This is a genomic window from Pseudomonas sp. OA65, from assembly GCF_017498305.1.
Lineage (GTDB): Bacteria > Pseudomonadota > Gammaproteobacteria > Pseudomonadales > Pseudomonadaceae > Aquipseudomonas > Aquipseudomonas zanjanensis.
Genome location: NZ_JAGDEZ010000022.1, coordinates 1 through 96,910 on the forward strand (window position 1 = coordinate 1; position 96,910 = coordinate 96,910).

A 96,910-nucleotide genomic window follows, 5' to 3' on the forward strand; every position below is an offset into this window, starting at 1 on the left:
TGACGGGCATGCCGCCTCCTCGTGTTGGAACGGATTAGCCGAACCCTTGTGGCGAGGGAGCTTGCTCCCGCTGGGTTGCGCAGCGACCCCGGCTTTTTTGCGATTGCTGCGCAATCGAGCGGGAGCAAGCTCCCTCGCCACAGGTTTCACAGGTGATGCTGATCGTTCATTTGCCATGGCGACCGTCCTTAGCCGACCTGATCGGCAATGTGTTGCGGCACCGGTATCTGGATCTCCAGCAACTGCTGGGCGAACGCCTTGCCCTGGGGGTCGATGCGCAGGCTGGCGACACCGCCGCCGCCGAGGGCGTTTTCCAGCAGGAAATTCAAACTGTGGGTGCCCGGCAGGTACCAGCGTTCAACTCGCCCCAGCTGCGGATCGAGGACGTGGCTCATCCAGTCGACCATCACTTCCGGGGTCAGCGCCTCGGCGATCCAGGGCAGGTATTCGGGTTCCCGGGCAATCACGCCAATGTTGCTGTGGTTGCCCTTGTCGCCAGAGCGCGCCACCGCCAGTTTGACCAGCGGCACGCTGGCGTCGGCCCGGCCCTGGGGTTTGGGCAGGTCCGGGGCGACCGGCAGGCTGGTGGTGTCCAGCGGTTCGAGGGCGGGCAGGGGAAACGGGTGGCGCTGGCCGTCGAATTCGATGTCGAGCCGGCAAGTGGCTTTGTCGACCAGGAACGAGAACAGGCGAATCAACGGCGACGGCGTCGGCCGGCCACCGACCAGGCCCGTCAGCCCCGGCGCCATGCCGGTGGCGGCCTGGGCGATCTCCCTGGAAAACAGCACCAACGGTTGTTTGTCCGGGTGTCGTACCGCCAGTTTGATCACCACCTCACGGCTGTCCCGGCGCTGGCCGTGTTGGCCGTACGTGGCTTCGCTGCCCAGCAGTTCGATGTTCACTTCGCTGTAAGGCGCCCATCCACGCTGGCGCAATAAGTGTGAGGTCTTGGCGATGATCGCCTGGCTGACCCGTTCAGCCTTGGCCACGGCATCGATGCCGGCGATCAGGCACGTGGCGGTGCAGCGCCAGCCGTCCAACCAGGTGGCGCAGACCTTGTACCGGTCGCTGGGCGGCAGGCCCTTGGCCCCATGGACACGCACGGCGTGCTTGCCCTGCTGGATCAGCCTGACCTGGCTGAAATCACAGATCACGTCCGGCAACAGATAACCTTGCGGGTCGCCGATTTCGTAGAGCAACTGTTCGCCGACGGTCAGCGGCGTGACCAGTCCACCGCTGCCTTCGGGCTTGGTGACGATGAATTGGCCGTCGGCGCTGGCTTCGACGATGGGGAAGCCGATGTGCTCGAAATCCGGCACTTGCTGCCAGTCGGTGAAATTGCCGCCGGTGCACTGGGCGCCGCACTCGATGAGATGCCCGGCCAGCGCGGCTTGGGCCAATCGGTCGTAATCGTCCCAGGCCCAGTCGAACTCATGCACCAGGGCGGCGCTGACCACGGCACTGTCCACTACTCGGCCGGTGATCACCACGTCGGCGCCCAGGCGCAACGCTTCGACAATTCCGGGCGCGCCGAGGTAGGCATTGATGGACATGCACGCGGGTGGCAAGGGTTCGCCGCTGAACATCTCGCGAATGCCCTGGGCGGCGAGCCGTTCACCTTGCGGTTGCAGGTCATCGCCCAGCAGCACGGCGATTTTCAGCGGTACGCCGGCCTGATCGCAGGCGGCTTGCAAGGCCTTCGCACAGGCCTGGGGATTGACCCCGCCGGCGTTGCTGATGACGCGGATCCCGTCGTCATGCAAGCGCTGGAGCAGCGGGGTGAGGACGTCGATGAAGTCCGTGGCATAGCCGCTCGACGGGTCTTTCAGGCGCGCCCCGGCCATGATCGACATCGTCACCTCGGCCAGATAGTCGAATACCAGGTAATCCAGGTTCCCGCTCTCGACCAGTTGCGCCGCCGCGGTGCAGGTATCGCCCCAAAATGCGCTGGCACAACCGATTCGGATCGTTTTTGGCATGGCGTTCCCTCCGGCAAAGGTGGCTTGAGACTACCAAGCAAGCGCTTGGTTTGTAAACGCTGTCCGGTACTTGTGGCCGAGCGCTTGCTTGGTTGCCTCGCTCGGCTTAAATTGCCCGCGCCACCGATGGTTTGACGTGCAATGGCGGCGCGTTGGTTGATCGACTGCAGGAGAGAACGGGTGGACGAGCAAAAAGCCTTGGGCGTGATGCGTGAGCTGGTCGACAGCGGGCAACTGACCGACCCGGACAGTGCTCGCGGCAAACTGCTCCAGACCGCCGCCCACCTGTTTCGCAACAAGGGCTTCGAGCGCACCACGGTGCGCGACCTGGCCAGTGCCGTCGGCATCCAGTCGGGCAGCATCTTCCACCATTTCAAAAGCAAGGATGAAATCCTGCGGGCGGTGATGGAAGAAACCATCCGCTACAACACTGCGCTGATGCGCGCCGCCCTGGCCGAGGCCGACAGCGTGCGCGAGCGGGTGCTGGCGCTGATCCGCTGCGAATTGCAGTCGATCATGGGCGGCACGGGCGAGGCCATGGCCGTGCTGGTCTATGAATGGCGTTCGCTTTCGCAGGACGGACAGCGGCAGGTACTGGCCCTGCGGGATATTTATGAAGACTTGTGGCTGGAGGTTCTGGGCCAAGCCAAGGAGGCCGGGTATATTCGCGGGGATGTGTCCATTACGCGACGCTTCCTGACGGGGGCGTTGTCCTGGACCACCACCTGGTTTCGCGCCGAAGGCAGCTTGAGTCTCGATGAACTGGCCGAGCAGGCCCTGATTCTGGTACTTGAAGAAAAACAATAATCAAACGGTGCTTTATAAGGGCCGTGTGGCTGGCTAAGCGGCTGAAACCGCCTAGCTTGATTGTAGTGATGGGGACTTTTGGGGAGTGGGTTATCTTGACGTTTTCGCCGATGGGGATGACCTCGTGTGTACTGCTGGCCACTCTGGCCGTTTTCCTGGCGTTGCCGATCGAGGCGGCGCAACAGGTGCGGATCGGCGCGGCGCATTTTCCGCCCTATACCGTTCGTCCAGAGAACGGTGCCGACACTGGCCTGCTGCCGCAGATGGTGGAGGCTTTGAATCAGTCGCAAAGCGATTACCAGTTCGTGCTGGTGCCAACTTCCATCCCGCGCCGGTTCAATGATTTCAAGCAGGGCCGGGTCGACATGGCAATATTCGAGAACCCCGAATGGGGTTGGCAGGATGTGCCGCACACGGCCGTGGACATGGGCCTGGAAGATGCGGAGGTCTTTGTCGCCCAGCGCCAGCCGGAGCGACAGCAAAGTTATTTCGCCGACCTGAGGGGCAAGCGCCTGGCGCTGTTCAGCGGCTATCACTATGCCTTTGCCGAATTCAACCCCGACCCCAAATTCCTCATCGGCCAATACAACGCCACGCTGACGTATTCCCACGACAGTAACTTGCTTATGGTGTTGCGCGGGCGGGCGGATGTCGCCCTGGTGACCCGTTCGTACCTCAACGATTACGTGTTGCGCAATTCGGAAGTCGGCCCGCAATTGCTGGTGTCCGAACGCATCGATCAGGTTTACCACCATTACGCGCTGATCCGCCCGCAAGCGCCCATTTCCGGTGAAGCGTTTGCCCAACTGCTGCAAAAGCTGCGGGATAACGGCCAGTTGCTGAAGATTTTCCAGCCCTACCAGATCCAGCTGGTGCCCACGCATTCCCATTGACGGCGACACTAAATTTCCTTCCCCGGCTCACGTCCCACGTTGACTACCGACGAATACGCGAGCCGCTCCCATGTCCAACCTCAACCACCCGACGACGCTGCCCTTGCCCGGGGGCCGTCGCCTCGGCGCCGATGAAACCGAACGCCACCTGAGCCTGATGCTCGAGGGCGCGCCGCTGATCCGCCTGCGCCTGGTGCGCGGTCCCGAGTTGCATGTGCATTTGCAGGAAATCAACGACCGCCCGATGGGCCCGGCGTTGTGGGCAGCCTGCTATTGGCTGTTTGCCCGCGATCCCGAGTGTCAGCGCCTGACCTGGCACCTCGACGAGCGCCCTGGCGAAGCCTTGCTCAGCGGTTTACTGACGGGCACCGAACGTGCCGGTGAATACCGTTGCGAGCGCACGCTGTTCTGGCAATTGCCGCAGCCGTGGCTGGGGGAGTCGTTCAGCGGCAGTTACCCGCAACAGATGATCATCACCGATGGCCGCCGTCATCCACGCCGGCCGATCAAGCCGCGTGGCGAGGTGTACCGGCGTTTCGATGCGCGGCTGGGGACCTGGGTGTCCTTGCGCACCCTGGAAATCGAACAGGACCTGGAGCGTTTCAACCGCTGGCAGAACAGCCCGCGGGTGGCGAGTTTCTGGCAGGAGGAGGGCAGCCTGGAACAGCATCGCGAGTACCTGGGCAAGCTGCAGGCCGATCCGCGGGTCTTGACCCTGATCGGTTGCTTCGATGACCAGCCGTTCGCTTACTTCGAAGCCTACTGGGCCAAGGAAGACCGGATCGCGCCGTTCTATGAGGCTGACCACTACGACCGCGGCATCCACATGCTGGTGGGCGAAGAGCAACATCGCGGGCCGCACAAGGTAGCGAGCTGGCTGTCGGCGCTGGTGCACTACCTGTTCCTGGACGATCCGCGCACCCAGCGCGTGGTCGCCGAGCCCCGGGCCGACAATGCGCGAATGATCGGGCACTTGCACAACCAGTGCTTTCATTGCGAGAAGGAATTCGATTTTCCCCACAAGCGCGCGGCGCTGATGATCCTGGGGCGTGAGCGGTTTTTTGATCGGTGTGGGTTGATGTGAGGTTTGGCATGGGCGGGTGGTGGTCATCAGGCCGCCATCGCGGGCAAGCCTTCCCACAGATTCTGGCTTCACACCCTATCTGCACTGCCGAAAACACCAGTGGGAACAGCCTATTCCCACAGGCTCTAGGCTTCACAAACTATCTGCCTGTCAGAAAAACCTGTGGGAGCAAGGCTTGCCCGCGATGGGGCCGGAACTGACACCTCATATCACCGCCGGGCGAACGTATCCCCGCGAACCCCAGACACCTTGCGGCAATGCACCAGGGCGTCGCGGATCATGAAGTTCACCAAGGTCGGCGAGACGCCCAGTTCCTTGGCGATGTCCTTTTGTGGCACGCCGTGCAGGCGGTACATCTCGAAGGCATAGCGGGTGCGGCTGGGCAGTTCGGTCAGCGCGTCGGCGATGTGCTCCAGCGTGGAAAAGTTGATATGGGAGGTTTCTGGCGAAGCACCCTGAATCACCACGTTCAATCCCTCCTCTTCCGGCCCCGAATACCGTTGTTCCAGCGCCTGCTTACGGTAGTGGTCGATCGCCAGGTTGCGCACGATCTGAAACAGATAGCTGAGCTGCGCCTTGAACGAGGAGGTGATTTGTGGCGCCGATTGCAGCCGGAAAAAAGCGTCCTGCACCACATCTTCCGCGCGGGACCGGCAGCCGGTAATGCGCGCCGCGATCTTGACCAGGATCAGTCGGTTATCGACGAACGCCTGGAGTAACGGTGAGTCGCACCTGCTTGTGGATACTTGTTCCGTCATGGAATTCACCTTGCTGCAAAAAGTTAGCGGGACGTCCGGATGCCGGACCCGTCCTACACATCGAGCGCCAAATTAGGCGTAATGATAATGATTGTCAATTGAGAAGAAGAATTATTGATGCAATAAAGTCCAGTCTCGGCGCCGCGACCCATTGCCGCGGCGCCTGGCTGTCGGATGCTTTGCGGCAGCCCTTGGTGAGCAAGCTGCCCGACTAATTATTTGCCGCCGCTATCCGTTCCATGGGGGACAACTTGCAAGCCGAATTCAGGCAGGAAACCCCCATGACCGACGCGTTCGAACTCCCCAGCACCCTGGCTCATGCCCTCCAGCGCCGCGCCGCGCTGACGCCGGACCGGGTGGCCCTGCGCTTCCTTGCCGACACCCCTGGGCAGGGTGTGGTGTTGAGTTATCGCGACCTGGACCTGCGCGCCCGGACCATCGCCGGCGCCTTGCAGGCCGACGCGGCGCTGGGCGATCGCGCCGTGTTGCTGTTTCCCAGTGGCCCGGATTACGTCGCGGCGTTCTTTGGCTGTCTCTACGCCGGGGTGATCGCCGTGCCGGCCTATCCGCCGGAGTCCGCCCGTCGCCACCATCAGGAGCGACTGCTGTCGATTCTCAAAGACGCCGAACCGCGCCTGCTGCTCACCAGCAGCGACCTGCGCGAGCCGTTGCAAGCCATCGAATCGGCGCCACCGGTGTTGTGCGTCGATACCCTCGACCCGGCCCACGCCGGACAATGGCGGATGCCGACGCTGCAGGACGATGACATCGCCTTCCTGCAATACACCTCCGGTTCCACTGCATTGCCCAAGGGTGTGCAGGTCAGCCACGGCAACCTGGTGGCCAACGAATTGCTGATCCGCCAAGGCTTCGGCATCGACCTGAACCCCGACGATGTCATCGTCAGCTGGCTGCCGCTGTACCACGACATGGGCCTGATCGGCGGCCTGTTGCAGCCGGTGTTCAGTGGCGTTCCCTGTGTATTGATGTCCCCGGCTTATTTCCTGGCCCGCCCCCTGCGTTGGCTCGAAGCGATCAGCGAGTACGGCGGCACCATCAGCGGTGGCCCGGATTTCGCCTACCGGTTATGCAGCGAGCGGGTCAGTGATTCAGCCCTGCAGTCTCTCGACCTGAGCGGCTGGCGCGTGGCCTATTCCGGCTCCGAACCGATCCGCCTCGACACCCTGGAACGTTTTGCCGAGAAGTTCGCCCCGTGCGGCTTCACGCCGGACAATTTCATGGCCTCCTATGGCTTGGCCGAAGCGACCTTGTTCGTCGCCGGCACGCCTCGTCACCACGGCATTCCTTCGCTGCGGCTGGATGACGGGGCCTTGGCGCAAAACCGGGTCGAGCCGGGGCAGGGCAGCGCGGTGATGAGTTGTGGTGTCAGCCAGCCCGGGCACGCGGTGCTGATTGTCGAGCCGGCGACGTTGCAGCCATTGGCCGACAATCAGGTCGGTGAGGTCTGGGCCGCCGGGCCGAGCATCGCCCTGGGTTATTGGCGCAACCCTGAAGCCAGCGCCAGGACCTTTGTCCAGCACGACGGCCGGACCTGGCTGCGCACCGGTGACCTGGGGTTCCTGCGCGGCGGCGAACTGTTCATCACCGGGCGCCTGAAAGATTTGCTGATCGTGCGCGGGCACAACCTTTATCCCCAGGACATTGAGCAAACCATCGAGCGAGAGGTGGAGGTGGTGCGCAAGGGCCGGGTGGCGGCGTTCGCAGTCAACGACGGGGGCGAGGAAGGCATCGGCATCGCCGCGGAAATCAGCCGCAGCGTGCAGAAAATCCTGCCGCCGGAAGCCCTGATCAAAGCCATTCGCCAGGCGGTGGCCGAGGTCTGCCAGCAAGCCCCGAGCGTGGTGCTGCTGCTCAATCCCGGCGCGTTGCCCAAGACCTCCAGCGGCAAGTTGCAGCGCTCGGCCTGCCGCACCCGATTGGCCGACGGCAGCTTGGACAGTTATGCCCAGTTCCCCTCGGCCGAAGTAACCCCGTCAGCCGACGTAACCGTGGCGGAAGAATCCGCGCCGTCGTGCGAATTGCAAACCCTCATCGGCCAGGTCTGGCGAGAGCAATTGCAGGTCGAGCACATCCAGGCGGATGACCATTTTTTCCTGCTGGGCGGTAACTCCATCGCTGCCACCCAAGTGATCGCGCGATTGAGTGAAACCCTCGGGCTGGCGCTCAACCTGCGCCTGCTGTTCGAAGCCCCGACCCTGGCCGAGTTCGCGGCAGCGGTGGCGAACCAGCAGCAGGACGGCGGCCAGGCCCAAGGCGCGATCAGCGCCTTGCCGCGCCACGCGCCACTGCCGCAATCCCTGGCGCAGAACCGTTTATGGATCACCTGGCAGCTCGACCCGACGAGCCGCGCCTACAACATTCCCGGTGGCTTGCACCTGCGCGGCGAGCTGGACGAAGACGCCTTGCGCGCCAGCTTCCAGCGACTGATCGAGCGTCATGAGTCCCTGCGCACACGGTTCCTGGAACGCGATGGCGTGGCCCTGCAACAAGTCGATCCGGTCGGCGAGTTCGAGCTGCATGTCATCGACCTTGGCGACCTGCCTGCCGACTCGCGCGCAGACCGGGCGCGACAGGTTCGAGAAGACGAGGCGGCCACGCGGTTCGATCTGGAGAAGGGACCGCTGCTGCGGATCACCCTGCTGCGCCTCGACGAGGATGACCATCAACTGCTGGTGACGCTGCACCACATCATCGCCGACGGCTGGTCGATGAATGTGTTGATCGAAGAATTCTCCCGACTGTACGCCGCCGCCTCCCAAGGCCAGGTCGCCGAGCTCGCGCCATTACCCTTGCAGTACGCCGACTACGGCAGTTGGCAGCGCCAGTGGCTGGCCCAGGGCGAGGCCGAGCGTCAATTGAACTACTGGAAGCAGCAACTGGGCGCTGAACATTCGGCCCTGGTGCTGGGCACGGATCATCCACGCAGCGCTCAACGTCGACGTAGCGCCGCGCGGCACAGCGTGCGCCTGGACAAGGACCTCGGCGAGGCTCTGCGCCAAGTGGCCCAGGCCCATGACGCGACGCCGTTCATGCTGTTGCTGGCCGCCTTCCAGGCGCTGTTGCAGCGTTACACCGGGCAATCCGACTTGCGCATCGGTATACCCAACGCCAACCGTCCGCGCCTGGAAACCCAGGGGCTGATCGGTTTCTTCATCAACACCCAGGTCCTGCGTGGGCAGGTCGATTCCCGGCAACCGTTCGCCGCGCTGCTGGCCCAGGCCCGAGAAGCCACGCTGGGTGCCCAGGCCCACCAGGACCTGCCGTTCGAACAGTTGCTCGAAGCGTTTCCCGAGGCGCGCGAGCACGGCCTGTTCCAAGTGATGTTCAACCACCAGCAACGTGACCTGAGCGCCTTGCGACGCCTGCCGGGGTTGCTCGCCGAAGAGTTGCCGTGGCACAGCCGCGAAGCCAAGTTCGACCTGCAGCTGCACAGCGAAGAAGATCGCAACGGTCGCTTGACCCTGTCGTTCGACTACGCCGACGAATTGTTCGAGGCGACAACCATCGCCCGCCTGGCGGAGCACTACTGCAACCTGTTGCGGGCGGTCTGTGCCGAGCCGCAGCAAGCCATCGGTGACGTGCCGCTGTTGACCGCCGATGAGCACCGCCAACAGCAACAGTGGAGCGCGGCCCCGTGCGCGCCGGCCAGTCAATGGCTGCCGGAGCTGCTGAACGAGCAGGCCCGCTGCACGCCGCAACGGATCGCGTTGCGCTGGGACGGCGGTCAACTCGATTATGCCGAGCTGCACGCCCAGGCCAATCGCCTGGCGCATTATCTGCGGGACAAGGGCGTTGGCCCGGATGTCTGCGTGGCGATTGCCGCCGAGCGTTCGCCGCAGTTGCTCATCGGTGTGCTGGCCATCATCAAGGCCGGCGGCGCCTATGTGCCGCTGGATACGGACTACCCGGCCGACCGCCTGGCCTACATGCTTCAGGACAGTGGCGTCGATCTGTTGCTGACCCAAACCGCGTTGCTGGAACGTTTGCCAGCCTGTGACGGCGTCAGTGTCATCGCCATGGACGCCCTGCACCTGGAGCAATGGCCGAGCAATCCGCCGGGCCTGCACCTGCACGGCGATCACCTGGCCTACGTGATCTACACCTCCGGCTCCACCGGCCAGCCCAAAGGCGTCGGCAACACCCACGCGGCCCTGGCCGAGCGCCTGCAATGGATGCAGGCGACCTACGGGCTGGATGCCAGCGACGTGCTGATGCAAAAGGCCCCCATCAGTTTCGACGTGTCGGTCTGGGAATGCTTCTGGCCGCTGATCACTGGCAGCCAACTGGTGCTGGCCGGCCCCGGTGAGCACCGTGACCCGCACCGTATCGCCCAGTTGGTGCAGCAGTTTGGCGTTACCACGCTGCACTTCGTGCCGCCGTTGCTCAGCCTGTTCATCGATGAACCCCTGAGTGCCCAATGCACTAGCCTGCGCCGGCTGTTTTCCGGCGGTGAAGCCTTGTCGGCCGAGTTGCGCAACCGGGTGTTGGCGCAACGGCCGTTGGTGCAGTTGCACAACCGCTACGGTCCGACCGAAACCGCGATCAACGTCACCCATTGGCAGTGCACCGAAGCCGATGGCGAGCGCTCGCCCATCGGCCGTCCCTTGGGCAACGTCCTGTGCCGGGTGCTCGACAGCGACCTCAACCCCGTGCCAGCCGGTGTCCCGGGCGAGCTGTGCATCGGCGGCCTGGGCCTGGCCCGGGGTTACCTCGGGCGTCCGGGCCTGAGCGCCGAGCGTTTCGTCGCCGACCCACTGGGCCCGGCCGGGTCGCGGTTGTACCGCACCGGCGACCGCGCACGCTGGAGCGCCGACGGGGTGATCGAATACCTTGGCCGCCTCGACCAGCAGGTCAAGCTGCGCGGCTTCCGGGTTGAACCCCAGGAAATCGAAGCGCGCCTGCTGGCCCAGGACGGCGTCGTCCAAGTGGCGGTGTTGGTGCGCGACACCTCGGCCGGCCCGCAACTGATCGGCTATTACACCGCCCCGGATGTCGCCCAAGGTCAGGACGAGTTGAATAGTCGACTCAAGGTCGCCCTGGCCGCCGAGCTGCCGGACTACATGGTGCCGGCCCAACTGCTGCGCCTGGACACCATGCCCTTGAGCCCGAGCGGCAAGCTCGACCGTCGCGCCTTGCCCGAACCGCACTGGCAGGTGCGCGAGCACGTCGAGCCGGTCACTGCTCTTGAGCAGCAAATCGCTGATATCTGGCGCGACGTGCTGGGCCTTGCGCGCGTCGGCCTGCGGGATGATTTTTTCGCTTTGGGCGGCCATTCGCTGCTGGCGACCCAGATCATTTCCCGCACCCGTCAGGCCTGTGACGTCGAACTGCCGCTGCGCACTTTGTTCGAAGCCAGTGAGCTGGGCGCCTTTGCCGAACAAGTGCGCTTGATCCAGGCCAGCGGCCAGACCAACCGCCAGCCACCCATCGAGCAGGTCGACCGCAGTCAACCGGTGCCGCTGTCGTATTCCCAGCAGCGCATGTGGTTCCTCTGGCAAATGGAGCCGGACAGCCCGGCCTACAACGTCGGCGGCATGGCGCGCTTGCGCGGGGTACTGGATGTTGGGCGCTTCGAGGCGGCCTTGCAGGCATTGATCCTGCGTCACGAAACCCTGCGCACCACGTTCCCGAGCGTCGACGGAGTGGCCCGCCAACAGGTGCACAACGAGACGGGCCTGCGCATGGACTGGAAGGACTTCTCGACACTGGCCGCCGACACGCGCCAGCAGCGGGTGCAGCAACTGGCGGACAGCGAGGCCCACCAGCCCTTCGACCTGGAAACCGGACCGCTGCTACGGGCCTGCCTGGTCAAGACCGCCGAGCATGAACATTACTTTGTCCTGACGCTGCACCACATCGTCACCGAAGGCTGGGCGATGGACATTTTCGCCCGAGAACTGAGCGCGCTGTACGAAGCCTTTGTCGATGACCGCGAATCCCCGCTGGAACCGCTGCCGGTGCAGTACCTGGACTACAGCGTCTGGCAGCGCCAGTGGCTGGAGTCCGGCGAGCGCCAGCGCCAGCTGGATTACTGGACCGCGCAACTGGGCCGCGAACACCCGCTGCTGGAGCTGCCCGGCGACCGCCCGCGTCCGTCGGTGCAAAGTCATCGCGGCGAGTTGTTCCGATTCGATCTGAGCGATGAGCTGGCGGCACGGGTCCGCGCCTTCAATGCGCAACAGGGCCTGACCCTGTTCATGACCATGACCGCCGCCCTGGCGGTGCTGCTTTACCGCTACAGCGGGCAAACCGACCTGCGCATCGGCGCGCCGGTGGCCAACCGTATCCGTCCGGAAAGCGAAGGGCTGATCGGTGCGTTCCTCAACACCCAAGTGCTGCGTTGCCAACTCGACGGGCAGATGTCGGTGGGCGAGTTGTTCGAACAGATGCGCCACACCGTCATCGAAGGCCAGTCCCATCAGGACTTGCCGTTCGATCATCTGGTGGAAGCCCTGCAACCACCGCGCAGTGCGGCCTACAACCCACTGTTCCAAGTGATGTGCAACGTGCAGCGCTGGGAATTCCAGCAGAGCCGCACGCTGGCCGGCATGAGCGTCGAATACCTGGTCAACGACGCCCGGGCCACCAAGTTCGACCTCAACCTGGAAGTCACTGATCTGGACCAGCGCCTGGGTTGCTGCCTGACCTACAGCACCGACCTGTTCGACGAACCGCGCATCGCGCGCATGGCCGGGCACTGGCGCAACCTGCTGGAAGCGTTGCTGGTCGATCCAACCCGACGGCTGAGCGAGCTGCCGTTGCTGGCGGCTGGCGAGCAGCAACAATTGCTCGACAGCCTGGGCGTCGAGCCCGGTGAGCATCGCCTCGACCAATGCATCCATGGTCTGTTCGACGAACAGGCCCGGGCGCGTCCCGATGCCCCGGCCCTGACCTTCGCCGGGCAGACCCTGACCTATGCGCAACTGGACAGCCGCGCCAATCGCCTGGCCTGGAGCCTGCGCGAGCGCGGTGTCGGGCCGCAGGTGCGGGTCGGCCTGGCCCTGGAGCGTTCGCTGGAAATGGTCATCGGCCTGCTGGCGATCCTCAAGGCCGGCGGCGCCTACGTGCCGCTGGATCCGGAATACCCGCTGGATCGCCTGCACTACATGATCGAAGACAGCGGCATCAGTCTGCTGCTCAGTGATCGGGCAATGCTCCAGGCCCTGGGTGCTTTGCCCGAGGGCGTGGGCTGCTGGTGTCTGGAAGACGATTCGGCGGCCTTGGCTCACTACCCGGATCACCCGCTGCCGTTGATCAACCTGCCGCAACACCAGGCGTACCTGATCTACACCTCCGGCTCCACCGGCAAGCCCAAGGGCGTGGTGGTGTCCCACGGCGAAATCGCCATGCATTGCCAGGCGGTGATCCAGCGCTTTGGCATGCGCCCGGATGACTGCGAGCTGCATTTCTATTCCATCAACTTCGACGCGGCCACCGAACGCCTGCTGGTGCCGTTGCTCAGTGGCGCCCACGTGGTACTGCGGGCCCAGGGCCAGTGGGACGCCGAGGAAATCTGCGGGTTGATTCGCCAGCATCGCATCAACATTCTCGGTTTCACGCCCAGCTACGGCAGTCAGTTGGCGCAGTGGTTGGCGACCCAGGGCCAGACCTTGCCAGTGCGCATGTGCATCACCGGCGGCGAAGCCCTGACGGGCGAGCATTTGCAGCGCATTCGCGCAGCGTTCAGCCCGAGCCTGTTCTTCAACGCCTACGGTCCGACCGAAACCGTGGTCATGCCGCTGGCGAGCCTGGCCCCCGAGCAATTGGAGGAGGGCGCGGCCAGTGTGCCGATTGGCAGCGTCATTGGCGCCCGGGTGGCCTACATTCTCGACGCCGACCTGGCGTTGGTGCCACCAGGCGCCACGGGCGAGTTGTATGTCGGCGGTGCCGGTCTGGCCCAGGGTTATCACCAGCGTCCGGGCATGACCGCCGAGCGTTTCGTCGCCGACCCGTTCGCCTCCGAAGGCGGACGCATGTATCGCACCGGCGACCTGGTGCGCCAGCGTGCCGACGGCCTGGTGGAATATTTGGGACGGATCGACCATCAGGTGAAAATCCGTGGTTTCCGCATCGAACTGGGGGAAATCGAAACCCGCCTGCTGGAACATGAGGCGGTGCGCGAGGCCGTGGTCCTGGCTCTCGACCTGCCCGGCGGCAAGCAACTGGCCGGCTACCTGGTGAGCGACATCGCCAGCCAGGACGGCGAGCAACAAGCGACCCTGCGCGACGCCTTGAAAAACCACCTCAAGGCCCAGCTCCCGGACTACATGGTGCCTGCGCACCTGATCCTGCTGACGAGCATGCCGCTGACCGCCAACGGCAAGCTCGACCGCCGTGCCTTGCCAATGCCCGACCCTGAACTCAACCGCCAACACTATGTGGCGCCGAGCAATGCCCTGGAGCAGACCCTGGCGGCGATCTGGTGCGACGTGCTGAACGTGACGCAGGTGGGCCTCAACGACAACTTCTTCGAACTGGGTGGCGATTCGATCCTGTCCATCCAGGTGGTCAGCCGCGCCCGGCAGCAGGGCATTCATTTCACGCCCCGGGACCTGTTCCAGCACCAGACCGTACAGACCCTGGCCGCCGTTGCCACGCGCAGCCAGCAGGTGCATGCCGAACAGGGCCTGGTGCAGGGTGAGTCCGGGTTGACGCCGATCCAGCATTGGTTCTTCGACCGTCCGATGCCCAACCGGCATCACTGGAACCAGGCGTTGCTGTTGGAGCCGACCACGGCCCTGGACCCGCAACCGCTGGAACAGGCGCTGCACGCGATCTTCCAGCATCACGATGCCTTGCGCCTGGTCTTCGGCGAAACCGCCGGGCACTGGCGCGCCGAGCACCAGCCACTGTCCGACGCCGTGCTCTTGCAGCAGGTATCCGTGGACACCGCGCAAGCGTGCGAAGCGTTGTTTGCCCAGGCGCAAAGCCGTTTCAATCTAGCCACCGGGCCGTTGCTGCATGCCGTGCTGGCGCAATTGCCAGATGGCCGGCAACGGTTGCTGATGGTCATCCATCACCTGGTGGTGGACGGTGTGTCGTGGCGGGTGCTGATGGACGACCTGCAAACCGTCTACCGTCAGATCGTCGCGGGGCAAGAGGCGCAACTGCCGGTCAAGACCAGCCCGTTGCGGGACTGGGCCGCGCGTTTGCAGGCCTACGCCGGCAGCGAATCCCTGCGCGAAGAACTGGCTTGGTGGCAAGCGCAGTTGAGCGGCGCGCAAGTCGCGCTGCCGTGCGCCAATCCCGAGGGCGGACGCCAGGAGCGTCACGCGCAAACCGTCAGCGTGCGCCTGGACGCCGAGCGTACCCGGCAACTGCTGCAACAGGCGCCGAGCGCCTACCGCACCCAGGTCAATGACTTGCTGCTCACGGCCCTGGCTCGAGTGTTGTGCCGATGGAGCGGCCATGATTCGGCCTTGGTCCAGCTCGAAGGCCACGGCCGCGAAGCGCTGTTCGACGACCTCGACCTGACCCGCACCGTGGGTTGGTTCACCAGCGTCTACCCCGTGCGCCTGACTCCAGCGAGCGAAAGCGTCAGTGGTTCGATCAAGGCTATCAAGGAACAACTGCGCGCGGTGCCCCACAAGGGCCTCGGTTATGGTGTGCTGCGCTACCTGGCGGACGCGGCGACTCGCGAGGCGATGGCCGGCCTGTCCCACGCGGCGATCACCTTCAACTACCTCGGCCAACTCGACCAGACCCTGGGCCAGGAGGCACTGTTCCAGCCGCTCGATGCGCCGCTGGGGGCGATCCATGATCCCGCCGCGCCGCTGCCCAATGAGCTGAGCGTCGACAGCCAGGTCAGCGGCGGCGAGCTGGTGTTGCGTTGGACCTTCAGTGCCGAACGTCATGAGCGCGAGACCATTGCTACGCTGGCCGAGGCCTACCTCGATGAGTTGCAACGCCTGATCGAACACTGCCTGACGGACGAGGCGGGCGGTCTGACCCCTTCGGACTTCCCCCTGGCGAAGCTGACCCAGGGCCAGCTCGACAGCCTGCCTGTGCCGGCCGCGCAGATCGAAGATGTCTATCCGCTGACGCCCATGCAGGAAGGCATGCTGCTGCATACCTTGCTGGAACCGGGCACCGGCTTGTACTACATGCAGGATCGCTATCGCATCAACAGCGAACTGGACCCGCAGCGTTTCGCCCAGGCCTGGCAGGCGGTCATCGCTCGCCACGAAGCCTTGCGAGCCTCGTTTTGCTGGAACGTTGGCGAAGACATGCTGCAAATCATCCACAAGCCCGGTCGCACGCCAGTGGACTATCTCGACTGGACCGAGGTGGCCGAAGACGCCCAGGAAGCCAAGCTCCAGGCCCTGCTCAAGGATGAGCGCGAGGCCGGTTTCGATCTGTTGAACCAGGCCCCGTTCCACTTGCGGCTGATCCGGGTCGGCGCGGCACGCTACTGGTTCATGATGAGCAACCACCACATCCTCATTGATGCCTGGTGCCGTTCGCTGCTGATGGACGATTTTTTCGAGGTCTACACCGCCCTGGGTGAACAGCGCGAGCCGCAGTTGGCCGTGCCGCCGCGTTATCGCGACTACATCGGCTGGCTGCAGCACCAGAGCCTGGCCGAAGCCCGGCAGTGGTGGAAGGACAACCTGCAAGGTTTCGAGCGGACCACGCCGATCCCTGGCGACCGGCCGTTCCTGCGCGAGCACGCCGGTGACAGCGGCGGCATGATCGTCGGCGACTGCTACACCCGCCTCGACGTTCGGGACGGTGCGCGGCTGCGGGAGCTGGCCCAGGCCCATCAACTGACGGTCAACACCTTCGCCCAGGCGGCGTGGGCCCTGGTACTGCGCCGGGTCAGCGGCGACCGCGACGTGTTGTTCGGTGTCACCGTGGCCGGGCGCCCGGTGGAGTTGCCGCAGATGCAACGCACCGTGGGGCTGTTCATCAACAGCATCGCCTTGCGCGTGCAGATGCCCGAGGATCATCAGCGCTGCAGCGTGCGCCAGTGGCTCAGCGAGTTGCTGGACCGCAACATGCAACTGCGCGAGTACGAATACTTGCCGTTGGTGAGCCTCCAGGAAGTCAGCGAACTGCCCAAGGGCCAGCCGCTGTTCGACAGCCTGTTTGTGTTCGAGAACGCGCCGGTAGAAGTCTCGGTGCTGGATCGCGCCCAAAGCCTCAACGCCACCTCCGACTCGGGTCGTACCCACACCAACTTCCCGCTGACGGCGGTCTGCTACCCGGGAGACGACCTGGGGCTGCACCTTTCGTACGACCAGCGCTACTTCGATGAAAGCACCGTCCAAGGCCTGCTGGGCGAGTTCAAGCGGCTGCTGCTGGCGCTGATGGAGGGCTTGCACGGCGACATGAGCGAGCTGCCGCTGATCGGTGCCGAAGAACAGGACTTCCTCATCGAAGGCTGCAACCAGAGCGAGCATGCCTATCCGCTGGAGCAGAGCTACGTCGAGCTGTTCGAGGCGCGGGTCGCGGCCCATCCGCAACGCCCCGCGGTCAGTTGCCTGGACGCGAGCTACAGCTACGCCGAGTTGAATGCCCGCAGCAACCGCCTCGGTCACGCCCTGATTGCGGCCGGTGTCGGTCTGGATCAGCCGGTGGCGCTGCTGGCCGAACGAGATGCCGAGTTGCTGGGCATGATCATCGGCAGCTTCAAGGCCGGTGCCGGTTACTTGCCGCTGGATCCCGGCCTGCCAAGCCAGCGCCTGAGCCGCGTCATCGAGTTGAGCCGTACGCCGCTACTGGTTTGCACCCAGGCCTGCCAGGCCCAGGCACTGGCCTTGTTGGATGAGTTCGCCTGCTCCGGGCGGCCGAAGCTGCTGGTGTGGGAAAGCGTCCAGGCCGGCGACTTTTCTTCGCAGAACCCAGGCGTCTACAGCGGGCCGGATAACCTCGCCTATGTGATCTACACCTCTGGCTCCACCGGCCTGCCCAAAGGCGTGATGGTGGAACAACGGGGCATGCTCAACAACCAACTGAGCAAAGTGCCGTACCTGGCGCTGAGCGAGGCGGATGTGATCGCCCAGACCGCTTCCCAGAGCTTCGATATTTCGGTCTGGCAGTTCCTCGCCGCGCCGTTGTTCGGCGCCCGGGTCGACATCGTGCCCAACGCCATCGCCCACGATCCGCAAGGGCTGCTGGGGCATGTGCAGCAGCAGGGCATTACCGTGCTGGAAAGCGTGCCGTCGCTGATCCAGGGCATGCTCGCCCAGGAACGCATCGGCCTGGACGGCCTGCGCTGGATGCTGCCCACCGGCGAAGCGATGCCGCCGGAACTGGCGCACAAGTGGTTGTTGCGCTACCCGGACATCGGCCTGGTCAACGCCTACGGCCCGGCGGAATGCTCCGACGACGTAGCGTTCTTCCGCGTCGATCAGGCGTCGACCCGCGGCACTTATTTGCCGATTGGCACGCCCACCGACAACAACCGTTTGTATCTGCTCGACGGCGCGCTGGACCTGGTGCCGCTGGGCGCGGTGGGTGAGTTGTGCGTGGCGGGCACCGGGGTCGGGCGTGGTTATGTCAGCGATCCATTGCGCACCGCCCCGGTCTTTGTGCCGAACCCGTTCGGGGCGCCGGGGGAAAGGCTGTACCGCACCGGCGACCTGGCGCGGCGGCGCAGCGACGGGGTCTTGGAATACGTCGGGCGCATCGACCATCAGGTGAAGATACGTGGCTACCGCATCGAGCTGGGGGAAATCGAAGCGCGCTTGCATGAACAGCCGGAAGTGCGCGATGGCGCGGTGGGCGTGCAGGAGGGGGTTAATGGCAAGCATCTGGTGGGCTACCTCGTCGCCACTGACTCGGCATTGAAACCCACCGAACGCCTGGAGCGCATCAAGCAGCGCCTGCGGGCCGAACTGCCGGAATACATGGTGCCGCTGCACTGGCTGTGGCTCGATCGCTTGCCGCTCAACGCCAACGGCAAACTGGACCGCAATGCTTTACCGGCCCTGGAGATCGGCCATTTGCACAGTCAGGATTACCAGGCCCCCGGCAATGAGCTGGAACAGACCCTGGCGGACATCTGGGCCCAGGTGCTGAAAGTCGAGCGGGTGGGGGTCAAGGACAACTTCTTCGAGCTGGGCGGCCATTCCTTGCTGGCGACGCAAATCGCCTCACGGGTGCAAAAGGCCCTGCAACGCAATGTGCCGCTGCGGGCAATGTTCGAGTGCAGCACGGTGCAGGAACTGGCGGAGTACATCGATGGGTTGGCGGCCAGCGAGATTACCGAGGAGAAGGTGGATCGATTGAATGATTTGATGGCGGAGTTGGAAGGGATGTAGTTTTGCGGCGTCTATGAAGACCTCATCGCGGGCAAGCCTTGCTCCCACAGGGATAGGCTGCGAACAGATTAGCTGTGTTCGAGCATCAACCTGTGGGAGCAAGGCTTGCCCGCGATGAGGGCAGAACAGGCACTGTTGGCCTAAAGGTTGACTGCTCACTCTGTACCGCTCAGCCTCCCAAGGCTTTTTTCCAGACTCAAACAAGGAGGTCACCCATGCCCTTTGCAACGATCGACGGACAACCGCTCCACTACCTTGACCGAGGCCAAGGCCCGGTAGTGCTGCTGGGCAGCAGCTATCTGTGGGACCACACCATGTGGGCACCGCAGATTGATGCTTTGTCGAAGCACTACCGGGTGATCGTTCCGGAATTATGGGGCCACGGCCAGTCCGGACGCTTGCCAGAAGGCATGTCCTCCCTGGACGACCTGGCCCGCCAGACGCTGGCATTGATGGATCACTTGAATATCGACTGCTTCAACCTGGTCGGGCTTTCGGTGGGCGGGATGTGGGGCGCGCGGCTGGCGCTGGCGGCGCCTGAACGCGTGCAATCGCTGGTGTTGATGGACACTTACGTGGGCGTAGAGCCGGAGCCGACTCGCCAATATTACTTCTCGCTGTTCGACAAGATCGAAGCCAACGGCAGTATTCCCGAGCTGTTGCTGGACATCATCGTGCCGATCTTCTTCCGGCCGGGTATCGACCCGCAGTCACCGCTCTACCAGCGGTTCCGCGCCACCTTGGCCGCGTTGCCGACCGAGCGCCTGCGCGACAGCATCGTGCCGCTGGGACGGATCATTTTTGGCCGGGACGACATCCTGCCGCGCCTGCATGAACTGGATGCCAAGCGCACGCTGGTGATGTGCGGCGACCAGGACAAGCCGCGTCCACCGTCCGAGGCGTTGGAAATGGCCGAGCTGATCGGGTGTTCCCATGTGCTGATTCCCGAGGCTGGACATATTTCCAACTTGGAGAATCCGGAATTCGTGAGCGAGGCGTTGCTGGAGTTTCTGGCGCGCAAGCACTGACTGCCGGCTAACCGTGGCGAGGGAGCTTGCTCCCGCTGGGCTGCGCAGCAGCCCCAAAAAACCAATGCGGTGAATCTGACGAACCACAGCAGGAGATCCAAGGGCTGCTGCGCAGCCCAGCGGGAGCAAGCTCCCTCGCCACAAAAACAGTTTGGGCTTTGATATCACTTCGGCCCGAGAATCTTCACCAGCTTGTCCGGCGACGGCGCGCCTTGTTGCTGTTGCAGGTCGCCTTTTTCATCCAGGTAGAAAATCGCCGGGGTGGCGGACAGTTCCAGTTCGTCCATCAACTGCTGGTTGGCGTCCAGTTTGGCCTGGATGGCGGGTGGGATGTCCTTGAGCGGTTTGAGCGGGCTGCCCTTGCCGGCCTTTTCATGCTCGGCCAGGGTTTTTTCCGGGTCCTTGGCGGCCAGCAAGGCGGCCGATTTACCCGGGCTGTCTTCGCGGATGATGCCCACCATGATGTGGCGCAACTGCACCTTGCCGGCCTTGACCCAAGGCCGGGCCTGTTCCCAGAACATGTTGCAGTACGGGCAGTTCGGATCGCTGAACAGGTACACCGTACGCGGTGCGTCCTTGTTGCCGTCGGCGATCCAGTTGCTGGCTTCCATCTTCGCCCAGATTTCCTTGGCCATCGGCGCGTAGACCAGTTTTTGCAGCGGCTCGGCGCTCAGGTCCTTGCCGTCGGCGTCGTACAGGTTGCCCAGCAGGACGTGCTGCCCGTCCGGGGTCAGGTACAGCGCCATGCCACGGTTCTGGTATTGCGCGGCGTAACCGCGCAACCCGTCCGGGGCCTCGAATGTGCCGACGATTTTCGCGCCCTTGGCTTCGATCTTCTTGATGGCCGCAGGCAATTCTTCGGCCTGGAGCAGCGGTGCCTGCAACAGTGCGGCGGCAACGGCCAGGGTCAGCAGGTGGCGGAGGCGGGGCATGGCGGTTTCCTTGTGGCGGAGTGGGGCGTCGTAGGCGAGTCGGGCGTTTCGAAGTGTTCCAGGGCGCGGGCCAGGCTCGCTTCCGACAATTCGCCCAGGTGGCTGCCCAGCAGGCGGCCGTCGGCGCTGTAGAACAGAGTAGTTGGCAGGGCCATGGAACCCACGGCTTGGCCGAGACGGCCACTGCCATCGAACAGAACATTGGTCAGGCTCAGGCCTTGGGTGGCCAGGTAGGTACTGACGCTTTGCATGCTTTCGGCCTGGTTGACGAACAGGAAGGTCAGGTCCGGGCGCTGTTGCTGGGCTTCTTCCAGCACCGGCATTTCTCGTCGGCAAGGCGGGCACCAGGTGGCCCACAGGTTGATCACCAGAGGGCCGCCCTGGTAGTCGGTGAGCTTCACGGTCTCGCCGTCGGCGGTGCGCAGGTTTATCTCCGGCAGCCGGGTGCCTTGTTCATAAATCGTCAATGACATTGTCGCCACCAGCCAGAACAGCAAGCCACTGCCGACACCGAAGCCCAGCGGTCGGCGCAAGGCGGGGCGGCGCCGGGCCCACAGCAAGGCGCCGACCAGCAGCGCGACAATGCCCGGCCAGGCCAGGAAACCGCCGTCACGCAGGTCGACGATCTGCCACGGGTCGTCCCGGTAATGTTGCCAATAGGCGGCAACAAAACCGACCCGTGCGGCCAAAAGGCCCAGCACGAACAGCACGAACAGCACCGACTCGGGGTTCTCGCCCCCGCGCTTGGCCACCCGCCAGCCGACGAAGGTCGCCAGGGCCAGGGCACTGATCAACAACAGATGATTGAGGGCGATGGCAAAGGTGCCCAGGGTGAACGTCAGCATCAGCGTGCGTCCCGGGTGAGGTTCCAGCGCTCCAGGAAGGCCTTGGCGTCGACTTCCCCGGTGATCCGCTGGCTGCGGCGCTCTTCACCGTCGGCACCAATCCACAGCAGGCTCGGCGGCCCAGGCACTTGGTAACGGCTCAGCAACTCGCGGCTGGCGGGGCTGTCCGCGGTGACGTCGAGGCGCAGGAGGCGGACACCGTTCAGGGCGTCGAGCACCTCGGCGCGGCCGAATACCTGCTTTTCCATGATCTTGCAGGACACGCACCAGTCGGCGTAGTAGTCCAGCAGCACCCATTGGCCCTGGGCCTTGGCGGCGTCCAGTTCCCGTTGCAGGGCGGCGGGCTCGCTGACGGTGACGAACGCGTCGTGGGCACCGACGTTCGCACTGCCCTCGCTGCCGGTGTAGACCTTCAGGGGCTGGAAGAAATCATCGCCACCGCCCGCTGCGCCAATCACCAGCAGGCTGCCCCACAGGCCGAACAGCAACGAGGCGCTGCCGCAGACATAGGCGATGCGACCGAACCCTTCGGTCTGGCGCCAGGCACTGTAGGCGGCGATCAACAACAGCACGCCCCACAGGCCGACCCACAGCGAGCCGTCGATGATCGGGCGAATCATCAGCAGCGCGGTGCCGAGGAACAGGAAGCCGAACACACCTTTGAGCAGGTTCATCCAGGCGCCGGGCTTGGGCAGGAAGCGGTTGCCCACGGTCACCAGCAGCAACAACGGCAGGCCCATGCCAATGCCCATGGTGAACAGGATCAGCCCACCGTGCAGCGCATTGCCGCTCTGGGCGATATACAGCAGCGCGCCGGCCAGCGGGGCGGTCATGCATGGGCCCACCAGCAGGCCCGACAGGGCGCCGAGCACGCCGGCGCCTACCAGGCTGCCACCGCGCCGCTGGCGCCCGGCGTTTTCCAGGCGATCGCGCAGGGCCGCCGGCAATTGCAATTCGAAGAAACCGAACATCGGCAGCGCCAGCAACACGAAGATGGCCGCGAAGCTGCCCAGCAGCCACGGTTGTTGTAGCAACGCTTGAAGGTTGGCCCCCAGCAGTGCGGCGAGCACGCCCATGGCGGCGTACACCAGGGCCATGCTGATCACGTAGCTGCCGGCCAGCGCCAGGCCACGTCTCGGTCCGGCGCCGCTGCCCACCACCAGCCCGGCCAGGATCGGCAGCATCGGCAGCGAACAGGGCGTAAACGCCAGCAGCAGGCCCAGGCCGAAGAACACCAGCAGGCTCCAGCCCAAGGCCCGTTGTTGCAGGCCGCTGGCCAGGGCCTGGTCCGGCGCCTCGTCGGTGGTCGCCGCCGGTGCGCTGCCGCCCAAGTCGACGACTTGGGTCTGGGGTGGGTAGCACAGGCCAGCGTCGGCACAGCCCTGGAAGCCCACCTTGATCTTGCCCGTCGCGCCGGCGGGTATCTTCAGTTCCAGCGCTTGGCGATAGACTTGCTGGTCGCCGAAAAACTCGTCGCTGTGGGCTTCACCCTCCGGCAGCTTGGGTTTTTGCGCCTCGGCCAAGCCATCGAACTTGAGCCGTTGCTGATAGAGGTAGTACCCATCGGCGATCTGCCAGAACAACTGGGTTTCACCGGAGTCCAGGCGTTCGGAGGTGAACACGAACGCCTTTTCCACCGGCAGGAAATCGGGTTTGGTTTCGAAGGGATTGGCGGCCTGGGCCAGGCCCGAGATCAGAAACAACCACAAAAAAAACAATCGACGCATGGACAGAGCCTTAGAACGAAGCATGTGGAAAGCACAATGGCGACTGGCGATTAACCGTCGATTAACCCGGCGGCGACCGGCAGGCAGCAATGGTCGCCCATGTTGGCCATAGTCGTCGCATAATGTCGGCTTAATCGGCCGGCGGCCTAATGTACCTTTTTCAACGGGGCTTTCCATGCGCGTACTGGTCTGCGAAGACGATGAGTTGATTGCCAGCGGGATCGTTGCCGGCCTCACGGCGCAGGGCCTGACGGTCGAGCACGTGGCCACCGCATCGGCGGCGCGGGCGATGGTCGGCGTGGCCGAGTTCGATGTCATGGTGCTGGACTTGGGACTGCCCGACGAGGACGGTCTCAAGTTGCTCAGGCAACTGCGTCAGCAGGGGCTGGAAACGCCAGTGCTGATCCTCACCGCCCGTGACTCGGTGACCGACCGGGTCGACGGCTTGCAGGCCGGGGCCGACGATTATCTGCTCAAGCCCTTCGACCTGCGCGAGCTTGCGGCGCGCCTGCACACGCTGCTGCGGCGCGTGGCGGGGCGCAGCGTCAACCTGATCGAGCACGGTCGCCTGACCTACGACCCCAGCAGTCGGGAAACCACCCTGGACGGCCAGCCGGTGGATCTGTCCCGGCGTGAGCAGTCGCTGTTGCAGGCACTCTTGCACAGTCGCGGCCGGGTGCTGTCCAGCGAGCAACTCAAGGACAGCGTCTACGGGTTCAACGACGAGCTGGAGAGCAACGCCCTCAACGTCCATATCCATCACCTGCGGCGTAAATTGGGTAACGGCATTGTCGAGACCGTGCGTGGCCTGGGTTATCGCCTGGGGCCGGCCGACGGCGGAGAATCCTCCAAGTGATGAGCCTGCGACTGCGCCTGAGCCTGACCCTCGGCGCGGCCTTTGCCCTGATCTGGGCCCTGGCTGCGGCGTGGATGCTCAGTGATCTGCGCAACCAGATGATGTTCTCCCTCGACCAGCGCCTGGTGGCCTCGGCGCGGATGGTGGCCGGGTTGCTGGAGCAACTGCCGCCCTTGCCGACCAAAGGTGACGGCACGCATTTCAGCGCTGAGCAACTGAGCATTCCCGGCGGCATGGCCTGTCAGGTCAGCTCCTTGCGCGGCGAGATCCTGGCCCGCAGCCACGGCACCCCGGAACAGGTCCTGGAGGCCGAGAAAATGGGCTTTCACGATCAGATGATCGATGGCGCGCCCTGGCGCAGCTTCACCCTGGCCCGGGGCGACTTGCGCATCACCACCGCTGACCGCCAGATCGAACGGGAAGCCTTGAACATGTCGGTGCTGCTGGCCGCCTCGGTGCCGGTGGGCGTGGCGCTGCTCGGTTGCCTGTGCCTGTTGTGGCTGGGTATCGGCCAGGGCCTGGCGCCGCTCAATCGCATGCGCGATGCGCTGATGCGGCGCAATGCCGATTCCCTGGAACCCTTGCAGATTCATCCGTTGCCCAGCGAACTTCGCCCTCTGCTGGAAACCCAGAACCAGCTGTTCCAGCGCATCGGCAAGACCATCGAGCGCGAGCGGCGGCTGACCGGCGATGCCGCCCATGAACTGCGCAGCCCGCTGACCGCCATCAAGACGCACCTGCAAGTGGCGCGCATGACCGAGGGCGCCGCTCGCGACCAATCCCTGGCCCGGGCCGAGGAGGGTGCCGACCGCTTGCACCGCACCCTCGAACAATTGCTGTTGCTGGCTCGGGTCGAAGGCAGCCTGTCGTTCGACGATGGCGTGCAATGCAACGCCGAGCAGGTCGCGCGTTTGGCGATCCAGGACTCGGCCAGCAGTGAGTCCCGGCGAATCAAGCTGCACCTGGCGCCAGGGCTGTCCGACGCACCGGTGCAAATGCCGTCGGTGCTCTCCATCGCCGCCCTGCGCAATTTGCTGGATAACGCCCTGCGCCACACCCCGGACGATACCGATGTGGAACTGAGCCTGGAAATGATTGGCCAGCGCGTGCGCTTTCAGGTCCGCGATCACGGCCCGGGCATCGCCGCCGACGATATCCAGCACCTGACCCAACGCTTCTGGCGCAACGGCCAGAGCACCGGCTGCGGACTGGGGCTGGCGATCGTCCAGGCGATCGTCCAGCGTTGCGGCTGTGGCCTGCATTTCGACAGCCGCGCGGATGGGTTGCGGGTTGAATTGACGATGCCGGTGCAGGTGCTGCCCGGTTAATTCCCTGTGGGAGCAAAGCTTGCTCGCGATGCAGGCACCTCGGTCTGACTGTAGGCCAAGGTGCTGCCATCGCGAGCAAGCTTTGCTCCCACAGGTTTTGCTCCCACGGATTTTGCGTCTTCAGGCTTGCGTACATCTGCTGTAACGACCTGCCATTGGCGCACTGGCGTTATCCAGGTCTATGTTTTTTTCAGCTCGACTCAAGGACTGAGGAAAACGCGCCATGAATACTCTCATCCAAATCTGCACGGCCACGGCCAAAGATGTCGGCATCATCAGCCAGATCGCCGAGCGCTCCATCCGTGTCGGGTGTGCCGCCGAACACCGCAACGACCCCACTGTCGTGGCCGCCTGGGTGCGCCACAACACGCTCGCGCATATTCGCCCCTGGCTGATCGACCCACGGTTGCGCCTGACCCTGGCACGCTTGCAGGGGCGCCCGGCGGGTGTCGCCATGGCCACGGCCAGTGGCCGGATCGCCTTCTGCTACGTGCAGCCGGAATCTTTCCGCCGAGGTGTCGGCCAGGCGCTGATGCGAGACATTGAGACCTGGCTGCGCGGGCGCGGGGTGGCCCGGGTGCGCCTCAACAGCACCCGTTCCAGCCAGGCCTTCTATCGACACTTGGGCTTCGAGCAAAGCGCCGAGGCCTTCGCCCTTGGTGGGGTCAAGGCCATCGCGATGCACAAGCCACTGATCGCGCCGACGGCGAAAGTGCTGTCCGAGAGTAAATCCCCCCGTGGCTGATGCGTCTCCACAACAGGAAACCTGCATGTGCGCCCCGACCGGATGCGCATCTGCCCGGTGTGCCGTTTGGGTCACTACCTATTGCGGGGTCGAGAGATGTCAGTCGCCAACAGCCTTATCGAAGCACAGCCGGCGCGGGTCAGCCCCGGGCCGGCCGAGACGCTCTACCAGTTCAATGAATCGCCGCTGCTGGCTCGCCAGAGTCGGCAGGAGTCCAATGCCCGCAGCTACCCTCGGCGGATACCCCTGGCCCTCAAGCGCGCCAAGGGGTTGTATGTCGAGGACGTCGAAGGCCGCACTTTCATCGATTGCCTGGCCGGGGCCGGCACGCTGGCGCTGGGGCACAACCACCCGGTGGTGATCGAAGCGATCCAGCAGGTGTTGGCCGATGAGTTGCCGTTGCACACCCTGGACCTGACCACGCCGGTCAAGGACCGGTTCGTCCAGGACCTGTTCGGCCTGTTGCCGGCGCCGCTGGCTGCCGAGGCGAAGATCCAATTCTGCGGCCCCACCGGGACCGACGCGGTGGAAGCTGCCCTCAAACTGGTGCGCACCGCCACCGGACGCAGCACCGTGTTGTCGTTCCAGGGCGGTTACCACGGCATGAGCCAAGGCGCATTGAGCCTGATGGGCAGCCTGGGGCCGAAGAAACCTTTGGGCGCCTTGCTCAGCAGCGGCGTGCAGTTCATGCCGTACCCCTACGATTACCGCTGCCCGTTCGGGCTGGGCGGTGTCGAGGGCGTCAAGGCCAACCTGCATTACCTCGAAAATCTGCTGAACGACCCGGAGGCGGGCGTGCAATTGCCGGCGGCGGTCATCGTCGAAGTGGTGCAGGGCGAGGGCGGGGTCATTCCCGCCGACCTGGACTGGCTGCGCGGCTTGCGGCGGATCACCGAGCAAGCCGGGGTGGCGTTGATCGTCGACGAAATCCAGAGCGGCTTCGGTCGTACCGGCAAGATGTTTGCCTTCGAGCATGCCGGGATCATCCCCGACGTGGTCGTGCTGTCCAAAGCCATTGGCGGCAGCTTGCCGCTGGCGGTGGTGGTTTACCGCGACTGGCTCGACACCTGGCTGCCGGGCGCCCACGCCGGCACCTTCCGGGGCAATCAGATGGCCATGGCCGCCGGTTCCGCAGTGATGCGCTATCTGCAAGAGCACGACCTGCCGGGCCATGCCGCGGCCATGGGCGAACGCTTGAGCGAGCACCTGCACATCCTCCAGCGGGACTTCCCGCAACTGGGCGATATCCGCGGCCGCGGGCTGATGCTCGGCGTTGAATTGGTTGATCCGGCGGGTAAGCGGGATGCCCAGGGCCATCCGCCCGTGCATGCGCAGCTGGCGCCACGCCTGCAACGCGAATGCCTCAAGCGCGGGCTGATCCTGGAGCTGGGCGGTCGGCAGGGCGGCGTGGTGCGGTTCCTGCCGCCGCTGATCATCACCCGGACGGAAATCGACCGGGTCGCCGAGATTTTCGGGCGAGCGCTGCATGCGGCGGTCACCGACCGTTAATTTTCACCCGGCCCCATACGTTCCTTTCATATCCTGGCTGCGCCTGTGACGCAGCGAACCTCGAGCAAAGATGGAGAGACACCCATGACTTCAGTATTCGACCGCGAGGACATCGTCTTTCAGGTCGTGGTCAACCACGAAGAACAGTATTCGATCTGGCCAGACTACAAGGCCGTGCCCGAGGGCTGGCGCACGGTCGGCAAGAGCGGGTTCAAGAAGGAATGTCTGGCCTACATCGAAGAAGTCTGGACCGACATGCGCCCGCTGAGCTTGCGCAAGAAGATGGAAGAGCAGGCGGCACTAGCCCAGTAGGCCAGGGACTTTGTGGGAGCGAGCCTGCTCGCGATGCAGGCAGCTCGGTCTGTCAGTCAGGCCTAGGTGATGCTTTCGCGAGCAGGCTCGCTCCCACAGGTGGCCTCTGCTCTTATCAGAAAATCAATCAACGCCCGTGCCGCCGCCGGCAATTGCCGATGGGGTGGGTAGATCACTGAAAACGGCCGGCTGCGTCCGCCGAAGTCTTCCAGCAAAGCCACCAGTTCCCCGCGCTTGATGCGCTCCCGGACAATGAATTCGTAGGTCTGGCAGATCCCCATCCCGGCCTGGGCCAGGGACACGATGCCCAATACATCGTCGGACACCTGGACATTGCCCGCCGGCAGCCATTCCCGATCTTGCTGATTTTCGCGAAATAGCCAAGGTGCGATGCGTCCGCTGCTGGGCATCACGAAGGGCAGGCAGGCGTGGGCCGCCAGATCATCGATGTGCCGGGGCGTTCCGGCGCGTGCCAGGTAGTGCGGCGCGACCACCAGGCAAAGGCGGGCGTCTTCGAGCTTGCGGCCGACCAGCCCGCTGTCCGGCAATGGCCCGAGGCGGATCGCCAGGTCATACCCTTCGGCCACCAAGTCGACATTGCGGTTGGTGATGCTCAGCTCCACCCGCACTTGCGGGCACGCCTGGGCGAAACGCGACAGCAACGATGGCAGTCGGTAATGGCCGTAGGTAGTCGGCACGCTCAAGCGCACGCGACCGGTCAGGACGCCGTCCTGGCCTTGGATTCGCCGCTCCGCATCGTCAATCAGGGCAAAGGCCGAGCGCGACTGTTCCAGGTACAACGTGCCGGCATCGGTCAGGTTCAGCCTTCGGGTCGTACGACGCAACAATTGCACGCCGAGCCGGGCTTCGAGGCGGGAGATGGCGCGGCTCAGGACCGAAGGCGTGGTTCCCAGCGCCACGGCGCCGGCGCTGAGGGTGCCTTTTTCCACGACCGTGACGAAGGCTTCCACGTCAGCCAGATGATCGAATCGACGGGGCATTGTTGCCTCCAGGGGCCAGGTGATGTTCCGGTCAGCTAGTTTATCGCCGGTAAGCGCATCAATACAGTGAGCGCATCTTTTATCGAAGCGTCCTGGAGTCATCATGAAAAAACTCACTACCTTGGCAACGTCTGTCGTTCTGGCAGGCATCAGCGTCGCGGCCCATGCCGATAACGTGCTGGTGGTCCTGTCGGACGCCGATCATCTGGACCTGAAAAATGGCCAGGTCTTCTCCACCGGGTTCTACCTCAACGAATTGCTGCAACCGGTGAAACTCTTGCTGGAGGCGGGTCACCAGGTGACGTTCGCAACGCCCGAGGGCAAGGCGCCGACGCTGGACCGTTCCTCGGTGGACAAGATGTATTTCAACAATGACTCGGCGGAGCTGGAGCGTTACCAGGCGTTGCTGGGGCAGTTGAAGATCACGTCGGCCAAGGACTCACCGGTGATCAGCCTGGCCCGTGTCGAGCAGATCGGCCTGGACCGGTTCGATGCCCTGTACATCCCGGGCGGGCATGCACCGATGCAGGATTTGCTCACGAGCGCGCCGCTGGGGCGGGTGCTGACGCATTTTCATGACAAGGGCAAGACCACCGCGCTGGTCTGCCATGGCCCGATCGCGTTGCTGTCGACCATGACCGATGCCCAGGGCTTCGTTGGCCAGTTGGCAGCCAAAGGCCAGGCCTCGGCCAAGGCCGGCTGGATCTATGCCGGGTACAAGATGACGGTGATCAGCAATCAGGAGGAAGAATTGGCCAAGGGGCTGCTGGGCGGCGGGAGCATGAAGTTCTATCCGCAAACCGCGCTGGAGCAGGCGGGTGGGCGATACAGCAGCAACACATCACCCTGGACGTCCCATGTGGTCATGGATCGTGAGTTGATCACCGGTCAGAACCCGGCGTCGGCGCTGGAGGTGGGGAAGGTGTTGGTCGGGCGTCTGGCGCAGTAGCCAGCAGCACTACAAATCCCCTGTGGGAGCGAGCCTGCTCGCGATAGCGGAGTGTCAGCCAACATTAACTTTACTGACCCACCGCGATCGCGAGCAGGCTCGCTCCCACAGGTTCCATGGTGTGCCTGCGGGTTACTTGAACCGCCGCTCCACCCCTTTCTCCACCAGGATCTTCGCCGAAATCTCTTCCACGGAAAAATGCGTGGAATTGATGTGCGGAATATTCTCCCGCCGGAACAGGTTTTCCACCTCGCGCACTTCGAACTCGCACTGGGCATAGCTGGAATAACGGCTGTTGGGCTTGCGCTCGTTGCGGATCGCGGTGAGGCGGTCCGGGTCGATGGTCAGGCCGAACAGCTTGTGCTGGTGGGCGCGCAGGGCGCTGGGCAGTTGCAGGCGCTCCATGTCGTCTTCGGTCAGCGGATAGTTGGCCGCGCGGATGCCGAATTGCATCGCCATGTACAGGCACGTCGGTGTCTTACCACAACGCGACACACCCACTAGGATCAGGTCGGCCTTGTCGTAATAATGCGTGCGGGCGCCGTCATCGTTGTCCAGCGCGAAGTTGACCGCCTCGATCCGCTCCATGTAGTTGGAGTTGTGGCCAATGGAATGGGACTTGCCGACCGAGTAGGAAGAATGCTCGCTCAGTTCCTGCTCCAGGGGCGCCAGGAAGGTGGAAAAAATGTCGATCATGAAACCATTGGACGTTGCGAGAATCTCACGGATGTCCTGATTGACGATGGTATCGAAGATGATCGGGCGGAAACCGTCGGTTTCGGCGGCTTTATTGATTTGCTGTACCATGGCCCGCGCCTTGTCGACGCTGTCGATGTACGGACGTATGAATTTGGCGAAGGTAATGTTTTCGAACTGTGCCAACAGGCTTTGGCCTAGCGTTTCGGCCGTGATGCCGGTGCCGTCGGAGATAAAGAAAGCAGATCGTTTCATTTGCGCCTTGGGCCTTAAGCTAGTGAGCTAGTGACGATTCTTGGATATGATAGGCGCGATTTGCTGGCCGCCATTGGCCTGCATTCTCACTTATTTTCCAGGTCCAGGCCATATCGCCGGCAAGCGCTCCCTGGAGCCGCCGGTGCCTTGAGCTTTTCCAACACAGTTAGTGGAGAGATCACCTTGGTAGAGTACGTAGTTTCCCTCGATAAGCTCGGCGTCCATGATGTGGAGCATGTGGGGGGCAAGAACGCATCCCTGGGCGAGATGATCAGCAACCTCGCCGGTGCCGGCGTCTCGGTGCCAGGTGGCTTCGCCACGACCGCCCAGGCTTATCGTGATTTCCTGGAACTGAGCGGCCTGAACAAGCAGATCCACGATGCGCTCGATGCCCTGGACGTCGACGACGTCAATGCCCTGGCCAAGACCGGTGCCCAGATCCGCCAATGGATCATGGAAGCCGAGTTCCCCGAGAAACTGAACGCCGAGATCCGCACCGCGTTCGCCAAACTGTCCGAAGGCAATCCCGACATCGCCGTCGCCGTGCGTTCCTCGGCCACCGCCGAAGACTTGCCGGATGCCTCCTTCGCCGGCCAGCAGGAAACCTTCCTGAACATCCGTGGTGTGGAAAACGTCATCCGTGCCGCCAAGGAAGTCTTCGCCTCCCTCTTCAACGACCGTGCCATTTCCTACCGCGTGCACCAGGGCTTCGATCACAAGTTGGTCGCCCTGTCCGCCGGTGTGCAGCGCATGGTCCGCTCCGAAACCGGCACCGCCGGCGTGATGTTCACCCTCGACACCGAGTCGGGCTTCCGTGACGTGGTGTTCATCACCGGCGCCTACGGCCTGGGTGAAACCGTCGTGCAGGGCGCGGTGAACCCGGATGAGTTCTACGTTCACAAAGGCACGCTGCAAGCCGGTCGTCCGGCCATTCTGCGCCGCAACCTGGGCAGCAAGGCCATCAAGATGATCTACGGCGACGAAGCCAAGGCCGGTCGCTCGGTGAAGACCGTCGACGTGGACAAGGCCGAGCGCGCGCGTTTCTGCCTGACCGACGCCGAAGTCAGCGAGCTGGCCAAGCAGGCGATGATCATCGAGCAGCACTACAAGTGCCCGATGGACATCGAGTGGGCCAAGGACGGTGACGACGGCAAGCTGTATATCGTGCAGGCCCGTCCGGAAACCGTGAAGAGCCGCACCCAGGCCAACGTCATGGAGCGCTACCTGCTCAAGGAAACCGGCACTGTGCTGGTGGAAGGCCGGGCCATCGGCCAGCGCATCGGCGCGGGCAAGGTGCGGATCATCAAGGACGTCTCGGAGATGGACAAGGTCCAGGCCGGCGACGTATTGGTCTCCGACATGACCGACCCGGACTGGGAACCGGTGATGAAGCGCGCCAGCGCCATCGTCACCAACCGTGGCGGGCGTACCTGCCACGCGGCGATCATCGCCCGTGAACTGGGGATCCCGGCCGTGGTGGGTTGCGGTAACGCCACCCAACTGCTCAAGGACGGCCAGGGCGTGACCGTTTCCTGCGCCGAAGGCGACACCGGCTACATCTTCGAGGGCGAACTGGGCTTCGACATCAAGAAGAACTCCGTGGACGCCATGCCGGAGCTGCCGTTCAAGATCATGATGAACGTCGGCAACCCGGATCGCGCCTTCGACTTCGCGCAGTTGCCGAACGCCGGCGTGGGCCTGGCCCGCCTGGAATTCATCATCAACCGCATGATCGGCGTGCACCCCAAGGCACTGCTGAACTACGACGGCCTGCCGCAGGACATCAAGGACAGCGTCGACAAGCGCATTGCCGGCTACGACGATCCGGTCGGTTTCTACGTCGAGAAGCTGGTGGAAGGCATCAGCACCCTGGCGGCGGCGTTCTGGCCGAAAAAGGTCATCGTGCGCCTGTCGGACTTCAAGTCCAACGAATACGCCAACCTGATCGGCGGCAAGCTCTACGAGCCGGAAGAAGAGAACCCGATGCTGGGCTTCCGTGGTGCGTCGCGCTACATCAGCGAATCGTTCCGCGATTGCTTCGAACTCGAATGCCGCGCCCTCAAGCGCGTGCGCAACGAGATGGGCCTGACGAACGTCGAGATCATGGTGCCGTTCGTGCGGACCCTGGGCGAGGCGAGCCAGGTCGTCGACCTGCTGGCGGAAAACGGCCTGGCCCGTGGCGACAATGGCCTGCGCGTGATCATGATGTGCGAGCTGCCGTCCAACGCCATCCTGGCTGAAGAATTCCTTGAGTTCTTCGACGGTTTCTCCATCGGTTCCAACGACCTGACCCAGCTGACCCTGGGCCTGGACCGTGATTCCGGGATCATCGCCCACCTGTTCGACGAGCGTAACCCGGCAGTCAAGAAGCTGCTGGCCAATGCCATCGCCGCCTGCAACAAGGCCGGCAAGTACATCGGCATCTGCGGCCAGGGCCCTTCGGACCACCCGGACCTGGCCAAATGGCTGATGGAGCAGGGCATCGAAAGCGTTTCGTTGAACCCGGACTCCGTGCTGGAAACCTGGTTCTTCCTGGCCGAGGGGCAGGCTGCGGTCTGATCGAGTGAAGGGGCGGTCTACGGTAATACTGTTCATTCAAAGGCTGATGAAGTTCATTGTGGCGAGGGAGCTTGCTCCCGCTTGAGTGCGGAGCACTCACAAAGAAAGGGGCTGCTGCGCAGCCCAGGGGGAGCAAGCTCCCTCGCCACGGTTTCATTTTTGAACAGTGTTTCAGTCATATGGCCCCTTTTGATTGAAGTAGGGCGGGCTCCACAAGGATGCCGCCCTTTTTTGTGCAAGAAGATTATGCAAAGCAGCAGCAACCTCTTTCCTGTCGCCCTGATCAGCGCCGAGCGGCGCGGTGATCTGAGCGAAGATGTCTATCGCTTGAAACCCGGCAACAGCCCGGACGCCAGCGTCGAACTGGCCGTCACCCGGCTGGGCATGGCTGATCCCGGCGAAACCCGTGGTGTCCCGGTGATTTTGTTGCACGGCAGTTTTTCCAACCGACGCTTCTGGTATTCGCCCAAAGGCCTCGGCCTGGGCGCGTACCTGACGCGCCTGGGATTCGATGTGTGGATTCCCGAAATGCGCGGCCATGGCTTATCCCAGCGTAACCAGGGTTATCGCCACAATCGGGTGGCTGACTACGCCCGTTACGATCTGCCGGCCATCGGCGCCTTCGTGCGAGAGCAGAGCGGACAAGTGCCCCATTGGATCGGTCATTCCCTGGGGGGCATTACCCTGGCGGCAGCCTTGGGCGGCCACTACCTGGGCGAGCCCGCGGTGGCATCCGCGGCGTTTTTCGGCACCCAGGTCAGCCGCACCTATTGGCCGCTGAAGATCCCGCCGGTGGAATGGAGTGGTCGCTTCATTCTCAAGCGTTTTGCCCAATTGTCCGGTTCAAGGCTCAAGCGCGGCCCCGAGGACGAGCCCATCGGCCTGGCCCTGGAAAGCATGCGCTGGTACGGCCTGTTCGGGCGTTTCGGCGATGCCGAGAAGAACTGGTGGGCCGGGTTGGCCGATGTCCGGTTGCCGGTGCTGGCGGTGAGTGCCGCCGGCGATCACCAGGACCCGACTTGGGCGTGCCGCAAACTCTTCGATCAGATCGGTTCCACGCACAAGCAGTTTGTCTGCCTGGGTCGAGGACAGGGTTTCACTGACGATTTCGGTCACGTCGAGATGCTGGTCAGCAAGGCCGCCCACCTTGAGGTCTGGCCGTTGGTGGCGCGCTGGCTCGAGGATCAGCAGGCGCCCTTGCTGGGTGAACAGTCCCAGTTGGCCGAGGCGGTTTGAGGCGAAGGCTCTGACAAGGGCATTTCGCTCTGGTCTGCTTGCGGCTAAGATATGACGCTTCAAGCGGTTCCGGTCACAAACGGTTGCTCATTCAATCTGACGTTCCAGCCTTTCAGGAGTTGTTCGATGAACCATTACCTCACGCCCGACCTGTGCGACGCCTACCCGGACCTGGTGCAGGTGCTAGAGCCGATGTTCAGCAATTTCGGTGGCCGCGATTCCTTCGGCGGCGAAATCGTGACCATCAAGTGCTTCGAGGACAACTCGCGGGTCAAGGAGCAGGTTGAACTCGATGGCAAGGGTAAAGTGCTGGTTGTGGATGGCGGCGGGTCGCTGCGCCGGGCCCTGCTGGGTGACATGTTGGCCGAGAAAGCGGCCAAGAATGGCTGGGAAGGCTTGGTGATCTACGGCTGTATTCGCGACGTCGACGTCATCGCCCAGACCGACCTCGGGGTCCAGGCCCTGGCCAGCCATCCGATGAAGACCGACCGGCGTGGTGTCGGCGAGCTCAATATAGCGGTGACCTTTGCCGGCGTGACGTTCCGCCCGGGCGAGTATGTCTATGCCGACAACAACGGCGTGATCGTTTCGCCAAGCCCACTGAAGATGCCTGAATAAAGACCGCAGCCATAAGGGATGAGGATGTTCGAGGAAGAAAACGCGCAATGGGGGCTGGTGCATGCCCTGGTGCTGGACGGTAAAGGCGGCGCGCGTTCCATAGCCCGGACCGAACTCGACGATTTGCAGCTGCAAGCCCACGAAAGCTTGTGGCTGCACTGGGATCGCAGTCATCCGCAAACCCACACCTGGCTGCGCAAATCCAGCGGCCTGAGCGAATTCAACTGCGACCTGCTGCTGGAAGAGAACACCCGGCCGCGCCTGTTGCCGTTGCCCAACGCCGAACTGCTGCTGTTCCTGCGGGGGATCAACCTCAACCCGGGCGCCGAGCCTGAAGACATGGTCTCGGTGCGGATCTTCGCGTCCGCCCAGCGGGTGATCTCCCTGCGTCTGCGACCGTTGCGCGCCACCGATGAACTGTTGGCGCAACTGGCCGAGGGCAAGGGGCCCGAGAACGCTTCCGAACTCATCCTTTATATGGCGCAATACCTCACCGACAAGGTGCAGGACCTGGTCACTTGCCTCTCGGAAATCGTCGATGGCGAGGAAGAAAAACTCGACGCCGACGAACGGTATGCTCCCGAGCATGACGCCATTTTGCACATCCGTCGAAGGGCTGCCGGACTCAAGCGATTCCTGGCGCCACAACGGGATATCTTTGGCCAGATGTCGCGGATCAAGTTGCCCTGGTTCGTCGAGGACGATGGCGACTATTGGAACGAATTGAACAACAGCCTGACCCGTTATCTCGAAGAGCTTGAATTGACCCGAGAGCGCGTGGGGCTTGTGCTGGAGGCCGAAGACCGGCGCCTGTCGGTGCGCATGAACCGCACCATGTACCGCTTCGGCATCATCACCGGGATTTTCCTGCCGATGAGTTTTCTCACCGGCCTTTTGGGGATCAACGTCGGCGGCATTCCGTTTTCCGAAAGCCCCTACGGTTTCATGGTCGCCTGCCTGCTGATGATCTGCGTCGCGACGGGGCAGTGGTGGTTGTTCCGCCGTTTGCGCTGGGTGTGATGGGGTTTCATGTGACCCGACGAAATATGATCGCGTCTTCCACAGACATCACGAGAGGTGCGTATGCACGATCCGTTTGAACAGTCTTTGCGCGACATGCTCAAGGCTTCGCCGTCCAGCCGGGACGACGACGCATGCTTGGGACGTGTACTGAAAACCGCCAACCGCCAGGTCGGCGCGGGCGATCTGTTCAGCCTGCTGGGCCGCTGGTTGCCCGCGCTGATGATCGCCCTGAATAATGGATCGGCCCATGTCTCGCCGGTTTCCCGCCGTAAACCTGTTACTCGCACCGCTGATAAGGCTGATTGAATATGGAACTTGATCTCTGGACCCAGAGCCTCGTCACGGCAATGACTGCGTTGTGGACCAAGGTAGCTAACTTCATCCCGAACCTCTTCGGCGCCCTGGTGGTGCTGTTGCTGGGTTTTGTCGTGGCCAAGTTGCTGGACACGCTGCTGTCCAAGCTGCTCGCCAAGCTGGGTCTTGATCGCCTGATGGGCGGCACCGGCCTGACCAAGCTGCTGTCCCGTGGCGGCATTCAAGTGCCGATCTCGACCCTGGTCGGCAAGATCGTGTACTGGTTCGTATTGCTGATTTTCCTGGTTTCCGCGGCAGAATCCCTCGGCCTTGAGCGAGTTTCGGCTACGCTCGATATGCTGGCGTTGTATCTGCCGAAGGTTTTTGGTGCCGCGCTGGTGTTGCTGGTCGGTGTCCTGCTGGCGCAACTGGCCAATGGGCTGGTACGCGGTGCGGCCGAAGGCGTTGGGCTGGACTACGCCGCTGGCGTGGGGCGTATCGCCCAGGGCCTGGTGATTATCATCAGTATTTCGGTGGCGATCAGCCAGTTGGAGGTCAAGACTGACCTGCTCAACCATGTGATCGTAATCGTGTTGATTACCGTTGGTCTGGCGGTTGCGCTGGCAATGGGGTTGGGAAGCCGGGAAATCGCCGGTCAGATTCTTGCGGGAATCTATGTGCGTGAATTGTATGAGGTTGGGCAACAAGTGCGTGTTGGCGAGGTCGAAGGCCAGATCGAAGAGATCGGCACGGTGAAAACCACATTGCTGACCGAGGAGGGCGAGTTGGTGTCGCTTTCCAATCGGATCTTGCTGGAACAGCATGTGAGTAGCCGCTAACCCGGCAAACCCTGCTAATGTATGCCGCCGCGAAATGCCTGCTAGCCCAGGCTGCGGCGCACATTGACCTAGACTGTCGGCCCGACTTGTTTTGAACAAACCCCAATCGCTATCCACGCGCTACGACCCCCGTGATCTCTCCGATGAGGAGTTGGTCGCGCGCGCGCATACGGAGCTGTTTCACGTAACACGCGCCTATGAAGAGTTAATGCGTCGTTACCAGAGAACTTTATTTAACGTTTGTGCGCGTTATCTCGGGAACGATCGTGATGCTGACGATGTCTGTCAGGAGGTGATGTTGAAGGTGCTGTATGGCCTGAAGAACTTCGAGGGGAAATCGAAGTTCAAGACATGGCTTTATAGCATCACGTACAACGAATGCATCACCCAGTACCGCAAGGAACGGCGAAAGCGTCGCTTGATGGACGCGTTGAGCCTGGACCCTCTCGAGGAAGCGTCGGAAGATAAGGCGCCCAAGCCCGAGGAAAAGGGTGGACTCGATCGCTGGCTGGTCTATGTAAACCCGATCGACCGGGAAATTCTGGTGCTACGATTTGTCGCAGAGCTGGAATTCCAGGAGATCGCAGACATAATGCATATGGGTTTGAGCGCGACAAAAATGCGTTACAAGCGCGCTCTTGACAAATTGCGTGAGAAATTTGCGGGCATTGCTGAAACTTAGTTCGGCGCAAATATCTCTTACGTGTAGGCAAGTTCTGATAGACTTGCCGCCGAGTTGTCCCCCGGTTTGCGGGACTGCTTCACAATCACCAGATGGGGATTTAACGGATGAAACTGAAAAACACCTTGGGCTTTGCCATTGGTTCTTTGATTGCTGCCACTTCGTTCGGCGCTCTGGCACAAGGCCAAGGCGCAGTTGAAATCGAAGGCTTCGCCAAGAAAGAAATGTTCGACAGCGCTCGTGATTTCAAGAACAACGGCAACCTGTTCGGCGGTTCGGTTGGTTACTTCCTGACCGACGACGTTGAACTGCGTCTGGCCTACGACGAAGTGCACAACGCACGTACCGAAGACGGTACTAACGTTAAGGGCGCGAACACCGCTCTGGACGCTCTGTACCACTTCAACAACCCAGGCGACATGCTGCGTCCTTATGTTTCGGCCGGTTTCTCCGACCAGAGCATCGACCAGAATGGCAGCAACGGTCGTAACCGTTCTACCTTCGCCAACGTTGGTGGCGGCGCCAAGCTGTATTTCACTGACAACTTCTACGCCCGTGCTGGCGTTGAAGCTCAGTACAACATCGACCAGGGCGACACCGAGTGGGCGCCTAGCGTTGGTATCGGTGTGAACTTCGGTGGCGGCTCCAAGCCAGCTGCTGCTCCAGTTCCAGCACCTGCTGAAGTCTGCTCCGACAGCGACAACGATGGCGTGTGCGACAACGTCGACAAGTGCCCTGACACCCCAGCCAACGTAACTGTTGACGCTGATGGCTGCCCAGCTGTTGCTGAAGTCGTTCGTGTTGAGCTGGACGTCAAGTTCGACTTCGACAAGTCGGTCGTTAAAGAAAACAGCTATGGCGACATCAAGAACCTGGCTGATTTCATGAAGCAGTACCCAGCTACCAGCACTACTGTTGAAGGTCACACTGACTCCGTCGGTCCTGACGCTTACAACCAGAAGCTGTCTGAGCGTCGTGCAAACGCCGTTAAGAACGTTCTGACCAACCAGTACGGTGTTGAATCGTCCCGCGTTCAGTCTGTTGGCTACGGCGAATCCCGCCCAGTTGCCGACAACGCCACTGACGCTGGTCGTGCAGTTAACCGTCGCGTAGAAGCGCAGGTTGAAGCTCAAGCTAAGTAATTAGCCCACAGCTTTGGAAAAGCCCGGCCTCGGCCGGGCTTTTCTTTGCCTGCGATTTATGGAGATGGGGGGAACACAAGACCTGTGGGAGACCTGTGGGAGCAAAGCTTGCTCGCGATGCGGTATGATGGCTTGATCGGGTACATATCCGTTGCTGCGGTAACGGCTGCTTAGGGTTCCGCCCTTACGGCGGGTCACTTTTTTCAGACGCCAAAAAAGTAACCAAAAAGGCTTTGCCCCACCACTCGGTGCCTCGCTAGGGCTCGGCATGCCCTCACTCCGGCATTGCTCCGTGGGCCCGCCGCGAAGGGCCATCCATGGCCCAGCGCGGCTAACCCGGCATCCATGCCGGATTGCCCACTCCACAATGCCTGCGTTCGGCCAGCGTGGTTAACGGGGCCTCCAGATCAAAAGCAAAAGCGAGGCGGCCTGAGAGCCGACCTGGCTCTTTCGGTCGTACACCCATCAGATCTGTGGGAGCAAAGCTTGCTCGCGATGGCGGCCTGGCAGCCGACCTGGCTCTTCGGTCATACCCCGTTCCAATTGTGGGAGCGAGCCTGCTCGCGATGGCGGTGTGTCAGTCAATGTATGTCTAACTGAACCACCGTTATCGCGAGCAAGCTCGCTCCCACAGGTTTTGGGGTGTCTGCTAGAGGGCGCGAACCTGGGTCCAAGCCGGCGGTGAGGCGGCCAGTTCGGCTGCTTCGGCCACGGCGCCAATTACCAGGATCGCCGGGCTCTTGAGCTGGAAGGCGCTGGCATCGGCTTCCATCGAGGCCAGGTCGCTGCGGCAGTCACGCTGGTGGGGCAGGGAGGCGTTTTCGATCATGGCGACAGGTGTGTCCGCCGCCAGGCCACCGGCCAGCAATTGCTCACGAATCTCGCTCAGTTTCGCCACGCCCATGTACACCACCAGCGTCGTACCGCTTTGGGCCAGGGCTTGCCAGTTCAGGCTGCTGCCGTCCTGGGTGTGGGCCGTGACCAGGGTCACGCCCCGGGCTATCCCGCGCAGGGTCAGTGGAATATCGCATTGGGTCGCCCCGGCGAGGCCGGCTGTGATGCCATTAACCAGCTCCACCTCAACGCCATGCTCGCGCAGCCATTGTGCCTCTTCACCACCGCGGCCGAAGATGCATGGGTCGCCACCCTTGAGGCGTACCACGCATTTGCCCTGGCGGGCATAACGCAGCATCAGCCGATGAATGAAGGCCTGGGGGGTGGAACGGCAGCCGCCGCGCTTGCCCACGGCGATCACGCGCGCAGCGGGGCAATGCTCCAGCACCGCGGCATTGACCAGATCGTCGATCAGCACCACGTCAGCCTCGCCCAAGGCGCGCACGGCTTTGAGGGTCAACAATTCAGGGTCACCAGGACCTGCACCCACCAGCCAGACTTTTGCGTTCATAGTGTTTTCCTCACGAGATAGCCGCCAACGGTTGCGCGGTGGCAACCAGCAGGCGCTTGATTTCCGGTACGCAGGAGCCGCATTGCGTGCCACAGCCCAGTTCCTGTTTGAGCCCCTGCAAGTCCAGGCCACGCTCGATGCCTGCGCAGATCGCACGCTGGCTGACGTTCATGCAGTTGCACAGCGTTTTACTGCCACCCGTTGCGGCGCCGACATTGCCCGGCGGCGCGCTCAACGGCGCCAGCAGCCAGCGCCGCAGTTGCTCATCGGCCCGACCTTCAAACCATAAGTTTTGCAACCAGTGCCGGGCTAGGGTTTCGCCGGCCAGGCGAATGGCGGTGATGCGACCGTTTTCGATGCGCACCCGTTTACCGATGGAGCGACGCGGGTCGTCGTAGGCCAGCACCGGCCCGTCGATCAGGCCCAATTGCTCGTCGATGGCCTGGAGCAGTTGCGGTTCGGGCGAGACGGCGCTGGCAGCGCGAATCAGCAGTGCGGGACGTTCACGGCCGGTCAGGCTCAGGCTGACGTAGGAAAACGCCTCGCACAGGGGGCGTAACGTCTCCAGATGCTGTTGAACATCGCCTTCGATCAAGGCGAAAAGCTGCCAAGGCAGGTTCACCGGTTCCAGGCGCACGCCGCTGTGCTTGAGTTCCGGTTGTTTCGACAAGGGGTCGAAGGCCGGTTGCGTCAGGGTATTCACGCCGCCCTTGAGGAACCGATCACCCCAGTGCATGGGCAGGAACGCCTGGCCGGGGCGCACGCTGTCGTCGCTGTCCACGGCCACGATCACGCTGCCCCGACGGCTCTTGAGGTTGACCAGGTCGCCCGCTTGCAAGCGATGCCGGAGCAGTTCGTCGGGATGCAGGCTGAGCACGGCTTCGTTCACATGACCAAACAACTGCGCGGCGGTACCGGTACGGCTCATGCCGTGCCATTGGTCCCGCAGTCGACCGGTGTTCAACGTCAGTGGGTAGCGTGCGTCACGCAGTTCCTTGGCGGCACGATAGGGTTCGGCCACAAACCGGGCACGGCCACTGTCGGTAGGAAAAATCCCGTCCACGTACAAACGCGCCGTTCCAACCGTGGCGCCGTCCGGGAAGGGCCATTGCTGAGGGCCGAGTTGATCGATCAGCGCGTGGCTGATGCCGGACAGGTCCAGGTCGCGGCCACGGGTCAGCTGTTTGTACTCATCGAACAGTTGGGCCGGGGTGTCAAAGGCGAACAGACTGGGCTGGCCCGGGCGCAGACGTTTCTCCAGGCGTTGTGCGAAATCCACGGTGATTGCCCAGTCCGGACGCGCTTCACCGGGTGCGTCGATGGCCCGACGGACGTGGGAAATACGTCGTTCGGAGTTGGTCACCGAACCTTCTTTCTCGCCCCAACTGGCCGCCGGCAACAGTAGATCGGCGAAGGCGGCGGTCTCGGTGGTGCGGAAGGCTTCCTGCAATACCACGAACGGGCAGGCTTGCAGGGCCTCACGTACGGCCGTCTGGTCGGGCATTGACTGGGCCGGGTTGGTGCAGGCGATCCACAAGGCCTTGATCTTGCCGCTGCGCACCTGCTCGAACAGCTCGATGGCGCTCAAGCCGGTGGTGGCGGGCAATTGCTCCACACCCCAATAACGGGCGACGTCGGCACGATGCTCCGGGTTGGCGGCTTCGCGATGGCCCGGCAGCAGGTTCGACAGACTGCCGGTTTCCCGGCCGCCCATGGCGTTGGGCTGGCCGGTCAGCGAGAACGGGCCCGCCCCCGGCCGGCCGATCTGCCCGGTGGCCAGGTGCAGGTTGATCAGCGCGCTGTTTTTCGCGCTGCCGGCGGTGGACTGGTTCAGGCCCATGCACCACAACGACAGGAAGCTCGGCGACGTGCCAACCCATTCGGCACACTGGTGCAGTTGTTCGACGCTGATGCCGCACAACTGCGCGACCATCGCCGGGGTGTAGTCGCGGACCAGGTTCTTCAGGTCCGCCAGACCTTCGGTATGGGCCTTGATGAAGTCGCGGTCGACCCAGTCTTCCCACAGCAGCAGGTGCAAAATCCCATGGAACAAAGCGACATCGGTGCCCGGCAAGATCGCCAGGTGCAGGTCCGCCAGGTCGCAGGTGTCGGTGCGCCGGGGGTCGATGACGATGATTTTCATCTGCGGCCGGCGGGATTTTGCCTCTTCGAGGCGGCGAAAGAGGATGGGATGGGCGTAGGCCATGTTACTGCCGACGATCATCACACAGTCGCTCAACTCCAGGTCTTCGTAGCTGCAGGGTGGGGCGTCGGCACCGAGGCTGCGCTTGTAGCCCACCACGGCAGAAGACATGCACAGCCGCGAATTGCTGTCGATATTGTTGGTACCCACCAATGCCCGGGCGAGTTTGTTGAAGGCGTAGTAGTCCTCGGTCAACAACTGGCCGGAGATGTAGAACGCCACGCTGTCGGGGCCGTGCTCGGCGATGGTGTCGGCGAAGACGCTGGCGGCGTGATCCAGGGCGCTGTTCCAGTCGGTGCGGGCCCGGGCCAGGCCTTTGCCCAGGCGCAGCTCCGGGTACAGGGCGCGGGCGGCGAGGTCGCCGGTCAGGTGCAGGGTCGAACCCTTGCTGCACAGTTTGCCGAAGTTGGCCGGGTGGGCGGGATCGCCGCTGACGCCGAGGATGCGCTCGCCGTCATGCTCGATCAGGACGCCGCAGCCGACCCCGCAATAACAGCAGGTCGAGGCAGTGATTTGGCGGTTCATCAGCTTGCGTCCCGCAGGGCCAGTTGCACCCGGCCGTTTTCGACCCTGGCCGAATGATGATGGGCGCAGCCCACGTCCGGGGCCTGGGCCAGGCCGGTTTCCAAGTCAATCTGCCAGTTATGCAGCGGGCAGGCCACGCGTTTGCCGTAGACCAATCCTTGGGACAGCGGACCACCCTTGTGCGGGCAACGGTCATCGAGGGCGAATACTTCGTCGTCGCTGGTACGGAAAATCGCGATATCGCCCTTGGGGCCATTAATGATGCGCGAACCGAGGATGTTGATCTCTTCCAAAGCGCAGATATCCAGCCAGTTCATGCCGGCACCTCCAGGTTCTTCACGGGGATGACTTCGAACTCTTTCTTCAACTGAGGCTGTTCCAGGCGTTGTTTCCAAGGGTCTTGTTCCAGCGACAGGGAAAACTTCAGGCGCTCGTGGAGGGCCTTGCGCCGCTCGGGGTCTTCCAGCACGGCTTTCTTGATGTGCTCCATGCCGACCCGCTGCATGTAATGCACGGTGCGTTCGAGGTAGAAGGCTTCCTCGCGGTACAACTGCAGGAACGCGCCGTTGTATTCACGCACTTCCTCGGCGGTCTTGAGCTTGACGAAGAACTCCGCGACTTCGGTCTTGATCCCGCCGTTGCCGCCGATGTACATCTCCCAGCCGGAATCGACGCCGATAATGCCAACGTCCTTGATCCCGGCTTCCGAGCAGTTGCGTGGGCAACCGGAGACCGCCAGCTTCACCTTGTGCGGCGACCACATATTGAACAGGTCGTGTTCCAGCTCGATGCCCAACTGGGTGGAGTTCTGCGTACCGAAGCGGCAGAACTCGCTGCCCACGCAAGTCTTCACGGTGCGGATGGACTTGCCGTAGGCATGGCCGGACGGCATGTCGAGGTCTTTCCAGACGCCGGGCAAGTCTTGTTTCTTGATGCCCAGCAAGTCGATGCGCTGGCCGCCGGTGACCTTGACCATCGGCACGTTGTATTTATCGGCGACGTCGGCAATGCGCCGCAGCTCGGAGGGGTTGGTCACGCCGCCCCACATCCGCGGGACCACCGAGTAGGTGCCGTCTTTCTGGATGTTGGCGTGGGCGCGTTCGTTGATCAGGCGCGACTGTGGATCGTCGTGGGCCTCGCCGGGCCAGGTGGAAATCAAGTAGTAGTTCAACGCCGGGCGGCAGGTGGCGCAGCCGTTCGGGGTGCGCCAGTTCAGGTAGCTCATGGTGCCGGCGATGGTCAGCAGGTGCTGGTCGCGGATCGCTTGGCGGATCTGGCCGTGGTTGAGGTCGCTGCAACCGCAGATGGCTTTTTCGCTTTTTGGCTTGACGTCCGCCGCACCGCCCACGGTGTTGATCAGGATCTGCTCCACCAGGCCGGCGCAAGAGCCGCAGGAGCTGGCGGCCTTGGTGTGTTTTTTCACATCATCGACGCTGAACAGCCCGTGCTCTTGGATCGCCTTGACGATGGTGCCCTTGCACACGCCGTTGCAGCCGCAGACTTCGGCGGTGTCGGCCATGCTCATGGCTTTGTCCTGGCCTTGGTGGCCGACGTCGCCCAGGGCGTTCTCCCCGAACATCAAATGATCGCGAATCTCGCTGATGCCATGGTTCTCACGGATCTGGCGGAAATACCAGCCGCCGTCCGCGGTATCACCGTACAGGCAGGCACCCACCAGCACGTCATCCTTGATCACCAATTTCTTGTAGACGCCGCCGATCGGGTCGGAAAGGGTAATGGTCTCGGTGCCTTCGCCGCCCATGAAGTCGCCGGCGGAGAACAGATCGATGCCGGTGACTTTCAACTTGGTCGACGTGACCGAACCCTTGTAAGTGGCAAAGCCCAATTGCGCGAGGTGGTTGGCGCAGACCTTGGCCTGTTCGAACAGCGGCGCCACCAGGCCGTAGGCGGTGCCGCGATGGCTGGCGCACTCACCAATGGCATAAACGCGTGGATCGTAGGTCTGCATCGTGTCATTGACCAGGATCCCACGGTTGCAGGGGATGCCGGATTTTTCCGCCAGTTCGGTATTGGGACGAATGCCGGCGGCCATCACCACCAGGTCGGCGGGGATGATGTCGCCGTTCTTGAACTGGACCGAGCCGACCCGACCATTGCCGGCGTCGTGCAGGGCCTGGGTCTGTTCGCTGAGGCGGAATTTCAGGCCACGGTTTTCCAGGGCGGTTTGCAGCAGTTGGCCGCTGGTCTTGTCCAGTTGCCGTTCCAGCAGCCATTCACCGATGTGGACGACGGTCACGTCCATACCCCGCAGCTTCAAACCGTTGGCGGCTTCCAGGCCGAGCAGGCCGCCACCGATGACCACGGCGTGCTTGTGGGTCTTGGCGGTGTCGATCATGGCCTGGGTGTCGGCGATGTCGCGGTAGCCGATCACGCCTTCCAGGGTGTTGCCGGGGATCGGCAGGATGAACGGTGTGGAGCCGGTGGCGATCAGCAGGCGGTCGTATTCGGCTTCGCTGCCGTCTTCGGCGATGACGCGGCGCTTGACCCGGTCGATCTCCACCACTTTGCGGTTGAGCAGCAGCTTGATGTTGTTGTCCAGGTACCAGCTCAGGTCGTTGAGCACGATCTCTTCGAACGTCTGCTCACCGGCCAGCACCGGCGAGAGCAGGATGCGGTTGTAGTTGGTGTGGGGCTCGGCGCCGAACACCGTGATGTCGTACAGCTCGTTGCTCAGCTTGAGCAGTTCCTCGAGGGTTCGAACCCCGGCCATGCCGTTGCCGATCATCACCAGTTTGAGTTTTTTCATCAGGGTTCTCCGCAAGCTCATGTCCGTTCATCACGGTGATCGGACTGGCTCGGCAATTTTTTACGAACACAAAAAAAGGCGTCCCGCTAGCAAGCTAGCGAGGACACCTTTGTCCTGGTCCCGTTCTCTCGGGAAGCACCGCCTTCATCGTTGGAGGCGTTGCTTTATGTATGGTGGTGTAGGTAATGCAGTGGTTGTGCCAACTGGCGCGAAGGCGCGGATTTATTGAGCGGCGGGCTGGTTGAGCGGGTTGGGGAGGGATTTATTGCACCGAATCAAAGCGTGTTGCCCGGTAATGGAGCGCGGCAGCCGATAGCCTTGTAGTGGCAGGCCGGTCGCCATCGCGAGCAAGCTTTGCTCCCACAGAGTATCTGCTGCCATAGGAGATCTGCTGTGGGAGCAAAGCTTGCTCGCGATGGGCGCGACCGGATCTCAGCTGTGAAATACCAAAAACAACAGCACCACATTCACCACCAACGACACCAGCGCCAACGTCCGCCAAACCTTCAGCGGCTCCCTTTCCAGCAGCGGCCTGGGCCTGACGCTCAAGCTGCGGCGTTCGCCCTGTTCCAGCAGCAACAACCATTCCTCGGCCGTCTCAAAACGCTGCATCGGATCCGCCGCGACCGCGCGTTCCAGGCTTTGCCCAAGCCATTCGGCCAGGTCCGGCCGATAGCGGCTGGCACTGACTGGCACGCCAAAGCGTGGGCGTTGGAAGGCTTCGATTTCACCGTAGGGATAATGCCCGGTCAGCAGGAAATACAAGGTCACGCCGACGGCATACAAATCCTGTTGCGCCGTGGGTGCGGTGCCGCCAAAGGCTTCCGGGGCAATGTAGCTGGGTGTGCCGGGCAAGACGTTGGCCTGGTCCTCGGACAGTCCCGGGCAGTAGGCCAGGCCGAAATCCAGCAAGCGCAATTCGCCGTCGTCGCCCAGGTGCAGGTTTTCCGGCTTGATGTCGCGGTGGTAGATCTGCCGTCGATGCAGCAGGCCCACCGCCCGTACCAGCCGTTGCGCCAGGTCCTGCCATTGAGCCAGGGGCAACGGTCCGCCCTGATTGAACAGCTCGGCCAGGGTCGCGCCCGAGTATTCACGCATCACATAGTACAAATGCTGGCGCTGGGGAACGCCATGGACCTCGGGAAACTGCCGCCCGGCGACGCGCTTGAGAAACCATTCCTCTGAGAGCAAGGCTTGACCGGCCCGGCTATCGTCCCGTAGCTGCACGGGCAAGGTTTTCAGCAGCCAAGGTTGGCCTTGGCCGTCGCGGACCCTATAGAGCAATGATTGCTGGCTCTGGCCGAGCAGGCTTTCGATCTGCCAGCCTTCGAACACCTGGCCCGGTTTCAGCGCCGGTGGCAGGGGCCATTGCTGCAGCTGGATCAGGGCATCGCCAATGCTGGCTTCGCCCACTGCATCGACCCGCACCAGCAATGCGCTGGCATTGTCCTGGCTGCCGGCCAGGTGCGCGGCGTTGACCAGCGTCTGCGCCGCGAGGTCCAGGTCCGGTTGGTCGCGCAGGATGCCGGCGATGGCCGTGTCCCCCAGGACCGCCCAGACACCGTCGCTGAGCAACACGAAGGTTTCGTCGGTGCGCAATTCGCCGTCGAGAAAGTCGAGGATCAGGTGTTGATCCAATCCCAGGGCCCGCTTCAGCACGTGTTGCATGCCTTGCTGTTCCCAGACGTGATCTTCGCTGACCCGTTGCAGGTGATCGGCGTGCCAGCGATAGACCCGGCAATCACCGACATGCGCGAGGGTGAAGCGCCGGCCCCGCAGGACCAGGGCGCTGACGGTGGTGAGCAGCGGTTGCCCGCCACCGTTGGCCTGCAGCCAGCGGTTCTGGGCCAGCAACAGCCGATCCAAGGCCTGGGCCACGCCCCAGGTTTGCGGCGTGGAATAGTAGTCCAGGGCCAGGGCCTGCAAGGTCGAACGGGCGGCCAGCCCACCATCGGCGCATTGGCTCACGCCGTCGGCGATGGCGAACAGGTAACCCTTGCTGGCAGCCAGGGCCGGGGCGGGCGTGACCAGGCGCAGGGCGTCCTGGTTTTCCTCCCGCGGGCCGATGGCGCTGGCCTCGGCGAAACTCAATTGCAGGCTCATGGTTGCAGGTTATACCCGAGCAGCAGTGACAGCCGCCGAACCCCAAGTGGTTCTCCAGCGACGCTTGACGCCGTGCAGGCCGAACCAGGCCAGGACACCGAGGCTGGCGAACAACCACAGGGCCAGTTGATAGCTGCCGGTGCTTTGCTTGATCGCGCCCATGCCCGCCGCCAGGGCGAAGCCACCGATGCCGCCGGCCATGCCGATCAGCCCAGTCATCACACCGATTTCGCGACGGAAGCGTTGGGGCACCAGTTGGAACACCGCGCCGTTGCCCGCACCCAAACCGAGCATGGTGCAAACGAACAGGGCCAGTGCCGCGTAGGAGCTCGGCAGGTTGAAGCCCACCGCGGCGATGCAGATGGCTGCGACCGTGTACATGCCCAGCAAGGTGCGGATGCCACCAAAACGGTCCGCCAGGGCGCCGCCCAGGGGACGCATCAGGCTGCCGCCGAAGACGCAGGCAGCGGTGTAGTAGCCGGCGGTGACGGGGCTCAGGCCATATTGGTCGTTGAAGTAGCCGGGCAGGGCGCTGGCCAGGCCGATGAAGCCGCCGAAGGTCACGCTGTAGAAGAACATGAACCACCAGCTGTCACGGTCGCCCAGGGCCTTGAGGTAGTCGGCCATGGATTTGGCTTTCGGCCGCTCGGGGGCGTTCTTGGCCAGCCAGGCGAAGAGGACCAGGGTCAGCACCAGCGGGATCAGTGCGAAGCCGAACACGTTGCTCCAGCCGAAGGCCACGGCCATGACCGGTGCGATCAACGCCGCGAGCACGGTGCCCGAGTTACCGGCGCCAGCGATGCCCATGGCCTTGCCCTGGTGTTGCGGCGGATACCACTGGGAGGCCAGCGGCAGGGCGACGGCGAATGAGGCGCCGGCCACGCCGAGGAACAGGCCCAGCAGCAGCGCTTGTTCGTAGCTGTGGATGCCCAGTTTCCAGGCGCAGAACAGCGCACCGATCACGATCACCTGGCCGACCATGCCGGCGGTTTTTGGCGAGATCCGGTCGGCCAGCAGGCCCATGAACAGGCGCAGCACGGCGCCGGCCAGGATCGGTGTCGCCACCATCAGGCCGCGTTGTTGGGTGGTCAGGTGCAGGTCGGCGGAGATCTGCACGGCCAGGGGGCCGAGCAGGTACCAGACCATGAAACTCAGGTCGAAATAAAGAAAGGCCGCGAACAGTGTCGGGGTGTGGCCGGATTTCCAGAAGCTTGAATTCATCGCGCACCTCAGCTGTAAAAGTCTCGAGAAATGAGTCAGTGCTTTGAGCAGTGCGCCGCCTGTGGTCGCACCACCGGCCCCGAGGGGCCAAAACAAAAAAACGCCGCAACCCGGATCGCCAGAGAGGCAAGAAGGGTGTGCGACGTCTTTGTCGTAGGTGGGGCAACCGCCGTTGGTTACCTGTGGGATTGCTTAAGCGAGATCTGTGCCAACAGGAGGGATTGGTGGGAGGGCTATCGCGAGCAGGCTCGCTCCCACAGGGATTGTGGTTGTTCGCAAATGTCGTGCTCACCCCGCAAACCCTGTGGGAGCGGGCTTGCTCGCGAAGACGGTGGGTCAGTCGATATCAATCTTGGAAGTAAGACCGCTTTCGCGAGCAAGCCCGCTCCCACAGGGACCTGAGGTGTGCTCGGAACTGTGGGAGCGAGCCTGCTCGCGATGGGGGCAGGCCCGGCGCTACAAGCCTTCAGCCCAGCAGTTCATTCATGGCAATGATTTGCTCCGCCACCTGTATCAGCTTCTGCTGGCGGCTCATGGCCTGGCGGCGCATCAGGGTGTAGGCCTGTTCCTCGTTGCACTCCTTCATCTTCATCAGCATGCCCTTGGCCAGTTCAATGCGCTTGCGTTCGGCCAGTTGCTGGTCCCGGGCCAAGAGCTGGGCGCGCAGGGCCTGGTCGCTTTCGAAGCGGGCCATGGCCACGTCGAGGATCGGTTGCAGGCGCGCGGCATGGATGCCTTCGACGATATAGGCGCTGACGCCCGACTTGATCGCCTGGCGCATCACATTGGGGTCGTGCTCGTCGGTAAACATGACGATTGGTCGTGGTTGGTCGCGACTGACCAGCACCACTTGCTCCATCACATCGCGCCCGGGTGACTCGGTATCGATCAGGATCACGTCCGGACGCACCGTTTCGACGCGCGCCGGCAAGTCGATGGTCAGCCCGGATTCGTCGATCACTTCGAATCCGGCCTCAATCAGGGCAGCCTTGAGACGGCCAACTTTTTTCGCGGTGTCGTTGATCAGCAGGATACGCAGCATGGTCGTGGCTCCTGTCAGCGGCTGGCGAGAAGGGGAGCCGCATCGCTCAAGGCGTGCAGTTTGAAGCTGCGGGCGTACCCGGCCGGGTCCGAGCCGTCCCAGGTGGTGCCGTCGATCAGTTGGCTGCTGCGCATGTCCTGGCTCGGGGACGCAATGTCCAGCGCCCCGCAGGCTTCACGGTAGAGCTTGAGCTGCTGGACTTCGCGAGCCACGGCCAGGTAATCCGGGTCTTCGCGCAGCAAGCCCCAGCGACGGAACTGGGTCATGAACCACATGCCGTCGGACAGGTACGGCAGGTTCACCTCGCCGCCGCCATGAAAGCGCATGGCGTGGGGGTCCTGCCAGCTGTTGCCCAAGCCGTCGGCATAGATGCCCAGCAGGCGCGGCTCGATGCAGTCCAGCGGCGCGTCGAGGTATTCCGCTGCACTCAACAGTTGCGCGGTGCTGCGACGGTTTTCGCTGCTCTGTTCGATGAAGCGACTGGCTTCGAGGATCGCCATCACCAACGCCCGCGCGGTATTGGGGTATTGCTCGACGAATGCCCGCGTGCAGCCGAGGACTTTTTCCGGGTGGTCGGGCCAGATGGTCTGGGTGGTCGCCAGGGTAAAGCCGAGGTTCTGTTTCACCGCGCTGGCGCACCAAGGTTCGCCGACGCAAAACCCATCGATGCGCCCGGCTTGCAGGTGGGCGATCATTTGCGGCGGAGGCACGACCACGCTGTCGACATCCGACAAGGGATGGATGCCCTGGGCGGCGAGCCAGTAATAGAGCCACATGGCGTGGGTGCCGGTGGGGAAGGTCTGGGCGAAGGTCAGTTTCGGGCGAGTTTGGTGCACGTGCCGTTCCAGTGCTTCAGGACTGGTCACGCCCTGGGCCTGCAAGCCATGGGACAGGTTGATGCTCTGGCCGTTCTGGTTCAGCCCCATCAGCACCGCCATGTCGGTCGGTACGACTCCGCCGATGCCCAGGTGCACCGCATAGATCAGGCCATACAGGCTGTGGGCGGCATCGATTTCACCGCTGACCAGTTTGTCCCGCAGGTTGGCCCAGGACGCCTGGCGCTTGAGATTCAGGGTCAAGCCGTAGGGTTGGGCGAAGCCCTGGGTGGCGGCCACGACGACCGGGGCACAGTCGCTCAAGGCCATGAAACCGAGGTTGACCGCGCTCTTTTCCGGGGCATCGCTGCCGTTGACCCAGGCCAGGGGATTGGCTGGAACTTCATTCATCGGTATCACCTTCCGCATAAAAAAGCGCCGTGTCCGGGCTCAGGAGACCGGACGACGACGCCGTTGTCCCTTAAAACGATGTGGCACACATTCCGTCGCTGGCATGGGCGCTGATGACCAAAAGGGTGCAAGGCATATGCCAGCGCTATCGTTTTGTGCGGGCGCCTCGCTTGAGCCGCCGTTGCCCGGCTATAATCGCCGCCTCATTTCGTCGCCCGAGTCAAAGCCGCCCATGTACACCCTGGCCCGTGAACTGCTGTTCAAACTCTCCCCGGAAACTTCCCACGACCTGTCCCTGGACTTGATCGGCGCGGGCGGACGCCTCGGCCTCAACGGCTTGCTGTGCAAGGCCCCGGCGAAATTGCCGGTGACGGTCATGGGCCTGGAATTCCCCAACCCGGTCGGGTTGGCGGCGGGCCTGGACAAGAATGGCGCGGCCATCGACGGTTTCGCCCAGTTGGGTTTCGGTTTCGTCGAAATCGGTACCGTGACCCCGCGACCGCAGCCGGGCAACCCCAAGCCACGGCTGTTCCGCCTGCCGCAAGCCGAGGCGATCATCAACCGCATGGGCTTCAACAACCTGGGCGTCGATCACCTGCTGGCCCGTGTGGCCGCGGCCAAATACAAGGGCGTGCTCGGTATCAACATCGGCAAGAACTTCGACACGCCGGTGGAACGCGCCGTTGACGACTACCTGATCTGCCTGGACAAGGTCTACGCCCACGCCAGCTACGTGACCGTCAACGTCAGTTCCCCCAACACTCCAGGGCTGCGCAGTCTGCAATTCGGTGATTCCCTCAAGCAACTGCTGGCCGACCTGGCCCAACGTCGCGCGGAACTGGCGTTGACCCACGGCCGGCATGTGCCACTGGCGATCAAGATCGCCCCGGACATGACTGACGAGGAGACCACCCAGGTGGCCCAGGCCCTGATCGAGACGGGCATGGACGCGGTGATCGCCACCAACACGACCCTGGGTCGCGAAGGCGTCGAAGGGCTGGAGCATGGTGACGAGGCGGGCGGCTTGTCGGGCGCGCCAGTGCGTGACAAGAGCACTCACACCGTGAAGGTGCTGGCTGCTGAGCTGGCGGGGCGCTTGCCGATCATCGCGGCGGGGGGGATTACCGAAGGAAAGCACGCCGCCGAGAAGATCACCGCCGGGGCGAGCCTGGTGCAGATCTATTCGGGCTTCATCTATAAGGGGCCGGCGTTGATTCGTGAGTCGGTGGATGCGATTGCGGCGTTGGGGTGATTCAGGAGCGGTCGGCTCTATTGTGGCGAGCAGGTTTTCTGTGGGAGCAAAGCTTGCTCGCGATACGGTCGCCTCGGTTCCAGACAGGCCGCGTCGTCTTCATCGCGGGCAAGCCTTGCTCCCACAGGGTGTCGCCACACCAGTGTTTGCAGCTCAACCTCTTGAAACCCAGGCATTAAAAAGGGCTCCTCGAAGGAGCCCCCTGGGCCGTAGCCCGCCGCCCGGATGGGACGTGCGTGGTTAAATCGATTTGGATGTCAAATTGTCGAGTTCTTGAGTATTAAGCCCTGTGTCAGCCGACGGCGTGAAGTTCGTTGAGTCTGTGGATACCCGCAGTGCCGGTCATACCGTCCCAGTTGTCGCCGCGTCCTTCTCGCCAGCCATTGATCCAGGCTTGACGTACCGACGGTAGAGTAAAGGGGCAAAGCTCACGGGATTTACCACCAACGCCATATTGGTAACCACGCAAAAATGCTCTTTCCAACGGATCACGCTTAAGTCTTCTCATAGGGTGTTGCCCTCACTTGTTGACTGTTGCTTAGCGTCGACCTCTATCGAGGCCGGGGCAGAATCATTCTGCCGTTGGGGGCTCGTTGCCGGCGTGACGAGCCAAGGTGTTGACGCCGTTGCGACGTCAACCTGTGTTGAGTTCTAACCAAAGCGTCACAGGGATGGAATGATCGTTTTGTCATAAGCACGTAACAATAAAGATGTTAGCGAGATAAGTAACTTCATCTTCGTTGACGGCTTTTGAGCAAGACCCCTGTATGATCGGCCCTGCGCCAACGGGGGCGGCCTTCCCTCGAATGAGAATGTCCTCCTGTTGCACTCAGGTACTATTCGACGAAAGGGTCGAGTTTTTCACAATTTGTTGCACAGAATTTTTTATCTGCCTTCGCATCTAAGCTCTTTTAACCTGAGCGGCGAGGGCGGCACGGCACACTTTCGTGCCACGCGGGTGCTCTTGAGAAAAGCACCTGATTGAACCCGGCCCGGCAATGCGTTGCCCGGTCCACTTAGCCAAAGGCTCTGGAAATCCCATGTCCGATCGTTTCGAACTCTTCCTCACCTGCCCCAAGGGCCTCGAAGGCCTGCTGATCGAGGAAGCCGTCGGGCTTGGCCTTGAAGAGGCGCGCGAGCACACCTCGGCCGTGCGCGGCATGGCCGACATGGAAACGGCCTATCGCCTGTGCCTGTGGTCGCGTTTGGCCAACCGCGTGTTGCTGGTGCTCAAGCGCTTCCCGATGAAGGACGCCGAAGACCTGTACCACGGCGTGCTGGATGTCGACTGGCAAGACCATATGCTGGCCGATGGCACCCTGGCCGTGGAGTTCAGCGGCCATGGCTCGGGCATCGACAACACGCATTTCGGTGCCTTGAAGGTCAAGGACGCCATCGTCGACAAGCTGCGCACGCCATCGGGCGAGCGGCCGTCCATCGACAAGCTCAACCCGGACCTGCGTATCCACCTGCGCCTGGACCGCGGCGAAGCGATCCTCTCCCTCGATCTTTCCGGCCACAGCCTGCACCAGCGCGGTTATCGCCTGCAGCAAGGCGCCGCGCCGCTTAAGGAAAACCTCGCCGCCGCGATCCTGATCCGTGCCGGTTGGCCGCGCATTGCCGCTGAAGGCGGAGCGTTGGCCGACCCGATGTGCGGTGTCGGCACGTTCCTGGTGGAAGCCGGCATGATCGCCGCCGATATGGCACCGAACCTGCGTCGCCAGCAGTGGGGCTTCACCGCCTGGCTCGGTCATGTGCCGGCGTTGTGGAAGAAACTCCACGAAGAAGCCACCGAGCGCGCCGCCGCCGGGCTGGCCAAGCCGCCGTTGTGGATTCGTGGCTACGAAGCCGACCCACGGCTGATCCAGCCGGGCCGCAATAACGTCGAGCGTGCGGGCCTGAGCGAGTGGATCAAGATCTATCAGGGCGAAGTCGCTACGTTCGAACCCCGTCCGGACCAGAATCAGAAGGGCCTGGTGATCTGCAACCCGCCGTACGGCGAGCGTCTGGGTGACGAAGCCAGCCTGCTTTACCTCTACCAGAACCTTGGCGAACGCCTACGCCAGGCGTGCCTGAACTGGGAGGCGGCGGTGTTCACCGGTGCGCCGGACCTGGGCAAGCGCATGGGCATTCGCAGCCACAAGCAGTATTCGTTCTGGAACGGCGCCTTGCCGTGCAAGTTGCTGCTGATCAAGGTCCTGCCGGACCAGTTCGTCACCGGCGAGCGTCGCACCCCGGAACAGCGTCAGGCCGAGCGTGAGCAGGCCGCCTACGATCAAACCCCGGAAGTACCGCAAGAGCGCCAGTACAACAAGAACGGCAACCCGATCAAACCCGCGCCGGCGCCGGCCCCTGTGGTCGAGCAGGCGCGCTTGAGCGAAGGCGGGCAAATGTTCGCCAATCGCCTGCAAAAGAACCTCAAGTTGCTGAGTAAATGGGCCAAGCGTGAAGGTGTGGACTGCTACCGGGTCTACGACGCCGACATGCCGGAATATTCCATGGCCATCGACCTCTACCACGACTGGGTGCATGTCCAGGAATACGTCGCGCCGAAGTCCATCGATCCGGAAAAAGCCTCGGCCCGGCTGTTCGACGCCCTGGCGGCCATTCCCCAGGCGCTGAACGTGGACAAGAGCCGCGTGGTGATCAAGCGCCGCGAGCGTCAGAGCGGCACCAAGCAGTACGAGCGTCAGAGCGCCCAGGGCAAGTTCACCGAGGTCAACGAAGGCGGCGTGAAGCTGCTGGTCAACCTCACCGATTACCTGGACACCGGGCTGTTTCTCGATCATCGGCCGATGCGCCTGCGGATCCAGAAAGAGGCGGCCGGCAAGCGTTTCCTCAACCTGTTCTGCTACACCGCGACCGCCAGCGTCCACGCCGCCAAGGGCGGTGCCCGGAGCACCACCAGCGTCGACCTGTCAAAAACCTACCTGGACTGGGCGCGACGCAACCTGTCGCTCAATGGTTTTTCCGACAAGAACCGCCTGGAGCAAGGTGACGTGATGGCTTGGCTGGAAGCCAGTCGTGACGAGTACGACTTGATCTTCATCGACCCGCCGACCTTCTCCAACTCCAAGCGCATGGAAGGCGTGTTTGACGTGCAGCGCGACCATGTCCAGTTGCTGGACCTGGCCATGGCGCGCCTGGCGCCGGGCGGTGTGTTGTACTTCTCCAACAATTTCCGCAAGTTCCAGCTCGAGGACAACCTCGGCGAGCGCTATGCGGTGGAAGAAATCACCGCCAAGACGATTGATCCGGATTTCGCCCGCAACGGCAAGATTCACCGCGCTTGGAAGATCATGGCGCGTTGAAGGCGGTCGATTGGATCCACGGAGCCTTGTAGTTCAAGGCTTCTAGCCTCATTTGGGGACTGGCCAAAGTGATGGCGAATAGCTATAACTTAGGCTGTGTCCAGGGCTGTGCCTATGCCTGGTACCTTTGCGAGTTGTATTTATGGCATTGCATCAGGTGCGCCCCAGGATCCTGGGCTTTATCAGCGAAGACGTGTCGGCCTGGCTGGTGGCTTCGCTGGTGTTGCTGGCCGGTACCTGCCTGACCGGCGTGCTGAGCTGGGCGATGACGAACCTGTTCAATCAGCAGTTGCGCCAGCGCTTCGAGTTGCAAGCCGAGGAGCGCTTCAGCCGCATCGAAGAACGATTCCAGGAGCAGGAGCAACGTCTCGATGGCCTGAGGCGGTTCTTTGCTAATTCGGCAGGGGTTTCCAACGCGGAATTTCATGGCTACGTCGAACCGCTGTTGCGGCGTACCCTGGCCTTCGCCTGGGCGCCACGGGTAGCCGGAGACCTGCGCCAGTCCTTCGAGCAAGAAACGCGAGTCCGAGGGGATGACTCCTTCGCCATCCGTGAGGCTGGCGATGGCGGCGGCTTGCGCCAGGCTGCCGAGCGGGACGAATACGTGCCGGTGTTGTATCTCCAGAGCCAGCCACTCTCCATGTCGCCCCTGGGGTTCGATCTGCTGTCTCATCCACAGCGTCGGGCCGCGCTTGAGCGGGCTCGCTTGCTGGGCACGGTGGTGGTTTCGCAGCCTTTGGACCTGATGGGGGTCGGACCAGACTTCGCCCGTGGAGTGTTGCTGGTTGCGCCGGTCACCCGAGCCTCGGCCAAGGAGCCGTTCGGTTACGTGGTGGCGGGCATCAACATGCGTCAGCTGCTGAGCGATGGCTTGCCTGCTGCAGGTCATGACAACCTGTCGATGCGTGTCCTGGACCTGTCCACCAACGATCGGGAGGAAGTGCTGTTCGATTCCTTCGACTCGCCGGCTGACAGTGAATTGTCGGCGACCCGCCTGTTGCGCTTGGCCGATCAGGATTACCGGGTGGAGTTGCGGCCCAGCCGAGTGTTCCTGTCGACCAATCGTTCTTCGGTCACGAGCATAGTGATATTTGGCGGTTTGCTCAGCCTGCTGCTCAGCGCCTTGCTCTATGTGCTGGTCAGTCAGCGGCAGCGGGCCTTGACGTTGGTGGAACAACGCACCCGTGAACTGCGCGCCCGGGAGCAAGAGCTGCGCGGTACCCATGGCCAGTTGCGCGGCGTGCTGGATGCCGCGACCCAAGTGGCGATCATCGCCACTGACCTGCGTGGCGTCATCACCACCTTCAACGCCGGCGCCGAACAGATGCTCGGCTATCCGAGCTGCGAGGTGCTGCAAAGCATGACTTTGGAAAGCCTGCACGTGCCACGCGAACTCCAGGCCCGGGCCGCTCAGCTCGGCGCGCGTTTTGGCAAACCCATCCCCACCTGCCATGCGATGCTGCTCGAGGGCGGCGAGCAGGGCGGGCAGCAGGCGCGGGAATGGACCCTGGTGCGCCGCGATGGCAGCCACCTGACCGTGAACATGCTGGCCACACCGATGCTCGATGACCAGGGACTGTGGGTCGGTCACCTGGCGATCTGCATCGACATCACCGAACGCAAACGCGTCCACGAAGCGCTGGCCGCCCGTGACCTGCTGCTCAAAAAGCTCAGCGCCCATGTCCCAGGGGGGATTTACCAGTTCAAGATGGATTTCAATGGTCGCTTCAGCGTGATCTATGCCAGCGACGGCATTCGCGACATCTATGAATTGGAACCCGATGTACTGGTGCAGAACGCCGAGGCAATTTTCTCGCGCATCCATCCGCTGGACAGTACCCGTGTCCGCGCGTCGATCCGTGCTTCAGCCGATACCTTGAGCCCATGGCGGGAAGAGTATCGGGTGCAATTACCCTTGCGCGGCCTGCGCTGGGTGCGCGGCGAGGCCACGCCCGAGGAACTGCCCGGCGGCGGAGTGTTGTGGCACGGCTATATTTCGGATATTTCCGACCTCAAGCGTGTGGAAGAAGAATTGCGGGCCTTGTCCGTGACCGACGCCCTGACCGGCATTCGCAACCGCCGTTATTTCCAGGAACGCTTGACCTCGGAGATGGCCCGGGTCGAGCGCGGTTCCGGTGGGCTGGCGGTCATCATGCTCGACATCGATCACTTCAAGCGTATCAACGACCAGCACGGCCATGCGGTGGGCGACCGTGTGTTGCAGGCGGTTTGCCAGCGCATCGTCCAACGCTTGCGCCGTACCGATGTGTTCTGCCGGCTGGGCGGGGAAGAGTTCGTGGTGCTGTGTCCGGACACCGACAGTGACAGCGCCTATGCCCTGGCGCTGGGGCTGTGGGAAGGTTTGCGAGCTGCACCCATCGAGGATGTCGGGGTGGTCACCGCCAGCTTCGGCATCGCCACTTGGCGCGCCGGGGAGGGCGCCGATGCGTTGCTGCTCAGGGCCGACTCGGGCGTCTATGCGGCCAAGCAGGCCGGGCGGGACCGGGTCGAGATGCAGTTGGGTTAGCCAGGGGATATTGAGATCAAAGTGTGGGAGCGGGCTTGCTCGCGAATGCGGCATGTCAGTCAACACAATGGTTGAATGTTGTACCGCCTTCGCGAGCAAGCCCGCTCCCACAGTTGATCTTCAGTGGGCACAAGATTTGTGTATGGCCCGATTCACTGTGGGAGCGAGCCTGCTCGCGATTCGGTCGGTCAGCAACATCGATGTTGGATGACATACCGCATTCGCGAGCAGGCTCGCTCCCACATTGGGTATGTGCTGGGTCAGAGCACCGAAGCGGTCTGCGGCAGTTTCGGCTGGCGATACAGGTCCAGCAGCACCTGGTCCAGAACTGACGAAGCGCCCCATGGCTTCGGATCGTTGAGGATCGCCACCACCGCCCAAGTGTTGCCGTTGATGTCGCGGCTGTAGCCGGCGATGGCGCGGACGGTGTTCAGGGTGCCGGTCTTGACGTGGGCTTCGCCGGCCATGGCGGTGGTCTTCAGGCGTTTGCGCATGGTGCCGTCGGTGCCGGCAATCGGCATGGAACTGATGAACTCCGCCGAATACGGGCTGCGCCAGGCAGCTTGTAGCATCGCGGCCATTTCCCGGGCGCTGACCCGTTCGGCGCGGGACAGGCCAGAGCCATTCTCCATCACCAGATGCGGCGCGGTGATGCCTTTCTTGGCCAGCCACTGGCGCACCACCCGCTGCGCCGCCTTGGCGTCATCACCGTCGGCTTCGTTACGGAACTGCGCGCCGAGGCTCAGGAACAGTTGCTGGGCCATGGTGTTGTTACTGTATTTATTGATGTCGCGGATGATCTCCGCCAGGTCCGGGGAGAACGCCCGGGCCAGCACCTTGGCGTTGCTCGGGGTCGTGGCCAGGCGGTCCTGGCCCTGGATGCTGCCACCCAGTTCCTTCCAGATGGCCCGCACGGCGCCAGCGGTGTAGGTGGCGTGATCGAGCAGCGACAGGTAGGTCTGGGAGCTGCAACCTTCACCGAGCTGGCCGCTGACCGTGACGGTCATGCTGCCATCGGCCTGGGCGACGGGGTTATAGCGAACGCCGCCGGCACATTGCTTGCCGTTGACGGCCTTGACCACGTTTTCGATGCGAATGCTGGCAATCGGCGGCTCCACCGACACCAGCACCCGGCCACCATCATTGCGGGCGACGAAGCGCAAGGCCTTGAGGTTGACCAGCAGCGAGTCGGGCTTGACCAGGAACGGCTTGTTTTCGTCGTTGCCGTCGTCATTGAACTCGGGCAGTTGCGGCTGGATGAAGAAGCTGCGGTCCAGCACCAGGTCGCCGGTGATCTGCTGCACACCGTTGGCCCGCAGGTCGCGCATCAGCAGCCAGAGTTTTTCCATGTTCAGCTTGGGATCGCCGCCGCCCTTGAGGTACAGGTTGCCGTTGAGGATCCCGCCGCTCAGGGTGCCGTCGGTGTAGAACTCGGTTTTCCACTGGTGATTGGGGCCGAGCATTTCCAGGGCCGCGTAGGTGGTCACCAGTTTCATGGTGGACGCCGGATTGACGGAAACATCGGCGTTGTACAGGGTCGGGGTGCCGGGGCCGTTGAGTGGCACCAGCACCAGGGACAGGGCGTCGTTCTGCAGCTTGCTGGCCTTGAGGGCCTTTTGTACGTTGGGCGACAGGGCGGTGTTGATCGTGGCAGCGTGGGCGGTGACAGGAAGGGCCAGGGGAAGAAGAAGACTGGCCAGAAGCAATGGACGCAAAGATTTGATCATTTGAAATAAAACCCTACAGGCGAGGGGGAAAATACGAGGACATGAAAATGAACGTCCTCAACGGTCATGAAAGTGTCGGCATTATGCCCCAAGGCGCAACGGCATGTGCCGTGCCCAAGCCCAGCGAAGCGGTATTTTTTTACCAACGGTTAACGGACTTGCCCGATGAGTCGGGCAATCGACGCACCAAACTGGTAAAGTGCCGGCCGTTATTACTTATGAGGATTGTTCCAATGGCGACTAACCGTTCCCAGCGTCTGCGCAAAAAGCTGTGCGTGGATGAATTTCAAGAGCTGGGTTTCGAACTGAACCTGGATTTCAAAGAAGATCTGGCCGATGAGGCTATTGACGCTTTCCTCGACGCTTTCCTGAAAGAAGCCATGGAAGCCAATGGCCTGGGCTACGTCGGCGGTGACGACTACGGTCTGGTTTGCCTGCAGAAGCGTGGTTCGGTCACCGAAGAGCAGCGCGCTGCCGTTGAAGCCTGGCTCAAGGCCCGTCCTGAGCTGACCAGCGTTGAAGTCAGCCCGTTGCTGGACGTGTGGTACCCGGAAAAGCCGATCAATCCGGTCGCTTGATGGTCAGAAACCGGCAGCCCTTTTGGGTGCCGGTTTTTTTGTGCCTGTCATTTATGTGTTGCTTGCCAGGCAGCCTTCGCGAGCAAGCCCGCTCCCACAGTGGATATGTGTCGCTCACATCGCCTCTGTGGGAGCGGGCTTGCTCGCGAAGCTTTTAAGCTCTCAGGCGCTACGCCAGTTCAGGATCAGTAAGGTCAACACTCCCGCCACAATCCCCCAGAACGCCGAACCGATGGAGAACAGCGTCAGCCCCGACGCCGTGACCATGAAGGTGATCAGCGCCGCTTCGCGCTCCTTGACTTCGCTCATGGCGATGCTCAAGCCATTGATGATCGAGCCGAACAGCGCCAGGGCCGCGATGGACAACACCAGTTCCTTGGGCAGCGCCGCGAACAACGCCGCCAGCGTCGCGCCGAACACCCCGGCAATGCCGTAGAAAATCCCGCACCAGACCGCCGCCGTGTAGCGCTTGTTGCGATCCTCGTGGGCGTGGGGCCCGGTGCAGATGGCCGCGCTGATGGCTGCCAGGTTGATGCCATGGGAGCCGAACGGCGCCAGCAGCAGCGAGGCGATGCCGGTGCTGGTGATCAGCGGCGAAGCCGGCACGTCGTAGCCGTCGGCCCGCAACACGGCGATGCCGGGCATGTTCTGCGAGGTCATCGCGACCACGAACAGCGGAATGCCGATGCTGATGGTGGCCGCCAGGGAAAAGTGCGGCGTGGTCCAGACCGGTGTCGCGACCTCCAGGGCAAAGCCGCTGAAGTCCAACAGCCCCATCAGGCCCGACAGCGCCGTGCCGATCAGCAGTGCCGCGAGCACCGCGTAGCGCGGCGACAGGCGCTTGACGATCAGGTAAGTGAAGAACATCCCCAGCACCAGGCCGGTGCGATGCTGGGTGGCGACGAAGATCTCGCTGCCGATCTTGAACAGGATCCCCGCCAGCAACGCCGCCGCCAGCGAGGCCGGAATGCGCTTGACCAGGCGCTCGAAACTGCCGGTCAGGCCGCAGATCGTCACCAGCACCGCGCAGGTGATATAGGCACCGATGGCCTCGCCATAACTCACACCGCCCAGGCTGGTGATCAGCAGCGCGGCGCCGGGTGTCGACCAGGCGATGGTGATCGGCGTGCGATAGCGCAGCGACAACCCGATGGAGCACACCGCCATGCCGATGGAGATCGCCCAGATCCACGAGGAAATCTGCCCGCTGGTCAGCCCCGCGGCCTGTCCGGCCTGGAACATCAGCACCAGGGAGCTGGTGTAGCCGGTCATCATCGCGATGAACCCGGCGACGATGGCCGAAGGCGAGGTGTCGGCCAATGGACGAAGTGGCGTGGTCGTGACTTCGGTCATGGTGGGCGGTGGTCCTTGTTGTAGATTGTCTGGACTCGGGCGAGCCATTGCTTTTGTGGCGAGGGAGCTTGCTCCCGCTCGGCCGTGGAGCGGTCGTCATGCATCCTGTTGGAGATCTGAACGAATGCGGGGGATTGCTTCGCAATCCAGCGGGAGCAAGCTCCCTCGCCACCAAACCGAGGTTTAAGCCTAAACTCAACCCCATCATCGATTGCAATACAGCCATGCCCGCAAACAGCCGTACAGTCGTGTTGCCATCAGAGGTTGTGTACAATCGGGCTGTTTTTTACGCGATACTTGCCAGCGACCCGCTGTGCCGTATTACAGTCACGGTCAATTCGCCGCAGTTCTCCCGACTCGAGTGCCCATGAACGAACAGTTGCAGCCCCTCAAGAAACAACCGCGAGCTGGTAAAGCCGGCCGCAGCGGAACCCAGGACGATATTGTCTATGCGCACATCTTCGAGGCCATCCTCGAGCAACGCCTGGCGCCCGGTACCAAATTGAGCGAAGAGGCGCTGGGGGAGATTTTCGGGGTCAGCCGCACGATCATCCGCCGGGCCTTGTCCCGCCTGGCCCACGAAGGCGTGGTATTGCTGCGGCCCAATCGCGGTGCCGTGGTGGCGAGCCCGAGTGTCGAAGAGGCCCGCCAGGTGTTCATGGCCCGGCGCCTGGTGGAAAGGGCGATCACCGAACTGGCGGTGCAGCACGCCACGGCTGAACAATTGGCTGAGCTACGCCAAATGGTCAGCGACGAGCGCGACAGTTTTTCCCGTGGCGACCGTGGTGCGGGCATCCGTTTGTCGGGCGAGTTCCACCTCAAGCTGGCCGAAGCGGCGAAGAATGCCCCGCTGATCAGTTTCCAGCGCAGCCTCGTGTCCCAGACGTCGCTGATCATCGCCCAGTACGAAAGCGGCAACCGTTCCCACTGTTCCTACGACGAACACACCCAGTTGATCGATGCCATCGAGGCGCGCGATGCCACGCTGGCCGTGGACCTGATGATGCATCACATGGACCACATCGACAGCAAGCTCAACCTCGACGAGGAAAGCGCGTCGGATGACTTGCATGCGGTGTTTTCGCATTTGTTGCAGAGCAAGAAGCCTGGGCGGTCGACGGCCAAGCTCTGAGGGTGGAATCAGTCATACCGAGTCGCCTTCATCGCGAGCAGGCTCGCTCCCACAGGGGATTTGTGTCGTTCACAACAACCCATGTGGGAGCGAGCCTGCTCGCGATTGGCGGTGTGACAGGCGAATGAACTCTACCGCTGATGCACCAACCGACCGGCCGCATAGGTCTGCGCCACCGTCCGATCATCCCCCAGCGTCATCAACACGAACAACCGTTCGGCAATGTCCTTGGCCTGTTTGAGGCGATAGCTCAAGAGCGGCGTGGCGTTGTAGTCCAACACCAGGAAGTCCGCGTCCGTCCCCGGCTGCAACGTCCCGATCTTGTCCTCCAGGCGCAGGGCCCGGGCGCCGCCGAGGGTGGCCAGGTACAGCGACTTGAACGGGCTCAGCCGCGCACCTTGCAATTGCATCACCTTGTAGGCTTCGTTCAGGGTGTGCAGCAGCGAAAAACTGGTGCCGCCACCCACGTCGGTGCCCAATCCCACGTTCACTTTATGTTTCTCAGCCATCGGCAGGTTGAACAGGCCGCTGCCGAGGAAAAAGTTCGAGGTCGGACAGAAGGCGATGGCCGAGCCGGTCTCGGCCAGCCGCGCGCATTCGTCGTCGCACAGGTGCACGCCGTGGGCGAACACCGAGCGCTCGCCGAGCAGTTGGTAGTGATCGTAGACGTCCAGGTAGCCCTTGCGCTCCGGGAACAATTCCTTGACCCACTGCACTTCCTGCAGGTTCTCGCTGATGTGAGTCTGCATGTACAAGTCGGGGTATTCCCCCAGCAACTGACCGGCCAGGGTCAGTTGTTCCGGGGTGCTGGTGGGAGCGAAGCGCGGGGTCACGGCGTAGTGCAGCCGGCCCTTGCCGTGCCAGCGCTCGATCAGTGCCTTGCTCTCGGTGTAGCTGGATTCGGCAGTGTCGACCAGGTAGTCCGGGGCGTTGCGGTCCATCATCACTTTGCCGGCGATCATCCGCAGATCAAGCTTCTGGGCCACTTCAAAAAACGAATTCACCGATTGCGGGTGCACGCTGCCAAACACCAGTGCGGTGGTGGTGCCGTTGCGCAGCAACTCCTTGACGAAAATATCGGCCACGGCATCGGCGTGGGCCTTGTCGGCGAACTGGCTTTCGCAGGGGAAGGTGTAGGTGTTGAGCCAGTCCAGCAATTGCTCGCCATAGGCGCCGACCATGCCGGTCTGCGGCAGGTGGATGTGGGTGTCGATCAAACCGGGGGTGATCAGTGCGTCCGGGTAATGGGCGATGTCGATGTCCGCCGCCAGGGTCGGCAACAGGTCATGGGCGTGGCCGATGGCGCTGATCTGGCCGTTCTCCACCACCAGCAGTCCGTCTTCGAAATATTCATAGGACGCTTCGATACCCACTTCGGCCGGATCGGCGAGGCTGTGGAGCAGGGCGGCGCGGAAGGCTTTGCGTGTCAGGGGCATGGTCTGTCTCGATAAAGGGATTAACGCTGGCTGCGGCGCGAAGCTGGCAGCAACTTGGCAATGGGTTCGGCGCGCGAGGTGTGCTGGCCGAAATCGGCGTTATAGGTGGCGATGATTTCGCCGGCGATGGAGATGGCGATTTCCACAGGCAACTTGCCTTTGACTTCGCCGATACCCATCGGGCAACGCATGCGTTGCAAGGTGCTGCTATCAAAACCACGATCACGCAGGCGATGCTCGAACTTGACCCGCTTGGTCTTCGAACCGATCAGGCCGAAGTAGGCAAAGTCGTTGCGCTTGAGGATCGCGGCGCTCAGCTCCAGGTCGAGCTGATGGTTGTGGGTCATGACGATGCAGTAGCTGCCGGCGGGCAATTCATCGACTTCATCCAATGGCTCTTCGGTGACGATCTTGCGCACACCATGGGGCAGGTGTTCGGGGAACTCCGCTTCCCGCGAGTCGATCCAGCGCACCTTGCAGGGCAGGCTTGCCAACAGCGGCACCAAGGCGCGGCCGACATGGCCGGCACCGAACACGGCGATCTGCGCCTGGACCTGGCCCATGGGTTCGAACAGCAGCACGGTGACGCCGCCGCAGCATTGGCCCAGGCTCGCACCGAGGCTAAAACGCTCCAGATGGGTGTTCTGCTGGCCGCTGGCGAGTATGTGCCGGGCGATCTCCATGGCCTTGTATTCCAGGTGTCCGCCACCGATGGTGTCGAACGTCTGGCTGGCGCTGATGACCATTTTCGAGCCGGCGTTGCGCGGGGTGGAGCCGAGTTCTTCGATGATCGTTACCAGCACGCAGGGTTCGCCGCGGGTTTGCAGGTCGGCGAGGGCGCTGATCCAGTTGTACATATTCACCTCGACATCTCTGTTGTCTGTTCGGCCGCTATCGCGAGCAGGCTCGCTCCCACAGGGGATTTGTGAACACCGACCCAATGTGGGAGCGAGCCTGCTCGCGATAGCCGCGCCGCGGATTAAAGCGAAGCCGCTTCGGGTTCAGCTTCCTCAGCCTTGACTGCCTTCAACCCACGCATCTGCTCACACCCCCACAACACCCGCTCCGGCGTCGCCGGAGCATCGATGTTGGGTTGCTGCCGGTAATCCCCCAGGCTCGCCACGGCGTCCTTGATGGCGCACCACGCGGCGATGCCGAGCATGAACGGCGGCTCGCCCACGGCTTTTGAGTGGAACACCGTGTCTTCGGGGTTCTTGCGGTTTTCCACCAGCTTGACCCGCAGGTCCAGCGGCATATCGGCCACGGCGGGAATCTTGTAGCTGGCCGGGCCATTGGTCATCAGCTTGCCCTTGTCATTCCACACCAGCTCTTCCATGGTCAGCCAGCCCATGCCCTGGATGAAACCGCCTTCGACCTGGCCGATGTCGATGGCCGGGTTCAGCGAGGCGCCGACATCGTGGAGGATGTCGGTGCGCAGCATCTTGTACTCGCCGGTGAGGGTGTCGACGATCACCTCGGCACACGCCGCGCCATAGGCGTAGTAGTAGAACGGCCGACCACGGGCCTGGCTGCGGTCGTAGTAGATTTTCGGGGTCTTGTAGAAGCCAGTGCTGGACAGCGAGACCTGGGCGAAATACGCCTGCTGTACCAATGCTTCGAAGGTCAGGATGTGATCGCGCACCCGCACATGGCCGTTGTGGAATTCCACGTCCTCTTCGCTGGCCTTGTACTGGCGCGCGGCGAACTCCACCAGGCGCCGCTTGATGGTTTCGGCGGCATTCTGCGCGGCCTTGCCGTTCAGGTCGGCGCCGCTGGAGGCCGCGGTGGGCGAGGTGTTCGGCACCTTGTCAGTATTGGTCGCGGTGATCTGCACGCGGTCCATTTCCACCTGGAACACCTCGGCCACCACCTGGGCGACCTTGGTGTTCAGGCCCTGGCCCATTTCGGTGCCGCCGTGATTGAGGTGGATGCTGCCGTCGGTGTAGACGTGAATCAGCGCCCCGGCCTGGTTGAGGAAGCTGGCAGTGAACGAAATGCCGAACTTGACCGGGGTCAGCGCCAGGCCCTTTTTCAGGATCGGGCTGCCTGCGTTGTAACGACGGATCGCTTCACGGCGCTCGGCGTACTGGCTGCTTTCTTCAAGCTCTGCGGTCATTTCCTCGAGCATGTTGTGCTCGACGGTCTGGTAGTAGTGGGTGACGTTGCGTTCTGTCTTGCCGTAGTAGTTGGCCTTGCGCACCGCCAGCGGATCGAGCCCCAGGTGTCGGGCGATGGCGTCCATCACTTCTTCGATGGCGACCATGCCCTGCGGCCCGCCGAACCCCCGGTAGGCGGTGTTCGACGCGGTGTTGGTCTTGCAGCGGTGGCCGTTGATGGTCGCATCACCCAAGTAGTAGGCGTTGTCGGCATGGAACATCGCCCGGTCGACGATCGAGGCCGACAGGTCCGGCGAGCAACCGCAGTTGCCGGCCAGTTCCAGGGCGATGCCGTGCAAGCGCCCGCGACTGTCGAAGCCGACGTCGTATTCGATGTAGAAGGGGTGGCGCTTGCCGGTCATCAGCATGTCTTCGACCCGGGGCAGGCGCATCTTCGTGGGTTGGCCGGTAAGGTGCGCGATGACCGCGCACAGGCACGCAGGGCTTGCGGCCTGGGTTTCCTTGCCGCCGAAACCGCCGCCCATGCGGCGCATGTCCACCACGACTTTGTTCATCGACACGCCCAGCACTTCGGCCACCAGTTTCTGCACTTCGGTGGGGTTCTGGGTCGAGCAGTAGACGAGCATGCCGCCGTCTTCGGTGGGCATCACCGAGGAAATCTGGGTTTCCAGGTAAAAATGTTCCTGGCCGCCGATGTGCAGCGAGCCCTGGATGCGATGCTCGGCGCTCGCCAGTGCCGTGGCCGAATCGCCGCGCTGGTGGGTGTGGCTGTCGAGCACGAAGTGCCGCTTGCGCAGGGCCTCGACCACGTCCAGTACCGGCTCCAGGTCTTCGTATTCGATGATTGCGGCCATGGCCGCCTTGCGTGCCGTCTCAAGATCCTTGGCGGCGACGGCCAGCACCGGTTGGCCGACGAACTGCACGTCATCGATCGCCAGCAACGGGTCGCCGGGCAGCAGCGGGCCGATGTCCTTCAGGCCGGGGATGTCTTGGTGGGTGATGGCGATGCGCACGCCTTCGAAGGCGTAGCAGGGCGTGGTATCGATGCGCAGGATGCGGGCGTGGGCGCGGTCCGACAGCCGGGCATAGACGTGCAACTGGTTCGGGAATTCCAGACGATCATCGATGTACTGGGCCTCGCCGGATACGTGCTTGGCGGCGCTGTCATGCTTGACGCTGCGGCCCACGCCCGTGGTGAGGTCGCGGGCGAACAGCTCGGCCAGTTCGGCTTGGGTCTTCTCTACGGCGTGATGGTTAGACATAAGCGGTCACCCGAGTCTCGATGTGCGGCGTTTGCAGTTCGATGAAGTATTTGCGCAACAGGTTGCGGGCGCTGAGCAGGCGGTATTCCTTGCTGGCGCGGAAGTCCGACAGCGGCGTGAAGTCCTCGGCCAGGGCGGCGCAGGCGCGTTCGACGGTGCTGTCGGTCCACGGCGCCCCGATCAAGGCGGCTTCACAATGCTTGGCGCGCTTCGGTGTCGCGGCCATGCCGCCGAAGGCCACGCGGGCGTCGCGGACCACACCGTTGTCGATGCGCAGGTTGAAGGCCGCGCACACGGCGGAAATATCATCGTCCAGGCGCTTGGACACCTTGTAGGCGCGGAACGCCTGTTCGGCACTGGCCAGCGGCACGATGATCTTTTCGATGAATTCGCTTTCCTGCCGTGCGGTGACCCGGTAGTCGATGAAATAGTCTTCCAGGGCCAGGGTGCGGCGGGTCTGGCCCTTGCACAGCACGATCTGCGCGCCGAGGGCGATCAACAGCGGTGGCGAGTCGCCAATGGGTGAGGCGTTGCCGATGTTGCCGCCCAAGGTCCCTTGGTTGCGGATCTGCAGCGAGGCGAAGCGTTGCAACAGTTCGCCGAAGTCCGGGTACTCGGCTTTCAGGGCCTCGTAGCAATCGGAGAGGGCGGTGGCGGCGCCGATCTCCAGGCGATCGTCGAAGCGCTCGATGCGCTTGAGTTCGGCGACGTTGCCCACGTAGATCATCACCGGCAGGGTGCGATGAAATTGCGTGACTTCCAAGGCCAGGTCCGTGCCGCCAGCCAGTAGGCGCGCCTGGGGATAGGCGTCGTAGAGTTCGGCCAGGTCGGCCACGGTCAGCGGCACCAGGCAGCGTTTGTCGCCGCTGTTGAGTTCACCGGTCTCGGTGGGAGCGATGGCTTTGAGACGGGCGATGGTTTCGGCCTCGCGGGCGTCGAACTGGTCCGGCTGCTTGCTGCAGCAGGCCTGCTCGGCAGCGGCCAGGATCGGCCGATAGCCGGTGCAACGGCAGAGGTTGCCGGCCAGGGCTTCGTGGGCTTTATGGGCGTCGGGTTGTTCGCTGTTTTTTTGCAGGGCGAACAGCGACATGACGAAGCCCGGTGTGCAGAAACCGCATTGCGAACCGTGGCAATCGACCATCGCTTGCTGAACGCTGTGCAGTTGACCCTGGTGCTTGAGGTCCTCGACGCTGATCAGTTGCTTGCCGTGCAGGGACGAGACGAAGGTCAGGCACGCGTTGAGGCTGCGGTAGCGAATGCGTTCGCGGCCATCCGCCTCTGTTTCCAATTCGCCCACCACCACGGTACACGCGCCGCAGTCGCCGCTGGCGCAGCCTTCTTTGGTGCCGGGTTTACCAACGTGTTCGCGCAAATAGTTGAGCACGGTCAGGTTCGGGTCCAGGGCGTGCTCGCTACGGAGTTCCTGGTTGAGTAAAAACTGGATCACGGAAGGCCTCGCAGACTCATTATTGTTGTATCGACGTGAGCCTGAATTTAGCAGGTCTGACTTTTCGGTCAACGATTTTCTGACTTGGAGGTCAGAAAATCAGCTGCAAGCTGCAAGCTGCAAGCTGCAAGTCAGAAGCTCAAAACTCAAAGCTTGAAGCTCAAAGCTTGAAGCTCAAAGCTTGAAGCTTGAAGCTGCTTTTTTACTACCATCATGCCAAAAACCCGCTGCAGGCCCTGCGCCATGACGTATCGAGTGCGCTACACTGCGCCGCTTGTGCAAATCGAAGAGTTTGAAGGACAACCATGACGTTCAAGGCCCCGGACAGCCTCGCCGAGCAAATCGCCCATCACCTCGCCGAACGCATCATTCGTGGCGAAATGAAACCGGGAGAGCGCATCCAGGAGCAGAAGGTCACGCTGGCGCTCAACGTCAGCCGCGGCTCGGTCCGCGAGGCCTTGCTGATTCTGGAGCGACGCCATTTGATCGCGATCCTGCCGCGCCGTGGCGCCCACGTCACCGAACTCACCGAGCACAAGGTGCGCAGCCTCTGCACGCTGATGAGCGAGCTGTACATCCTGTTGGGCAACGCCGTGGCCCATGGCTGGAAAGAACAGGCCGACATGGCGCCGTTCGTCGCGATCCAGCAGCGTCTCAACGATGCCTACGCGCGCCAGGACATCCGCACCTTCGTCGATGAAAGCTTCAGCGTGATGCGTGCCGCCTATCCCTTTGCCAACAATCCGTATCTGCAGGAAACCGTCGAGAACCTGCAACCGGCCATGAGCCGTGCCTATTTCCTGGCCCTGGACCAGCGCAAGGCGGAAATGAGCGAATTCCTCGACCTCTTCCAGCGCTTGCTCGCCGCCGTGCTGGCCCGTGATTTGCCGCAGATCCGCATCGTGCTCACGGCCTACGCCCAGCGCAGTTGCGAGCTGGTGGTCGCTGCCCTGACGGCGGCCTGACGTGCGGCTCAAGTGCATCAAGTTGGCGGGGTTCAAATCCTTCGTCGACCCGACCACAGTGAACTTCCCCAGTAACATGGCGGCGGTGGTCGGGCCCAATGGTTGCGGCAAGTCGAACATCATCGACGCCGTGCGCTGGGTGATGGGCGAAAGCTCGGCGAAGAACCTGCGCGGCGAGTCGATGACCGACGTCATCTTCAACGGCTCCACCAGTCGCAAACCGGTGAGCCAGGCCAGTATCGAATTGGTATTCGACAACTCCGACGGCACCTTGGTGGGCGAGTACGCGGCCTATGCGGAAATCTCCATTCGCCGCAAAGTGACCCGCGACAGTCAGAACAGCTATTTCCTCAACGGCGCCAAGTGCCGCCGCCGTGACATCACCGACATTTTCCTCGGCACTGGCCTGGGCCCGCGCAGCTACTCGATCATCGAACAAGGCATGATCTCCAAGTTGATCGAGGCCAAGCCCGAAGACCTGCGCAACTTCATCGAAGAAGCCGCCGGCATTTCCAAATACAAGGAGCGCCGCCGCGAGACCGAAAACCGCATTCGTCGCACCCACGAAAACCTGGCGCGCCTGACCGATCTGCGCGAAGAACTCGAACGCCAGCTCGAACGCCTGCACCGTCAGGCCGAGGCCGCGAAGAAGTACCAGGAATACAAGGGCGAGGAGCGCCAGCTCAAGGCCCAACTGTCGGCCTTGCGCTGGCAGGCGCTGAACGAGCAGGTCGGCCAGCGCGAAGCAATCATCGGCAACCAGGAAGTCAGCTTCGAAGCCCTGGTGGCCGAGCAGCGCAACGCCGACGCGGCCATCGAGCGCCTGCGCGACGGCCACCATGACCTGTCCGAGCGCTTCAATCTGGTGCAAGGGCGCTTCTATTCCGTGGGGGGCGACATCGCTCGGGTCGAGCAGAGCATCCAGCATGGTCAGCAGCGGCTGCGGCAGTTGCAGGATGATTTGAAAGAGGCCGAGCGGGCGCGTCTGGAAACCGAATCGCACCTGGGTCATGACCGCACGTTGCTGTTGACCCTCGGCGAAGAGCTGGACAGGCTGACGCCGGAGCAGGAAATCACCAGCGCCGCCGCCGAAGAGGCCGCCGCAGCCCTGGAAGAAGCCGAGCTGACCATGCATGGCTGGCAAGAGCAGTGGGACAGTTTCAACCTGACGTCGGCCGAGCCGCGGCGCCAGGCAGAAGTCCAGCAGTCGCGCATCCAGCAGTTGGAAACCAGCATGGAGCGCCTGGCCGAACGCCAGCGCCGCCTGTCCGAAGAGCGCGCCTTGCTCGCCGCGGATCCGGAAGACGCCGCGATTCTGGAACTGAGCGAGCAACTGGCGACCAGCGAAGCCACCCTCGAAGACTTGCAGGCCAGCGAAGACGCCCAGGTCGAGCGCCTTGAACAACTGCGCCAGGCTTTGCAACTGGCCTTGCAGAACCAGCAACAGGCCCAGGGCGAATTGCAGCGGCTCAATGGGCGGCTGGCCTCGCTGGAGGCCTTGCAGCAAGCGGCGCTGGACCCAGGCACGGGTACGGCTGAATGGCTGCGCGACCAGCACCTGGCCGAGCGTCCGCGCCTGGCCGAGGGCCTGAAGGTCGATGCTGGCTGGGAACTGGCGGTGGAAACCGTGCTCGGCGCCGACCTGCAAGCGGTGCTGGTGGATGACTTCGTTGGCTTCGACCTGTCGGGCTTCACTCAAGGCGATCTGCGTCTGCTCAGCCCGGCCGGCGATGGCGTGCGGAGCCCCGGCAGCTTGCTTGATAAGGTCGAGGCCCAGGTCGACCTGTCGCCCTGGCTCGGGCAGGTCAAGCCGGTGGACAGCCTTGAGCAGGCCTTGGCTCTGCGCGGGCAGTTGGCGGCCGGCGAAAGCCTGATCAGTCGTGACGGGTATTGGGTTGGCCGGCATTTCCTGCGGGTGCGTCGAGCCAGCGAAGCCGAGAGCGGCATGCTCGCCCGCGGCCAGGAAATACAACGCCTGGGCGCCGAGCGCGAAGAGCGCGAGGCCAGCGTCGAAGCCCTGGAAACCGAATTGCAAAACCTGCGGGCGCAACAGCGTCAACAGGAAAACGGCCGCGAGCACCTGCGGCGGCTGTTGCAGGATGAAGCGCGCCAGCAGGGCGAGCTCAAGGCGCAGTTGTCGGCCGGCAAGGCCAAGGTCGAACAACTGGCGCTGCGCCGCACCCGCCTGGAAGAAGAAATCGCCGAACTGGGCGAGCAGCGGGCCCTGGAGCACGAACAGCTCGGCGAGGCGCGCTTGCAACTGCAAGAAGCCCTCGATGCCATGGCGCTGGACACCGAGCAGCGCGAATTGCTGCTGGCCCAGCGTGACAGCTTGCGCGAGCGCCTGGACCGGGTGCGCCAGGAAGCACGCCAGCACAAAGATCACGCCCATCAATTGGCGGTGCGCCTGGGCTCGCTCAGAGCCCAGCACGATTCCACGCGCCAGGCCTTGGAGCGCCTGGAAATGCAGTCCGAGCGCCTGACCGAAAAGCGCGAGCAGTTGAGCCTCAATCTGGAGGAGGGCGAAGCGCCGCTGGAAGAGCTGCGTCTCAAGCTTGAAGAGTTGCTCGACAAGCGCCTGAGTGTCGATGAAGAGCTCAAGACGGCGCAGATCGCCTTGGAGGACGCCGACCGCGAATTGCGCGATGCTGAAAAGCGCCGTAGCCAGGCCGAGCAGCAATCGCAACTGATCCGTGGCCAGATGGAACAGCAGCGCATGGAGTGGCAAGCCCTGACGGTGCGGCGCAAAGCCTTGCAGGACCAGTTGCTGGAAGACGGCTACGACCTCGACGGCGTGCTCGCCACCCTGGTGGCCGGGGCAAACGAGAAGGACGCCGAGGAAGAGCTGGAGCGCATTGCCCAGCGCATCCAACGACTGGGGGCCATCAACCTGGCGGCCATCGACGAGTACCAGCAGCAGTCCGAGCGCAAGCGCTACCTGGACGCCCAGAACGACGATCTGGTGGAAGCGCTGGAGACCCTGGAAAACGTCATCCGCAAGATCGACAAGGAAACCCGCAACCGCTTCAAGGATACCTTTGATCAGATCAACGGCGGTTTGCAGGCCCTTTTTCCAAAAGTTTTCGGTGGCGGCAGCGCCTACTTGGAACTGACGGGCGAAGATTTACTCGATACAGGGGTGACAATCATGGCGCGTCCTCCTGGCAAGAAGAACAGCACCATCCATTTGCTCTCCGGCGGCGAAAAGGCGCTGACCGCGCTGGCCCTGGTCTTTGCCATCTTCAAATTGAACCCGGCGCCGTTCTGCATGCTCGACGAGGTCGACGCGCCGCTGGACGACGCCAACGTAGGCCGTTACGCACGGCTGGTGAAAGAAATGTCTGAAACGGTGCAGTTCATCTACATCACCCACAACAAGATCGCCATGGAAATGGCCGATCAGTTGATGGGAGTGACCATGCATGAGCCGGGCTGTTCGCGACTGGTGGCGGTGGATGTGGAGGAGGCCATGGCCATGGTGGACAGTTAGTTGCGAGCTTCAAGCGGCAAGCTGCAAGTGAGGTGGCTTGTGGCTTTCAGCTTGTAGCTTGTAGCTGCGGGTCATGCTAGTTTAATGTCAATTTTTCGTATGCGTGGGCAAAACGCCATTCAGAACATAGAGTTGGCGCCACGTTTTAAAGCGGTTTGCAAATAGCTAAGCCCCTTATTTTTCAGCATTTTTATAGAGGCACGGGATTACATGGAAATCGGTCTGCGCGAGTGGCTGATCGTCATCGGCATCATTGTCATTGCCGGTATTCTTTTCGACGGCTGGCGTCGCATGCGCGGCGGCAAGGGGAAACTGAAGTTTCGCCTGGATCGCAGCCTGTCGAACCTGCCCGATGAGGATGATAGCGCCGAGCTGCTGGGCCCGCCGCGGGTACTGGACACCCACAAGGAACCGCAACTGGACGAGCACGACTTGCCGTCGATGAGCGCGCCTGCCCGTGAGCCTCGGGAGTCGGGTTCCAAGCGTGGCAAGCGCAACAGCGAGCCGTCCCAGGGTGATTTGAACCTGAACCTCGACCTGGATGGCGGGCCGAGCTTCAGCAGTCGCGACGGTGACTTCCCGGACGAGAGCAAGGCCCCGAGCGCCGATAAAGACCAGGCCCAGGCTGAAGAAGTGCTGGTGATCAGCGTGATCTGCCGCGACCCGGCCGGCTTCAAGGGCCCGGCGTTGCTACAGAACATCCTCGAAAGCGGCCTGCGTTTTGGCGAAATGGACATTTTCCACCGTCACGAAAGCATGGCCGGTAACGGCGAGGTGCTGTTCTCCATGGCTAACGCGGTCAAGCCTGGCGTGTTCGACCTCGACGACATCGATCATTTCAGCACGCCGGCGGTGAGCTTCTTCCTCGGCCTGCCGGGCCCGCGTCATCCCAAGCAAGCCTTCGATGTGATGGTAGCCGCGGCGCGCAAGCTGTCCCAGGAGCTCAATGGCGAACTCAAGGATGATCAGCGCAGCGTGCTGACCGCCCAGACCATCGAGCACTACCGCCAGCGCATCGTCGAATTCGAGCGCCGGGCACTGACCCAGAAGCGCTGATCAATGACACAGGCTCTCCCTGACCGGAGAGCTTTTTGTGGCAGGAGAGCTTTTGTGGCGAGGGAGCTTGCTCCCGCTGGGGGCGAAGCCCCCCAAAAGGTTTAAAAAGAATGAGCAGCCCAGGCTGCTCTTTTGCTTTATGAGAGAACACCCATGAACGCCGTTGAAACCCGCATCCTAGAGCTGCGCACCGAGCTGGATCAGCACAACTACCGTTACCACGTCCTCGACGAGCCGAGCATCCCGGACGCCGAGTACGACCGCTTGTTTCACGAGCTCAAGGCCCTGGAAGAGCAACACCCGGAACTGGTCACCAGCGATTCCCCGACCCAGCGAGTCGGCAGCGTGGCGCTGTCGGCGTTCAGCCAGGTGCGTCATGAAATCCCGATGCTCAGCCTGGGCAACGCCTTTGACGAAACCACCATGCGCGAATTCGACCGCCGGGTGACGGAAGGCCTCGACCTGCCCATGGGCGACTTGCTGGGTGGCGGCGCGGCGGTGGAGTACAGCTGCGAGCCGAAGCTCGATGGCCTCGCGGTCAGCCTGTTGTACCAGGACGGCATGCTGGTGCGCGGCGCTACACGCGGTGACGGCACCACGGGCGAGGACATCAGCGTCAACGTGCGCACCGTGCGCAACATTCCCCTCAAGCTGCAGGGCAGTGGCTGGCCACCGCTGCTGGAGGTGCGCGGCGAGGTGTACATGTCCAAGGCCGGCTTCGAGCGCCTCAACGCCACGCAGATGGAGGCGGGCGGCAAGACGTTTGCCAATCCGCGCAACGCGGCGGCCGGTAGCTTGCGTCAGCTCGATTCGAGGATCACGGCCAACCGTCCCCTGGAGTTCTGTTGCTACGGTATCGGCCAGGTGACGTCGGACATCGCCGATACTCACATCGGTAACCTCAAGCAACTCAAGGCCTGGGGCATGCCCATCAGCCGTGAGCTGAAGCTGGCCCACGGCATCGACGAGTGCCTGGATTACTACCGTGACATCGGCGAGCGGCGCAATGCGTTGCCCTATGAGATCGACGGTGTGGTGTTCAAGGTCAACAGCATCGCTTCCCAGCGCGAGCTCGGTTTCCGCGCCCGGGAACCGCGCTGGGCCATTGCCCATAAGTTTCCCGCCACTGAAGAGCTCACCGAGCTGCTGGACGTCGAGTTCCAGGTCGGCCGCACGGGCGCGGTGACCCCGGTGGCTCGCCTCAAGCCGGTGAAAGTCGCTGGCGTGACCGTGGCCAACGCCACCTTGCATAACATGGACGAAGTGGCGCGCCTGGGCGTGATGATTGGCGACACGGTGATCATCCGCCGTGCCGGTGATGTGATTCCGCAGGTGGTGCAGGTCGTCACCGAGCGCCGTCCGGAAAACGCCCGCCCGGTGGAAGTGCCCCAGCAATGCCCGGTCTGCGGCTCCCACGTCGAGCGCACGCAATTGATCAAGCGCAGCAAGGGCCGCGAGACTGTCAGCGAAGGTGCGGTGTACCGTTGCGTCGGTCGCCTTGCCTGTGGTGCGCAGCTCAAGCAGGCGATCATCCATTTCGTCTCGCGTCGGGCGATGGACATCGAAGGCCTGGGCGAGAAGAGCGTCGAGCAACTGGTGGACGAGGGCCTGGTGGGGTCGCCTGCCGACCTGTATGCGCTGACCTTCGAGCAGGTGGTGGACCTGGAAGGTTTCGCCGAGCTGTCGAGCAAGAACCTGCTGGCCGCCATCGTCGACAGCAAACAGCCGAGCCTGGCGCGTTTCATCTATGCCCTGGGCATCCCGGACGTGGGTGAGGAAACGGCCAAGGTCCTGGCCCGCTCCCTCGGTTCGCTGGAGCGCGTGCAGGCGGCGTTGCCCCAGGTGCTCACCTACTTGCCTGATGTCGGCCTGGAAGTCGCCCACGAGATCCACAGCTTCTTCGAAGACTCGCACAACCGCCAGGTGATCAAGGACCTGTTGCGCCATGGCCTGGAGATCCAGGATCAGGGCGAGTTAGGCGCTGAATTCTCCGCCAGCACGACCCTGGGCGGATTTCTCGACAAGTTGCACATTCCCTCGGTGGGGCCGGGCGGGGCGCAGAAGCTGGCGGACAAGTTCGGCTCTCTCGACGCGGTGATGAACGCCGACTGGCTGGACATGCGCCAGGCCCTGCCGGAAAAACAGGCCAATGCCGTGCGCGAGTTCTTTGCCATCGCCGCCAACCGTCAGCAGGCCGAAGCGGCGGAACAGCAGTTGCGCGACTTTGGCATGCACTGGCAGAGCGAGAAGAAGGTCGTCGAAGGCTTGCCCGAAGCAGGGCACACCTGGGTGCTGACCGGTTCGCTGGAGCTGATGAGCCGCGACGTCGCCAAGGATAAGTTGGAGAGCCTGGGGGCCAAGGTCGCCGGGTCCGTGTCGGCGAAAACCCACTGCGTGGTGGCCGGGCCGGGTGCTGGTTCGAAGTTGACCAAGGCCAATGAGCTGGGGTTGAAGGTGCTCGACGAACAAGCCTTTGTCGATTTCCTGGCGGGCCATGGCATCACGGTCTGAGGGTGATCGGCTTTTGTGGCGAGGGAGCTTGCTCCCGCTGGGTGGCGCAGCCGCCCCAATCGGGGCGACCCAATCCTCCTGATGAATCGCGTTAGCCGGTTTGCGACGGCTGCGCCGCCGAGCGGGAGCAAGCTCCCTCGCCACGGTCCATGGTGTTATGACCCAGCGTTTTGGAACGATCATGAACGTAAGGTGATCTAGTCTTGCAGGCTCCAGGGAGAGATCGCCATGTACCGCTTCTTCGAACAACTGAGCTCACGCATCGCCGCGCCGTTCCTGGGCGATCGGTCACGTAACAGCAAGGTCTGGCCGTGCCGCTGCGGCCAGTCGCTGTTCTTTCGCAACAGCCAGTGCCTGGCCTGTCTGGCGGCGCTGGGTTATCAACCTGAGCGGAGCCGCCTGTCCTCCCTGCAACCCGGTGAGCAACCCGACACCTGGACGCTGGATGCCGATCCGCACGCGGGGCTGTTCCGCCGTTGCGCCAACCTCGACACCCCGGCGGCCTGCAATTGGCTGCTGCCGGACAATGGCCACGATACCCTGTGCATCGCCTGTAGCCTGAATCGCACCATTCCCGACCTGTCGATTCCGGAAAATCCTGAACGTTGGCGCAAGGTCGAGACCGCCAAGCGTCGACTGGTCGCGCAACTGATCACCTTCGGTTTGCCGGTCATCCCGAAAACCGTCAATGAAGACATAGGCCTGGCGTTCGATTTCATCGGCGTCGACCCAGATGGCACGCCGCCGACCACGGGTCACGCCAGCGGATTGATCACCCTCGACATCAAGGAGGCGGACGATGCCCACCGTGAATACGTGCGCCAGCAGATGCGCGAGCCCTATCGCACCTTGCTTGGGCATTTTCGCCATGAGGTGGGGCATTACTACTGGGACCGGCTGATTGCCAACAGCCACTGGCTCGAGGCTTTTCGCGAGCTGTTCGGTGACGAGCGCGCCAGCTACGCCGAAGCCCTGGAGCGACACTACCAGCAAGGCGCGCCGCTGGATTGGCAAACCCGCTACGTCAGTGCCTACGCCACCATGCACCCATGGGAGGACTGGGCGGAAACCTGGGCCCATTACCTGCACATGATGGACGCCGTGGACACTGCCCTGGGCTTTGGCATGAGTGCGCGGGAGATGGATTTCGACTACCAGCCGTTCCCGCCCGAGACCTTGTACGACGCCGAACACGCAGGCGGCGCGGCCTTCCTCTCGTTCGTCAACGCCTGGATCGAACTGGCCGGCATGCTCAACGAACTGTCCCGCAGCATGGGTCAGCCGGATTTCTACCCGTTCGTCGTACCGGCGGCCGTCATTACCAAGCTGCACTTCATCCATCTGGTGATTCAGGAGGAGGGCGGTCGGGCGGATGAGGTGTTGTTGTAGAGGCACAGAACCCCTGTGGGAGTGTTCACCGTCCAGTGTTCACCGCCGTTCTCCTGTGGGAGCGGGCTTGCTCGCGAAAGCGGTGGGGCAGCTTGCATCTATATTCGATGCGGCAACGTCATCGCGAGCAAGCTTTGCTCCCACAGCAAGTGCTTGAACGCCTTCAGTTTTTTAATCCGACACGAACGGTTGTAACTTCTTGCCAGATAGGTACAATGGCGCGGCTCGCCGTCAGGCGGGCGTCGTTATGGTGACCCCATCGGTCCCCCCGCAACGATTACCCGTGAACCTGGTCAGATCCGGAAGGAAGCAGCCACAGCGGGAACATTGTGTGCCGGGGTGTGGCTGGTGGGGTTGCCTCCATAACGCCCAAGCCTTCATTCGCAAGGTTTGCCAAATTCCAAATTTCTTGTTGTTTCGGTTGATCGATATGGATCGGTGCTTTCTGCTGTCCAGGTTTTTGCTGGACAGGGCAAGTGAGCGTCAAAGAGAAGCCGGGCCTGTCTCGCATCGACGGGCCCGGCTTTTTTACGGGTCTGTATCAAGGCTTGGACAAGGCCTGGTCGACCGCCGCAATCAGCTTCCCAAGATCCTTCGGGGTGGCTTTGTGTATGACACCGAACAGGTACGCCCGCTGTTCGTCCTCGTCGGCCATGTCCGCAAAAAAGGCCTTCAGTTGCACATCCAGCACATTGGCAAGCAGGAACAAGGCTTCGACGCTGGGGGTGTAGGTGCCGGTTTCGAAGCGGCTGATGGTTTTAGGGTCAAAACCGGTTTTTTCGCCAAGTTCAGCCTGAGTAAGCCCCGCTACTTTGCGGTAGCGTCTGATGGCTGGACCCAAACTTGAAATTTGCATCGCTTAATTCCCATTTAGAATCAAGAACTTAACGATAGATTTTCGCATTAGGCAACCGCGTGATCCATCACCTTGCTTTGCAAAGTGTGATGTGTTTCGTAGAATCGGCCTTTGGCACGGGTATTTGGTGACCAGCTTTGCGAAGCCGAGGGGTGTGCAAAGACCGGGCCTTGTGTTTCTTGCCACGATACAAGGCAAGGGCTGAGCCCTCCCTGGGCACCGCCAGGGCCCGCGCTCCAGCTTCCCTCAAAGTGTTTGAGCCTAGTTGATTTTCGCCTGTCCTGAAGGCGGTGCAACCGCGCGCGACAAATGAGCCTGACTCATGGATGACTGCTTCGATGGATAAGAAGTACCGCAGGGCCGTTGACGCCGCCGCGATTTTTTCCGAGACCGATCTGAGCGGGCGCATCACTTACGTCAACGATCAATTTTGCAGCCTTTTTGGCTACCGGCGCGATGAGTTGCTGGGGGCGAACCATCGCCTGCTCAATTCCGCTCAGCACCCCGGCGAGTTCTTCAGCGCCATGTGGCGCACCATTTCCCTGGGTCAGGTCTGGAAAGGGGAAATCTGCAACCGGGCCAAGGACGGTACGCTGCATTGGGTCGACACCACCCTGGTGCCGGTGATCGACGACGATACCGGCCAAATCGAGCGCTACCTGGCGATTCGCTTCGATGTCAGCGAAAAGCGTCGCCTGCTGCATTCGCTGCAATGGCGGGTCGGTCACGATGTGCTGACCGGGCTGCCCAATCGTACTTACCTATCGGACTTGCTGGACCAGGCCCTGGAGTTTTCCCGTGCGGAAAACCTGCCCTTGGCGGTGTGCATGCTCGATCTCGATGGCTTCAAGGCGGTCAATGACGGTTATGGCCATGCCAGTGGTGATCGGCTGCTGGTGGAGGTGGCCAGGCGCCTGCGCAGCATCGTGCGTGGCGAGGATGTGGTGGCGCGGCTGGGCGGGGACGAGTTCGTGCTGGTGCTGCGCCATGTGCGAGGGATGGAAGAGTTGCATGCCGCGTTGAACCGGGTGTTGATCGCCGTCTCCATGCCGTATGGCATTGATGGCAAGGACATCAAGGTCTTCGCCAGCATTGGCGTCACGCTGTTCCCGTGGGACAACGAAGACGCCGAGACGCTGCTGCGTCACGCCGACCAGGCGATGTACGTGGTGAAGCAAAGCGGTCGCAATCGTTTCCATTTGTTCGATGTGTCCCGGGACAAAGAGGTACGGGCCACTTACCAGACCGTCGAACGGGTCCGCCAGGCACTGGCCGATAATGAGCTGCGGCTGCATTTCCAGCCCAAGGTCAATATGCGTCATGGCACCGTGGTCGGTCTGGAGGCGTTGCTGCGTTGGAAGCATCCGCAACGTGGCTTGGTGCCGCCGCGGGAGTTCCTGCCCCTCGTGGAGGAAACCGACCTGATCGTTGAAATCGGCGAGTGGGTCATGGAGCAGGTATTGACCCAGTTGCAGCAATGGCAGCAAGCGGGGCAGGGCTGGCCGGTGAGCATCAATATCTCGGCGCGGCATTTCCAGCGGGCGGATTTTGTCGAGCGGCTGCGGCAAGTGCTGGAGCGGCATCCGGCGGTGCCGCCACGCCTGTTGGACCTGCAGATTGTCGAGTCCGTCGCCGTGGAAAACCTAACCCACGTCAGCACCTGCCTCCAGGCGTGCCAGGCATTGGGGGTGGAGTTTTCCCTGGGCGGTTTCGGCACCGGCCACTGCTCGCTAAACGACCTCAAGCACCTGCGCACGCAAACCATCAAGATCGACAAGACCTTTGTCCGCGACATCCTCGATGACCGCGACGACTTGGCACTGACTGAAGCGGTGATCGGCCTGGCCCGGGCCTTTGGTCGCGAGGTGGTCGCCGAGGGGCTGGACAGCCTGGAGCACGGCCAACTGCTGCTGAGCCTCGGCTGCGAGGTGGCACAAGGTTATTTCATCGCCCGGCCCATGCCGCCCGAACAGATACCCGACTGGGTTCAGGGGTTCATCCCGCCGTCCCAGTGGCAACAGCGGCCCGGCGATCAGGGCGAGGGTGTCTCGCTCCTGACCCACGATGTTTCACTGCGGCCGGTGTAAAGCTGGATGATCGCGTCGATTTCCCCGGACGTTTTCATATTCAACAGTGTCCTCAGAATGCGTTGTGCGGGGATGTCCGGATCGTTGCGCACGTAACAGCTCAACTGCTGTTCCTGCAGGACGGCTACCTCATGGAGTTGCCGATCAATGGTATGGCGTTGATTGAACCAGTCCAGCGCCCATTGATTACTGATCCCGTAGCGATAACGCCCGGCCAGCAGTTTCGCCAGCACTTGTTCCTGGCTACGGGCATCGTCGCGGTGCAGTTGACCGGTGTCGAACAAGGGTTGCAGGGTCGGGTAGCTATAGCCGAGCACGGTGCCGATGGCTTGTTGCGGCAGCGTTGCTGGGGTGACGGCCGCCGGTGCGCTGGTCGGGGCGACGAGCAGGTCGCGCTGGAAAAACAACGGGATGCTCCACAGGTAATCGCCATTGTCCTTCACCCAGTCAGGGCTGACATAGCAACGTATATCGATTTCGCCGTGTTTCATGGCTGCGTCGAGCCGGGCGCGGGACAGGACGTGGAATTGCGCCGGCCTTCCCACTTGGGTCGCCAGGCTGGTCATGATATCGGGAAGGATGCCCTGAATCGGGCGGCCTCGTTCGATCTGTACCATGGGCATTGCCCAGCCGTCGGTAATGGCGAAACGCAAGGGGTCTTCTTCGGCGAAACAACCGGTACCCAACAACAGCAAAGCCCCCATGGCTGAGCGCATAAACTCTCCCTGACTGTGTAAAACCGCGTCGACAACCCAAGCTTAGTCAGATTAGACGAGCACACCGGATGCAATTTCGCCCCTGCTCCGCTAGCATTAGCCGCTTATGTTCCTTCGTTGCGACGGTTTTCGATGAGTTATCAGGTTCTTGCACGTAAATGGCGTCCGCGCTCGTTCCGCGAAATGGTCGGCCAGACCCATGTGCTCAAGGCTCTGATCAATGCCTTGGACAGCCAGCGGTTGCACCATGCCTACCTGTTCACCGGGACCCGGGGCGTGGGCAAGACCACCATCGCGCGGATCATTGCCAAGTGCCTGAACTGTGAAACCGGCATTACCTCGACGCCTTGTGGCGAGTGTTCGGTGTGCCGGGAAATCGATGAGGGCCGTTTCGTCGATCTGATCGAGATCGACGCCGCCAGCCGCACCAAGGTCGAGGACACCCGCGAACTGCTCGACAATGTGCAGTACGCCCCGAGCCGTGGGCGCTTCAAGGTCTACCTGATCGACGAAGTGCACATGCTCTCCAGCCATTCCTTCAATGCGCTGCTCAAGACCCTTGAAGAGCCGCCGCCCTACGTCAAGTTCATCCTGGCGACCACTGACCCGCAGAAACTTCCTGCAACGATTCTGTCGCGGTGCCTGCAGTTCTCCCTGAAGAACATGACGCCGGAGCGGGTGGTCGAGCACCTGACCCACGTATTGGGTGTCGAGAACGTGCCGTTCGAAGACGATGCGCTGTGGCTGTTGGGCCGCGCCGCCGATGGTTCGATGCGTGACGCCATGAGCCTGACCGACCAGGCCATCGCTTTCGGTGAAGGCAAGGTCATGGCTGCCGATGTCCGAGCCATGCTCGGCACCCTCGATCATGGCCAGGTCTATGACGTCTTGCATGCGCTGATCGAAGGCGATGCCAAGGCGCTGCTCGAAGCGGTGCGTCACTTGGCCGAGCAGGGCCCGGACTGGAATGGCGTGCTTTCGGAAATCCTCAACGTGCTGCACCGTGTCGCCATCGCCCAGGCGCTGCCTGAAGGCGTCGACAACGGCCACGGCGACCGTGACCGCGTACTGGCCCTGGCCCAGGCGCTGCCGGCCGAAGACGTGCAGTTCTATTACCAGATGGGCCTGATCGGCCGTCGCGATCTGCCCCTGGCGCCGGATCCGCGGGGCGGCTTCGAAATGGTCCTGTTGCGAATGCTGGCGTTCCGGCCAGCCGACACGGCGGATGCGCCGAGGCAAGCGCTAAAGCCAGTGGGGATCAGCCAGGCCACAGCTGATTCCGCCAAGCCAGTGGCTGCCGCGCCCGTCGTTGCGCCGGCAGTGTCGGCTCCGGCCGCGGTGGTGCCTGTCGCCCAGCCGATGCCGGCGCCAGTTGTCGCGACGCCTGAGCCGGAACCCGAACCGGTCGTCGAGACGCTCCCCGAGCCCGTCGCCGAAGAAGTCATCGACCTGCCTTGGAACGACCCGGTCGAGCCGCAAGTGGTCCAGCAACCGGTTGTCGAGCCCGTGTTGGAAACCGTCGCCGAGCAGCCTGAGTTGCCGCCGATGCCGCTGCCGACGCCCGACAGCGTCGTGCCCGATGCGCCAGAGTGGGTGGCCGCGCCGGTGCCCGAGCCGACAGTGGCCGACGTCGATGTCGCCACGCCGGGCATCGACCTGGACGACGAACCGCCGCTGGACGAGGATTACATCGAGCCAGACATGGATTCGGCCTACAGCTACCTGGATGACCTGGCCAGCGAGCACGCCGCTGAACCGGCCCCGGAGCCCGAGCCAGAACCGGCGGCGATGCCGGCCACCGGCCTGGCCCTGCAATGGCTGGAACTGTTCCCTAAATTGCCGATCAGCGGCATGACCGGCAGCATCGCCGCCAACTGCACGCTGATGGCCGTGGAAGGCGACCACTGGCTGCTGCACCTGGATCCAGCACACAGTGCACTGTTCAACGCGACCCAGCAGCGTCGCCTCAACGATGCGCTGAACCAGTACCACCAGCGTAACCTGACGTTGACCATCGAGCTGATCAAGCCAGAGCAGGAGACCCCGGCCCAGGCCGCGTCCCGCCGTCGTGCCGATCGTCAGCGCGAAGCCGAGGAGTCGATCCACGGTGATCCATTCATCCAGCAGATGATGCAACAGTTCGGCGCCGTGGTCCGTCACGATACTATCGAACCTGTCGAGGCCCCGGTCACCCAGGGCTCATAACTGAAGGCGTCGGGCCGAACGGGCCGGGCGCGTTGTTTATCCAAGTACTTTCGAGGTGATTCCCATGATGAAAGGTGGCATGGCCGGCCTGATGAAGCAGGCGCAGCAGATGCAGGAAAAGATGGCCAAGATGCAGGAAGAACTGGCCAACGCCGAAGTCACCGGCAAGTCCGGCGGCGACATGGTGACCGTGGTCATGACCGGTCGCCATGACATCAAGCGCGTCAGCATCGACCCAAGCGTGGTCGAAGGCCTGAGCGAAGACGACAAGGAAATGCTCGAAGCCCTGTTCGCCGCCGCCGTCAATGACGCGGTGCGCAAGATCGAAGCCAACAGCCAGGACAAGATGTCCGGCATGACCGCTGGCATGCAACTGCCGCCGGGCATGAAACTGCCGTTCTGATTCGCCATCCCGCTTGGGATGGGCTACACACAATGCCAGGCATCGCGCCTGGCATTTTTGTTTCTGTCGTAGGGGCGAGCGCTGGCAGGAATTTACCTGAGGGAGCAAGCCTTGCTCCCACAAGTTCCCACAGCATAAACATCGAACGCCGCCCCCTCGGTAATGGTCTGCTTCCTATACGTGTCCGCTCAACGAACAAGGAGACGCATCCATGTCATCGATTTCCAACCAGCGCATCGTCCTGGCCTCCCGCCCCCAAGGTGCGCCCACCCCTGAAAATTTTCGTCTTGAACATGTGACACTGCCGGATCTGGCAGAGGGACAGATCCTGCTCAAGACTCTGTTCCTGTCCTTGGACCCCTACATGCGCGGACGCATGAGTGACGCGCCTTCCTACGCCGCTCCGGTGGAAATCGATGAGGTGATGACCGGCGGCGCTGTCAGCCGCGTGGAGCGTTCGACGCACCCGAAATTCCATGAGGGCGATTTGGTGGTTGGCGTTACGGGTTGGCAAACCCACAGCATCAGTGACGGGCGCAACGTGATGCCCATTCCCTCCGGACTGCCCAGTCCATCAATGGCCCTGGGTGTGTTGGGCATGCCAGGCATGACCGCTTACATGGGGCTGATGGACATTGGCCAGCCCAAGGCCGGGGAAACCCTGGTGGTCGCGGCCGCATCGGGTGCCGTGGGCTCGGTGGTCGGCCAGGTGGCGAAGATCAAGGGCCTGCGTGTCGTCGGCGTCGCGGGCGGCAGCGAGAAATGCAAGTACGTGGTCGACGAGTTGGGCTTTGATGCCTGTGTCGATCACAAGAGCGCCAATTTTGCCGAGGAACTGGCGCGGGCCTGTGACAAGGGCATCGACATCTATTATGAAAACGTCGGCGGCAAGGTCTTCGACGCCGTCGTGCCGTTGCTCAACGCCAAGGCGCGGATCCCGCTCTGCGGCCTGATCGCGTCCTACAACGATCATCAGGCACCGAGCGGCCCGGATCGCTTGCCGCAATTGCAGCGCACCTTGCTGACCAAGCGCGTGCGGATTCAGGGGTTTATTGTGTTCGACGACTATGCTGATCGGCAGCCGGAGTTCCTCAGTGCCATGGCCCCTTGGGTGCGCGATGGCAAGGTCAAATTCCGCGAGGACGTGGTGGACGGCCTGGAAAATGCGCCACAGGCGTTTATCGGCCTGTTGGAAGGGCGCAACTTCGGCAAGTTGGTGGTGCGGGTCGCACAGGATTGAGTATTTGACGCTAATCGGAGGCGCGGGTATAAACCGCGTCTCGTTGTTATGTCGGACATTTCCTCCATGAGCTTCAGCCCTTTGATTCGCCAATTGATCGATGCCCTGCGAACGCTGCCGGGTGTCGGTCAGAAAACTGCCCAGCGCATGGCGTTGCAATTGCTCGAGCGTGATCGCAGCGGCGGTTCGCGCCTGGCCCAGGCCCTGAGCCAGGCCATGGAAGGTGTCGGGCATTGCCGTTTATGCCGCACCCTCACCGAAGACGACCTCTGCCCGCAATGTGCCGATCCGCGTCGGGACGACAGCCTGCTCTGCGTCGTGGAAGGGCCGATGGATGTGTATGCGGTGGAGCAGACCGGTTTCCGTGGTCGTTATTTCGTGCTCAAGGGCCATTTGTCCCCGCTCGATGGCTTGGGGCCTGAAGCCATTGGCATTCCACAGTTGATCGCCCGAATCGAAGAGGCGGGTACGTTCACGGAAGTCATCCTCGCCACGAACCCGACGGTAGAAGGCGAAGCCACCGCCCATTACATCGCCCAATTGCTGAACAATAAAGGCCTGGTCGCCTCCCGCATCGCCCACGGCGTGCCGCTGGGTGGGGAGCTGGAATTGGTGGACGGCGGGACGCTGGCGCATTCGTTTGCGGGGCGTAAGCCGATCGCCTTGTAACAGCCACAATAAATCACCTGTGGGAGCGAGCCTGCTCGCGAAGGCGGTGGATCAGTCAGAAATCATCTGCTGATACTCCGCCTTCGCGAGCAGGCTCGCTCCCACAGGGTTATGCATAGTGACGGTTATTTTTCGCTGAGCGAAAACTGCGTCAGGCAGAACGTCGGGATCCCCATGTCTTCCAGGCGCTGGGAGCCGAGCAGTTCCGGCAGGTCAATGATCGCCGCGGCTTCGTGGACCTTGGCGCCCATGCGGCGGATCAGGTTGGCGGCGGCGATGAGCGTGCCGCCGGTGGCGATCAGGTCATCGAACATCACCACCGAATCCCCCTCGCACAGGCTGTCGGCATGCACTTCAAGGAAGGCTTCGCCGTATTCGGTCTGGTAACCCTCGGCCAGCACATCGGCCGGCAGCTTGCCTTGCTTGCGGAACAAGATCAGCGGCTTGTTCAACTGATAGGCCAGGATCGAGCCGATCAGGAAACCCCGCGCATCCATCGCGCCAATGTGCGTGAACTCGGCCTCGACATAGCGGTGGGCAAAGCTGTCCATGACCAGTCGCAGGGCAGTTGGGGATTGGAACAGCGGGGTAATGTCGCGAAATATCACGCCGGGCTTGGGGAAATCGATCACGGGGCGGATCAGGGATTTGATGTCGAAGGAGTCGAAGACCATCGTGGAAGTGTCCTGGCAGGGCTGCAAACGCGGCAGTATAGCGCGGCTGGGAACATCCCTCAGTCGCGCAGGCTCATCAGCCGTCGATCGAGCCGCCGGCCAGGGCGCAGAGCTGGATCGGGTCGAGAATGTGAATTTCCTTGCCTTCGGCGGCAATCAACTCGTTCTGCTGGAAGCGGGTGAATACCCTGGACACGGTTTCCACCGCCAGGCCCAGGTAATTGCCGATTTCGTTGCGCGACATGCTCAGGCGGAACTGGTTGGCCGAGAACCCGCGGGCGCGGAAGCGTGCCGAGAGGTTGACCAGGAACGTGGCGATACGCTCGTCGGCGGTTTTTTTCGAAAGCAGCAGCATCATTTGCTGATCGTCACGAATTTCCCGGCTCATGACCCGCATCAACTGGCGGCGCAGTTGCGGCAGCTGTATGGACAACTCGTCCAGGCGATCGAAGGGAATTTCGCACACCGAGGTGGTTTCCAGCGCCTGGGCCGAGACCGGGTGGGACTCGGTGTCCATGCCGGACAGGCCCACCAGTTCGCTGGGCAAGTGGAAACCGGTGAGCTGTTCTTCGCCGCCGTCGCTCAAGTTGAAGGTTTTCAGGGCGCCCGAGCGCACGGCATAGACGGAGTCGAACGCGTCGCCCTGGCGAAACAGGAATTCACCTTTTTTCAACGGGCGACCCCGTTTGACGATGTCGTCCAGCGCGTCCATATCCTCCAGATTCAATGAAAGTGGTAGGCAGAGGGGCGCCAGGCTGCAATCCTTGCAATGGGCCTGGTTGTGGGCGCGCAGTTTGACTGGCTCGGACATTTCTTAAATCCTTGTGGGAAATCACGCATAAGGCGTAAGGGTACCCCAGAGATAGCACTCCGGCCAGTGCGGTGTCGTCGTCAAATTGTCGCGCTCAAATGACCCGGGAGAAACGTTGGCGATTGTGCTGCTCCAGGTAGGCGTCGAACACCATGCACACCGACCGTACCAGCAGGCGTCCCGCGGGCAGTACCTGGATGTGAACATCATCCAATTCGATCAGACCGTCCTCGGCCATCGCCTGTAATTGCGGCCACAGCGGCGCGAAGTAACCGCGAAAATCGACATTGAAACGGTGCTCGATGTCAGCGAAGGCCAAGTGGAAATGGCAGATCAACTGCTGGATCACCGCGCGTCGCAACCGATCGTCGGCCGTGCAGATCAATCCGCGACTGGTTGCCAGTTGCCCGTCGGCGAGGGTGTTCTGGTAATGGTTCAGGTCACTGCTGTTCTGGCAGTACAGATCGCCGATCTGGCTGATGGCTGACACGCCGAGGCCGATCAGGTCGCAATGACCGTGGGTGGTGTAGCCCTGGAAGTTGCGCTGCAACGTGAATTCTTCCTGGGCGATGGCCAGTTCGTCGTCGGGCAGCGCGAAGTGGTCCATGCCGACGTAGCGGTAGCCGGCGGCGGTCAACTGTTCGATGGTGCCTTGCAGCATCGCCAGTTTCTGCTCCGGGTTCGGCAAGTCTTGGCTGTTGATACGCCGCTGGGGCATGAAGCGTTCCGGCAGGTGGGCGTAGTTGAACACCGAGAGACGGTCCGGTTGCAGGTGGATAACTTCTTCTACGGTGCGGGCGAAATTGTCTGGAGTCTGCTTGGGCAGCCCGTAGATCAAGTCGATGTTGATCGAACGGAACTGCAAGGTCCGGGCAGCCTCGACCACCGCACGGGTTTCTTCCAGGCTTTGCAGGCGATTGACGGCACGCTGCACGGCCGGATCAAGGTCTTGCAGGCCGATGCTGACCCGATTGAAACCCAGCTCACGCAACAAACCCATGGTCGACCAGTCGGCTTCCCGGGGATCGATTTCGATGCTGTAGTCGCCGGAGTCGTCGTCGAGCAGGTTCAGGTGTTTGCGCAACGAGGCCATCAGTTGCCGCAGTTCATCATGGCTGAGAAACGTCGGGGTGCCGCCGCCAAAGTGCAGTTGTTCCACACGCTGGGTGGGGTCCAGGTGGCAGCCGATCAGTTGGATTTCCTGTTCCAGGCGCTGGAGGTAGGCGTGGGCGCGGCCACGGTCCTTGGTGATGACCTTGTTGCAGGCGCAGTAGTAGCAAATGTTCGCGCAGAACGGCACGTGCACATACAGCGACAGTGGCCGCCGGGCCTTGCGGCTGTCACGCAGGGCGTGGAGCAGGTCGAAGGTGCCCACCTGGCCGCCGAACTGCGCCGCAGTGGGGTACGAGGTGTAGCGTGGTCCCGCCAGGTCGTAGCGGCGGATCAGGTCTGAGTCCCAACGGATGGCGTCGAGCATGCGGGTGTTCCCCGGATAGGCTGGCATGGGGCGAGTCTAGGGGGATAGGGGCGGGGCGGTTTTGATTTGCGTCAACGGGGCATCGGAGTTGTCGAGGATGATGTCAATCCAGGCAACTCAAAACCCGTGGCGAGGGAGCTTGCTCCCGCTCGGCTGCGCAGCAGTCGCCATATCAGCGAATGCGTTCCATCTGAGGATTGCAGGGGCCTGCTTCGCAGGCCAGCGGGAGCAAGCTCCCTCGCCACAAGGCTGCTCCCAACTATCGAGTCCACGCCCGCCACTGTCTGCGAGCTTGCTCGCGATTGGAGCGACTCGGTCAATGCCCCATGAGCCAATGCTGATGCGGCCCCGGCAGTGTCCATATCCCGAAAATAATCACCAACAAGCCACCGGCGACGCGCACGCTGCGTTTGCGCAGCAGGGCGGTGACGCGCTCGGCTGCCAGGCCGGTGGCGAGCAGCACCGGCCAGGTGCCCAGGCCGAAGGCGAGCATCAGCAGGGCACTGTCCAAGGCATTGCCTTGGCTGGCGGACCAGAGCAGGGTGCTGTAGACCAACCCGCACGGCAGCCAGCCCCACAGGGCGCCGAGCAGCAAGGCCCGGGGCAGACTCGACACCGGCAGCAACCGGTTGGCGACGGGTTGGATGTGCCGCCACAAACCACGCCCCACGCTTTCGATGCGGGTCAGGCCGCTCCACCAGCCCGCCAGGTACAGGCCCATGGCGATCAACAGCAAGCCGGCCAGCACCCGCATGATCATCGCGGCCGGGCTGTTGGACACCGCCCAGCCGGCCAGGCCGATCAGCAGCCCGGCGGTGGCGTAGCTGAGGATCCGCCCCAGGTTGTAGGCCAGCAGCAACCGGAAGCGGCGGCTGCGCTGTTCCTTGGGAATCGCCAGGGTCAGGGCGCCCATCAGGCCACCGCACATGCCCAGGCAATGGCCGCCACCGAGCAGGCCGAGAATGACCGCCGATACCAGCAATGGCATCAGGTCAAGCATGGGGTGGGGCCTTGTCGTCCGGCTTGCGAGCCTCGCCACTGGCTTCGTCCACCGCCGCTTTGTGGTTCGGGTCCTGGTCGTCGAACAGAATGCTGTGGGCCGGGCCGTCGAGATCGTCGTACTGCCCGCTGTCCACGGCCCAGAAGAATATGTACACGGCGATGGCCACGATCAGCAGCGCGGCCGGAATCATCACGTAAAGAGCTGGCATGTCGGAACTCCATGCCCGCGCGGCTCAGGCCGGGAGCGGGCGGGTATCGGGCGTGGCGGCGAACACCTGCGCCTTCGGTTGGCGGGTCAGCCTCAAGGCATTCAACACCACGGTCAACGAACTGATGGACATGCCGACCGCGGCCCACACCGGTGTAATCCAGCCGAGGGCGGCGAACGGCAACATGAGGCCATTGTACAGCCCTGCCCACAGCAGGTTCTCGACGATCACCCGGCGGGTGCGTCGGGCCAGGCTGAAGGCGTGGATCAGGGCCTCGAGGCGGTTGGACAGCAGCACGGCATCGGCACTGGTCTTGGCCAGGTCGGTGGCCGAGCCCATGGCGACACTGATGTCCGCCGCCGCCAGGACCGGCACGTCGTTCACCCCATCGCCGAGCATCAGCACCTTGCGGCCCTGTTGATGCAACTGTTGCAACACGGCCAGTTTGTCGTCCGGGCGCAGCCCGCCGCGGGCCTCATCGATGCCCAGCTCGGCGGCGACGCCGGCAACCATCGGTGAGCTGTCACCCGACAGCAGCAGCGTTCGCCAGCCTCGCGCCCTGCAGGCCGCCAGCAGGGCCGGGGCATCGGCGCGCAAGCGGTCATCGAGGACGAACCAGGCCAGTGGTCCGATCTCATCGCCCAGTAACAGCCATTGCCCGGCTTCGTCCGGCATCTGCGGTACGGGGGCGCCACTCAGCCCGCAGACAAAACCGGGCTGACCGATGCGCAGGCGCTGTTCCGCCACCCAGCCTTCCAGCCCCAGCCCCGGGGTGCTGTGCACTTGTTTGGCGGCCAACGGCGCACGGCCAAAAGCCCGGGCGATGGGGTGTTCCGAGCGGTTTTCCAAGGCCGCGGCCAAGCCCAGGCACTGATCGCTGTCGAGGCCCGCCAATGGCCGAATGGCGCGCAACGCCAGGCGGCCTTCGGTCAAGGTGCCGGTCTTGTCGAAAATCACCGTGTCGATCTGGTTCAGGCCCTCCAGCACATGGCCGCGGGTCAGCAGCAGGCCAAGCTTGTGCAAGGTGCCGGTAGCGGCGGTGAGGGCGGTCGGCGTGGCGAGGGACAGTGCGCAGGGGCAGGTGGCGACCAGCATCGACAGGACGATCCAGAAGGCCCGCGAGGCATCCAGTTGCCACCACAGCAAGCCGATGGCCGCGGCCGCGACCAGCGAGAACAACAGGAACCATTGGGCGGCGCGATCGGCGATTTCCGCCAGTCGCGGTTTTTCGGCCTGGGCCCGTTCCAACAGGCGCACGATGGCCGACAACCGAGTGTCTTGCCCGAGGGCCAGCACTTCGACGGTCAGGGCGCCTTCGACGTTCAGCGTGCCCGCAGTGACCGCATCGCCCATTTGCCGAGGTTGTGGCAGGTATTCACCGGTCAGCAGCGATTCGTCGATGCTGGACTGACCCTCGAGGATCTTGCCGTCGGCCGGCAGGACCGCCCCGGGATGCACCAGTACCCGGTCGCCGGTACGCAATTCGCTGAGCAGGATGCGTTCGCTCTGGCCGTCATCCGCCAGGCGCAGGCACGAGGCCGGCAACAGATTGACCAGTTGGGCGGTGGCGGCAGCCGTGCGTTCCCGGGCGCGGCGCTCCAGGTAACGGCCGGCCAGGAGGAACAGGGCGAACATGCCCACGGCATCGAAGTACAACTCGCCGACGCCGGTGATCGAGGTCCAGATCCCGGCAATGTAGGCGCTGCCGATGGCCAGGGACACCGAAACGTCCATGGTCAGGTGGCGGGTGCGCAGGTCGCGCAGGGCGCCTTTGAAGAACGGCGCGCAGCTGTAGAAGACGATGGGCGTGGTGAGAAACAGGGCGACCCAGCGCAGGATGGTGTGCATCTCCGGGCTCAGGTCGATGTTGAATTCCGGCCAGGTGGCCATGGTCGCCATCATCGCCTGGAACCACAACAGGCCGGCCACGCCCAATTGGCGCAGGGCCAGGCGGTTCTGTGCGGCGAGCTGTTCGCAGGCCTGGTCGGCCTGATAGGGGTGGGCGACATAGCCGATCTGGCGCAACTCGGCGAGCAGCGTGCTCAGCGGCAATTGGGTATCGGCCCAGCGCACGTGCAGGCGATGGTTGGACAGGTTCAACCGCGCCTCGGCCACGCCCGGCAGGCTGCGCAGTTGTTTTTCGATCAACCAGCCGCAGGCGGCGCAACTGATGCCTTCCATCAACAGGGTGGTTTCGGCCAGTTCGCCTTCATGGCGGACAAATGATTGCTGCACGTCAGGGCGATCGTACAGCGCCAGTTCATCGGTCAACTGGACGGGCAGGGATTCGGGGTTGGCCGATGCTTCACTGCGATGCTGGTAATAACTTTCCAGGCCGCCGGCGACAATGGCTTCGGCCACCGCCTGGCAGCCCGGGCAGCACAGCTCGCGGGTTTCACCGAGGACAACGGCGGTGAAGCGACTGCCAGGGGGGACGGGCAGGGCGCAGTGGTAGCAGGGCTGTGGAGTGGTCATGGGTATCGCATGAAGGCCTTTGTGGAAGGAGCTTGCTACAAGTGAGGGCGCTTTTTGTGGCGAGGGAGCTTGCTCCCGCTGGCCTGCGTAGCAGGCCCAAAGCAGCCGACACGATGGAGCCTGATAGCGCCGGGACTCAGGCGTCAGGGCCGCTTCGCAGCCCAGCGGGAGCAAGCTCCCTCGCCACAACAGCAGCCTATTTTTTCAGGTCTTCAGCGCCTTGCAACGGTTCATCGCCGAGCAGGATGGCCTGGTCGTGGTTGATCTGCTCTTCTTCAAACAAGCGCCAGGTCTTGTCGTTCTCCACTCCCAGCAATTCGACAAAGCGCCGGCCTTCGATCTTGTCCGTCAACTGGCCAACGTAGCGCCCCGGTTCGCTGTCGTTGCGGGTCAGGACGACCTTGCGATCCTTCTCCGGCTGGGTCGGTGAGATCAGGCTCAGTTCCAGGGTCTGGGGACGGCTGTCGCCGTTCAGGCGCAGGTTGACTTCGCCGGTCACGTCATCCAGTTGCACGTTGGCATGCAGTTGCAGGGTCTGGGCCAGCAATTCGCGCTCCAGCGAGCGGTTGATGCCCTTGCCGGCTTCGTAATAGTTGTCGTTGACCAGATTGTCGGGGTTGTTCACCGCAATGGTCACCATCGTCAGGCTCAGCGTTACCGAGCAGGCAAGAATCCCGATAATGATCCACGGCCAGAGGTGCTTGTACCAAGGGCTGGTGGCGGTTGCTGCAGGCATGTTCAGTTCTCTCAACGAGTTTGTGGGCCGATGAACCGGCTCTTGGCTTCGACATGTACGCTTTCGTCATCGGCGTCCTTGAGGATGAACGTCACCTCGTTGGTGCTCGATGGCAGTTGTTCCGGTGCGCTGGACAGCTCAACCGGCTGGCTGTAGATCTCGCCGGCCGCGACCTTGATTTCCCGGCGACCTTGCAGCTTGAGGTCGGGTAGGCCAACGGCTTCCAGGACGTACGTATGGTCGCGTTGGTCTTTGTTCATGATCTTCAGGCTGTAGACGTTCTCGATCCGGCCTTCGGCGTTTTCGCGGTACAGCACGCGGTCCTTGCTGACATCGAACCCCACCAGCGAGCGCATGAAGAACGCCGCCGCCAGCAGGCTGATCATGGTCAGCAGCACCAGGGCGTACCCGATCAGGCGCGGGCGCAGTTTATGGGTTTTCTGTCCCGAAAGGTTGTGTTCGGTGGTGTAGCTGATCAGGCCGCGGGGATAATCCATCTTGTCCATGATGTTGTCGCAGGCATCGATGCAGGCGGCGCACCCGATGCACTCGATTTGCAGGCCGTCGCGGATGTCGATGCCGGTGGGGCAGACCTGGACACACATGGTGCAGTCGATACAGTCCCCGAGGCCCAGGGCCTTGTAGTCCACGCCTTTCTTGCGCGGGCCACGGCTTTCGCCACGACGCGGGTCGTAGGACACGATCAAGGTGTCCTTATCGAACATCACGCTTTGGAAGCGCGCGTAAGGGCACATGTAGATGCAGACCTGTTCACGCAGCCAGCCAGCGTTGCCGTAGGTGGCGAGGGTGAAGAAGCCGATCCAGAAATACGACCAGCCATCGGCCTGACCAGTAAAGAACTCGAACACCAGTTCGCGGATCGGCGTGAAGTAACCGACGAAGGTCACACCGGTGACGAAACCGATCAGCAGCCATAGGCTGTGCTTGGCGAGCTTGCGCAGGAATTTGTTGGCGCCCATGGGAGCCTTGTCGAGCTTGATGCGCTGGTTGCGATCACCTTCGGTGACTTTCTCGCACCACATGAAGATCCAGGTCCACACGCTTTGTGGACAGGTGTAGCCGCACCACACCCGGCCGGCATAGACCGTGATGAAAAACAGGCCAAACGCGGCAATGATCAGCATCCCTGAGAGCAGGATGAAATCCTGGGGCCAGAAGGTTGCACCAAAAATAAAGAATTTGCGCTCTGGCAGGTTCCACCAGACGGCTTGGTGGCCGCCCCAATTCAACCACACCGTACCGAAATACAGCAGGAACAAGAATGCTCCGCCCACCATCCGCAGGTTGCGGAACAGGCCGGTGAAGGCGCGGGTGTAGATTTTTTCCCGAGAGGCATACAGGTCGACGCTTTTGTTCGCGTCCTTGGCAGGCGGAGTGACGTCATGTACCGGAATCTGGTTACTCATCAAATGCATCCCACGGCAGTGGAAAAGTGCCGGGGCCAGTACGTGCCGACCACGGTCAGAAAGGGTGTTGCGGTGGCGCAATGATACGCCTGTCGCTCTAGCCCAAGGGTGCGACCTTTGGTCGCGTTGGGGGGCTGCATAGAATGGTGTAGAGGATGTAACAAGTCATGATCCAGATCAATTGACTATAGACAGTCGATGGCGTTGGCGAAACGAAGGCCACGTTCTGAGGGCTCCCCTGTTCGTGGCGAGGAGGCCTTCTGTGGCGAGGGAGCTTGCTCCCGCTCGGCGGCGCAGCCGTCGTAAATCAGGCGGGTGCGGTCTGACCTGGAAAAGCCTGGCGATTTTCTGGGGCGGCTTCGCCACCCAGCGGGAGCAAGCTCCTATCAAACAAAACGCAAGCACTTGATTTTCTAAAACAAATTCCAGGTCAAGGCTGCACGATAGCGAATAGGTTCAATTTCCACGGAAAATGTGGTTGCCCAGAATCTATGG

General features: G+C 62.7%; 66 protein-coding genes and 1 other RNA gene. 35 read left to right on the forward strand and 32 right to left on the reverse strand.

Annotated elements, in window-relative coordinates; all coding sequences use genetic code 11:
* Positions 1-188: 188 nt before the first annotated feature.
* On the reverse strand, positions 189-1,979 hold the full coding sequence (locus J3361_RS18650; RefSeq protein ID WP_207965821.1) for an acyclic terpene utilization AtuA family protein: 1,791 nt from the start codon (positions 1,977-1,979) through the stop codon (positions 189-191).
* A gap of 180 nt (positions 1,980-2,159) precedes the next feature.
* Between J3361_RS18650 and J3361_RS18655 the strand changes: the two genes are divergently transcribed.
* The 3 genes from J3361_RS18655 (at position 2,160) to J3361_RS18665 (ending at position 4,763) form a co-directional block, all read left to right on the forward strand.
* The gene (locus tag J3361_RS18655) at positions 2,160-2,786 is read left to right on the forward strand and encodes a TetR/AcrR family transcriptional regulator (protein ID WP_207965822.1); all 627 of its coding nucleotides are present in this window, start codon (positions 2,160-2,162) and stop codon (positions 2,784-2,786) included.
* A 116-nt stretch (positions 2,787-2,902) separates the two neighbouring features.
* Positions 2,903-3,679, forward strand: a complete 777-nt coding sequence (locus J3361_RS18660; protein ID WP_207965867.1) for a transporter substrate-binding domain-containing protein — start codon at positions 2,903-2,905, stop codon at positions 3,677-3,679.
* Positions 3,680-3,749: 70 nt separating this feature from the next.
* Entirely contained in the window at positions 3,750-4,763 is a 1,014-nt protein-coding gene (locus J3361_RS18665) for a GNAT family N-acetyltransferase (RefSeq protein WP_207965823.1), read from the forward strand.
* Between the two features lie 209 nt (positions 4,764-4,972).
* Here J3361_RS18665 and J3361_RS18670 read toward each other — a convergent pair whose 3' ends face one another.
* Complete coding sequence (locus J3361_RS18670; RefSeq protein ID WP_092327046.1) at positions 4,973-5,521, reverse strand: RNA polymerase factor sigma-70; 549 nt, start codon at positions 5,519-5,521, stop codon at positions 4,973-4,975.
* Between the two features lie 281 nt (positions 5,522-5,802).
* On the opposite strand from J3361_RS18670, the gene J3361_RS18675 reads away from it, so the two are divergent.
* The gene (locus tag J3361_RS18675) at positions 5,803-18,807 is read left to right on the forward strand and encodes a non-ribosomal peptide synthetase (protein WP_207965824.1); all 13,005 of its coding nucleotides are present in this window, start codon (positions 5,803-5,805) and stop codon (positions 18,805-18,807) included.
* A gap of 215 nt (positions 18,808-19,022) precedes the next feature.
* A complete protein-coding gene (locus J3361_RS18680; protein WP_207965825.1) occupies positions 19,023-19,835 on the forward strand; it encodes an alpha/beta fold hydrolase in 813 nt (270 codons plus the stop codon).
* Positions 19,836-19,999: 164 nt separating this feature from the next.
* Here the strand turns inward: J3361_RS18680 and dsbG are convergent, their stop codons facing one another.
* Genes dsbG through dsbD form a run of 3 tightly spaced genes read right to left on the reverse strand, consistent with a single transcriptional unit; the run spans position 20,000 to position 23,339 of the window.
* Complete coding sequence (gene dsbG, locus J3361_RS18685; protein ID WP_207965826.1) at positions 20,000-20,767, reverse strand: thiol:disulfide interchange protein DsbG; 768 nt, start codon at positions 20,765-20,767, stop codon at positions 20,000-20,002.
* Positions 20,743-21,612: a TlpA disulfide reductase family protein gene (locus tag J3361_RS18690; RefSeq protein WP_207965827.1), complete on the reverse strand. Its 870-nt coding sequence runs from the start codon at positions 21,610-21,612 to the stop codon at positions 20,743-20,745. The genes dsbG and J3361_RS18690 overlap by 25 nt, the downstream gene beginning before the upstream one ends.
* Positions 21,612-23,339 (reverse strand): protein-disulfide reductase DsbD, encoded by a 1,728-nt coding sequence (gene dsbD, locus J3361_RS18695; protein ID WP_207965828.1) that lies wholly within the window; start codon positions 23,337-23,339, stop codon positions 21,612-21,614. Before dsbD ends, J3361_RS18690 begins: the two co-directional genes overlap by 1 nt.
* A 175-nt stretch (positions 23,340-23,514) precedes the next feature.
* Here dsbD and J3361_RS18700 point away from each other — a divergent pair, with 175 nt between their 5' ends.
* The 5 genes from J3361_RS18700 (at position 23,515) to J3361_RS18720 (ending at position 28,089) form a co-directional block, all read left to right on the forward strand.
* Positions 23,515-24,195, forward strand: coding sequence for a response regulator (locus J3361_RS18700; RefSeq protein ID WP_122567877.1), 681 nt, complete (start codon positions 23,515-23,517; stop codon positions 24,193-24,195).
* Positions 24,192-25,523, forward strand: a complete 1,332-nt coding sequence (locus J3361_RS18705) for an ATP-binding protein (protein ID WP_207965829.1) — start codon at positions 24,192-24,194, stop codon at positions 25,521-25,523. Before J3361_RS18700 ends, J3361_RS18705 begins: the two co-directional genes overlap by 4 nt.
* A gap of 223 nt (positions 25,524-25,746) precedes the next feature.
* Positions 25,747-26,268, forward strand: a complete 522-nt coding sequence (locus tag J3361_RS18710; protein ID WP_207965830.1) for a GNAT family N-acetyltransferase — start codon at positions 25,747-25,749, stop codon at positions 26,266-26,268.
* Between the two features lie 96 nt (positions 26,269-26,364).
* Entirely contained in the window at positions 26,365-27,777 is a 1,413-nt protein-coding gene (locus J3361_RS18715) for an aspartate aminotransferase family protein (protein WP_207965831.1), read from the forward strand.
* A gap of 84 nt (positions 27,778-27,861) precedes the next feature.
* Complete coding sequence (locus J3361_RS18720; protein WP_053120590.1) at positions 27,862-28,089, forward strand: MbtH family protein; 228 nt, start codon at positions 27,862-27,864, stop codon at positions 28,087-28,089.
* 62 nt (positions 28,090-28,151) lie between these two features.
* Here the strand turns inward: J3361_RS18720 and J3361_RS18725 are convergent, their stop codons facing one another.
* Positions 28,152-29,090 (reverse strand): LysR family transcriptional regulator, encoded by a 939-nt coding sequence (locus tag J3361_RS18725; RefSeq protein ID WP_207965832.1) that lies wholly within the window; start codon positions 29,088-29,090, stop codon positions 28,152-28,154.
* A 103-nt stretch (positions 29,091-29,193) separates the two neighbouring features.
* On the opposite strand from J3361_RS18725, the gene J3361_RS18730 reads away from it, so the two are divergent.
* Positions 29,194-30,039, forward strand: a complete 846-nt coding sequence (locus J3361_RS18730) for a type 1 glutamine amidotransferase domain-containing protein (protein WP_207965833.1) — start codon at positions 29,194-29,196, stop codon at positions 30,037-30,039.
* Positions 30,040-30,171: 132 nt separating this feature from the next.
* Here the strand turns inward: J3361_RS18730 and J3361_RS18735 are convergent, their stop codons facing one another.
* On the reverse strand, positions 30,172-30,990 hold the full coding sequence (locus J3361_RS18735; RefSeq protein ID WP_003199510.1) for a pyruvate, water dikinase regulatory protein: 819 nt from the start codon (positions 30,988-30,990) through the stop codon (positions 30,172-30,174).
* 183 nt (positions 30,991-31,173) lie between these two features.
* Between J3361_RS18735 and ppsA the strand changes: the two genes are divergently transcribed.
* From ppsA to J3361_RS18775, 8 genes are all read left to right on the forward strand, one after another.
* Positions 31,174-33,549 carry a phosphoenolpyruvate synthase gene (ppsA, locus tag J3361_RS18740; protein ID WP_186705308.1) on the forward strand — a complete coding sequence of 792 codons (2,376 nt, stop codon included), beginning with the start codon at positions 31,174-31,176 and terminating at the stop codon, positions 33,547-33,549.
* Between the two features lie 246 nt (positions 33,550-33,795).
* Positions 33,796-34,785 carry an alpha/beta fold hydrolase gene (locus J3361_RS18745; protein ID WP_207965834.1) on the forward strand — a complete coding sequence of 330 codons (990 nt, stop codon included), beginning with the start codon at positions 33,796-33,798 and terminating at the stop codon, positions 34,783-34,785.
* Positions 34,786-34,911: 126 nt separating this feature from the next.
* Positions 34,912-35,403, forward strand: coding sequence for a ribonuclease E activity regulator RraA (gene rraA, locus J3361_RS18750; protein WP_207965835.1), 492 nt, complete (start codon positions 34,912-34,914; stop codon positions 35,401-35,403).
* Between the two features lie 24 nt (positions 35,404-35,427).
* The gene (locus J3361_RS18755; RefSeq protein WP_207965836.1) at positions 35,428-36,423 is read left to right on the forward strand and encodes a zinc transporter ZntB; all 996 of its coding nucleotides are present in this window, start codon (positions 35,428-35,430) and stop codon (positions 36,421-36,423) included.
* A 63-nt stretch (positions 36,424-36,486) separates the two neighbouring features.
* Positions 36,487-36,732, forward strand: coding sequence for a hypothetical protein (locus tag J3361_RS18760; RefSeq protein ID WP_014337331.1), 246 nt, complete (start codon positions 36,487-36,489; stop codon positions 36,730-36,732).
* A gap of 2 nt (positions 36,733-36,734) precedes the next feature.
* Positions 36,735-37,559, forward strand: a complete 825-nt coding sequence (locus J3361_RS18765) for a mechanosensitive ion channel domain-containing protein (protein ID WP_003199523.1) — start codon at positions 36,735-36,737, stop codon at positions 37,557-37,559.
* Positions 37,560-37,650: 91 nt separating this feature from the next.
* On the forward strand, positions 37,651-38,241 hold the full coding sequence (gene sigX / locus J3361_RS18770) for an RNA polymerase sigma factor SigX (RefSeq protein ID WP_003183614.1): 591 nt from the start codon (positions 37,651-37,653) through the stop codon (positions 38,239-38,241).
* Between the two features lie 107 nt (positions 38,242-38,348).
* Positions 38,349-39,383 (forward strand): OmpA family protein, encoded by a 1,035-nt coding sequence (locus tag J3361_RS18775; RefSeq protein WP_186705304.1) that lies wholly within the window; start codon positions 38,349-38,351, stop codon positions 39,381-39,383.
* 649 nt (positions 39,384-40,032) lie between these two features.
* Here the strand turns inward: J3361_RS18775 and cobA are convergent.
* The 8 genes from cobA to J3361_RS18815 all read right to left on the reverse strand — a co-directional run bounded on the left by cobA (position 40,033) and on the right by J3361_RS18815 (position 51,875).
* On the reverse strand, positions 40,033-40,788 hold the full coding sequence (gene cobA / locus J3361_RS18780) for a uroporphyrinogen-III C-methyltransferase (RefSeq protein ID WP_207965837.1): 756 nt from the start codon (positions 40,786-40,788) through the stop codon (positions 40,033-40,035).
* A 10-nt stretch (positions 40,789-40,798) separates the two neighbouring features.
* Positions 40,799-43,516 (reverse strand): nitrate reductase, encoded by a 2,718-nt coding sequence (locus tag J3361_RS18785; RefSeq protein WP_207965838.1) that lies wholly within the window; start codon positions 43,514-43,516, stop codon positions 40,799-40,801.
* Entirely contained in the window at positions 43,516-43,833 is a 318-nt protein-coding gene (gene nirD, locus J3361_RS18790) for a nitrite reductase small subunit NirD (RefSeq protein ID WP_186705301.1), read from the reverse strand. Before nirD ends, J3361_RS18785 begins: the two co-directional genes overlap by 1 nt.
* On the reverse strand, positions 43,830-46,283 hold the full coding sequence (gene nirB, locus J3361_RS18795) for a nitrite reductase large subunit NirB (protein ID WP_207965839.1): 2,454 nt from the start codon (positions 46,281-46,283) through the stop codon (positions 43,830-43,832). Before nirB ends, nirD begins: the two co-directional genes overlap by 4 nt.
* 432 nt (positions 46,284-46,715) lie before the next feature.
* Positions 46,716-48,386: a bifunctional protein-serine/threonine kinase/phosphatase gene (locus J3361_RS18800; RefSeq protein WP_207965840.1), complete on the reverse strand. Its 1,671-nt coding sequence runs from the start codon at positions 48,384-48,386 to the stop codon at positions 46,716-46,718.
* A gap of 9 nt (positions 48,387-48,395) precedes the next feature.
* Entirely contained in the window at positions 48,396-49,607 is a 1,212-nt protein-coding gene (locus J3361_RS18805; protein ID WP_207965841.1) for a nitrate/nitrite transporter, read from the reverse strand.
* A gap of 466 nt (positions 49,608-50,073) precedes the next feature.
* The gene (locus J3361_RS18810; protein WP_003199539.1) at positions 50,074-50,649 is read right to left on the reverse strand and encodes an ANTAR domain-containing protein; all 576 of its coding nucleotides are present in this window, start codon (positions 50,647-50,649) and stop codon (positions 50,074-50,076) included.
* Between the two features lie 14 nt (positions 50,650-50,663).
* Positions 50,664-51,875 carry a CmpA/NrtA family ABC transporter substrate-binding protein gene (locus tag J3361_RS18815; RefSeq protein WP_207965842.1) on the reverse strand — a complete coding sequence of 404 codons (1,212 nt, stop codon included), beginning with the start codon at positions 51,873-51,875 and terminating at the stop codon, positions 50,664-50,666.
* Positions 51,876-52,107: 232 nt separating this feature from the next.
* Between J3361_RS18815 and J3361_RS18820 the strand changes: the two genes are divergently transcribed.
* Positions 52,108-53,127, forward strand: coding sequence for a quinone-dependent dihydroorotate dehydrogenase (locus tag J3361_RS18820; protein ID WP_207965843.1), 1,020 nt, complete (start codon positions 52,108-52,110; stop codon positions 53,125-53,127).
* A 292-nt stretch (positions 53,128-53,419) separates the two neighbouring features.
* On the opposite strand, the gene J3361_RS18825 is transcribed toward J3361_RS18820, so the two are convergent.
* Entirely contained in the window at positions 53,420-53,635 is a 216-nt protein-coding gene (locus tag J3361_RS18825; RefSeq protein ID WP_003223300.1) for a ribosome modulation factor, read from the reverse strand.
* Between the two features lie 532 nt (positions 53,636-54,167).
* Between J3361_RS18825 and rlmKL the strand changes: the two genes are divergently transcribed.
* Positions 54,168-56,438, forward strand: coding sequence for a bifunctional 23S rRNA (guanine(2069)-N(7))-methyltransferase RlmK/23S rRNA (guanine(2445)-N(2))-methyltransferase RlmL (gene rlmKL, locus J3361_RS18830; RefSeq protein ID WP_207965844.1), 2,271 nt, complete (start codon positions 54,168-54,170; stop codon positions 56,436-56,438).
* A gap of 142 nt (positions 56,439-56,580) precedes the next feature.
* Positions 56,581-58,965 carry a GGDEF domain-containing protein gene (locus J3361_RS18835; protein ID WP_207965845.1) on the forward strand — a complete coding sequence of 795 codons (2,385 nt, stop codon included), beginning with the start codon at positions 56,581-56,583 and terminating at the stop codon, positions 58,963-58,965.
* 260 nt (positions 58,966-59,225) lie between these two features.
* On the opposite strand, the gene dacB is transcribed toward J3361_RS18835, so the two are convergent.
* Entirely contained in the window at positions 59,226-60,692 is a 1,467-nt protein-coding gene (gene dacB, locus J3361_RS18840; RefSeq protein WP_207965846.1) for a D-alanyl-D-alanine carboxypeptidase/D-alanyl-D-alanine-endopeptidase, read from the reverse strand.
* Between the two features lie 233 nt (positions 60,693-60,925).
* Here dacB and J3361_RS18845 point away from each other — a divergent pair, with 233 nt between their 5' ends.
* Positions 60,926-61,270, forward strand: coding sequence for a YggL family protein (locus tag J3361_RS18845; RefSeq protein WP_186705268.1), 345 nt, complete (start codon positions 60,926-60,928; stop codon positions 61,268-61,270).
* A gap of 162 nt (positions 61,271-61,432) precedes the next feature.
* Here J3361_RS18845 and J3361_RS18850 read toward each other — a convergent pair whose 3' ends face one another.
* On the reverse strand, positions 61,433-62,623 hold the full coding sequence (locus tag J3361_RS18850; RefSeq protein WP_207965847.1) for a benzoate/H(+) symporter BenE family transporter: 1,191 nt from the start codon (positions 62,621-62,623) through the stop codon (positions 61,433-61,435).
* A 367-nt stretch (positions 62,624-62,990) separates the two neighbouring features.
* Here J3361_RS18850 and J3361_RS18855 point away from each other — a divergent pair, with 367 nt between their 5' ends.
* On the forward strand, positions 62,991-63,755 hold the full coding sequence (locus J3361_RS18855) for a GntR family transcriptional regulator (RefSeq protein WP_003183531.1): 765 nt from the start codon (positions 62,991-62,993) through the stop codon (positions 63,753-63,755).
* Between the two features lie 131 nt (positions 63,756-63,886).
* Here the strand turns inward: J3361_RS18855 and guaD are convergent, their stop codons facing one another.
* The 4 genes from guaD to xdhA form a co-directional block, all read right to left on the reverse strand.
* Positions 63,887-65,191, reverse strand: a complete 1,305-nt coding sequence (guaD, locus tag J3361_RS18860) for a guanine deaminase (protein WP_207965848.1) — start codon at positions 65,189-65,191, stop codon at positions 63,887-63,889.
* Between the two features lie 20 nt (positions 65,192-65,211).
* Complete coding sequence (gene xdhC, locus J3361_RS18865; RefSeq protein WP_207965849.1) at positions 65,212-66,048, reverse strand: xanthine dehydrogenase accessory protein XdhC; 837 nt, start codon at positions 66,046-66,048, stop codon at positions 65,212-65,214.
* Between the two features lie 122 nt (positions 66,049-66,170).
* Positions 66,171-68,570 (reverse strand): xanthine dehydrogenase molybdopterin binding subunit, encoded by a 2,400-nt coding sequence (gene xdhB, locus J3361_RS18870; RefSeq protein ID WP_207965850.1) that lies wholly within the window; start codon positions 68,568-68,570, stop codon positions 66,171-66,173.
* On the reverse strand, positions 68,563-70,017 hold the full coding sequence (xdhA, locus tag J3361_RS18875) for a xanthine dehydrogenase small subunit (RefSeq protein WP_207965851.1): 1,455 nt from the start codon (positions 70,015-70,017) through the stop codon (positions 68,563-68,565). Before xdhA ends, xdhB begins: the two co-directional genes overlap by 8 nt.
* A gap of 305 nt (positions 70,018-70,322) precedes the next feature.
* Here xdhA and J3361_RS18880 point away from each other — a divergent pair, with 305 nt between their 5' ends.
* From J3361_RS18880 to ffs, 6 genes are all read left to right on the forward strand, one after another.
* The gene (locus J3361_RS18880; RefSeq protein ID WP_207965852.1) at positions 70,323-70,982 is read left to right on the forward strand and encodes a GntR family transcriptional regulator; all 660 of its coding nucleotides are present in this window, start codon (positions 70,323-70,325) and stop codon (positions 70,980-70,982) included.
* 1 nt (position 70,983) lies between these two features.
* Positions 70,984-74,472: a chromosome segregation protein SMC gene (gene smc / locus J3361_RS18885; RefSeq protein ID WP_207965853.1), complete on the forward strand. Its 3,489-nt coding sequence runs from the start codon at positions 70,984-70,986 to the stop codon at positions 74,470-74,472.
* A gap of 210 nt (positions 74,473-74,682) precedes the next feature.
* Entirely contained in the window at positions 74,683-75,528 is an 846-nt protein-coding gene (zipA, locus tag J3361_RS18890) for a cell division protein ZipA (RefSeq protein ID WP_207965854.1), read from the forward strand.
* Positions 75,529-75,681: 153 nt separating this feature from the next.
* Positions 75,682-78,039 (forward strand): NAD-dependent DNA ligase LigA, encoded by a 2,358-nt coding sequence (gene ligA / locus J3361_RS18895; protein ID WP_207965855.1) that lies wholly within the window; start codon positions 75,682-75,684, stop codon positions 78,037-78,039.
* 228 nt (positions 78,040-78,267) lie between these two features.
* Positions 78,268-79,428: a putative zinc-binding metallopeptidase gene (locus tag J3361_RS18900; RefSeq protein WP_207965856.1), complete on the forward strand. Its 1,161-nt coding sequence runs from the start codon at positions 78,268-78,270 to the stop codon at positions 79,426-79,428.
* Between the two features lie 257 nt (positions 79,429-79,685).
* Positions 79,686-79,782: signal recognition particle sRNA small type (gene ffs / locus J3361_RS18905), an RNA gene on the forward strand.
* 187 nt (positions 79,783-79,969) lie between these two features.
* Here ffs and J3361_RS18910 read toward each other — a convergent pair.
* Positions 79,970-80,284, reverse strand: coding sequence for a helix-turn-helix transcriptional regulator (locus J3361_RS18910; RefSeq protein ID WP_053120652.1), 315 nt, complete (start codon positions 80,282-80,284; stop codon positions 79,970-79,972).
* Positions 80,285-80,622: 338 nt separating this feature from the next.
* Here J3361_RS18910 and J3361_RS18915 point away from each other — a divergent pair, with 338 nt between their 5' ends.
* Entirely contained in the window at positions 80,623-82,371 is a 1,749-nt protein-coding gene (locus tag J3361_RS18915; RefSeq protein WP_207965857.1) for a GGDEF and EAL domain-containing protein, read from the forward strand.
* On the opposite strand, the gene J3361_RS18920 is transcribed toward J3361_RS18915, so the two are convergent.
* Positions 82,317-83,087, reverse strand: a complete 771-nt coding sequence (locus tag J3361_RS18920) for a transporter substrate-binding domain-containing protein (RefSeq protein ID WP_207965858.1) — start codon at positions 83,085-83,087, stop codon at positions 82,317-82,319. The two genes, J3361_RS18915 and J3361_RS18920, sit on opposite strands and share 55 nt — an antisense overlap.
* 132 nt (positions 83,088-83,219) lie before the next feature.
* Here J3361_RS18920 and dnaX point away from each other — a divergent pair, with 132 nt between their 5' ends.
* The 4 genes from dnaX to recR all read left to right on the forward strand — a co-directional run bounded on the left by dnaX (position 83,220) and on the right by recR (position 87,604).
* Positions 83,220-85,292 carry a DNA polymerase III subunit gamma/tau gene (gene dnaX / locus J3361_RS18925; protein WP_207965859.1) on the forward strand — a complete coding sequence of 691 codons (2,073 nt, stop codon included), beginning with the start codon at positions 83,220-83,222 and terminating at the stop codon, positions 85,290-85,292.
* A 64-nt stretch (positions 85,293-85,356) separates the two neighbouring features.
* Positions 85,357-85,695: a YbaB/EbfC family nucleoid-associated protein gene (locus tag J3361_RS18930; protein WP_003183512.1), complete on the forward strand. Its 339-nt coding sequence runs from the start codon at positions 85,357-85,359 to the stop codon at positions 85,693-85,695.
* A 211-nt stretch (positions 85,696-85,906) separates the two neighbouring features.
* A complete protein-coding gene (locus J3361_RS18935) occupies positions 85,907-86,935 on the forward strand; it encodes an NADP-dependent oxidoreductase (protein ID WP_207965860.1) in 1,029 nt (342 codons plus the stop codon).
* A 66-nt stretch (positions 86,936-87,001) separates the two neighbouring features.
* Complete coding sequence (gene recR, locus J3361_RS18940) at positions 87,002-87,604, forward strand: recombination mediator RecR (protein ID WP_053183983.1); 603 nt, start codon at positions 87,002-87,004, stop codon at positions 87,602-87,604.
* 125 nt (positions 87,605-87,729) lie between these two features.
* On the opposite strand, the gene J3361_RS18945 is transcribed toward recR, so the two are convergent.
* From J3361_RS18945 to ccoG, 8 genes are all read right to left on the reverse strand, one after another.
* Positions 87,730-88,278 carry an adenine phosphoribosyltransferase gene (locus tag J3361_RS18945; protein ID WP_003199587.1) on the reverse strand — a complete coding sequence of 183 codons (549 nt, stop codon included), beginning with the start codon at positions 88,276-88,278 and terminating at the stop codon, positions 87,730-87,732.
* Positions 88,279-88,354: 76 nt separating this feature from the next.
* Positions 88,355-89,089, reverse strand: a complete 735-nt coding sequence (gene fnr, locus J3361_RS18950) for a fumarate/nitrate reduction transcriptional regulator Fnr (RefSeq protein ID WP_207965861.1) — start codon at positions 89,087-89,089, stop codon at positions 88,355-88,357.
* Between the two features lie 94 nt (positions 89,090-89,183).
* Entirely contained in the window at positions 89,184-90,566 is a 1,383-nt protein-coding gene (gene hemN, locus J3361_RS18955) for an oxygen-independent coproporphyrinogen III oxidase (RefSeq protein WP_207965862.1), read from the reverse strand.
* Between the two features lie 316 nt (positions 90,567-90,882).
* Positions 90,883-91,566 (reverse strand): sulfite exporter TauE/SafE family protein, encoded by a 684-nt coding sequence (locus J3361_RS18960; RefSeq protein WP_207965863.1) that lies wholly within the window; start codon positions 91,564-91,566, stop codon positions 90,883-90,885.
* Positions 91,559-91,777: a cbb3-type cytochrome oxidase assembly protein CcoS gene (gene ccoS / locus J3361_RS18965; protein ID WP_003183505.1), complete on the reverse strand. Its 219-nt coding sequence runs from the start codon at positions 91,775-91,777 to the stop codon at positions 91,559-91,561. Before ccoS ends, J3361_RS18960 begins: the two co-directional genes overlap by 8 nt.
* 24 nt (positions 91,778-91,801) lie before the next feature.
* Positions 91,802-94,252 (reverse strand): heavy metal translocating P-type ATPase, encoded by a 2,451-nt coding sequence (locus J3361_RS18970; RefSeq protein ID WP_207965864.1) that lies wholly within the window; start codon positions 94,250-94,252, stop codon positions 91,802-91,804.
* A 196-nt stretch (positions 94,253-94,448) separates the two neighbouring features.
* A complete protein-coding gene (locus J3361_RS18975; RefSeq protein ID WP_207965865.1) occupies positions 94,449-94,988 on the reverse strand; it encodes a FixH family protein in 540 nt (179 codons plus the stop codon).
* An 11-nt stretch (positions 94,989-94,999) separates the two neighbouring features.
* Positions 95,000-96,415, reverse strand: coding sequence for a cytochrome c oxidase accessory protein CcoG (gene ccoG / locus J3361_RS18980; protein WP_207965866.1), 1,416 nt, complete (start codon positions 96,413-96,415; stop codon positions 95,000-95,002).
* Positions 96,416-96,910 lie beyond the last annotated feature (495 nt).

Bases quoted from the DNA above. Each gene is read 5' to 3' on its own strand.
- ligA (WP_207965855.1), top strand. From the start codon at position 75,682: ATGAACGCCGTTGAAACCCGCATCCTAGAGCTGCGCACCGAGCTGGAT.
- dacB (WP_207965846.1), bottom strand. From the start codon at position 60,692: ATGATCAAATCTTTGCGTCCATTGCTTCTGGCCAGTCTTCTTCTTCCC.
- cobA (WP_207965837.1), bottom strand. From the start codon at position 40,788: ATGAACGCAAAAGTCTGGCTGGTGGGTGCAGGTCCTGGTGACCCTGAA.
- J3361_RS18760 (WP_014337331.1), top strand. From the start codon at position 36,487: ATGCACGATCCGTTTGAACAGTCTTTGCGCGACATGCTCAAGGCTTCG.
- J3361_RS18820 (WP_207965843.1), top strand. From the start codon at position 52,108: ATGTACACCCTGGCCCGTGAACTGCTGTTCAAACTCTCCCCGGAAACT.
- zipA (WP_207965854.1), top strand. From the start codon at position 74,683: ATGGAAATCGGTCTGCGCGAGTGGCTGATCGTCATCGGCATCATTGTC.
- J3361_RS18910 (WP_053120652.1), bottom strand. From the start codon at position 80,284: ATGCAAATTTCAAGTTTGGGTCCAGCCATCAGACGCTACCGCAAAGTA.
- nirD (WP_186705301.1), bottom strand. From the start codon at position 43,833: ATGAACTGGCTGGATATCTGCGCTTTGGAAGAGATCAACATCCTCGGT.
- hemN (WP_207965862.1), bottom strand. From the start codon at position 90,566: ATGCTCGACGCCATCCGTTGGGACTCAGACCTGATCCGCCGCTACGAC.
- J3361_RS18825 (WP_003223300.1), bottom strand. From the start codon at position 53,635: ATGAGAAGACTTAAGCGTGATCCGTTGGAAAGAGCATTTTTGCGTGGT.
- ccoS (WP_003183505.1), bottom strand. From the start codon at position 91,777: ATGCCAGCTCTTTACGTGATGATTCCGGCCGCGCTGCTGATCGTGGCC.
- J3361_RS18700 (WP_122567877.1), top strand. From the start codon at position 23,515: ATGCGCGTACTGGTCTGCGAAGACGATGAGTTGATTGCCAGCGGGATC.
- J3361_RS18900 (WP_207965856.1), top strand. From the start codon at position 78,268: ATGTACCGCTTCTTCGAACAACTGAGCTCACGCATCGCCGCGCCGTTC.
- J3361_RS18970 (WP_207965864.1), bottom strand. From the start codon at position 94,252: ATGACCACTCCACAGCCCTGCTACCACTGCGCCCTGCCCGTCCCCCCT.
- J3361_RS18710 (WP_207965830.1), top strand. From the start codon at position 25,747: ATGAATACTCTCATCCAAATCTGCACGGCCACGGCCAAAGATGTCGGC.
- recR (WP_053183983.1), top strand. From the start codon at position 87,002: ATGAGCTTCAGCCCTTTGATTCGCCAATTGATCGATGCCCTGCGAACG.
- J3361_RS18880 (WP_207965852.1), top strand. From the start codon at position 70,323: ATGACGTTCAAGGCCCCGGACAGCCTCGCCGAGCAAATCGCCCATCAC.
- xdhC (WP_207965849.1), bottom strand. From the start codon at position 66,048: ATGTACAACTGGATCAGCGCCCTCGCCGACCTGCAAACCCGCGGCGAA.
- J3361_RS18675 (WP_207965824.1), top strand. From the start codon at position 5,803: ATGACCGACGCGTTCGAACTCCCCAGCACCCTGGCTCATGCCCTCCAG.
- J3361_RS18730 (WP_207965833.1), top strand. From the start codon at position 29,194: ATGAAAAAACTCACTACCTTGGCAACGTCTGTCGTTCTGGCAGGCATC.
- J3361_RS18785 (WP_207965838.1), bottom strand. From the start codon at position 43,516: ATGAACCGCCAAATCACTGCCTCGACCTGCTGTTATTGCGGGGTCGGC.
- J3361_RS18915 (WP_207965857.1), top strand. From the start codon at position 80,623: ATGGATAAGAAGTACCGCAGGGCCGTTGACGCCGCCGCGATTTTTTCC.
- J3361_RS18800 (WP_207965840.1), bottom strand. From the start codon at position 48,386: ATGAGCCTGCAATTGAGTTTCGCCGAGGCCAGCGCCATCGGCCCGCGG.
- guaD (WP_207965848.1), bottom strand. From the start codon at position 65,191: ATGCCCCTGACACGCAAAGCCTTCCGCGCCGCCCTGCTCCACAGCCTC.
- rlmKL (WP_207965844.1), top strand. From the start codon at position 54,168: ATGTCCGATCGTTTCGAACTCTTCCTCACCTGCCCCAAGGGCCTCGAA.
- J3361_RS18735 (WP_003199510.1), bottom strand. From the start codon at position 30,990: ATGAAACGATCTGCTTTCTTTATCTCCGACGGCACCGGCATCACGGCC.
- J3361_RS18850 (WP_207965847.1), bottom strand. From the start codon at position 62,623: ATGACCGAAGTCACGACCACGCCACTTCGTCCATTGGCCGACACCTCG.
- J3361_RS18845 (WP_186705268.1), top strand. From the start codon at position 60,926: ATGGCGACTAACCGTTCCCAGCGTCTGCGCAAAAAGCTGTGCGTGGAT.
- xdhB (WP_207965850.1), bottom strand. From the start codon at position 68,570: ATGTCTAACCATCACGCCGTAGAGAAGACCCAAGCCGAACTGGCCGAG.
- J3361_RS18725 (WP_207965832.1), bottom strand. From the start codon at position 29,090: ATGCCCCGTCGATTCGATCATCTGGCTGACGTGGAAGCCTTCGTCACG.
- J3361_RS18945 (WP_003199587.1), bottom strand. From the start codon at position 88,278: ATGGTCTTCGACTCCTTCGACATCAAATCCCTGATCCGCCCCGTGATC.
- J3361_RS18720 (WP_053120590.1), top strand. From the start codon at position 27,862: ATGACTTCAGTATTCGACCGCGAGGACATCGTCTTTCAGGTCGTGGTC.
- J3361_RS18855 (WP_003183531.1), top strand. From the start codon at position 62,991: ATGAACGAACAGTTGCAGCCCCTCAAGAAACAACCGCGAGCTGGTAAA.
- nirB (WP_207965839.1), bottom strand. From the start codon at position 46,283: ATGAAAAAACTCAAACTGGTGATGATCGGCAACGGCATGGCCGGGGTT.
- J3361_RS18935 (WP_207965860.1), top strand. From the start codon at position 85,907: ATGTCATCGATTTCCAACCAGCGCATCGTCCTGGCCTCCCGCCCCCAA.
- fnr (WP_207965861.1), bottom strand. From the start codon at position 89,089: ATGTCCGAGCCAGTCAAACTGCGCGCCCACAACCAGGCCCATTGCAAG.
- J3361_RS18960 (WP_207965863.1), bottom strand. From the start codon at position 91,566: ATGCTTGACCTGATGCCATTGCTGGTATCGGCGGTCATTCTCGGCCTG.
- J3361_RS18690 (WP_207965827.1), bottom strand. From the start codon at position 21,612: ATGCTGACGTTCACCCTGGGCACCTTTGCCATCGCCCTCAATCATCTG.
- J3361_RS18815 (WP_207965842.1), bottom strand. From the start codon at position 51,875: ATGAATGAAGTTCCAGCCAATCCCCTGGCCTGGGTCAACGGCAGCGAT.
- J3361_RS18755 (WP_207965836.1), top strand. From the start codon at position 35,428: ATGTTCGAGGAAGAAAACGCGCAATGGGGGCTGGTGCATGCCCTGGTG.
- J3361_RS18660 (WP_207965867.1), top strand. From the start codon at position 2,903: ATGACCTCGTGTGTACTGCTGGCCACTCTGGCCGTTTTCCTGGCGTTG.
- J3361_RS18650 (WP_207965821.1), bottom strand. From the start codon at position 1,979: ATGCCAAAAACGATCCGAATCGGTTGTGCCAGCGCATTTTGGGGCGAT.
- dsbD (WP_207965828.1), bottom strand. From the start codon at position 23,339: ATGCGTCGATTGTTTTTTTTGTGGTTGTTTCTGATCTCGGGCCTGGCC.
- J3361_RS18670 (WP_092327046.1), bottom strand. From the start codon at position 5,521: ATGACGGAACAAGTATCCACAAGCAGGTGCGACTCACCGTTACTCCAG.
- J3361_RS18930 (WP_003183512.1), top strand. From the start codon at position 85,357: ATGATGAAAGGTGGCATGGCCGGCCTGATGAAGCAGGCGCAGCAGATG.
- J3361_RS18680 (WP_207965825.1), top strand. From the start codon at position 19,023: ATGCCCTTTGCAACGATCGACGGACAACCGCTCCACTACCTTGACCGA.
- J3361_RS18805 (WP_207965841.1), bottom strand. From the start codon at position 49,607: ATGAATTCAAGCTTCTGGAAATCCGGCCACACCCCGACACTGTTCGCG.
- dsbG (WP_207965826.1), bottom strand. From the start codon at position 20,767: ATGCCCCGCCTCCGCCACCTGCTGACCCTGGCCGTTGCCGCCGCACTG.
- rraA (WP_207965835.1), top strand. From the start codon at position 34,912: ATGAACCATTACCTCACGCCCGACCTGTGCGACGCCTACCCGGACCTG.
- J3361_RS18665 (WP_207965823.1), top strand. From the start codon at position 3,750: ATGTCCAACCTCAACCACCCGACGACGCTGCCCTTGCCCGGGGGCCGT.
- dnaX (WP_207965859.1), top strand. From the start codon at position 83,220: ATGAGTTATCAGGTTCTTGCACGTAAATGGCGTCCGCGCTCGTTCCGC.
- J3361_RS18745 (WP_207965834.1), top strand. From the start codon at position 33,796: ATGCAAAGCAGCAGCAACCTCTTTCCTGTCGCCCTGATCAGCGCCGAG.
- J3361_RS18715 (WP_207965831.1), top strand. From the start codon at position 26,365: ATGTCAGTCGCCAACAGCCTTATCGAAGCACAGCCGGCGCGGGTCAGC.
- J3361_RS18775 (WP_186705304.1), top strand. From the start codon at position 38,349: ATGAAACTGAAAAACACCTTGGGCTTTGCCATTGGTTCTTTGATTGCT.
- J3361_RS18810 (WP_003199539.1), bottom strand. From the start codon at position 50,649: ATGCTGCGTATCCTGCTGATCAACGACACCGCGAAAAAAGTTGGCCGT.
- J3361_RS18920 (WP_207965858.1), bottom strand. From the start codon at position 83,087: ATGCGCTCAGCCATGGGGGCTTTGCTGTTGTTGGGTACCGGTTGTTTC.
- J3361_RS18975 (WP_207965865.1), bottom strand. From the start codon at position 94,988: ATGCCTGCAGCAACCGCCACCAGCCCTTGGTACAAGCACCTCTGGCCG.
- ccoG (WP_207965866.1), bottom strand. From the start codon at position 96,415: ATGAGTAACCAGATTCCGGTACATGACGTCACTCCGCCTGCCAAGGAC.
- J3361_RS18835 (WP_207965845.1), top strand. From the start codon at position 56,581: ATGGCATTGCATCAGGTGCGCCCCAGGATCCTGGGCTTTATCAGCGAA.
- J3361_RS18765 (WP_003199523.1), top strand. From the start codon at position 36,735: ATGGAACTTGATCTCTGGACCCAGAGCCTCGTCACGGCAATGACTGCG.